This is a genomic window from Flavobacterium sp., from assembly GCF_039930565.1.
Taxonomy (GTDB): Bacteria; Bacteroidota; Bacteroidia; order Flavobacteriales; family Flavobacteriaceae; genus Flavobacterium.
Genome location: NZ_JBDTTP010000001.1, coordinates 57672 through 173014, shown reverse-complemented (window position 1 = coordinate 173014; position 115343 = coordinate 57672). Strand labels below are relative to the sequence as shown.

Sequence of the window (115343 nt, the reverse complement as noted above, 5' to 3'; positions counted from 1 at the left end):
TGTCACTTTCCAATTCGATGCTTCCGCCTAATAAATCAGAAAGCCCGCGGCTGATAGATAATCCCAAACCTGTTCCTCCGTATTTACGGCTGGTTGAACCTTCTGCTTGCTGAAAAGCTTCAAATATTATATTTTGTTTTTCTTTTGAAATTCCAATTCCTGTGTCAGAAATTTCAAAAGCAACAACGGCTTCCGCATTGTCCAGACTGCTATTTTTGGTTTTCCAATTATTATCTGCTTTGTATATTTTAAGTTTTACCTCTCCTTTTTCAGTAAATTTAAATGAATTTGAAAGTAAATTTTTAAGGATTTGATTTAATCTCTGAGAATCCGTTTCCATCAATTCAGGAAGATTATCATCCATGGCTATATTGAAACGAAGATGCTTCGCTTCTGAAATTGGGTTGAAAGTAGAAGCGACAAAACGACTAATTTCATCAAAACTAATTGGGTTGTAATCTACAGAAATATAACCGGATTCGATTTTCGAAAGATCCAGAATGTCATTAATCAACTGAATCAAATCGTCTCCGCAAGCATTAATTGTTTTAGCAAACTGAATTTGTTTGTCGGATAAATTTCCATCGCGGTTTGCAATTAATTCATTAGCCAGGATCTGTAAACTGTTCAGAGGCGTTCTTAGCTCATGTGACATGTTGGCCAGGAATTCCGACTTGTATTTTGAAGTTAAAGTCAGCTGATCTGCTTTTTCTTCAAGCGCTTTTCTGGCCACCTCAACCTCTTGGTTTTTCAATTCCACTTCTTCTTTTTGATTGGCCAGAAGGAATGCTTTTTCTTCCAGTTCCTCATTTGTGTTTTTCAATACTTCCTGTTGGCTTTTCAGCTCTCCTGCCAAAGATTGGGATTGTACCAGTAATTCTTCCGTTCTTGAATTTGATTCGATTGTATTCAATACAATTCCGATACTCTCTGTTAATCCTTCAAGGAAATCGAGGTGTGTCTGGCTAAAAGTATCCAAAGAAGCTAATTCGATAACCGCTTTTAGCTGCCCTTCAAAAAGTACGGGCAAAATGATGACATCTTTAGGTTTGGCATCTCCTAAGCCTGAATTGATTCTGATATAATCTTTAGGTACATTGCTTAAAATAATTCTTTCCTTTTCTACAGCAACCTGACCAATCAATCCTTCGCCCATAGCGTATTGGGTAGGGGAGTTCTTCCTCTTGATGTAGGCATAGGAAGCGATGAGGTTTAATTTAGAATCCATAAACTTTTCATCTTCCTGTAAAATATAGAATAGTCCGTGTTGAGCAGTTACAACCGTCGCCAGCTCAGAAAGTATTTTTTTGGTAACCGAATTCAGTTCTTTCTGACCCTGAAGCATTTGGGTAAATTTCGCCAAATTCGATTTTAGCCAGTCTTGTTCCTGATTACGCAATGTGGTTGCTTTCAGGTTTGAAATCATCTGGTTGATGGTATCTTTCAAAGCCTCAACCTCACCTTTAGCTTCAACACCAATAGTTCTGGTTAAATCTCCCTGTGTTACTGCAGAAGCCACTTCAGAAATTGCACGTACCTGCGTTGTTAAATTTGCCGCAAGCTGATTTACGTTTTCTGTTAGATTCTTCCAGGTTCCCGAAGCTCCCGGTACGTTGGCCTGACCTCCCAGTTTTCCTTCAGCTCCAACCTCACGCGCCACAGTAGTTACCTGATCGGAGAAGGTTGCCAGTGTATCAATCATTTCGTTGATCGTATCCGTTAATTGTGCTACTTCACCTTTCGCATCAATCGATAATTTTTGTTTAAGGTTTCCTTTTGCTACAGAGGTTACAACCTTTGCAATTCCACGTACTTGAGACGTTAAATTCGATGCCATTAAATTAACCGAATCTGTTAAATCCTTCCAGGTTCCGGCAACCCCTTTTACTTCAGATTGTCCTCCCAGTTTTCCTTCGGTACCCACCTCACGAGCCACACGGGTTACCTCTGATGAAAATGAATTCAGCTGTTCCACCATCGTGTTGAAGGTGTTTTTCAGATCCAGGATTTCTCCTTTTACGTCTACGGTAATTTGTTTCGAAAGGTCACCATTTGCTACGGCTTTAGTTACATCGGCAATATTACGTACCTGCGCAGTTAAGTTTCCTGCCATCTGATTCACCGAATCCGTTAAATCTTTCCAGGTTCCGGCAACTCCGGGAACGAACGCTTGTCCTCCTAGTTTTCCTTCGGTTCCTACCTCTCTGGATACCCTGGTTACCTCCGAAGCAAAACTTCGAAGCTGATCCACCATCGTATTCACGGTTTCTTTTAATTGAAGAATCTCCCCGCGAACGTCAGCCGTAATTTTTTTGGACATATCCCCGTTGGCTACGGCAATGGTTACCTCGGCAATATTACGTACCTGAGTGGTTAAGTTACCGGCCATCTGGTTAACGGAATCGGTCAAATCCTTCCATGTTCCCGCAACTCCCGGTACATTCGCCTGACCTCCAAGTTTTCCTTCAGTTCCTACTTCACGCGCCACACGGGTTACCTCAGAGGCAAACTCACGAAGCTGATCCACCATCGTATTCAGGGTTTCTTTTAATTGAAGAATCTCCCCGCGAACGTCAACTGTAATTTTTCGGGACATATCTCCGTTGGCAACAGCAATCGCCACATCGGCAATATTACGTACCTGCGCAGTTAAGTTTCCTGCCATTTGGTTCACTGAATCGGTTAAATCTTTCCAGGTTCCGGCAACTCCCGGCACATTCGCCTGACCTCCAAGTTTTCCTTCTGTACCTACTTCTCGCGAAACCCTTGTTACCTCCGAAGCAAAGCCCCGAAGCTGATCCACCATCGTATTAATTGTATTTTTAAGTTCGAGGATTTCTCCTTTTACGTCTACTGTAATTTGTAATGATAAATCTCCTTTTGCCACGGCTGTGGTTACCTCGGCAATATTACGTACCTGCCCCGTTAAATTCGATGCCATCTGGTTTACCGAGTCTGTTAAATCTTTCCATGTTCCACCAACACCTTCTACCTGCGCCTGACCTCCTAATTTTCCTTCGGTACCAACCTCACGTGCCACACGTGTTACCTCGGACGCAAATGAGTTCAGCTGACCCACCATCGTATTAATAGTATTTTTAAGCTCCAGAATTTCACCTTTTGTATCTACGGTAATCTGGCGTGATAAATCGCCTTTTGCTACGGCTGTTGTTACTTCAGCAATATTACGTACCTGTCCGGTTAAGTTGGATGCCATCTGGTTAACAGAATCTGTTAAATCTTTCCACGTTCCTCCAACACCTTTTACTTTTGCCTGACCTCCCAGTTTTCCTTCCGTACCAACCTCAAGCGCTACACGTGTTACCTCTGATGAAAACGAGTTCAGCTGATCCACCATCGTATTAATGGTTTTTTTCAGCTCCAGGATTTCCCCTTCGGCTACAGCCGTAATTTTTTTAGAAAGGTCACCATTTGCCACGGCTGTGGTTACCTCGGCAATATTACGCACCTGACCTGTTAAATTGGATGCCATCTGATTAACCGAATCGGTCAAATCTTTCCAGGTTCCACCAACACCTTTCACTTTTGCCTGACCTCCCAGTTTTCCTTCTGAACCTACTTCACGTGCCACACGGGTTACCTCGGCACCAAAGGAGTTCAGCTGATCCACCATCGTATTGATCGTATTTTTAAGCTCCAGGATTTCTCCCGCAACGTTTACTGTAATTTTTTTAGACAAATCGCCTTTTGCCACCGCCGTTGTTACCTCGGCGATATTACGTACCTGACCTGTTAAGTTCGATGCCATCTGGTTTACCGAATCGGTCAAATCCTTCCAAACTCCACCAACTCCTCGTACTTTAGCCTGGCCTCCCAATTTTCCTTCCGATCCTACCTCAACCGCTACACGGGTTACCTCAGAAGAAAAGGAATTCAGCTGATCTACCATGGTATTAATCGTATTTTTAAGTTCGAGGATTTCTCCTTTTACGTCAACGGTAATTTTTTTAGATAAATCTCCTTTCGCCACTGCAGTGGTTACATCGGCAATATTACGTACCTGCCCCGTTAAGTTGGATGCCATTTGATTTACCGAATCTGTCAAATCTTTCCAGGTTCCTCCAACTCCTTTTACCTGAGCCTGTCCTCCTAATTTTCCTTCTGTCCCTACCTCACGCGCCACACGGGTTACCTCTGATGAAAAGGAATTGAGCTGATCGACCATCGTATTAATGGTGTTTTTAAGCTCTAAAATTTCTCCTTTTACGTCAACGGTAATTTTCTTGGATAAATCTCCTTTTGCCACCGCAGTAGTTACATCGGCAATATTACGTACCTGACCAGTAAGGTTACTCGCCATTTTATTTACCGAGTCTGTCAAATCCTTCCAAACACCTCCAACACCTCTCACTTTTGCCTGTCCTCCCAGTTTTCCTTCTGTACCTACCTCACGTGCAACACGCGTAACCTCCATAGAGAAAAGGTTCAGCTGTTTCACCATTCCGTTTACCTCTTTTGCAATTCTGAGGAATTCTCCCTGAAGCGGATTTCCTTCAATAGAAAGCGGCATTTCCTGAGATAAATTTCCTTTTGCCACGGATGTAATTACGTGTGCAATTTCAATTGTTGGATGTACCAGATCTGAAATTAATGTATTAACAGAATCAACACAGGAACTCCAGGAACCACGAGCACCATCAAGAGAAACACGATTGGTTAATTTTCCTTGTTTACCAATGCTTTTCCCCACTTTTTGAAATTCAAAAACCATACGTTCATTCAAGTCTATAATTTCGTTTAGAGTGTCACAAATAGACCTTTTAGTTCCGTTTTGATCAGTAGGAAAACGTTGCGAAAAATTACCGTTTTTGACTTTAATTAAAATTTTCAAAAATTCAGCATCACTAAGGATAGTTTCATTATTCTGATCTTTTTTATTTTTGGTTTTTTTTTCCTTCTCACTGGTAACAATAGGCAAGGCAACTATGGGCTCGTTTTTTGCAGCTTTATTGTTTTTTTTTGTGTTTTTCATGTTTGGGAGGTTGTAAATGATAACTACTTAAACTGCTATTTAATTTAGTATTATGTATTTTCTTTATGTAATATTTTACGAAGATGAAACTGAACAAAAGCATCCATTGAGTCCGATCGTTTGGTATTGTCATTATAATTAAGCGGTTTTAAAATATATCCTGATATTCCCAATTTCTCCGCGGCCGATCGGTCACTTGCTTCAGAGGAAGTAGTCATTATAAAGACTTTAATATCTTTTAAAATCTCATCTGTTCTCAGAATTTCTAAAAATTCGATTCCATTCATTCTCGGCATGTTTATGTCTAATAAGATAACATCCGGAACCAAATTCATATTTGCATCCCTGAGCATTTTAAAGGCTTCAATTCCATTATATGCCGTATGGAGAATATATCCGCTTTCTATTTTTTTTAGCGACCGTTCAACACTTATAATGTCGAGTTCGTCGTCTTCTATTAGTAATATTGTTGGTTTTTTCATACTGTTTTATTATTTCTCCAGGTAAAAATAAATTCAGTTCCTACACCCAGTTCTGATTTTACTATTATTGTTTCCTGCTGTTCATCAATTATTTTTTTAACAATGGCTAAACCCACGCCTGTACTTTCTATTTCATTTTTTTCCCGAAGGGTTTGAAATATTTCAAATATTTTCTGATGGTATTCTAAAGCAATTCCAATCCCGTTATCCTTCACGGAAAATTCATAGTAATCCAGTATTTTTTTAGCGCTAATTTTGATAAATCCTGTTTCTGGCTGAGAATATTTTACAGCATTACTGATTAAATTTACAAAAACCTGTTCCAGTTTAAGTCTTTCTGTAAAAATTTCAGGCAAATTTTCAATTTTAACAGTAAAATTTCTAGGTACAATTGACCCAACAATTTCACCTGCAAGTGTATTTGTATCGACTGCTTCGGTTGGGGTTTTACGGTTTATTCTCGCATAATCCAACAAGCCATTGATAAGGGCTTCCATACGTTGTGTTCTTTGTGGAATAATTTGGAGATATTTTTTTAATTCAGGAGAAAGTTCACCGGATAAATCTTCCTCAATCCAGGTTATAACATTGTGTATTCCGCGAATGGGGGCTTTAAGATCATGCGAAACAACATAAGCAAATTTGTTGAGTTCTTCGTTTTTGCTTTCCAGTTCGTGAATGTTTTTTTCAAGCTTGCCTGACATAATATTCAGCGAGTCAGACAAAGCACTTAATTCATCATTTTTGGTATCAGTGACAATGGTAAATTTTCCTTTAGAGATATTATCAGCCAGACGAACCATAGAATTAATTCTTTTGGTTATAATAAATACGATATAAATAGTACTGCAAAGGCCTGCAAAAACTGTTAAGGATAAAAAGATTAATGAAAAAGTCCTGGCTCGTTTTAAGGACTCAAGTAACATAGTACTATGATATTTTCTTGTCTTATATTCAATTTTATCAAAATGTTTGAATTTTTTTGTAATGGAATCATTTATATTTTTCCCTATATGTTTTTGTTTGGTATCGTAGATAGTATGATAATATTGTGGATCTTTTTTTTGTGAGCTTATGAGATCGGCAGTTCGCAACAGCCATAAATTATGTAGTGTGGTAATTGAATCAATCAGGGAGAGCTGTATAAGGTTTTTACCGACTGTTTTTTTTTGTTGTTGAAGCAACAAGGGAACACTTTTAATACCGTCATAATAAGGCTCTAAAAACGAAGTGTCATTAGTTAGGAAATAGCCACGAACACTGCTCTGCATTTCAATAATGGCTCTTTGTGCCTTATTAGAGCTCCTGATAATTTCCTCAGATCTTGACAGAAACTCTGAATTTCGCTGTACTTTAATAGATAAATTATAATTAGAATACGAATCTGCAACAGAAAGCAAAATTACCAATATAAATGCCAAAAGAATTTGAGTGGATAATTTCATTGTTTTTGATTAATTCTGATACAATTTAATTTTAAGAAAGGATAAAATTATAATTCTATTTTTTATGAAATATACTGACTTATAATTTTTTTCAATTCATTAAAATCACTCGGTTTAGAAATGAAATCATATGCTCCATGATTTCTGGCTTGTTGTTTAATTTCTTCAAATTGTGATGTAGAAAAAATGATGATAGGAATGTTTTTAATGGTATCATTTTTTTTAATTTCTGTGAGAAATTCTATACCTGACATTATTGGCATGTTTAAATCAAGAAAAATAACATCCGGTGCAATTTCTTTATGAATAAGTCTTCTTAATGCCACTACAGGATCATTGATAGAAGTATATAATGCATTTGAAACGGCTTGCAATGCTTCCAAAAATAAATCACAGTCATCTGTATCATCATCTATTTGCAAAATATTTTTATAATTCATATACATTTATTTAAGGTTGAAATATTAAAGTTGTATCCTTTTGTTTTTTTTAAAATGTAAACTGTTAAACGATAATTTTTTAAATATTTGATTGGCAATAAATTGAGAGATATAATACTTCTAAAACAATAAATTATACCCATTAGTTATATCAAATGTAATATTTATTGATTCAGATTTTTTCAGATGACGGGTTTAAAGTTAATAATAAATGGCAGAAATCAACTTTTTTTTAATTATTTTATCATAAATAAATAAGGCAAATAATAGTATTAAGATTTTCATAAATGCAATTTTGATTATATATTTCAGCTTTAAAGTTGTTTTTAAATTGTATATAATGGAAAATCCGTCAAATACATTTATATAAGACGGTCTCCATAATAAACATAATCTTCCATTTTATGTTTACTTACATAATCTTCTTATTGCAGTAAAATAATACTGCCAATAAATTAAATCAATACTATTTTTCTTAGTAACAATATTACGATATAGTAGATATTGTGAATTGCATTTGTAGGTTTATATAATTTTAAAAACAGGTATAATTTTCATTTTATAAAGTAGTTAATACTAATGTATAAAAGTGGAATAAGTTTGATATAAAAAAGCAAGACCTTAAGAATTCTTAAGGTCTTGCTTTTTTTTGTATCAGTTTTACTTTACGCAGATACAAGTACGGATTCACTAAATTTTCCTGTAATGATGGTTCCCATATCGTCTTCCCACTGGGTAATTACATTTTCTATAAGTTCTGGTTCAAATCCAACTACTTTCATAATCGGACCACCAAATTCCTGACGAACATTTTGTCCTTCTTTAAATATCGTAATCATTATAATTAGTTTTATTATTATTTTTTAATTACAGTTTTCTTTATTTCAGTGCCTGTTTTCTCATTCGATCTCGATGATATTGACTTTGTTTCAGATTTTTTATCTGATGTTCTTGAACTCGAAATATTATTTTTATTATTTAATGTATTCATAATAAAATTTTGACTTGTTGAATAGTAAATGTAGAATCATATATAAAAAATATCTTATAGATTTAAGCCATTAGATTATATTATTACCAGATAATTAATGAATATGATTTTTTAAAATACGGCATTTGTCGTATTTTTTGATATTACGTATTTCATCACTTTTACACCAGATAAAAATGATAAATATGAAAAAGCGCTACTTATTGCTTCTCTTGATTTCAATATCGTCATTGGCACAATTCAAACCAGCAGATTTTAATAATGCCATGGAATTGATGTATGGATCAAGCCAGCAAAAAGCATTGTCGAATTTAGAAGCATTAGAAAAAAAATATCCAAAAGAAGCACAGGTAATTTTCCTTCGCGGATTTTATCAATATCGTGATGGCGATCAGAATGGCGCTATGATGAATATTTCAAATGCGATAAAAACCAATCCGAAATTTGCATTTGCGTATGGAGCCAGAGCCAAATTGTTTTCTGCAAAAGGAATGTTAGAGAAGGCTATTTTGGATATGACAGTAGCTGTTACAATAGAACCTAAAAATACCGAGTTTTATTATAAAAGAGCCGAATATTACAGCAAAAACCAACAGAATCAGGAAGCTTTAAATGATTATAAAAAAATAATACAATTGACTCCAATCGATTTTAATGCCTATTATGAAGCAGCAACACTTACCGATTTGATGAATGCTAACGGAGATGTCTTTTTCAAAGAAGCCTATTTGGTGAAAGGAATACAAAAATATTCAGTTGATTTTTTGTATGCTAAATATATGATGAATGCGAAACGATTCGATGCCGCAAAACCTGTAATAGAATCGGCTTTGGCCGACGAGAAAAACTTTGATGGGGATGATTTGCAAATTGCTGCCATTATTTTTTATAAGACGAAAGAATATCAGAAATCAGCGGAATATTTCAGAAAAGCCATTGCCAAAAAACCTGGAGATATTAATTTCAGATGTAATCTCGCTTCGGTTTACATCGATTTAAAAGACTGGCAGAAAGTAAAAGAAACAGCTGAAGGCGCTCTCGATTTAGATCCTGATTATCCATTATCAAATATGTATATGGCGATTGGCCTGAAATGGACCGGAAACGAACCTTTGGGTTTAGAATATGAAGCCAAAGCTAAACGACTAAATGCCGAACAAAACAAAAATTAATTTAATCAAAATACACTATGAAAAAGTTACTAATTGCAATCGTATTATTCATTACTACAATTTCGTTGGCACAAACGCCAATAATAAAACAATTTAGAGAAGTCGTAAAAGATGCTCCCAACCAGTTTACTAATTTTCAAAAAGATTTGCTGAGTGACAATCCTGAAAAGCATAATAAATTATATAATTCAACTATTGATGATACTGCGATTTCAAAAAACGTTATCAGTAAAACAGAAGGTAAAAACGCTGTTTATATAATACGATTTGACGTGGCTAATTTACAGGGAATGATGCTCAAAATGTTTACACTAATTTCAGGGCAATACATTACTGAAATGAATGAAATGCTTAAATCAGGCGCTTATAAAGGAAGGGATTATCAGGAAAATGGAGAAAGTATAACAGAACTCAAGGATTTGAAAGGTAATCTTGCGGTAGAATATATAAGCAATGAAAAAGAACATTCAGTAATGGTTTATGGAGCACCAGTAAAATAAGATTATGAAAAAAAATAAATTTTTAGTTTTATTTGTAGCACTTTTAATAAGTTACCAAACCATTTCGCAGAAAAAATATGGGTTTATAAACCTGAAAAATGAAGTGGTTATTCCCGCAAAATTTGATGGTGCCCAAAATTTCAAAAACGGATTGGCAGCAGTAAAAATAGGTGATTTATGGGGTTTCATCAATACAAAAGGAGAAATCGTAATCCAGCCAAAATATGGAACCGTACTCGATTTTGATGATCCAATAGCGAAAGTAAGTATTAAAGAAATAGGTTTTATGCAAACGGGAACTTATACCTATATCAACCAAAAAGGAGAAGATGTACCAGAAGCAAGCATTTTAGGTGAACCTGCTTTTTTTAATGGCTTGAAACCTGCTATAGCAGAAAATGGAAAGTACGGTTATAAAAACAACAAAGGTATTATGGTGATACCTGCCATTTATGATAATGCCAACGAATTCAATGGATCGGGCTGGGCGACTTGTTACAAAGATGGTTTTATGGGATGTGTCAATGCCAGCGGAAAAGTCGTGTTGCCGTTTACTTTTAAGTTTATACAAACGGGTTTCGGAAAATATATCGCTGCACAAACACAAAATGGAGAATGCCGTATTTACAATTCTGATGACGGGACTTTTATCAAAATTGCAGGAGTGAATGATATTTATGCTTTTGAAAAAAGTGGTATTACAACCTTTAAATCAGGAAATAAATTTGGTTTTATAAACACGAAAGGCAAAATCCTTTGTCCGGCCATTTATGATCATACAAGTACTAATAACGAAGGTTTGGTAAAAGTATTTACAAATGGTCAACTTCAGGTTTACGATATTCTGAACAATAAAATTTTAGCTACTATTCCGAATGCAAAAGGATATGGAACTATCTCTAACGGAATAACACAAATAAATATAGATGATAAATGCGGATTTATAGATAAGTACGGTAAAACTATAATTCCTGCACAGTATTATAATTTAGGCGATTTATTTGAAAACGGATTAACCTATTTCCAGACAGATGGTACTGCTCAGGCATCAAATGCTGTAGCTTCAAATACGACGGTCTTGCAATCTAATTCAGTAGAACAAAATACATCAAATCATAATGCTGGAACTCTTATATCAATAAATCCCGATGGTACTAATCAGGGGGAAGTTCAGCATAAAAATAAGGAACTGGTTTATATTACTGAAAATTCAGGACAATGGACTTCTGTGAAATTAAATCAGGAAAAGGAAGCAATTACTGCAATGTTGAAATCAGGATTATATACAGAAAGTGATTTTAATAAAATTTCAGATCTGGCTTCAGAAAACACGTATCCTATAGCAATCAAAAACTATGAATTGAGGGTACAAAACATGCATTTAGCCCGAAATTATAAATGCATCAGAATCGCACAATTTACCACAAGTTATGCACCCTACAGTGTTCTTTGGATACCTAAAGAAGATAATAAAAACTTACCAGCTGAAATGCAGCCAACATCCGATAATGGTTTTTATATCGTAATGAAAACAAGCTCTGTTTCGACCATCCCGAATCCATCATCTGACAATCAGGTTCGTGGTGATATGACACAACCTCAATCCTATAAGATTGGAAATATAACGGTAAGCACTTATGCTTTAGATCGGTTTAGTGTATTAGGAGCTATGGCAATTATAAGAGGAAGCACTATGTATGTTGTTAAAATAAAAGGAAAAACAATGCAGGATGAAGGAATTGTTGCAGCGAGAGCAAACAAAGTATTAGGATTTGATTCTGCTTTTAAATACCAGTGGTTTTCAGGGAGTAACTGTATCACTTTACAATCACAATACGGCAGAGCGTTTACAGTAATTTGTCAGGGCGAAGTAGATTTAGATAAATAGAAGAAAATGAAAAAAAAAATTATTTTATTATTGTTGACTCAAATTCAATCTTTTGCCCAATGTCTTTCTGGCAATTGCCAAAATGGTTTTGGAAAATATGATTTTGGATTTGCCATTTACGAGGGCAATTTTAAATCAGGAAAACCAAATGGACAAGGCACAATGGATTATGGTGGAGGTGATAAGTTTGTTGGTAATTTTAGTAATGGACAGGAAGACGGAGAGGGGCAATTGTACAAAAAAAATATTCCACAAGCCGTTACTTATATCAATGGTAAAGTAAAAGTTAGAGAGGTTCAAAAAAGTATTGGAGCAAATGCTCCTACTATTGAAGGTTGTTTACAAGGCGATTGTTATAATGGTTTTGGGAAAATAAAATTTCCCAGCGGTAATTCCTACGAAGGTAATTTTGTGTATGGAGTCAGAGAGGGTCAGGGCAAATTTGTTTTCGCCAGTGGAAATATTCTAACGGCAACATTTAAAGATAATCAACCCGTTCAGGGATCGTTTTTTTATTTTAATGAAGACACTACTTTTCAGGGTTCGTTCAATTCGGATGGAACTCCCAAAAGCGGTGATTATAAATATCCAATCAATAAGGCAACTGTAACAATCGTGAATGGTGTAATAACAAACATTGACAATCCGGTAGCAAGAGAAGCAGATGAAAAAGCCGAAGAACAAAAAACTGGTAAATCTTGTACGAAATGTGGTGGAAAAGGAATGTGTCAAGGTACAGCTTATGCGCAAGCAACAGAAAGTTATTATACAGTCAATACCTATAGAAGCAATGGCAGTTTATACAGTTCCAGTGATGGAAATGTTGGTAGAAAAACCACAATGGTCACTCCTCCACCATCAAGATGCTCGGAATGTAATGGAACAGGAAAAATATTTGGAGGAGATCAGATTATAATGTCCAAACGATATTAATTAAAGCATTTTTAAATTTTATAAAATCTAAAAAATACGGCATTTGCCGTATTTTTTTGTGTTTTGGAGAAGTATAATTTTGGTTTATAATTTAAAAGCCATTATTATGAAGAAAACTTTACTTTTTATGTTGTTGTCACTCACAGCTATTCTATCTGCACAAAATAATGCCACTGATTTTGACTGGGCATTTAACACTGGTGGAGGTTATAACACTACCAGAAGAATACAATACAATTCTCAAGGCGACTTATTATGTATGGTAAATATTGGGAATAAAACCACTTTTGGTTCTGTAGCTATGCAAGGCCAGGGATTTAGTTCTTTTCCGGGAAGTGTTACTTTTATAGGTAAACGAACTCAAGCTGGTGTCAAAACAGTTTTGGTAAAAGTCCTTTCAAGCAATTCGTATATTGCCAATTTTGAAGATTTTACTATTGATGCAAACGATAATATTATTGTTTCTGGAACAGTATTTAATGCCACGACTCCTTATGATTTTGGTAATGGTGTAACTCTTTTGGGAAAAGGGTATTTTGTTGCCAAGTATAATCCAAACGGGGAATGTCAATGGGCAAAATTATTTACATTCAATGTTGCCACAATTTCATCAACAAACAAACCGATTGCATTAGGTATTTTGCCTAACAATGATATTTATTTTGCTGCTCGTTCTTCCAATGGAAACCAGCCATTTTGGTTGCTTAGACTGGATAGCAATGGAACTGAAGTTTGGCACAAAGAATGGATTTTGCCATCTTCCAATTATATCACAATCTCAACTTCAAAAAATAATTGCTTTTTTGATACTACTGGCAAAGCTTATTTTTACATTACCAATTTATATTCAGATGCAATTACTGTCGATGGTGTAGCACTGACTATTCCAGCCGGAGCGCATCCAACAGGATCTCATATTTTGACAATTGACGGAAACGGTGCCAACGATTTGTTTACTTCACACCGGGGTGCAATTGGAGACCTAGCAGTTGAAAAAGCCACAGGAAATGTATTGGTAAAATGGTCGCAATACAATGCTAATCCGGCACCATTCAATACGGTAAATCACACGAATAATGTTTATCAGGGAATTGTAGCTTTGGATGCTAACAGGAATTATTTAAACAGTACGCCAAATCCGGTATTGAATCAGGCGGATATTGATGCTATTTTTCCTTTAGGGAATTTAAAATTTGTGGGAATGAAAGTGTTGGCTCCTGGAGCTTCGATTGTGGCAGGATCACAAAGTTTTACGGCATCAAAATATACGCCAACCTGGAAATTTTTCGACAGTTTTGTTATGTCAAAGTTTGTTGCACATCCTGAATTAAATGAAACAAGTGCCACAGTATATCCTTTTATCGCCGCTTACAATAATAAACTAGCAGTATCAGGTTCCTATAGTTTGACGAATAATGCTACTGTTAGTGTTAACGGAACTACATTAACTGCCTGTGAAAATGATTTGACTTTTGCAGCTACTTTTCCTGCCTTTGCCTCATTGGCGGGTGATTTATTCATTGCACAGCTAACAAATGGTGCTTCTTTAGGTATTGAAAAAAAGGATATAACCGAATCAGTTTCAATTTATCCTAATCCCGCAAACAGTGATTTTCATATTCAGACCGATGAAAATCTAATTGATTCAAAAGTGACTATTTACAATCTTCTTGGTCAAAAAATAAAATCTTTTACTTTAAATGCTGCAACAACAAACCAAACTTTAAATAAAGGAATTTACTTTATTCAAATACAAAAAAACGGAAGTAAAACAACCAAAAAGCTAATTGTGAATTAAAAATTTTGAAGTATGATTATTCTTTTAATGGCTATTGTTATTACATTTTTTTTTACTGTCATCAATTTGTATATTGTTTACAGTAAGCAAAAGAAGACATTCGAAAAAAGGACTGCTTCTTTAGAGAATTGTATCAATTTACTTGCTCAGCAGCAGCAAAAGCAACGGAATCAATTGAAGTTGTCGGATGTATTGTCAGAGCAATTAAAAGAATCCAATCATCATTTGAATAAAATTATCTACGATGTTAATTTTCATTTATTTTTGGCTATGTTTAACAAAAAAAAGAATTGATAAAATGTTCTTTTAACAAAAAAAATGTTTTTAATTTTCATTCAAATAAACTGCAAAAAAAGAATAATAACTAATGAAAATAAACTTTAAAATTATTGTCACGGTAGTATTATTCTATGTTTCACTTCATTTTTCCCAAGCCCAAACAGCTGTTTTCCCAAAGGTAATAACCAATCTAAGTAAAAAGGATTCTGTAAAAGTTGATGAATTATCAACGATGTTTTTTGATAGTGTTTATACCAATATTAAAAAATCAAGAGCATACAGCAAACAAATTTTTGCAATAGCGAAACGTAATAACTCGAATTATTCTTATTCCAAAGGATATAATTTTTTAGGCATCATCTGCGATTTACAAGGCAAGTTTGACTCTGCCAAAATATACTATAACAAATCATTATATTATAGCAAAACAATACATTCTAAAACAAGTGAAGCTTCTGCCTACAATAATTTAGGGCTTATAGATTGGAATGAAGGCAATTTTAGTCCGGCACTAATACAGTATCAAAAAGCACTCGTTATTTTTGAAAAACTCAACAGGCAGGAATATGTTGCTAATGTATTGAGTAATATTGGTGAAATTTACAGGGATTTGGATGATTTAAAAAAGTTTGAATTTTATATGTCCAAATCTTTTGAAATCAGAAAGAAGATCAATGACGAATATGGAATGTCTGTTTCGTTAATTAATTTAGCGAATTTGTATCATAAAAAGAAGGAATATAACCAAGCCATAAAATATTATGAATCCGGCATTTTATTAAAAAGGAAATTACAGGATTTATTAGGTATTGCTATTGCGAATACGGATTTCTCTGTCATTTTACTCGAAACAGGACATGTACAGAAAGCTAAAAAAGTGCTGGAAGAAGCACTTAAAATATGCAAAGAGAACGATGCGGAATCTAATATTTTGGAAAACGCCTATCTGGGTCTGAGTGAAGTTTATATTGATTTGAATCAATTGGAAAAAGCAAAAATGTACAATCAAAATGCTTTTTTGATTATTGAAAAATTAAAAGACAGTAAGAGACTGCTTAACTATTACAATAATGAAGAAAAAATTTCATTACTGGAAAAAAATTTCAAAAGAGCACATTTATACTTGAAAAAGCAAGATTCGGTTTCGAAAGTTATTGAAGGTTTAGATATTAAAAAAGCAATACATTTATACGAAACAAAATACCAGACCGAAAAGAAAGAAAAAGAACTTTTGAAATCCAAATCCTTAGCGCTAGAGGCTGAAGCAGAAATCAAAAAGAAAAATTTCCAATTCATACTCTTGTTTGTTTTTGTCTTCGGAATCCTATTGGTTTCGTATCTCGTCTACCGTCAGCAAAAGTTAAAACAAAAACAGCAGCAACAGGAATTCGAATTAAAAACTGCTATTTCCCAAATAGAAAATCAAAACAAACTGCAGGAACAGCGGTTGAATATTTCACGCGATCTTCACGATAATATTGGTTCACAATTGACTTTTATTATTTCCTCGGTAGATAATGTAAAATATGCCTTTGATATTGATAATAAGAAACTGGATGATAAATTAACCAATATCAGTTCTTTTGCCAAAGAAACTATTGTAGAACTTCGCGATACTATCTGGGCTATGAACAGTGATGAAATCAGCTTTGAAGATTTGGAATCGCGTATTCATAATTTTATCCAAAAAGCCAAGGAAGCTAAAGATGAAATCCAGTTTTCTTTCCACACCGAAACCGAATTAAAAAATCAAAAACTCACTTCCATCGAAGGGATGAATTTGTATAGAACCATTCAGGAAGCAGTAAATAATGCCATAAAATATGCCAATGCTTCAAGCATTTCTATAGCTGTAAAAAGAATAGAAAACGAAATTCAAATCACAATTCAGGACAACGGAATTGGTTTTGATGAAACTGCCATTCTAAAAGGAAATGGATTGAAAAATATGCAAAAAAGGATTGAAAATATTGACGGAAAATTTGATTTGGTTTCGTCGAATGAAGGAACTTCGATAAATATTTTTTTAAAGCTTGAGATGAATTAATTGGAATTTAAAATGTATTTATGAAAAAAATTATACCGTTACTCTTAATTTTAATTATTTGTTATTCCTGTAATAAATCAGAAAAGACCAACAACACCCTAACTTCGAATCAAAGACAAATTATATCCGTTTTTAATTGGGTTGGTAAAAATTATCTGGAAGGCTCAGACTCCATTGAGGCTACTTTACAAAACATAGAAAACATTTCTAAAACAGAATCCGACAGATACAAAGCAATAGTTATTATATGTCGTGGTAACATGAGTGCAAAGTCTTCAGAGTATGAAATTGCTACTAAAAAATTCAGAAAAGCCATTCAGCTTTTAGGTAATTCGGACAGGGATACATTGGTGGCAAGATGCTATAATGGAATCGCAAGCTGCTATAAAAGCAAAGGAGATTATCCGAATGCTATAAACAACTATCAAAATGCACTTCGAATTTTCGAAAGAATAAAATTTGTTGATGGAATTGCTTATGTTTATGCAGGTTTGGGGCAATTATACTTGCAGAAGAATGATATTACATTAGCTAAAAAGAATCTTGAAACGACAATAAAGCTGCTCAAAAATAAAAAACACAAGCATTCCTATCTTATTGCTTCTCATACTCTGGCCAATATTTACGGAATGAGCGGCGATATAGAAAGTGCCTTAAAAATTGACGAAGAAGGACTTCGGATTACGGATAGCATAAAATCGGATCATTTTAAAGCAACTTTTCTGGACAACAAGGCCAATTGTTTTATGTATTCCAATCAGTTGGATAGTGCGCAGTATTATTTTGATAAATGTTTGGAGATGGATATCAAAACAGGTATCGACAAGCAAATCGCCGATTCGTATAGTAATTTAGGTCAATTGGCACTATTTAAAAAAGATTTTGCAACAGCAGAAAAACAAGCATTAAAAAGTTTAGAAATTTTAAAAAGAATTGATCACAAACCTTACATGGCAAAGACGTATGATGTTTTGGAACAATTATATACGGAACAAGGGGATTATAAAAAAGTGATTGATATTCAAAAAAAATCATTTCGGGTATACAAAGAAATGATAACGGAGAAAAAAGAAGCCTCTATTGCAGAATTTAATGTTTTGTATGAAACGCAGGAAAAAGAAAAGCAACTTTTAGAGAGCAAAGCAGAAACCAATAAAAAGCACAATCAACTGATAATTGCTTCCTTTACTTTTGTCGGGTTATTGTTAATTTCTTTCTTAATCTATCGCCAACAAAAACTAAAACACAAACAGCAGGAACAGGAATTCGAATTAAAAACGGCTATTTCCCAAATCGAAAATCAAAACAAGCTTCAGGAACAGCGATTGAATATTTCACGCGATCTTCACGATAATATTGGTTCACAATTGACTTTTATTATTTCATCTGTAGATAATGTAAAATATGCTTTTGACATAGATAATAAGAAGCTGGATGATAAATTAACTAATATCAGTTCTTTTGCCAAAGAAACGATTGTAGAACTCCGGGATACTATCTGGGCAATGAACAGCAACGAAATTACCTTTGAAGATTTAGAATCCCGCATTCATAATTTTATCGAAAAAGCCAAGGAAGCTAAAGATGAAATTCAGTTTTCTTTCCATACCGAAGCCGAATTAAAAAATCAAAAACTGACTTCCATCGAAGGGATGAATTTGTATAGAACCATTCAGGAAGCAGTAAATAATGCTATAAAATATGCCAATGCTTCAATGGTCTCGATTGCTGTAAAAAGTATTGGAAAACAAATAGAAATTACGATTCAGGATAATGGAATTGGTTTTGATGAAACTAACATTCCAAAAGGGAATGGCTTGAAAAACATGCAAAAAAGAATGGAAGATATTGGTGGGAATTTTAATTTGGAAAGTTCAAATCAGGGAACACTGATAACCCTTTTTATTTCATAATTAATATATACACTTCATATCTTAAAATACGACATTTGTCGTATTTTTTTGTGTTTATAGATACCGCAAATTTGCGTTACATTCTATAAACCAGAAAAATATGAAAAAAACAATTACTCTAATTTTGCTTTTATTTATTATGAACAGCAACGCCCAGATAGGAGGAGGCTGGGATTGGGCTTTTAACACCGGGTCTCTTGGCGGAGAAGCCATCAAATATTTAAAATATACTAATGATGGTTCTGAAATTTTATTTGCAGGAACAGGATTGGCTGCAGCTTATTTTGGTTCTACAACATTAACAGCGCCGGCACAACCAAATTATCCCGGAGAGATTAAATATTTTGGAAAGATAAATTCAGCAACTGGCGTGCCAACCATCCTCAAATCGTTTAGCAATATGTTTATCAATTTTGATTGCATTACAACAGACGATTCGGGAAATTTTTATATCGGTGGCGGTCTTAGTGCCAATAATTTTGTAGATTTAGGAAATGGCGTTACGGTTAGTGGAGCCAACAAAGTGGTAATCGCCAAATTTGATGCTTCGGGCAATGCCGTTTGGGCAAAGACTTTCGATTTAGGTGTAGTGGGATCTTACCAAAAAACAATTCCGAGACTGGCTGTTTCTAATTCTGGGAATGTTTTTTTTCTGGGCTACAATCCAAATTTAGATGCTAACGGGAAAGTAAATTATCCGCTTTATAAACTTGATAGCAATGGAGAAACACTTTGGTACAAAGATGCTCTCAATCCTAATGGCATTGTAGGGGTTTTTACAAATGAACAATCTTTAAGCGATAAATTTATAGATAATAATGAGAATGTACATTTAGCAATAGGATCAACAGAAGGCTTTACTTTTGATGGAGTAAATTATCCAAGACCAAATATTCGACCTTCAACTACAGTTTATTCTACAATAATTTCTTTAAATGAATCGGGTACTGTTCTAAAAGCGCAAACTTTTGATGCAGAAACTAAAAGTTTCCAGGTAAACAGAACAACAGGAAATTTAGCTTTTTTCTGGTCTCAGACTAGGTCTAATCCGGCACCTTTTGATCAATTACCGTATCTAATTTCTGGAAATCCTACTGCCTTTATAGGTATGGTGGAAACAGATGCTAATTTTAATTTTATCAGAGCTAAAGATTTGTGGACTACTTACGACAATCCATTTAATATTGATAATGATAAAGACATTTTTCTGGCATTGCCAAACGGGAAATTAGTGATTGCTAAACAATTTTCTAAAAACAAATTGTTTTATGCTGGAGTAGATTATATTCATCCCTCTGATCCTAAAAATGCTAGTGTCATTATAGAAACAGATGCCGATTGGAATATTACTAAATTTATTTCAGGAGGAAAAGCACCACTTACTGCTCAGAATTTTCTGGCAGCCTATAATGATACTTATGCTATGGCAGCTGGTTTTTATACGCAGGATATAAATCAGACGCCTTTGCCAACAACTTCGTATGGCACTGTCAATTTAACTGGTTTTAACGCAGCGCCCGATTTTGGGACAGCTTATGGCATATTCTCTACATTTGGTCAACGACAAGATGTGGCGATTGTGCAAACCAAATCGGCTAATTTTCCCACCATAGCCACTACAGCCTGGTTAGGAAATTCAACGAATTGGAACGATATTGCGAATTGGTCAAATGGTGTTCCAACTACTGTGATGAAAGCTCTTTTTAATCAGCCTACACCTAATTATCCAACAGTTTCAACAACGCCTAAAGCAGCTTCTTTAGAAGTAAAATCCGGAGTAAATTTGACTTTGCCATCTACTTTAGTTTTGACTTCCGGTTTGAAAAATGATGGAACTGTTACAATTAATGATGCCAGTTTTTTTCAGGGTTTGGGAGCTAAAGAATGGAGAGGTTCGGGAAGTGTGAATTTTACAGGCAGTCAAGTTTCATTTTTTTATTCCAGTTTTTTTAGCAATAGTTTGGTTTTAAATACAAATATGGGAACTTATTTTGATTTAAAAGTCCCTACAGTAACACTTAATAACGCAAAAATTAATTTGAATAATAAAACATTAAGTATAATAGATAGCAGCCCAGCAGCGCTTTCGGGTGTTAGCGCAACTAATTATATTTATGGAGGTACTTTAGAAAGAAGAATAAATGCTACAGGAAATTATGAATTCCCGGTAGGAGAATCTGCCAGAATGCATTCGGCAACCATTAGTGCCAATAATTTAGTTGGCGTAGATAAAATCGCAGTCAAATATACTAAAGCTTTTTCCGGAACGACACCTAATATTTCATACAACGGAGTTGCCATAACCAAAGCTTTAAACGGAGGATGGTTTTCGATTACGCCTAATCAGCAGCCAACTTCAGGGAATTATGATGCGGTTTTAAACATACAAAATTCTACTAATACAAGTACCTCAGCAGGTAATTATGTCGTAATAAAAAGAGATAACGGTACTTCAGCGTGGATGGTTAGCGGTAATCACACGCTGGCTTCTGTAAATAATGGAATGGTTACTGCCAGAAGTAATGACCTGACTTCTTTTTCTGATTTTGCAATTGGAATAGGAAATGCCGATATCACCTTATCGAATTCGGAATTTCAAAAACAGCAATATACTGTTTTCCCTAATCCTGCTTCAGAACAAATCAATCTTTCATTTTCAGCTGTTTTGAATAATGTGAATGTGAAAATAATTTCCATAACTGGGCAGACAGTCTACCAAAAAACGAACCTTTCAGGAGATAATCTGAGTTTGAATGTTTCCGGGTTGGCAAATGGAATCTACATTATTCAGGTTTCAGATGGTATTTCAGTAAGTAGTTCGAAGTTGATCAAACAATAAATCAGCATTATATTTCAAAAAAAATACGGCATTTGTCGTATTTTTTTTTGAAGTAAAAAGACCAACCTTTGAGGGTTGAAATTTTTCTGTATAATTATTTATTTCTTCCCATTTCTTTTAATTAAAAAAACCAGCAGAATCATTTTTATTGTAATTTGTTACCGAAAAGTTAATGACACAAAATCTAAAAATGCATATAAAAATAGCGATTGTAGATGATAACTCTTTTTTGATGAAAGCAGTTCAGGAAAAGTTGTCTTTTTTTGATGATTTTTCATTGAAACTCACAGCTTGTGACGGACTCGAGTTAATTGGAAAATTAGAAAAAAATCATAATATTAATTTGATTTTGATGGACATTGAAATGCCAAAAATGAATGGAATTGATGCCACCAGTTTTGTGAAGCAAAAATATCCGCAGATAAAAATCATTATGCTTACGGTTTTTGATAATGATGAAAATATTTTTAACGCGATAAAAGCAGGTGCCGACGGTTATTTATTAAAAGAAGTAAACCCAAAGGATTTGCAGCAGGGTATTCTGGATACCATGAATGGCGGAGCAACTATGACACCTTCAATTGCAATGAAAACGTTGAAATTATTCCGAAATCCAATTGATTTTGAATCTGCTGTTCTTCAGGAAGACATCAAATTGACTAACCGTGAAGTGGAGGTTTTAGAACAACTGAGCAAAGGATTAAAGTATAATGCAATAGCAGAAAATTTATTTCTTTCCGCTGGTACAATCCGTAAACATGTTGAAAATATTTATACCAAACTACAAGTCCACAATAAGCTCGAAGCTATCCAAAAAGCCAAAAACAATAATTTGATTTAGCGTTTCTAAATTCCAACATCTTTTTGAGATTTTGTAAAATGCAATTTAGGAATTACATGCTGTTGCTGTTTTTATCTGTAAAAACTTTACGGGGATATTTCTGAATATATGAATAAATCAACTGCATGATATATTGGTTGCTTCTATAAGGCGTAACATGATCCTTAATATCAGAAGGTTCAGTGATTCCAATATCAGAAGAAATGTAACCCATGCCATAAAAATGCCCGTTTTCTACCCAGATACAACTGCGTTCATCAGAAGATCTTCCTTTATCTATGACAGCAAAACTTGGTCTGTTGCTTAATAAAAAAGTAATAGCATTCTCAACTTTTTCATTGTGAATGATAACTTCTGGTAAATCATTACTATCATTATTTTTGAAATTTTCCCCTTCGGTCGTGCAATATTTGCAGAATCTGTAATCAATTTCAAACTGTTGCGCCAGACTGCGAAGCAAATTTATTCCGTCATGAATTGTATTGACATACTCAATACACGTCTGAAATTTACTGACTTTACCTGCAGCAAGGTACTTGTAACCGTTGCGAGCCTCATATTCATAGAGACCAAATTTTGGTTCAAAACGTTTTAAAGCCGTGTTGTATGTTGGCCAAAGGCTTTTGATTTCAGTACATTCTAATAGTAATGCCATGAATTCATTAGCACAAATTTCAAAGGAAATTGAGTAAATATCACGTAGAAAATTTTGTCGTTGAGGTGTAATCTTGTGACCGCTGAAATGGGAGGCCACACGTTTCTTTAAATTAACTGCTTTTCCAACATAAATCACCTTATTTACATCATTATAAAAATAATATACCCCGGCTTTTTCTGGCAGCGCATCAAAATCCTGTGGTGGCAGATTGGGAGGTAAACGTTGGTCTTGTGATGTTTTTTTTATCATCTTCATAATTTCCTCCTCAGCATCCCATTCCATTAATCGGGAAAATAATATCGCTGTAGCATCCGCATCACCCCCGGCACGATGCTGCTGTTTAATAGGAATATCTAATGAACTGCAAAGTTTTCCCAGGCTATAGGAAGATAATCCGGGCTTTATTTTTCTTGCTGCCCGAACGGTGCACAATTTTCTTGCTGTCCATTTAAATCCTGATTTTTCAAGTTCATGGCGAACAAAAGTATAATCGAAGTTAACATTATGGGCTACGAAAATACGATCAGTAAGCATTTCCAATATTTTTTCTGAAACGTCATCAAATATAGGAGCATTACGAACCATATCATTATTAATTCCGGTAAGGGCAAATATAGGAACAGGTATTTCTTTTTGAGGGTTAACCAGCGTTTCGAAACGATCGATTATATTTTTACCGTCATGAATGATAATGGCAATTTCTGTAATACGGCTGTCGCTTGCATTACCGCCAGTGGTCTCGATATCTACTATGGCATATTCGTTTTTCATTTCTATCTTGCAGCATTAAATTCGCTACATCATTATGGGAAAAGATATTATCACCATTACAAGCTAAATCTAATAATAGAGATATTACATAATTAAACGTACGCCACCCAATTCAGAGACTCTGTAAGAGAACTTATCACCAGGTGAAGCGATGAACATAAAGTTTTTAGGGATATCCCATTTCAGTGATAATTCGTCAATTAGTTTTGGTCCAAAAACGCCATCAATCTCGATAAATTCAATATGTATTTCAGGGTAAGCCCTGTCCAGGACCTCAATATCTTTTTTTAAGTCTTCATTGCTGTCTTCTGCCCATCTTACATTTACAATCTTTAGTTTTCTTGTTGTTTCATTGTTTTGTACATACTGCATAACCTTATTTAATATGGCCACATCATCTCCTTTTGTAAAAAAAACAAATTCCTGAGAATGAATTGTCTGATTCATTTTTCTGAGGTATCGATTCCCCAGAATAGCAAACCTTCTTATGGGTTTATAAAAATAGTCCAGTGCATCCAAATTCAGCTGTATAAGTTGGGAACGATTAAGCATGATAAGAACCAGTACTGCAGCGGGGATTAAATATTTTATAAAAGTAAAAAAAGCATCCTGATTCAGAATAACATTGCCATAAAATCCTAAAAGAATAAAAGCAATGGCGATGACTACTACAGCACCTTTCGCTTTTTCAGGTCTTGGCAATTTTCTGCGCTTTACCTTAAGCATCAGGTTACCGATACCGAAGAGCGCCATTACTGCGAGAAAGGAAAAAGTATATACTCCAGCTAGTGATTCCAATTCTCCCTTAGTGACGATCATTACGGAGAGGCAAAGGATTAAGAATGTAATGATGATCCTGTAATTTGAACCATTTTTATTTTCTTTAAGAAAATAATTGGGCAATATCCTGTCCAGAGTCATTCTCTTTAAAAGCCCTGATACCCCTACAAAAGAAGTCAATACAGCACCACATAATACAAGGACTGCATCAATAGAAATAAGCCAGGAAAGCCATGCACCTCCCGTGGTATTGCCAAGGTAAGATAATAATGATTCCCTGTGCTCGCCAAGTTCTGCAATTGGTATAATCGCGATCAGCAACAGTGCAATAACCGGATTAAAGAAGCTGACTATTGCCCACATGTTACGTAATGTTTTACGAAAAACTCCTGGTTTTTGTTCTTCAACAAAATTGGAAGAACTTTCAAAACCGGATATCCCGAGCATAGCAGCAGAGAAGCCTAAAAAAAGGGTATATAAAATACTATGGGAGGTTAAGGGTAATGCCCAGTTTAAACGGAATATCTCCAATCCGCCATTCAATACAAACCAAGTGGATACAATTACCAGTAAAGTCAAAGATACAAGATGAACGATGAAAATTACAACAGCCACAATAGCAGACTCTCCAATGCCTATAATTGCAAGTGTGGTAAACAATCCCAATACAACAGCTGCTGCAATAAGAATATTAAGACTTTGAAAGATCGTATGAAGATAATGCATGGCTTCGGTGGCAGAAATTACCGCAGTTGTCATATAAGATAACACAGTTAGAATTGCGGCGAATGATGCCAGCCTTTTTGTAGATGTATTTAAAAGTACATTGTAAGCACCACCGTTTAAGGGTAGTGCACCAACTACTTCACCATAAATTTTGCGAAACAAGAAAAGAACCAGTGCTACTATAAGCAGCGAAAGCCATGCATACTGGCCTGCATAGCCAATAGTAAGAGCAGATACATAAAGACACGAAGATGTTATATCATTACCGCAAATAGCAGTAGCCTGAAGTTCATTTAATTTATGGACAATCTTATCTTTCATAGTATGAGATTAAAAAGCGTAATAATTTGTGCTGCTATTCTATTAATTTGTAGCGGTATCACAAAGATAACTTATCATAAACAATAAAACCAATCATTCTGTTCAATAGAAATTGTTTCGGCTGTCATAAAATGTATTAAATTAAGTATTCCTTGGAATCTCTTTTTTATATATGTAACTTTGAAAATACTAATTATCGGCACACTAAAATGTAATATAGTTGTGTATATAATTCGTTATTGCTATATATCGATGGCTGTTAATAAATAGTTGTATTTTATCGTTGCCCTGCCTCATTACACAGGCTAATTTATAAGGCTTCCCTGCATTTCCATCTGATTAGTACCCCTGCGTCTCTATTATATCTCACACATCGTTTTGGTTGCAGTTAATTATTGATATAATTCACTTAAAACTTTTGCTATGGAAAACATTTTGAATGTAACCTTTCTTGAAAACACTTTTTACCAATGGATAATTGCAATAGTAATAATTGCAGTGGCGCTATTTAGTATTAAAATACTGAAAAATGTAGTGATAAGGCGGGTAAAAAAATGGTCACTTACCACTGAAACGACATGGGATAATTTTATTATTGCTGTTATGGAAAGTTCTGTGATTCCCATATTATACATCAGTTCAGTCTATTTTGCACTTCTAACTTTAAAATTAGATGTTACTGTTGATAAGGTTATTCATGTAGCGTACTTGTTTTCTTTTACTTTTTATGTGCTGAAGATCATCAGTGCAGCATTTAAAAAATTTGTATATTCTTTCATCAATCGAGGAGAAGACCGTGAAAGCAAAGAAAAGCAGGCTGGAGGTCTTATCGCCATTGTCAATATTATAATATGGATTTGCGGGATTATTTTCCTTATTGACAATATGGGGTATAATGTTACAACTCTTATTGCAGGATTAGGAGTCGGTGGTATTGCTATTGCATTAGCTGCGCAGACAGTTCTTGGGGATCTTTTTAGTTATTTTGTGATTTTCTTTGACCGGCCTTTTGAAATTGGCGATTTTGTGTCTTTGGGCAGCGAAAATGGTATAATAGAATATATAGGTATTAAAACTACCCGTATACGCACCCTAAGTGGTGAACAATTGATATGCTCTAATACTGACCTTACCAATTCTAGGTTACACAATTTTAAACGTATGGAAAAACGAAGAGTTGTTTTTTCATTGGGAGTAACTTATCAGACAACATATAATCAATTGTCCAGAATTCCTGAAATTGTTAAAAAAATTATTATTGCTCGTCCTGAACTTCAGTTTGACAGGGGACACTTTTCCGGATATGGAGATTTTAGTCTTAATTTTGAGTTTGTGTATTATGTGGCCAGCGCTGATTATAATATCTATATGGATAATCAACAGGCTGTATATCTGGATATCTTTTCATCTTTTGAAAAAGAAGGTATTGAATTTGCTTTCCCGACACAAACACTTTTTGTAAATAAGGAAAATAGAATGCATGAAGCGTCGTAAATGCCTAAAATTATTTCTATTAATTGTAAATTAGATCTTTACCTGCTAATAAGCGTACTAATTTTAATAACATTTTTAACCTAATTATCATGTTACCCTGTCTTTTTTGTATGCAAGACAGGGTATTTGTATTTATAGCATAACTTTTATTACATTTGAAGTGTTGTATTTACATTTATTACTGCAATATTTATAATTAATTAGTTTGCATTTGGATTTTTTGACATTCGTTGCCTAATTCTAAAATGAATTTGTAAACCATTAGATATTGAGATGTTTTTAAATTCAGAGTAGCAAAAATCAAAAGTAACATTTCAGAATTATAATTTTTCTGCTTAAATTCTGTGTTAACTAAAACCAAAAATAATGAAGAATTTTTTACAGTATAGTTTATTTAGTAAGGCTCTTTTTGCAATATTTTTTTTATTCTGTGGTTTTGGATTGAAAGCTACAGTAGAAAAACCTGATAAGGTATATCTTTTTGCCTACTCAATATTCAAAAAGAATGGCACAAGCGGACTTCATTTTGCCTGGAGTACAGATCAGAAGAATTGGTTTGAAATAGGTCCTGCGCATGTCTTTTTAAAATCAGATTACGGAAGCTGGGTTCCAAAGGGTAAATGCATGTCGGAGCCGTTCTTTTTAAAAGACGATGCAGGAATTTTTCATTGCTTATGGGGAGTGGAAGATGACGTTTTTGCACATTCTTCAAGTAAGGATCTTATTAATTGGAAAAGACAGGATTATATTCAGTCGATGAAGAATGTTGACAATAAGAAAGGGAAAAAATCTGTTATTAAGAGTGTAAAAGTAAGTCGTAAAAATGGCGAATATATTATTCACTGGATGTCAGAAAATATAAATTACAGCAATGCAACTAAAGATTTTAAAAATTACACTGAAACAACAATTCATTCTAATAAAAGCATTCCACCCATAACTGAAATTACACTGCAAGGAGATATCATCGAAGGTACAATAGCAGAAGTTGACTGGAGTTTAGTAGATTCGCTGATTAGAAATATGGAATCATCAAAGTTTAGAGATAAGCAAAATGATGCTTCACCAAAAAGTGACAGTTTACTTTTTGCGGGCTTAAAACCTGTAACCGCGCAAATTAGTATAGATAGTAGAGATTCTAAAAAAATAAGCAATATGCTTACAGGTGTTTTTTTTGAGGATATTAACTATGCGGCTGATGGAGGTTTATATGGCGAATTAATACAAAATCGTGATTTTGAATATGCGCTTAGTGATAAAAAAGGCAGCGATGAAAAATGGAATGCAACAATGGCCTGGAGCGGTGATTTTAAAATTGAAAAAGAAAATCCGATTCACACTAACAATCCCCATTATGCCGTAATTACAAAAGGGACAATCAGCAACTCCGGTTTTGATGGAATTTCACTTAAAGCCAACGAAAAATATGATTTTAGTGTATTTGCGAAAGGCGGAAAATTTACTGTAAAACTAAAAGGAACTAACGGAGAAACTTTGGCGGAAGCCATATTAAAGCCAACTGTTTCGTGGAAAAAATTAAATGCAGTTTTAAAATCACCAAAAACGACAACTGATGCTCATTTAGAAATTACTACTTCTGGAGAAACAGCCGTTGATATGATTTCGCTTTTTCCTCAAAATACGTTTAAAAATCGTAAAAACGGGCTTCGTGCAGATTTGGCAGCAACCATTGCTGACATGCATCCTAAATTTGTACGTTTCCCAGGCGGATGTGTGGCGCATGGAGATGGATTACACAATATTTATCGCTGGAAAAACACAATTGGGCCTTTAGAAAGCCGTGTTCCATCCCGAAACATATGGAATTACCATCAGTCAATGGGCTTGGGATATTTCGAATATTTTCAGTTTTGCGAAGATTTGGGAGCGGAGGCAGTCCCGGTTTTAGCAGCCGGAGTTCCGTGCCAAAATTCATCTGATGGAGGTGCAGGACAGCAATTTGGCATTCCGATGGAAGAAATGGATGAATATGTTCAGGATGTCCTGGATTTAATTGAATATGCAAATGGAAGCGTGAATACCGTTTGGGGTAAAAAACGTGCACAAGCTGGTCATCCAAAACCTTTTAATTTAAAGTATATTGGCATTGGTAATGAAGATCTTATCAGCGATGTTTTTGAGGTGCGTTACAGGATGATTGTTAAAGCAGTGCAGCAAAAATACCCTGAAATCATTGTTATTGGTACTGTAGGTCCCTTTTTTGAAGGTACAGATTATAATGAAGGCTGGGCTATTGCAAATGATCTGAAACTGCCAATAGTTGATGAACATTATTATCAAAGTCCGGGATGGTTCATTAATAATCAGGACTTTTACGATAGTTATGATCGTACAAAATCAAAAGTGTATTTAGGAGAATATGCTTCATGGGGTAATAAGGTATACAATGCTTTATCAGAGGCACTTTACCTTACAGGCATCGAAAGAAACGGCGATGTAGTTACAATGGCATCTTATGCTCCATTACTGGCAAGGGAAAAACATATTCAATGGAGTACTGATTTGATTTATTTTACAGGAGATGAAGTAAAACCTACCGTCAATTATTATATACAGCAGCTTTATGGACAAAATCCCGGTGATTTTTATTTACAGAGTAAAGTAAAACTATCTGATACAAAAGACGAAGTAAATAAACGCATAGGGGTATCTGCAGTTAAAGATATTGCCTCCGGGGATCTGATTATAAAAATGGTCAATATGCTTCCTGTTGCTGTGAACCCTTCAATAGATTGTATTAATTTTTCAAGTGCTGAAAATGCGACTTATACGTTATTATCGGGAGATCCAGAAAAAACGGCAGCCAGGCCGATAATTCAAAAATTGAGTGCTAAAGAAGCATTTTCCAAAAAAATACCACCTTACTCCTTTATTGTAATACGTGTGAAGATGGATAATTAGTTTGTAAATAAAAACAGGTTTTAAATTGATTCCTCATTTTGTTTTAATGGAAGTGTGACTACAAATTCAGCACCATTATCTCTTTCCGCTTTTGCAGTTATTGTTCCATTGTGTCTTTTGGCTATTTTTCTGCAAAGAGAAAGTCCAAGTCCATTTCCTTCATACTGATCTTTAGAATGAAGTCTTTCAAAAGCAGTGAAGATTCTTTCTGCAAAAGCCGCGTCTATTCCTATGCCATTGTCTTCAATTGTGACTTGTATATATTCAATACCTTCAATATTTAAATTACAGCTCGTTATTATTACTCTGGGTGGTAAATCAACCTTGGAGAACTTAAGAGCATTTTGTATTAGATTATAAAAATAAGAATTGAAGCTCCTTGTATTACAGGAAGTTCACAACTTATCAATATGGCATCTTTTTCTTTTATAATAAGTTCCAGATCTGTCTTTATATTTTCAAAAATCTCATTAAGATCAATTTCTTCAATTGGCTGTTTGTTTTTGTCCAGTGTGGAATAAGCTAAAACACCTTCAATAATATTTTGCATCCTTTGGGTAGACTGGTCTATTTTTTGAAGATATTTTATTGAATTTTCATTAAAGTTCGTTTCTTTTTCATTTCTGATTAAACCATTGAAAATTTTAATTTTTCGAACCGGCTCCCTCAGATCATGACTTACTATATTTGCAAAATGCAGAAGGTCATCATTAGACCGTCTCAGCTGTTCAGTGTTTAAATCAACTTGTTTTTTTAATTCTTCCTGAAATTCCCTATGCTCATTGATATCCTGAATAGTTCCAATAATGGTTATTGGATTATTGTCTTCATCGCGAATTATTTTACCATTAATTTTAATCCATTTTGTAGAATTATCTTCTTTGAGTATCCTTGCTTCATAAGATATCTGGCCCGTTTTTTCAGCCTCAATATGTGCTTTTTCACGAACAGGTAAATCATCAGGATGTAATTTTGATAGTAATTCGTCAACAAGTATTGCACTTTCAACACAAAGTATATCCTTAAAATTCCCACATGTTTTGATTTCTCTGGTTGAAAGGTTTATTTCGTATGTTCCCATACCAGCTGATTCAATAGCTAGTCTAAGTCTTTCTTCAGTACTTTGTGTCTGTTGTTTTGCAATATACAACTCAGTTACATCTACACCAGTATTCATTACTGCATAGGTATTTCCTTCTGAGTCAAAGAGTGGAAGGAAACTATAATTAAAATAATGTGATTTTATAATTCCATTAATTATCAAATCTACTTTTTTATTTTTTTCGTAAAAAGGAACTCCCGTTTTTAGTACAGTAGTTGCCTGTTCAAAAAAAAGCTCTTCTTTGCTTTCGGGAAGAACATCCAAATAATTTTGGCCAATTACCTGATCACCTTTTCCCCAAGCCTGAATCATGGCAGGATTAGCGAATTCTATTTTTAGATCACTTCCTGTATATATTGCTATTGATAAAGGGGTATTATCAACTATATCTTTAAAGATCCCTGTTTCTGGATACATGGTGGTATTTTTTTTCGAAGTTATTGAGTTTAAAATTATTAATGTTATATTACTTGGCTGAATTGTTTCACAATTCCTTTGTAAGCTGTCCTTAAAAATAATAATTAAATTTAAGCTAATATAAATAAAATTTTATCTTGTTCAATTTTTTTTTAGAAAAGTTAAACAAAAAATACCTGTATTTTTACTAATTCAATTAATTAACAACGAATTATAAAGGGTAGAGATGTTTTTTTTTAAATTTGCTTTAAAGAGTTGCTATACATTCTTTACTAAAGCTATATTATTTCATAATGACTATAAAATGCACTTCCCTTATATCTTCTAATTTCCTTAATGATATAAAATCTCAAACTATAAATTCACACAAAAAATTAGAAAATTTATCAATTTCAGGCTCAATCCTTTCTCCGGAAATGAAAATACAGGATTATGTGCATTATTTAAGTGTGATGCATGATGTTCACAAAAATACTGAAGAGGTTATTTTTTCTTTGCTTTCCGCTACTATAGATGATTTGGAAAAAAGAAAAAAAAGCCATCTCATCGAAAACGATTTTTTCTTTCTTAATCACAGTAAACCTAATTCAAAAGTTGTCTTTGATGCTACACAAATCTCAGTGCCTTTTGCTCTTGGAATATTATACGTAATTGAAGGTTCAAGTCTGGGAGGAAGATTTATAGTAAAAAATATCACTACAATTCCCGGGCTGGACAATGGGCACGGAATATCTTATTTTAATGGGTATGGTGAAAAAACAGGAAGTTATTGGAAATCTTTTCTAAACTTACTTGTAGAATATGAACAAAATTATAAATGTGGTGACACAATTATAGAAGGAGCAGTATATGCTTTTGAAAGTATTTATAACCATTTTAGGAGTCAGGAAAAAAAATGAAGATTAAAGATATAGTCAATCGTGACATCGTTACATTATCCAATTGTGAGCATGAACCCATACACATACCGGGCAAAATACAACAGCATGGTTTTTTGATTGGACTCACATCAGGACTGAAAATAGATTATTGTACAAATAATATTAGCTCGTTTGTCAATTTATCTTATGATGAGGTACTTGGAAAGAATTTAGCTGATGTTTTTGGGTCAGATGCTGAAAAAAAGATTTTGGATTATCTTAATGAAGATACAATTCAGAATGTTTTTCCGCTTGAAATTAATCTGTTGGAAAAATCATTTCAAATCAGTATTCATAAGAGTTTCGATATTTATGTTTTAGAAGCAGAGCCACTGTTTACCAACAAGGAAAAGCTTGTTGATGTTTATACGCAGACCATTCAGTTTGTCTCTCAAATGAACAATACAAAATCACTAAAAGATTTGTGTGCCCTTGTTGCAGAAGGGACTCGTGAAATAACAGGATATGATCGTGTAATGATTTATCGTTTTGATGAACAATACAATGGAGAAGTGTTTGCAGAAAACTGTAGGGAAGATCTGGAGCCTTTTTTAGGATTGCACTATCCCCATACTGATATTCCGGCACAGGCAAGAGAATTATATATTAAAAACCAGCTTAGGCTGATTGTGGATATGGATTATGAGCCGGTTCCCATTTTTACTGTTGATGACAAAGAAAATAAAACCCTCGATTTAAGTCTTTCTATTTTAAGAAGTACATCACCCATTCACGTAGAATATTTAAAAAACATGGGTGTTGGTGCAACGCTTACAATTTCACTGATTCATCATGGCAGATTATGGGGTTTAATCGCTTGTCATCATTATTCTAAAAAGAATATTTCACCAGAAATACGATTAGCTGCAAAGCTTCAGGGACAGTTTATAACGTCTCAGATTGACATTCGACAATCAAATGATGAAAATGTAAACGCACAAAAAGCATCTATAGCACTCGAGCAATTAACAGGTCTCGATCTTCCATTATTACAGGATTCGATAGAAACAATTATTAATGCCCCACAATTACTAAATATCTGCAATGCAACCGGAGTTTCAATACTAACGCGGAGAAAGATTTACAAAAATGGCCTGACGCCCTCAGACCAGCAAATCAGAGTATTAATTGAAGCGATTAACAATAAAATACCGAATACGGTATTTACCACAAATAAGCTCAATGATTATTTTCCGGAATTTGGAGAATTTTCTGATTTCGCAGGTATTATTTACCATTCGTTAGGCAGTGATGACCATATAATTTGGTACAGGCCAGAAACAATAACTGAAATTAACTGGGGAGGCGATCCTGAAAAAGCCATTGTTAAAGACAATAATGGTCTGCATCCAAGAAATTCATTCAATATTTGGAAACAGATTATAAAAAACCAAAGCAGCCCCTGGCGGCCATATGAAATTAATAGCACACTTCAATATGCTCATGCCCTGCACAATCAGCTCATAATGATTATGCTGAGTGAAGAAGAAGAAAAATACCGTACCCAAACCGAAATATTAAGGGAAACCAATTCTGAACTTGAAAATCTCAATTGGATCAGTACGCATGATTTGCAGGAGCCACTCCGAAAAATTCAATTATTTACATCAAAAATGTTAGCCGAGCCAAGGGTTATAGAATTAGAGTCTGTTTCTAATTCTTTGCAGCGTATATCAAAGTCTGCCAGCACAATGAGGATCTTACTGGATGATATTCTTAAGTTTTCAAGAATAAAATATACCAGGGAGGCTTTACAAAAAATTGATATGAACTCTATTTTAGAAGCAACAATGTTAGAAATAGAAGAAGCTATTTCTGAGAGTAAAGCAGTTATTGAATATGAAAACCTTCCTGAAGTTCACGCTATTAGTTTTTTAATGAAACAATTGTTTTCTAACATACTGCAGAATTCATTAAAGTTTACTTCGCCTGACAGGCAGACTGTTATCAGGATTACGGCTTCCAAAGAACCAGGATTAGTTGCTTATTCGGATAAAATTTACTGCAATTGGGTTTGTTTTTCAGATAATGGAATTGGTTTTGAACAGCAATATGCAGAAACAATTTTTAAGGTTTTTGGCAGGTTGCATAATCAGGAAAAATATACAGGATCTGGAGTAGGATTGGCAGTATGCAAAAAGATTATGCAAACAATAGGAGGAACTATTCATGCGGAGGGAAAATTAGGAGAAGGGACTAAGATAACAATTTATTTTCCATGTGATCCTTTGGATACACTTCTATAATGGTTAGCATTCCATTTTAATAGTCAGAGTTTAATTAGTTTTACACGATTGCTGGTACAGGCAGAATGCTTAAAGGATAGAGCGAATTAAAAGTTCAAATAAAAGTCAGGTTAATTGCATTTTTAGATTGGTTATATTAAATTTGTATTATGACTAAATTGATCAATCTCCATATTTTTAACCGTTTTTTTCAGTCTTCTTCTGCCGGAGGAATTATTTTGTTAATTTGTGTTGCAATCTCACTTTTAATTGCAAATTCAGGCTGGGCAAGTAATTTTCAGGATCTTCTCAATCTGGAATTCGGTTTTAATACCCATGCAATACACTTACGTTATCCGGTATTATTATGGATAAATGACGGACTAATGGCCGTGTTTTTTTTACTGGTCGGTCTGGAAATTAAAAGAGAGATAGTAGAAGGGGAACTTTCATCATTGCGTCAGGCATCTTTGCCAGTTCTCGCAGCATTAGGAGGAGTGCTGGTTCCTGCATTACTATATGCTTTATTTAATAGTTCTGATGAAAATACAGCAAAAGGCTGGGGAATACCCATGGCAACCGATATTGCTTTCGCTCTTGGAATTTTATCTCTTTTAGGAAATAAAGTCCCATCAGGGCTTAAAATATTTCTTGCCGCTTTGGCAATTGTAGATGATCTGATTGCAATTTTGATTATCGCTATATTTTATTCATCAGCTCTTAATTTTATCTATCTGGGTTATGCAGGAGCCCTATTTGCTTTACTTATTATTTTTAACCGAATTGGAGTTAAAAATATTTTTCTCTATTTAATTCCCGGAGTATTCATTTGGTATTTTATTCATCATTCAGGTATACATGCTACCATAGCCGGGGTATTGGTTGCTTTAACATTACCAACCAATGAAGATGATACAGAATCGCCTCTCGAAAAACTGGAACATGCATTGACAAAACCTGTAAATTTTATCATCATGCCGCTATTTGCGATTGCCAATACAAACATTACTTTTGAATCAGGTATGGTAGAAGGACTTGCCAGTAATCTTGGTTTTGGAATTGTTTTGGGATTGTTTTTAGGAAAACCTATTGGAATATTTTTTATGTCCTGGCTGTCAGTAAAATTAAATATAGCACAGCTTCCCGAGGAAACCAAATGGCCTCACGTTTTAGGACTAGGTCTTTTGGGAGGTATTGGTTTTACCATGTCTATTTTTATTGCCTTGCTTTCATTTCAAACTCCCGAATATCAAAACGAAGCCAAGTTCGCCATACTTATAGCTTCTGCACTTGCGGGAATTTCAGGTTTTCTTCTTTTAAGATTGTATAATAAGAAACAGCAAATTCAGAAATAACGATTGCTATTGTTTTTTGAATAGTTCCACATCTTTAACTGCCAGCCTTTCATTTAGCCAATTTCTGAATCGCTCCTTATCAGAAGTACTGATATTCTTATTATCGTCGTAAATAACTGCTGTTATAGTGATCGAGCTGTCTTTCTGTGTTACAAGCGTACTTTTTATTACTGATAATGAGTTAATTTCAGGGAACAATATTCTGGTTTCTTTTAATAGCTTCTTATTATCAAATTTGTTTTGTGTCAATTCCTTTTCGAGTTGCATTATCTTGATATCCTTGTTGTTCATCTCGTTTTCACTACTCTTAATCTGATTTAATATATCACCTTTGAGTGTATTAAATCGATCTGTACTGTCTTGTCGAATAAGAAGTGTGGTACCTTTTAAATATTTATTCAGTTTGATTTTTTCTCTCAGAATTGATAGTTCAGTAGAATCAAATCTTTTAGATAAAAAAGCCAATTCCAGATTTTTCTTTTTTGAATTAAAATCTGTTTTTTTGTACACTACTGTATATCCTTTAAAGGTAAATTCATTTTCTATAAAAAGATTAATATTTTTTTTAAACTGTTGTTCCCTATATAAGGAATATGCCAAATAACTACTTGGAATAAGCATTATAAGTATCAAACAAGCAATAATAAATTTTACCCGTCCTTGTATTTTGTCATTAATTTGTTTTGCTGCAGGGTAATTAAGATATTTAATAATTAAAAATGTGGCAATACCAATAAATACGCAATTTATACAGTAAAGATAAAAAGCTCCCAAAAAGAATGCCCATTGTGCAGTTGCAATTCCATATCCCGCAGTACATAAAGGCGGCATTAAAGCTGTTGCAATGGCAACTCCCGGAATAGGGTTGCCTTTTTCTGAACGTGTTACAGCAATAACTCCAACAACACCGCCAAAAAAAGCAATTAGTATATCATAAATATTTGGGGATGTTCTGGCAAGCAATTCAGACTGCACATCTTTAAAGGGGCTGAGATAAAAATAAAGTGTAGACACTGTCAGGCTTACTAAAGTTGCATTGAGTAAATTTATAAGTGACTTTTTCAGAAGCAAAAAGTCATAAATTCCAAGTGCAAAACCAGCTCCGACAATAGGTCCCATAAGTGGTGATATAAGCATAGCACCAATAATTACAGCTGTTGAGTTAACATTTAACCCTACAGAAGCAACAAGTATAGCACAAGCAAGTATCCAAAGATTTGCACCTTTAAATTCGATATTTTTTTTTACATTTTCTATTGTTTTTTCCCTGTCATCTTCCCCATCATGCAGGTTAAGAATATCAATAATGTTTTTCATAGATTTTATAATTTAACTATAGGTAGTCTTTCTAAGGCTTATTTTTACTAAGATAAAAATAGTAAAGTTAAAACGAATAAGTTTATTTGGTTTTAGGAATTAGTATTTTATTAACTCCGTATATATGAAATATTTTAAAGTAGATAAGGGGAAATATGTATAAAATAAAAAAATAATTATGTAAGGAGAATTTTGATTCCTCCTTTTAAATTTGAAGTATTAGTAACAAAAAGGAACACTATTATGAAAACGCTATATAAATCAAAAATAATTTTAGTTTTTGCTTTAACGGGAATTTTATTTTCCTGTAAAGACAATAAAGACGGTTACAGTGATCAAATTGAAACCTTACAATATCCCGCGGATGATACTCTAACCACAGTAACTGACACTACTGGGATTAGTGGTTTTAGTACAACCAATAAAAGCGACAAAGGTTCCTCAGGAATGGATGACGGAGGAACAGGACAGGGGAGTGGTCCTGGTGAAAGTGCTAATGACGGTGCTACTGACTCAGGACCTTCAGAAAAAACTACAAAGGAAAATAATACTTCCCAAAATAAAAATCCACAGGATAGTAAAGGCGGTAAATAGCTACTGCAAAAAATAGTTTCATTTAAATAAATGCCTGAAATGAGTATCATTTCAGGTTTTTCTATGTATATCTGCTTCTTTCAAAAAAGTAAAATGTAATTGATTTTTAACACTTTTGTGTTAAAAATCAATCTGTTTTTGTTATTATTAAAGCTAATCCGGGTAATTTTTGTACCTTAAAAAATCAAATAAACAGCAAAATGATAAAATTACGAATATCGTTGATCAACATTCACGGACTTATAAAAGGTTCAGGTCTTGAAATTGGCCGGGATGCTGATAATGGTGGTCAAACTAAATATGTTTATGAACTTGCTGAATTTTTAGCACAGCATGATGATGTAGAACATGTCGATTTATTTACGAGATTAATTGATGATTCGCATCTTTCATCAGAATATGCAGTGCCTGTTGAAGTCGTTAACGAAAAATTTACTATTAGAAGAATTTCTTTTCTTGGAAAAAAATATAAGCCAAAAGAACAGTTGTGGGAAGGTCTTGATACTTTTGTTAATGGCGTTGTTCAGCATATCAAGTTTTATAACATTTTTCCGAACTGGATTCATTCTCACTATGGAGACGCAGGTTACGCAGCTGCAGAATTATCGGCCATTCTGAATATTCCATTTGCTCATACCGGACATTCCCTGGGTTATTACAAGAAAAAAAAATTGATAGAAGGCGGTATGACTGATGAAGAACTTGAAAAGAAATTTAAGTTTAAGCAAAGAATTGCCGCTGAAGAGAAAACCTTAGAACTTTCAGAATTTATTGTTACTTCTACAGAGCAGGAGATTGAAACTTACAGACCTTATAAAAATTTTGCTTTGGGTAAGTATCATGCCATTTCTCCCGGAATTGATACCAGAAAGTTTGTTCCCTATTATCATGTTGAACAGGATTCAAACAGACAAATGGAAGAGGAACAGAGGAAATACTGGGTTGCCGAAACCATTTCTAAGTTTTTAATAAATCCCCATAAGCCATTCATATTAGCTCTTTCGAGACCTGACCGTCATAAAAACCTTCATACACTCATAGAAGTTTATGGAAAAGATAAAGAACTCCAAAGCATAGCCAATCTCGTTATTTTTGCAGGAATTCGAAGAGATATTTCGAAAATGCCAGAATCAGAAAAAGATGTTTTAACAGATTTGTTACTATTGATGGATAAATACGATCTGTACGGAAAAATGGCTATTCCCAAAAAACATGATGTAGAAAATGAAGTTTCTATTATTTACCGTTATGCTGCAGAGAAAAGGGGTGTATTTGTAAATTTAGCCCTTCATGAAAATTTTGGATTAACGGTTATTGAATCAGCCAGTTCCGGTTTGCCGGTGGTGGTTACAAAAAATGGCGGGCCATCAGAAGTTATTCCTACCTGCCAAAATGGTGAACTGGTAGATCCTCAGGATGAAAATCAAATTAAAAATGCACTGCGAAATATTCTGACAGATGAAAATAAGTGGCGTTATTATTCTAATAATGGAGCTATTAATATTCAGAAACATTACAGCTGGCTCGCTCATGTTAACCAGTACGTAGAATTGATCAAAGAAAATTTATCCCTTTCATCCGGTTCAGGTATAAAAAATCAGCACTATCCCAATATCAATATTGACCGATTAAAAAGAAAAGTAGAAAACCTTCTTGTATCTGATATTGATGGCACTCTAATTGAACCGAAATTAAATAACCCCGGTTTGCAGGAATTAAAAGCACATTTGGTTAACCTTACCGATAAAATGGCTTTTGCAATGGCTTCAGGAAGAAATTTAGATCTGGTTAAACAAATCATTGAACAGGAGCAGTTTCCTTTGCCGGATTTTATTATTTGCTCTGTTGGAACTGAAATTTATTACACCAATGGAAAAGATTATGTTTTAGATAAAGGCTGGGCTACATTTCTATCAGGCCGATGGAAAAGGGATGATATAGAAAACCGCTTAAAATCGATTTCATGGATTAAATTACAGGAAGAAGAAGCACAAAATCCTTTTAAAATTTCTTATTATTATGATAAGGGAAAATATAATTATGAACAGCTGGCGAAGGCTTTAGGAAAAGGATGGTACAAAATAAATATCATTCCGAGTCACGGTCAGTTCCTTGATATTATTCCGAAGAGAGCTTCTAAAGGAAATGCAATAAAATTTTTATGCCGTAAATGGGCAATTCCCCTTTCAAATGTAATTGCTGCAGGTGATTCAGGAAATGATATTGATATGTTCAGAGGAGCAATTAAAGGAATTATAGTGGGCAACCGAAGTGATGAATTAAATCATTATAAAACAACAAAGAATATTTTTGTAGCGAAAGATTCAGCCTCTGCCGGAATTATAGAGGGATTAAAACATTATAAAATAATTAATTGATATGTATTCAGGCTCAGGTTTTAGTAGTTGGGAAATAGGTGATGTTGATGTTTTTATTGATGAAAACGGAATACATCATTTGTTTCATCTAATTATTCCCAATCACGATTATATTGCTCATGCGGTATCAAGAGACGGACTTTCATGGAAAAGGGTAAAAAATGCATTGTGGGTTGGTGATCCCGGACAATGGGATGATGATATGTTATGGACAATGCATGTGAGTAAGAATTCTGAAGGAGAAGGTTACGAAATGTATTATACAGGACTGAAGCGAAAAGACAAAGGAATATTGCAAAAAATAGGAAGGGCTATTTCGCCGGATTTAATACACTGGACAAAAGAAAATAAATACGGACTTCCTTTAAAAAGCCTCGCTCCGTATTATGAAGGTTCGGATAATAACCCACGTCAATGGATAAGTTTCAGAGACCCTTATAAATATCATTTTGAAGGAGAAGATTATTTGCTTATTTGCGCCCGAAGTGCAGTAGGACCTACTTACAGAAGAGGCTGTATTGGTGTAGCTAAAAAGGAAGCTGATGGATTTGTGCTTCAAAAAGCATTGCATTTTCCATATGTATATGATGATGTTGAATGCCCTTGTGTGATAGAAATCAAAGGAATGCATTATTTGTTGGGTTCAATCAGGGAAGATATAAAAGTGCGGTATTGGTTCTCTCCGGATTTTAAGGGAGAATACCACGCTTTTCATAATAATGTGCTTATGCCACAGGGCAATTACGCAGCCAGAATTGTAAAACAAGGAGAATATTTTCTAATTTATAATTTTTACTTTATTGGAGGAAACGTGAATACACATCGCGTAATTCCACCTCCTAAACAGTTAGATGTAGACAGTACCGGCAGACTGGTATTAAAAACATATCATCACTGGAAAACTCTTTATAAAAAAACAATCCTTCAAAAAGATTTGCCCGTTCCGGCACCAATTTTAGGAAATCCCTCTGCTAATTTTATTTTAGAAAATGAAAACAAATGGCGTTTTGGATGCAGAAGCGGTTATGAGGTTTTTTGTTTTGAAAAGCCTTCCAGGGACTTTGTTTGGGAAGGAACTTTGGCCGTTGAAGGAATGGGTAAAACAGGCTTTGTAATTGAGTGTGATGAAGAAGGAACAGCATATTATATTTCTGTTGATTTTGTTAATGGTCTTGTGCAGTTTAGAGCCTGGGGATTCAACGAAAAGGATGTAAAGAATAATTTTATTTTTGAAAATATTCAGATCAATCAATTTGAAATAGTGGATAACAGGGAAATTTATTTTAAAATAATCCGTTACGGCAATTATTATGAGCTTTCTATTAATGAAGTTGTGAAGCTAACCTTATTGGATTTTAAATACAACGAAGGAAAAATAGGTATTTATGTTTGTTCTGCCATTGTATCATTAAAAGACTCAAAAATTCATGTAATTCCTGAACCGGAAAACGAATATGCAACTTCAGATCCCAACAAATCATTTGAAGAATATCTCAAGAAAACGCCGCTTTAAATATTGTAAAATTGATTTGATTCCTTATAAAAAATAAACATTAATATAAATATACTATATGAATAAAGTAAAAAACCTTAAAGCAGTTGCCTACGGAGAAGTACTTTGGGATGTTTTTGGTAGCGAAAAAAAAATTGGCGGCGCACCGTTAAATGTGGCTTTACGCATGAAAACGTTAGGTTGTGAAGTAGCCATAATAAGTTGTGTAGGAAAAGATGAAGATGGAAAATCGATTATCAGCTATATTGAAAGTATGGGACTTGATACAAATGCTATTTTGCAAACAGAAGATTTTCCAACCGGATTGGTAAATGTGACACTAGATATTCATGGATCTGCAAGTTATGACATACATTATCCGTCTGCCTGGGATAAAATTGTATTGAATGACTGGGCTAAAAATTTAGTTACAGATGCTGATATTTTAATCTACGGAAGTTTGGTTTGCAGGGATGAAGTATCAAGAAATTCGCTGGAAGAATTGTTAAAAATAAATGTGTATAAGGTTTTTGACGTTAATCTAAGACCACCACATTATTCTTATGATATTCTGGAAAAATTAATGAAGACAGCAGATTTTGTTAAGTTTAATGATGATGAATTACTGGAAATTGCAAAATCCATGCATTCGCCATTTTCAGATTTAGAAAAGAACATACTTTTTATAGCAGAAAGATGTAATATTGCATCCATTTGTGTGACAAAAGGTAAAGACGGAGCGCTGTTATTGTGGGAAGGCAAATTCTATGAAAACAAAGGTTATCCTGTTGAAGTGGCAGATACAGTAGGAGCGGGAGATTCTTTTTTAGGAGCTCTGGTTACATCATTATTTACAGATAAAACACCACAGGAAGCTATTGATTTTGCCTGTGCTGTGGGAGCCTTAGTTGCAGCATCACCAGGAGCTAATCCTGAGATTTCAAATTCTAAAATTGAAAGCCTCATGCTAAGTCAGTGATAAATAATATTGTGAGTTCCATTATCAATTTTTGGTAGTATAGATCAAAAAGTATAATAAAACAGCAGGATCACATCCATAAAACAATTATTTTTGTTTTAGAACTTATAGATAAATGAAGGAAATCAGCGAAATTCTAAAAGCATATTCAGAAGCAAAAAACTCTGGAAAAAAGACAGCTTTAGCTACCGTCGTTAAGGTTGAAGGTTCTTCTTACCGCCAGCCCGGTGCGAGAATGCTGGTTACTGAAGATGGTTCTCTAACTGGTGCCATCAGCGGTGGATGTCTCGAAGGTGATGCGTTACGAAAAGCTCTTTTGTCGATCAATCAACAGCAAAATAAGCTGATTACCTATAATACAAGCAATGATGACGATAAAGAGATTGGACTTCAATTAGGTTGTAATGGAATCGTTCATATTCTTTTTGAATATATTGATGACACTGTTTTAAATAACCCAATGCATCTTTTACAGCAACTTGAATTGGAAAGGAAAGAAGCCGTTATTGGAACTGTTTTTTCCCTGAAGCGGCAGGCAGTACAGCTGGGCACCATGTTTTTTTACAGAGATAATTCAGCCTTTCTGTATCAGGATGAGGTTGCTTTGAGGCTGGATTCAGATATAAAACAAGTGATAAAATACAAGGCTTCCGCTGTAAAAAAAATGGAAGATGATAATCAGAATGAGATATTAATTGAGTATGTACCTTCATCAGTTTCTCTAGTAATTGGCGGAGCAGGAAATGATGTTCAGCCTCTTGTAAAAATGGCTTCATTATTAGGATGGGAAGTTACCGTAATTGATGGTCGTGCTACTCATGCCGTAAAAAACAGATTTCCAGACGCAAAAAATGTTTGTATGGCAAAACCGGAGGACTTTCTCGAAATTAATAAAAACATTGATGACCATAATTTTTTTGTTTTGATGACACACAATTATAAATATGATTTGGCTGTTTTACAATTACTTTTAGAAACCAGCTGCCGTTATATTGGAATTCTGGGACCAAAATCAAAATTAAACCGCATGTTTGATGATTTGAGTAATAAAGGAATTGAATTGAATCCAAAGATGCTTAATCGTATTTATGGTCCAATCGGATTGGATATTGGAGCTGAAACTTCAGAAGAAATTGCACTTTCTATAGTAGCTGAGATAAAAGCTGTAATGAATGGAAAAAACGGAACTTCATTAAAATACAAAACGGATAAAATCCACAGTAATATCCAAATCGTATAAGATATGACGGACAGTAAAAATAAAACTGGAATCATAATTTTAGCAGCTGGTAGTTCATCAAGATTAGGAGAACCAAAACAGTTACTTGCCTATAACAACACCAATCTTTTAAAAAACACTCTTACAGCAGCTAACTTAGTGCTAAATGCTGCGGTTATTCTGGTAACAGGCTCTAATCGTAAATTGATAGAAGAACAATTAGATTCAACTCAAATAAAAATAAGTTTTAATGCTGATTGGGAATCCGGAATGTCATCTTCCATTGTAAAAGGTATAAATGATTTGCTTTTAATTTTGCCAGATGCCGAAAAATGTATTGTTTCAGTATGTGATCAGCCTTTTATTTCAAATTCTGTGTTTGAAAGTCTATTGGAAAAATATCATAAAACACAAAAAGGAATTGTAGCCTCTGCTTATGCCGAAACTTTAGGAACCCCTGTACTTTTTGATAGAAAATATTTTAAAGAACTCCTGCATTTAAAAGGAAAGGAAGGTGCAAAAAAAATCATTAATAAATTCCTAAATGATACAGTTGCTGTTCCATTTAAAAAAGGAAACATTGATATTGATACTCAGGAAGATTACAACAGGCTTATTTATAAACCCTGAGGTAATAAAAGAAAACTAAGAAAGCTGTTTAACCAGGTTTCTGATTCTCATAATCGTTTCTTCTATTTCTGCTTCGGTATTAAATTTACTAAGGCTAAAGCGTACAGAACTCAACGCATTTACATCAGATAATCCCATTACTTTTAATACATGCGAAGGCGCAGAAGTAGCTGCTGAACATGATGAACCATTAGAAACCGATATGTGCTGCAGGGCAAGAATCAGCCTTTCAGAACTAACTCCCGGAAAACAGATATTGGTAGTATTATAAATTCTGTTTTTTATACTCCCATTTACAAAAGAACCTTTAATCTCCAACAACCCTTTTTCTAACTGGTCTCGTAATTGCGAAATTCTATTTTGATTGATTTCCATTTCTGCTGCAGCTGTTTCACTTGCTTTTCCCATTCCAATAATTCCCGGAACATTTAGCGTACCGCTTCGTAATTTTTGTTGTTGGCCACCCCCATGAATTTGCGGAATTAATTTTGACTTTACATCTTCAGAAACATACAAGGCACCGACTCCTTTTGGACCATGAAATTTATGGGCTGATAATGCTAAAAAATCAATTCCGAGTTTTTTTACATCAATAGGAATCTTCCCGACTGCCTGAGTTGCATCACATAGTAATACCGAATTTTTGGCATGGGTCATCTTTGAAATTGCTGCAATGTCATGTATGACGCCGGTTTCATTATTGGTATGCATGATTATGACAACCAGTGTTTTATCTGTAATGGTTTCATTTAAAAGATTAGCATCTAAAGTACCATCAGGAGCAACAGGTAAAATGGTAATATCAAAGCCTGACGACTTCATAAATTCGCAGGTATTTAAAACCGCTTTATGCTCAGTAGCAACAGTTACTATGTGTTTTTTATTTTGATTGGATAAACCCTTAACCGCTAAATTGATTGCTTCTGTAGCTCCGGAAGTGAAGGTGATTTCGTTTTCTTTTGCCCCAATTAAACCAGCAGTTTGCCAAGCCGCATTTTCTACTGCTTCATTAATCGTCAATCCTGCTAAATGACTGCTTCCTGCATTCGCATAAGCTTCTGTAAAATACGGAATCATGACATCAAGCACACGTTTATCAACACGAGTTGTGGCATTGTTGTCAAGATAAATGGGTTGTGAAGACATAAATTAATTCTTAGTACAGTAAAAATACAATTTGTAAATCAAATGTTTTCTTTTTATTTAAAATGAAAATAAAATAGAGTTAGTGAAAATTTTATAACTCATTATCAGTCAGTATTTTTTAAATTTGTTAGAATTCGAAGCTATTTCCTAATTTTAAATCAATACGCATGGCCAGAAACAAGATTGACAATCAGGCATCAGAGGGCGATTCTAATTCGTCCCGCCGTGACTTCTTAAAAAAATCCAGCCTTTTAACGGCTTTTGCTTTGGCTCCGCCTACATTGGTAATGGCTTCAGAAAAAAAATGGGATGAGAAAATAGCCGAATATATTGAAACTGTTGCGCTGTCGATTGAGGTCAATGGCACAAAACATAATCTTAGCGTTGAGCCAAGAACAACTTTGCTTGATTTGCTAAGGGAAAATTTACAGTTAACCGGAACAAAAAAAGGTTGTGACCACGGTCAATGCGGAGCTTGTACGGTTCATGTCAACGGTACGCGGATATTGTCCTGTTTGTCTTTAGCATCCATGCAGCAAAATGCACAAGTCACTACAATCGAAGGTTTATCCAAAGGAAAAAAACTCCATCCGATGCAGGAAGCTTTTATAAAAAATGACGGTTTTCAATGTGGATATTGTACTCCGGGACAAATTATGTCAGGAATTGCATGCATCAAAGAGGGGCATGCCAATAGCAGAGAAGAAATCAGGGAATATATGAGCGGAAATATCTGCAGATGTGGTGCATATCATAATATCGTTGATGCCATTACAGAAGTGAAGGAAGGAGGGAAGCTGTCATGAAAAATTTCCAAATAATTAAAGCATTGTCTTCATCTTCAGCAATATCGGGTCTAAATAAAGAATCTTCGGCTATGTTTATTGCTGGAGGAACTAATCTTGTTGATCTCATGAAAAAGAATGTAGTAGCGCCTGATAAACTGGTTGATATTACAGGAATAGATTTAAAAAAGATAGAATTTCTGAAAGGAAAAGTATCTATTGGCGCGCTGGCAAAAAATAGTCAGGTTGCCGAAGATGCTTCCATAAAAGAAAATCATCCGTTGTTGTCATTGGCTTTAGCGGCAGGTGCGTCACAGCAAATCCGGCATATGGCTACTGTTGGCGGCAATATGCTGCAGCGTACCCGTTGTGCTTATTTTTACAATACCGATATGCCCTGCAACAAACGTGTTCCCAAAAGTGGTTGCGGGGCCATTGGCGGATTTAATAGAATGCATGCCATTTTTGGTACTTCCGATAGTTGTATTGCGGTTCACCCAAGCGATATGTGTATTGCACTTGCAGCTTTGGACGCAACAGTTTTGGTAGAAAGCCCAAAAGGAAAAAGAGAAATTAAATTTACTGATTTTCATCGTCTTCCTGGTAATACACCGGAAAAAGATAATATACTTAACAATAAAGAACTCATTACTTCGGTTGAAATACCGGATAATAATTTCAATAAAAATGTTCATTATCTAAAAGTGAGAGACCGAAGCAGTTATGCTTTTGCCTTAATTTCTGTAGCGGCTGCCTTAGACATCCAAAACAATACCATTAATGATGTAAGGCTTGCGATGGGCGGTGTTGCGCACAAGCCGTGGCGACTTACTGAAGCAGAAGAATTTCTGAAAGGGAAAACTGTTTCTGATGCCATATTCAGGCAGGCAGCAGATTTAGCCATGCATGGTGCAAGAGGTTATGGTGACAATAATTTTAAATTGACATTAGCACCAAATGCCATTATAGAAGCATTAACGATAGCAGCATCTAAATAATTCCAATTATGAGTAAAACAAGTAATATAAACAGAGTTGACGGATTTGCAAAAGTAACGGGTTCTGCAACTTATTCGGCCGAATATAAAACTCCGGGCGTAGTCTATGCCTGTCTGGTTGGAAGCACAATTGCAAAAGGAAGAATCAAAAGTATCGATACCAAAAAAGCAGAGTGGGCTTCAGGCGTATTGGCTGTAATTACCCATTTAAATGTAGACAAGCCGGCAGGATATCAAAAACCTAAGGACAAACATAATTTTGGACAACCGCTTCAGGTTTTCAAAGATGATACGATACTGTATTATGATCAGCCCATTGCACTTGTAATCGCTGATACTTTTGAGCGAATGCAATATGCTGCCAGTTTGATTAAGGCAGAATATTTTAAAGAAGAACACGCTACCGAACTTAAAAAAGCAGCAGACAAGGAGAAAAAAGTGGAGACTGCCAAAGGAAATGATTATAATCGGGGAAATATTGACGGTTATAAAAATGCAGAAGTTGTTTTAGAAGAAGAATATATTATTCCCACAGAAGTCCATAATCCGATGGAACTGGCCAATATCATTGCAAAATGGGAAGGAAACAAACCAACTGTTTTTACTAAAAGTCAGGGTGTAGAAGGAACCAGAAGAAGTATTGGAGAAGTTTTTGGAATCCCGCCTGCTGATGTTTCTGTAAATTCAGAATATCTGGGGGGAGCCTTCGGAATGGGTCTGCACACCTGGCCATATGAAATTGCGGCCCTGATTGGAGCTAAAAAATTAAATCGTCCTGTAAAATTAGTACTTCACAGAGAGCAGATGTTTACCAATGTAGGTTTCCGTCCTTATACTATTCAGAAAATGGGTCTGGGAGCAACCAAAGAAGGGAAGCTTACAGGATTAACGCATGAAGCTGTGGCAATGACTTCAACTTATGAAGATTTTATGGAAGGCACTGTAAACATGTCCCGATTTATTTATGACTGTGAAAATGTTTCAACACGATACCGAATTGTACCACTCGACACGTGTACGCCAATCTGGATGCGTGGTCCCGGTGAAGCGACTGGATCTTTTGCTTTGGAAAGTGCCATGGATGAATTAGCATATAAACTGAATATGGATCCAATTGAATTTCGAAAACTTAATTATGCCGAAAAAGATCAGGAACAAAATAAACCCTGGAGCAGTAAACATCTTTTAGAATGTTACGAAGGCGGGATGGAACTCATAGGCTGGAAAAACCGTAAAAACAAACCAGGATCAGTTCGGGAAGGGGAATGGCTGGTGGGTTACGGAATGGGGACCGGGACTTTTGGCTGTTACAGGAATGCAACTTCTGTAAAAGCAAAATTTTTAGCTGATGGAAATTTAGTATTGCAATGCAGCGTCAATGATATGGGCCCCGGAACAGCGACGATGATGACAGCCATCGGATCAGAAATTACAGGATTGCCTTCAGAAAATGTTGTCATAGAAATGGGAAAAAGCGGTTTGCCAAAAGGACCAACTCAAGGTGGATCGGCAACCACTTCATCAGTTGGTTCAGCTGTTCATGATGCCTGTAATTTATTGGTAAGTAAAGCCATCGGATTAGCAAGTGAAACCGATGCTTTAAAAGGGGTTCCAATTACAGATTTAACTTTCGTAAATAATTTGATATCGTCTAAAAATGATAATTCAAAATCAGTTTCGTTATCCTCTTTGTTAAGTGCAAATAAATTGGATAATTTAGAAGTGGAAAATGTTTCAAAAGGAACAGAAGAAGCAAAAAAATATTCTATTTATTCCTTTTCCGTACATTTTGTAAAAGTTTTGATCAATCCGAATCTTGGAAAGATCCGATTGGCTCATGTAGTTTCCTGTGCTGATATCGGAACGGTAATCAGCCAAAAAACATCTGCCGGACAAATGTACGGAGGAGCAGTTGGAGGAATCGGAATGGGATTAATGGAGGCATTGGAAATCGATCATCGTTTTGGCCGTCCCATAAATAATAACTTTGCCGATTATCATGTTCCTGTGAATGCCGATATTGAAAAACAAGAAGTGTTTTTCGTTAATAAAAAAGATCCAATCAGCAACCCAATGGGAACAAAAGGTCTTGGTGAGACAGCATTGGTTGGAATGGCACCGGCAATTGCCAACGCTGTTTTTAATGCAACCGGAAAGCGGGTAAGGGATCTGCCTATTACACTTGATAAAATTCTGGAACCTTCAGTGGCGACAGCATAAATTCTAAAATATTGAGATATAAAATGCTATAAATGATTGGTTTATGGCATTTTTTATTTTCTAATCATCTATAAGTATTGTTAGGTTAATGTTTAAAAATAAAATGATTTTAGCTTATGAAAAAGATAGTTATGCTATGTTTTGTTTTTCTGTTTATAGGAAAAACAATAGCGCAGGAAGTTCCTTTAGTTTCCAATATTGCATCACGAAATAATATTAATTTAAACGGACAATGGCGTTATATTGTTGATCCTTTGGAAAACGGATATTATGATTATCGCCTTAACCCCTTTAAAACAAACGGATTTTTCGAAAACAAAAAGTTTTCCACTTCACAATTGACAGAATATAATTTTGCCACTTCCTCCATAATGGAGATTCCATCCGACTGGAACACTAAAGATGAAAGACTGTTTTTTTATGAAGGAACTGTATGGTTTGAAAAAGACTTCGATTATAAAAAAGATTCCAAAACAAAAGGCATTTTATATTTCGGTGCAGTTAATTATGATGCTAAAGTATATGTAAACGGCAAATTAGCAGGAACGCATATTGGCGGTTATACGCCTTTTAATTTTGATGTGACCGATCTTTTGGTAGATGGCAATAATTTCGTGGTAGTTAAGGTTGATAATAAACGCCATAAAGACAATGTCCCGACAGTAAATATGGATTGGTGGAATTATGGAGGCATTACCCGGGATGTCCTATTGGCACAGGTCCCGAAAACATATATTGAAGATTACCTCGTTCAGTTGGATAAAAAAGATAAAACAAAGATTTCAGGATGGATCAAGCTAAATGATGAGAAAGCAAACGAGTTGGTTACGGTTAGTATTCCAGAATTAAAAATCAAAAAAAATGTCAATACTAATGCAAATGGTATGGCTTATTTTGAAATTAAGACAAAACCGGTTTTATGGACACCAGAAATCCCGAAGTTATATGATGTTACCATCAATAAATCTGATGAAAAAATTACCGATAAAATAGGTTTCAGAACAATTGAAACTAAAGGAAAAGAAATTTTACTGAATGGCAAGAAAGTCTTTTTGCGTGGTATCAGTATTCACGAGGAAGCGCCTTACAGACAAGGCAGAGCGTGGTCAAGAGAAGATGCTGTTACGTTGCTTACCTGGGCAAAGGAGTTAGGATGCAATTATGTGCGTTTAGCACATTATCCGCATAACGAAAATATGGTAAGAGAGGCGGAGAGAATGGGATTGATGATTTGGTCAGAAGTTCCGGTTTACTGGACTATTTCCTGGACAAATCCGGATACCTATGCCAATGCAGAACGTCAGTTGCATGACATGATTTACAGGGATAAAAACCGCTGCGGTATTGTGATTTGGTCTATTGCTAATGAAACTCCGCATGGTGATGACAGGGATATTTTTTTAACCAAATTAGCGAAGTTTGCCCGTACACAGGATAATTCCCGTTTAATAAGTATGGCTATGGAAGTTACAAGCAGTGCGAACAATATCAATACGCTTCATGATAATATGAATGAATTTGTAGATATTGTCAGTTTCAATCAGTATGTTGGATGGTACAGAGGTACTAACGAATCCTGCGAAACGATGCAATGGGTAATTCCATATAACAAACCTGTAATTATAAGTGAGTTTGGAGGCGGAGCTTTACAAGGATTGCATGGCGATAAAAAAGAACGCTGGAACGAGGAGTATCAGGAAGAATTATACAAACAAAACACTAAAATGTTCAATCGTATTGAAGGTCTGGCTGGTGTCTCTCCCTGGATATTGGTTGACTTCCGATCACCAAGAAGACAGCTTAATGATATTCAGGATTTCTTTAACCGTAAGGGATTAATTTCAAGTTCCGGAATAAAAAAGAAGGCTTTTTATGTCATGAAAGACTGGTACGCACAAAAAGAAGAAGAATATAAATAGAATATAAATAAAAACACAAAATCCTATTCAATCTGAATAGGATTTTGTGTTTAAAATGGATCTGATTAATCTATCTTATAACCGTCATCCTCAAAAGTTTCCGGTTCATCGATAGCATTTTCATCGTAATTTTCTTCCTGATCTTCTTTTCTGGAATTTTCTTCCAAATCATTCTCATCTAAATCATTTTCAAAATCATCTATATCAAGCGTATATTCGAATTCATTGTCCAAATTATTCTGCTCCTCAGTTGCAGCGATTTCCTGTTCGTTTTCCCGGTTCATATTTTCTTTTTGATATTGATCAACATAGCTTTGATCACCGTCGTTGAAATTACTATCGTTCTGATTAAAATTTCTGTTGTTATCTGTTGTCATAATGATATATTTAAATGTTAGTGTCACTACGTTTGATAGTAGCTTGTTGTCCAAAGTTAAAAACAAGTTATAAGGTACTGCTTATACGATTCTTTAAAATACTTATTTAATTATCATGGAAGTCATTTTGCTCAAAAAAAACTGAGTTGATTAAATTCATAATTTTTTTATAATAACCTTATTATCCTTCATAAAGCATTGAAGCTGAATATTTGAATAGTATAATCATTATCGGAATTTCTGTAAAATTAAATCGTTAATGCGGGCTAAATTTGGATTATACTTAAAATTAATTATTATGAAAACCGCAGAAAAAAATACGACAGCTGCAAAAGCTAAAACTACAGGAGCAAAAACTAAAGCTGCTCCGTCCAAAAGTAAGACAGCATCTAAAACGAGTGCAACCGGAGTTGTAAAAGCGAAAACTTCAGCAGCAGACGGGTTAAGGGAATTATTTGTTGATTCTTTAAAAGATATTTACTGGGCAGAAAAAGCATTAGTAAAAGCATTGCCTAAAATGGCTAAAAATGCTACATCAGAAAATTTGGTAAAAGCAATTAACGACCACTTGACTGTAACCCAGGAGCAGGCTGCGAGACTTGAAAAAGTATTTTCACTGATTGGCGAAAAAGCTGTTGCTAAGAAATGCGATGCTATGGATGGCCTGATTAAAGAAGGGCAAGGCATTATGGAAGAAACAGAGAAAGGTCCTGTTCGTGATGCAGGAATTATTGCAGCCTCACAAAAAATTGAGCATTATGAAATAGCAACTTATGGTACTTTAGCTGCTTTTGCTACTACATTAGGTGAAGATGATGCCGTTTTGTTGTTGGAAAAAACCTTGGCTGAAGAAAAAGAAGCAGATAGTTTGTTAACTGAAGCCGCTTACAATACCATTAACTTTGATGCAGCTGAAGAGGATAACGAATAAGATATTTATTTTCTCTGATCAAATATCATTAAACCTGTATTATCTAATGATACAGGTTTTATTTTTCTACACTATACTAAACCAACTACCTAAAAGATACGTATATTAATTAAATATTGCATGTCTAATGCCACAATCAACCGACCCATGTTATATAAAAATATATTATTAATAGATGATGATAGTGATGATGCCGAAATTTTTGTTGAAGCTGTTGATTCACTACAAAAACAAATTATATGCCGTACTTCCAATAATGCTTTAAAGTCATTTGAAGGATTGAAAATTGCAGAAGACCTTCCGGATCTTGTATTTGTAGATTTTAGTATGCCCGCCTTAAATGGCCGGGAGTTTATCGAGAAAATGAAAAGTGTCAAGCGATTACAGTACATACCTATCATTTTAATGTCATCCCATGCAGTTGAAGTTTTATGTGAACTCACACAAAAACTTGAAGGTGTTAGCTATATGACAAAACCTAACAGTTTTCAGGAACTTGTGATAAAGCTGAATGAAGTCTTAACGAAAATGCAGGATTAAGAATTCCAATAAAGTCATCATCTTTAAAACCAAGCTGATGGAAATTAGGCTCACTCTATCAACTGCGAATAAATAAATCATAACAAGAAAATGAATAGCATTGTTGTGGTAAAAATCATAAATATAAATTAACTATTAAACGTATTGCCAGCCGGCAATGGGTCAGACCTAATATGGAAACTACAATACAGCCCAAAAAATCATTTTATGCGTATCAGGAAAGAGATATTGAGTCTGTTTTCGCCGAAATGACAAGTACTCCAAAAAGTAAGCTTTTATACCAATTGCCAACGGGTGGTGGAAAAACTGTTGTATTTTCAGAAATAGCCAGAAGATTTATTGCTCAGTTTAATAAGTCGGTAATTATTTTGACACATCGAAAAGAACTATGCAGCCAAACTTCGGCAACCTTAAAGAAAATAGGTGTTCAAAACCGAATCATTAACAGTACAAGCGGTAATTTTAAGACCGATTGCCATTGTTATGTGGCGATGGTGGAAACGCTTCGAAACAGAATTAAATCCAAAAAAGTAACCGTTAAGGATGTAGGTTTGGTCATTATTGACGAAGCACACCACAATTCGTTCCGGAAACTCATGGGCAATTTTAAAAATGCTTTTATAATTGGAGTAACCGCAACCCTTTTAGTTCAGATGTTTCAAAACCAATGAAAAAGCATTATAAATCGCTTATTACAGGTGAAAATATTGCGTCTCTTATTGCTGATGGATTTCTCGCACAGCCAAAATCTTTTGTGTATGAAGTAGAACTTAATAGCTTAAAAACAGGAATTCATGGCGATTATACAGTAAGTTCCTCTAATGAATTGTACAGTTCACAGCCTATGCTCGATTTATTGCTTCGGGCTTACCAGGAAAATGCAACAGGCAAAAAGACATTGATTTTTAATAATGGTATTGAAACTTCCTTAAAAGTTCAGGAAGCTTTTAACGCAGCCGGTATTGATGTCCGGCATCTTGACAATAAGACGCCGAATGAGGAGCGCAAGGAAATTTTACAATGGTTTAAAAAGACAAAAAATGCCGTACTTACTTCTGTTTCCCTACTTACAACTGGTTTTGACGAACCAACCATTCAAAATATTATATTAAACAGGGCGACAACTTCTATTACGCTTTATCATCAAATGATAGGTCGGGGTTCGAGAAAACTTACTTCCAAAAAAACATTTACCATAATTGATCTGGGCAATAATATACAGCGTTTTGGGGAATGGCAGCAGCCTGTTGACTGGAAATTTGCCTTTGATCATCCGGAAACTTTCGCAAAACAAATGCATTATCAGTCTGGGGCAGGGTCTGCTGTGCACTCTCATGCACTGTCTGCAGAATTGCGGGCACAGTTTCCCAAAACCCTTGAAATGACATTTGATATCGAAGGATATTTTCAGGAAGCGATCGACATGGATAAAAAACCGAAGACTGTCATTCAGCAATCTATTCGCCAACAAGCCAGAATGTGTCTTGATAATGCAGAAACCCTTACACAGGCGATTTCGCTTGCTGAGGCACTAACTCCGGAAATTGACTGGCGTGTAAAACAATATGTAAAATCCCTTGATAATGCCAGTAAAAATTATAAAGAATGGCTGATGGAAGATTATCAAAACCGACTTAAAGGCCTGATCATAAAATTGTATCCAAAAAGGCACCTTGATTAAGGCACCTTTTTTGTTTTCTATGTTGTTGTTTATCCAAAAACTTAATGGAACAAGTTATCAACCTGATATTTAGTGTATCGGGATTGATTCCTGCCTTAAATGATGATTATGACGTTATGTTATGGCATTGGGATGCACACAATCCTTCCAATATTCAATTATGGTACTGATAACTGCTTTCGTTTTTTTGCAGTCTCCGCCTTTGGTAAAAAATCCCTGAATGGTAAGCTCCGTATAGGCTTCATTAACGGCTTCGCGGGATGCCGTTGTAGAATAAAAAATAAAGGGGATGCTTTTTCTCCTAAGATCAGGATCAGCATCTATCTTTCGTTTCAGCTCAAGACCATTCATGATGGGCATATTGATATCTGAAAAAACAATAAACATCGGTTCAGTAGTGGCGCAAAGGTAAGAAAAGGCCTCAGCTCCATTCGCTTTCCAAATAATGGTATTGGTGACACCAAGATTAATAATTAAATCTTCCAGTAATTCCTTATCATCTATATCATCCTCTACAATAAGGATATTTCCGTTTTTTGACATTTTTTTGTTATATATTGAAAATCAAATGTATAAAAGATTTAGCGAAATCACCCAGAAAAAATATTTCTTTTGTAATGATTTTATAATTAGTAACTTTTAAAAATAATAATTAAAAAAGCACGAATCTCCATCGCTGTAAATTATTCTTTTTTATTCACGAGTTCCAACCCGAATTTACCCCAATAAGGATAATCAGCCATTTGCGAATGTCCAACAACTACAATGTGATTTCCTTTTTGTGTTAGGGGAATTTTCAAATTCATTCCAAAGGGGCCATCAGAAGTATTATCGGGAAAAATAATTTGGTTGAACCGAATATTTCCTTTGCCTGTTTCTGGAATAATCCTGGCATTCAGTTCGCCTGAATTATCATTATTAAATTTTAAGTATATTCTCTGATGAACAGAATCTAAAATACCTTCCGCTGTATAGAAACCTTTTTCATTTTGATACTTCAGGAAGATAGTGTCGCCAATTTGTTTGTTCTCTTCCGTGTTTTTTTTCTTTGTGACGGTTGTAGTATCTGATGTTTCAACAACAGGATTCATATTTTCTTTTTTCTGGCATGAAAATAAGGAAACGGAGAGTAAAAGCAGTAAAATATTTTTCATAAATGTATTTTTGTATGATGTTTAATTTTGTTGTTTTGAGAATGTATTTTATAACAAATACAACCTTCCTAAGAAGATTTTATTTGCTTTTCGACATCAGTAACCAGATTGCTTCCTGCCACGTCAATGGCAGACTGTAGTTCTTCTTTGGTAACACCCAATTTCTCTGTCCAGTAAGCGACTTCTTGATCTTCATTGATATTGATTCTTGACCGGTCCTGAAACCCCTTTTTACTTAAATCATCGCTCATTATAATTATTTTAGTATATTAATTAGAACAAATTTTAGCTGTTGGTCGCAGCACTTCCGGAACTTCCTGCTCCTCCGGAGTTGTCATTGCCGCCCTGCTCATTACGATCCGGATCTGTACCGGCTTCGTCACGTTCGTTATCCCAGTCTCCGGTGTTAGCATCCTCACGCGGATCATCATTATTTTGCTGTGGATTTAGCTGTGCTTGGTAGGGGCATTTTGCAAGTTCTTCGGGAGTGAAGGTATTTGAATTTTCCATGATTGAATATTTTAGTTATTATCAATCTTAAAAGTAATCCTATAACACTTATTCATATTATAACAAATTGTGTATTTCTTATTAAATTATCATGTGTAGGAAATGTGCAAAATTGAATTCTTATTAACCTTGATGGTTACACGTTACAGTATATAATTAAAATTTAATATTTGTCTATCTTTATAAAATAAAATTATAATCAATGACTATTCAGCAGTTAAAATATATTGTAGCTTTACATAAAGAACGCCATTTTGCAAGGGCCGCAGAAGTGTGTATGGTAACACAGCCCCGACATTAAAATCCTACTCAAAAGCCATATTAAAAATATTTAATCTGTGAAACTAAACTAAAATTTAAAATATTCCTGCCCTTTATCATGTACAATACGTATGTATTCTATTTCACCTTCGGTCTGGCGATACATAATATTATAAAAATCTGCTTTTGATCGTTCTTCATCATTATCAAAACTATTAAAAGTGGTAAAATAACCGTTTGACAAAGTAGTGACAGAAGCATCTTCATTTTTGTTATTCATATCGGCATCATAATATTTGATAACAGGCAAATCTGCTGCGGTTCTCTTTTTATTAATATCTGAGACTTTCATCCCTTCTTTTACCTCTGCACCCTCAATATTTAAAGATTTGGTATAAATTCTAAAAGGATAAATGAAATTTTGTGGAGCATCTGAGCCTGTGGTTAAATTATTGTTTATTTCTTTAATTATATCTTTATCATTATACAATTCACTATAATCATTTCTTTTTCTTATTGATTCTAATGTTTCTCGCCCTTTAGCTTGTTCAAGTTTTCCCATCTCTCCCAAAGGACTATCTAAATTCATAAACAAGATATGGAGTTCATCAATAGTACTGTTTTTATCTGATTCAGAAACATAAATTCCTAAATCATCCCAAATGTATACACTTGTTTGATATACTCTATTATATTTACCAAAAATCTTTATCCATTCAGCTACGGGTTTTCCAAAAGGCAGTTCTTGGTTTTTATAGGTAATCGTATGTTCGCTAATATAAAAATCAGTTTCTGGAATATCTGCTTTTGAAGTTTGACATTGCAAAAAGGTACTATTCAAAAACAGTATTAAAAAATATTTCATTTATGCAAAACTAAAATTTAAAATATTCCTGTCCTTTATCATTTACAATGCGTATGTATTCTATTTCACCTTCGGTCTGGCGATACATAATATTATAAAAATCTGCTTTTGATCGCTCTTCATCATTATCAAAACCATTAAAAGTGGTAAAATAACCGTTTGATAAAGTAGTCACAGAACCATCTTCATGTTTGTTATTCATATCAGCATCATAATATTTGATAACAGGCAAATCTGCTGCGATTCTCTTTTTATTAATATCTGAGACTTTCATCCCTTCTTTAACTTCTGCACCCTCAATATTTAAAGATTTGTTATAAATTTTAAAAGGATAAATGAAATTTTGCTGAGCTTTAGAGCCTTTTTTCTCCTCATCTAACATATCTGTATAAAATTCCGGATCCGTTTTTTCTGGAAACCATCCATCTTTATGATTTCTTTCCTTTACAAATTTCACAGACATCCTACCTTTCGCTTGTTCAAGTTTTCCAATCTGTCCCAAAGGACTATCTAAATTCATAAAGAAAATATGGAGTTCATCAATAGTACTGTTTTTATCTGATTCAGAAACATATATTCCTAAATCATCCCAAATGTATACACTTGTTTGATATACTCTATTATATTTACCAAAAATCTTTATCCATTCAGCTACGGGTTTTCCAAAAGGCAGTTCTTGGTTTTTATAGGTAATCGTATGTTCGCTAATATAAAAATCAGTTTCTGGAATATCTGCTTTTGAAGTTTGACATTGCAAAAAGGTACTATTCAAAAACAGTATTAAAAAATATTTCATTTATGCAAAACTAAAATTTAAAATATTCCTGTCCTTTATCATTTACAATGCGTATGTATTCTATTTCACCTTCGGTCTGGCGATACATAATATTATAAAAATCTGCTTTTGATCGCTCTTCATCATTATCAAAACCATTAAAAGTGGTAAAATAACCGTTTGATAAAGTAGTCACAGAACCATCTTCATGTTTGTTATTCATATCAGCATCATAATATTTGATAACAGGCAAATCTGCTGCGATTCTCTTTTTATTAATATCTGAGACTTTCATCCCTTCTTTAACTTGTGCACCCTCAATATTTAAAGATTTGGTATAAATTTTAAAAGGATAAATGAAATTTTGTGGAGCATCTGAGCCTGTGGTTAAACTATTGTTTATTTCTTTAATTATATCTTTATCATTATACAATTCACTATAATCATTTCTTTTTCTTATTGATTCTAATGTTTCTCGCCCTTTAGCTTGTTCAAGTTTTCCCATCTCTCCCAAAGGACTATCTAAATTCATAAACAAGATATGGAGTTCATCAATAGTACTGTTTTTATCTGATTCAGAAACATAAATTCCTAAATCATCCCAAATGTATACACTTGTTTGATATACTCTATTATATTTGCCAAAAATCTTAACCCATTCGGTTACGGGTTTACCAAAAGGCAACTCTTGGTTTTTATAAGTAATACTATGTTCGCTAATATAAAAATCAGTTTCTGGCATGGATTCTTTTTTTGAGGATTGGCATTGCATGAGCATAGTGCTCAATAGTAAAATTACTAATTGTTTCATTTAAAATAATTTAAAATTTCCTGTGTTTTTTTATTGCTAATGGTTCTTTGGGTTACCTGTTCAGCATGTTCGTACACCGTGGCACTTTGGAGTCTAAATATTGATTTTTCGTTAGCAATAGCCCATTTATTAACTGGTTCATTAGCCCAATCTGTAATTTGATATACCGGATGTAATGTGTATTTGTTTATAACATATTTGGCAAGTTCTTCTCCCGTTGGGTCGCTGCCTGTTTTCCAAATATCTAAAATTCTTGTAGCGACATCTTTTACCGCTATTTTGGCAAGTTCAGAGGCCAAAGGATTAAGCGGATGATTAAGAGCATCTTTCGCAACTTGGGTATGAGTTGGGTCAGTACCATAATTTTTATTACTGTTTTCTGTTTGCTCTACTTTTATATCATCATCTGCAGAACCTAAAACTAAGTTATAGGCTATGTTATTAAACGTCGCTAATGAATCTCCCATATAACTTAGTCCTCTGTCTATTGATCTTCCTAGCCAGCCGGTATATTCTACTGCAGCTGCTTTGGTATCAATCAGTTTTAAATAATTTTGATACATATTGAGTATTTCCGAAGTCTTCATACCTTTATAAGTTGGATCTTGTTCCAGACCGTCAGACTGTTGCCCCGTAGACAAATCCTCTAAAGTGGTAAGTATAAAAGCATCCTGAAAAGTTCTGTCCCCAGGTTTTCTTTGTTCGTAATCCTGTATGCCAACAGGAAACATTTTATCGCCTGCTTTGGGCAATACACTGGCCATAGTATCGTCCAGTAAAAATTTACCCGTTATTAGTGGTATTGTGCTATAATCTGCCCCTTGTTTACCTTCTACCCAAGGATATACCAACAAAAGTTCTTTTCCTAAAACACTATTTTTATTTTTATCAACAAGCAAGCTTCCCGCTTTTATTAACGACAATTCTACAAAATTAGTGTGCGAAAAAAAATCTTCCAGCAAATGAAAAGCTGCTCCCAAATGTCTAAAACCATCTTTATTTCTGCCATATTGCACCGCCAGTTTTAATTGTTGAGACATATAGGCATCAGATGTTGGTCTTTTAGGATCGGCTACACCTTTTGTAGCTATATAATTTTTTACATTAAGTTCATTTATCTCTAACGCTTTAGCATCTTCTCCTGCATACAGCTTAGTGGTCGTAAAGTTTCCTTTTGAATGTTCATATTGAAAAGAAATACTAAGGCTGCTAAAATCTTCTAAATCTTTAGGGTTGTCTATGTGCTCTTCCGGGCGGTATATCCCCAAAACATCTTTGGTAAGACTGCCGTAATTTTTTCTAAAAGTCTTCACATGATCTTGATAATTATGAGTAAATTTATTAGAACCGAAAACGAATTCTTTAGCGGCTAATATCTCTAAAAGCTTTATCCAACCATCATGAGACATTTTGTACGGATTCATTTTTAGCAGGCTGTTAAGATGCTTGATCCTACTCTTTTTTATTTTGTCAATATCCGGTTTTTCGAGTCTTACAGTACTTTCTAATACAAGTTGAGAAAAATCGCGAAGCCAGTTGCCATAATAGATTTGTTTTACCTCTAATTCAGTAAGATTTCTACTTCTGACCATTTCTTGTAATGCCTCTTTTTCAATCCCTCCATGCATTCCTGCCTCAAAACCGTCTTCATTTTCGTTAGGGTTTGCATCATATTGTTTGTCTTCGTTTACATATTCTTTTACCTGCGTATGCAGTTCAGAAAAATCTATTATAAGATCTCCGGTAAAGTTTGGGGTTTGCGCTGTGGCAAAACAAAGCTGTGTTTCTTTAAAAATATCAAAATTAAACAAGGCATAAGCAAACTTAGCTCCTTCGTCTATATAATCTGTATCTTTTTTGCCGTTGGTTGCGAGTTCTGTTCTTAACAAATTATCAATATGATGGCCATATTCTTCTACCAAAGCCGACATTAATTCGGCTCTTACATCATTGTCCTTTACTGCCAGATCAATAAAATGTTCCCATACCAGTATCTTTTTCTTATCATTGCTATAATTGGCTTTTCTTCCTCTGGCAGGAACTTTTGTAACCACAATCTCCGGAGGTTTAATTGAGCCGTCACTAAGCCCTCTATATAACTTACTCAATGCACTTGCTTCAATTTCTTCGCCAAAAATGCCAATCATAAAAAACATAAATGGTAATTCGTCTAATTGCTTAGCTAAGTTAGCCAATTGTTCATGACCATATGTGCTTTCAAGTTTGTATTCACTTTCTATAACCTTAATTGCTGGAGGTACGTATTTTTCAGGATCTCCATGTGTAATTGAAGAAGCATTGTAAATAACACTTTTCGCTGAACTAAATTCCATGCCTTCTTTAGCATAATATTTTGTTTTCCCACCAGTTATTTCGGTGATATTTCCTTTAACATATCTAACTCTTGTCATAAATTATTAATGGCTTTTAGTCTTTTCACCGCTATTATTATGTATCTCCTTTTCAGAATGAAATTCTTGGGTATCTTGACTTTGATTAATAATTTTCTTTTCGCTTATTACTTTTCGTTCCTGCTTAGTTTCAGAATGTAATTCACCTTCAATATTTTCCATAAAACTGCCCGTAACATTTAGCATTTGATCTCCACCCACAAAAACATTATGCATCATTCCAATTGAAGTCAATTTATCAACTCCTGCACTCTCTGTAAGATTCATTCCTGCGTTGATAATTATATTTTCAGAAGCACTAATATTAATATTTTGTGCATTAAGGTTTATCATTTTTGGTGCAGTGATATTTATATTTCCTCCAACGGTATCCAATTGTATTTCGTTGCCAATTTTGTCTGTAATTATAATGCTCTCGTCTTCGGTAAATTTTACAATATGGCCGCTACGCGTATGAATTGCCTTGACATTATTTTGACCATCTGCATATCCGCTGGATTGGCTTCCATTATATTGTGTTCCCAAAACATATGGATTTTGTGCATTTCCTCCTTCAAAACTTACCAGAACTTCTTCATCAATCTCTGGAATAAAATAAAATCCTTTTCCTGATCCTGAGTGGGGCTGTATCATACGCATCCAGTCGCTTGTTGTGCTTCCGCTTGCCCAATTGTACTGCACTTTTACACGTCCTAGTCCTTCAGGGTCATTATTTTCCATGACTTTGGCAGGCTGTGTTTCTGCTTTGGCAAATACATGTACATCTGTATAATGTGGTGCCGCAACATCGGCTGGAATTGCTTTGAAATTACAAGAGTAATTTCCGTGAACCTGAGAAAGATGCGATACTTCTATCACCACTAATTCATGTTCTACTGTTTGGTTTATGATGCTGATTGTCTGTCCAAGGCCTAACGGGAAATAGGATGTTCCGCCATAATAGACGCTATTGGCATCATGGCCTGCAGTCTGCAGTTTGACCATTTCTTCAATTTCTTCACTGCTTTGGGCATTGGCTGTGTAAGCTCCGATACTCAGTTCTGCCTGTGTTACAGTTCCCTGATTATGGCCGACTATAGCTGAGAAACTATCTTTACTACCTGTTGAAGTTTTGGTCGAAGCATTACGAATATTATTCGCCCCATTATAATCATATCCCGCCAAAGAAATTTTATGGGCAGACATATTAGCCTGTATGGTGAAACCGTGCAATGAGGAACTATTGATGAGTTCTATTTCACTTTTTTTAGTCTGTCCGAACTGCATTCGCATTCCATCAAAATAAAACCATTGCCCATAACGTTTTGCCAATCGCTTTAAAAACTCAAAACTGGTTTCATTATACTGAGCCATACATTTGAATTCCTGAAGATAGGTAGATTTTATAGAATCCCTCTGGTAAAACTCTCCCGGTCCTTCGGCCAAAATACCCAATACGATATCATCCATTCCACGCTGCTGAAAAGTCCTTGATTTTTTCATATCATCCAGAACGATACTGTGGCTTACTCCTTTTACGTGAAGACCCACCGCACTTCCATGAAGATCTACAGAAGAAAGCTCAGTAATAATACCTTTGCTCATCAGTTTGATTCCGGTAAGACTCTTAAAAGTAAAGATAACTTCATCACCCAGATAGTCCCTTAAAGCTTTTGCCTGATCTGCCGGATTTATGATGGCCTTGCCTGTATATTGCCAGACAAATGAAAAATGATGATGATCGGCCATCTTTTGGGATAGTTCCAAATCATGATAAACAACATTTTGAGTAAAACTTCCTATAGTGATATGAACCTGGTCTGAGAAATGTGCCATAAATTAATTAACTTAAAAGATTAGTAAGAATTTATTGTAAAAATAGAATTTAAATGTATTCTTACAAATAAATTCGACTATAATTATACAAATTTTACTACATAAATTAATGTACATCATAAATACATTATATAATTTAAATTTGATATTTGTCTATCTTTATAAAATAAAATGATAATCAATGACTATTCAGCAGTTAAAATATATTGTAGCTTTAGATGAAGAACGCCATTTTGCAAGGGCAGCAGAAGTGTGTATGGTAACACAGCCCGGACTTACGATTCAGTTAAAAAATCTGGAAGAAGAAATTGGAATCAAGATTTTTGACCGTAATAAAGTGCCTTTGACGCCTACAGTTTTAGGAACGGAGATCATCAATAAAGCCAAAAAAATTCTGCGTGAAGCCGATGAAATCAGGGATTTTGTTGTTAATGAAAAAAACCTGCTGGAAGGGGAGTTGAAGCTTGGAATTATTTCGACCTTATCACCTTATTTAATTCCGTTATTTATTAAGGCAATGAAAGAAGCGACGCCAAATGTCCGTTTCATTATTCGGGAGTCTAATACGGGACAGCTGATGAAAGATCTGGAAACAGGAACCATTGATGTCGCTATTATGGCAACACCCACGGGGAATGCCAATTTAATTGAACATCCTGTTTTTAAGGAACCGTTTGTGGCTTACCTGAATGACGAGCATCCGATGGCTACAGCTGATTTTTATGAATTACAGCCTACTGACAAAACAGAATTGCTGTTGCTGAACCACGAGTTTTGCTACAATGCCCAGCTTTTGAGTTCTAATTGAATTAAAGTGATGGTTCCGTCTTCGAAAGTAACTTTGGCTACCGTATCTAAATCTTCCGGAACAAAACCGGCTTCAGAAAGTAAAAAACTCAATTGCATTGTAAAACAGCCAGAATGTGCCGCTGCGATTAATTCTTCAGGATTGGTTCCTACACCTTGCTCAAAACGGGTTTTAAAAGATAATTGTGCTTCGTTTAGCGTGGTGCTTTGGGTACTGATAGTTCCTTTTCCGTCCATTCCTGTACCTTTCCAGTTTGCGTTTGCTCTTCTTGTAAATTTCATGATTGCTAATTTTTAAAGTTGTTTTTTAATTATTCAAATCAGTTGTTTGATTTTGATGAAGCAAAGGTATGGGCAAGGTGTTTATAAATCAAATTAATAATTTTTTATACTTATTAAAATAATTTATAATTATTGATTTGTAAGGAATTAGGAAGCAGGAGAGATGGCAAAAATTTAACTCTTTTTTTTTATAGCCAAAAATATAACCCATCGACTTATTGATAAATGCTTTATTTTTGCCCTAAACGAATTAAGTAATTCACCCTTTATTCGCATTAACACCACTTGCATGCACGAAAAATTAAGACAGCATATAGAAAAAATAGTACCTCTTACCGATGAGGATTTTGCGTTCATAAGTACACATTTTACCACTAAAAAATTTAAGAAACACCAATTTATTATACAGGAAGGGAATACGGTCCGGTATTGTTATTTTGTAATTTCCGGGCTTTTAAAACTTGTTCATACAGATAAAGAAGGAAAACCGCACATTGTTTCTTTTGCCATGGAAGATTGGTGGGAAAGTGATTATTACGCCTTTTTTACACAGACCGAAGCCACATTGTCTTTAGAATGTTTAGAAGATACGGAAGTTTTGTGCTGTACGCTCGAGGATTATAATAAACTTTGCGACGGCCTCCAAAAAATGCAGCGCTTCTTTCTTGAAAAAGCCAATTTTGGTTTTCTGGGTTCTCAACGCCGAATTATTTCATGGCTTACTTCCAACTCCAAAGAGCGTTACGAACAGCTGCTCCAACAATATCCATCGCTAATGCAGCGCGTTCCCAAAAGTCTGATTGCCTCGTATCTGGGTGTTTCGCGCGAAACGTTAAGCCGTTTATCCGCTTAGTGTGATATAAGTCACTTGATATTCGTGAGGTATGTCAAGTCCTGATTTAGGGATAATCCAGAACTTTGCTTTGCTAATTTAAAATAGCAGTTATGAAAAAAATCACGACGATTTTAGCTGTAATATTATTCACAATGGTGTCTGGAATGGCACAAAATAAAAACGCAAAGCAAATGGAAAAACACATCACCAATCCGTGGAAATGGCAGGACGAACGCAGTTATGTTCAGGCCGTCGAAGTAAAACAACCGGCTGGAACCTTATATGTTTCCGGTCAGGCGGCAGTGAACGCTGACGGAACTTCAAGTACCGAAGACATGAAATCTCAAATTATGCTGGCACTGCAAAATCTGGAAACGGTCGTGACTCAGGCGGGTTACGAACCTAATGGAATTGTCAGGCTCACTATTTATACCACTTCGTCAGCGGAGTTTTGGCCTCATTTTTCGCTTTTTCAGGATTGGATTGCCAAACACGGCATCAAACAAGCCACAACTTTAATGGAAGTTAAAAGTCTTTTTGAAACGCTAAAAATCGAATTTGAAGCTACAGTTGTAAAGTAATTTAATTTAGTACTAGTATTGAAGGATATCTAAACAGAAGTTGGGATATCCTTCTTTTTTTTTGTCGTAAAAAATTGGATAATCAGTTTAAGAAATCTGTAAATCGTAATACATTTACTTAGAAGTTTTACATTTCAATTTAAACTGGAAGCAGTAGTTCGTTATATATTACGAACGGGGTTTAGGCAAATTTCTGTCATACATAATGATACTTCCAGCCACAGCTACGTTTAAACTTTTCACCGATTTGAATTTCACTAAATGATGGCATTTTTCCATTGATTTTTTAGATAAACCATGATCTTCTGCTCCCAATAAATACACACAGCGTCTTGGATGTTCGAAGGTTTCCAGATCAGCAGCTGTTTCATCTAATTCAACACCCACCAATCGCGCTCCTTTAGGTAAGTTGTCAAAAAAAGCTTCGAAAGTATCATAGTGAAAATAAGGAATTGCTTTTACAGCATCATGCGTATCACTGGCTTGTTTGGCATATCGATTTCCTATGGTAAAGATAAAAGTAGCCCCTAAGTTTTGAGCCGACCGCCATAAAACACCTAAATTCTCCGGCGTCTTGCCATTGTGAATGCCGATGCCAAAGTATTCATTTATAAAATTATCATTCATGTGGCAAAAGTACGAAGTGTATGTTTGTTGAGCAATTTTTTTATTGAGATGGAAAGGGGTTTGTTATTTGATTTGCATACAGAGATCTTTATTTACTTCGAATTTATTTTTTTTAAATCTTTTGTATAGTAGTTTTTTATTTGCTGAATGTTTTTTTCAATGTATTTTAAATAGATTGCATCATTACTTTTACTACTCCAATCTTCATTTATTGAATCCCATTCATCCTTTAAAATCTCTTGTATAAGCGGTGAAACTTGAAAATATTTTATTCCTTTTTTTCTTCCCAATACATCATGATATGAGATTTCGATAAAACTCCTTACATTAACATCTCCATAATCTAAAAGTTCTTGACGTGTTGCAGACTCATCCTGAAAGCTATAAATGTTATCGAATTGATAAATAAGACCTTCATTTTGGCTACTTAATTTGCCAAGAGGATTAAGATATTCTATAATCGGAATAGTTATTTCTTTATCATCTTTTTTATTTACGTTAAGAAATGAAACTTGTTTTTCAATTTCAAAATTTGATATTTTACTGTTATTATTAAAAACAAGCCATTTACTTACTTGATGAGTTTTAGTTGAATCAATAAATAATTGTGTTCTCTGAATTTCTATTCTTGGAGTATTTTCGGATTCCATAATTTCCATTTGTCTTTCGGAAATATTATTTGCTTTAAAAGAAACAAAAATACTTGTTATCGTTAATGCTGTAGCAGCCAAAACTTCAAAAAATATTTTGTTTCGTTTTAGGAAACCACGCAGTTTTATTATTTTATTTTTCATAATTTGATTTAAAAATTGAAAATTGTGGTATTTAAATTTTACACGCTTAATATCCTCTTTAAAGTATCCTGCATGGCAATTCTAAAAGCATCATCTTGACTAAGTTTTTTGTATAAATCAAGTTCGTTTTTACGGTCTCGGGTGATTACATCAAAAAAGATTTTATCAAAAGCAATACTTCTATTTTGCTTGTCGGCATTTTTAGCATATTTTGCTTGAAAGTCGGGATGGGTTTGCATATTTTTGGCCAACTTTACAAATTTTTCTCTTTGTTCCTCGGGTGTGATTTCCCAACCTTGAAACCATTTTTCATTAAAACTATTGATGATTAAGTCCAATGGATCTTCCTCTTTATCTCCACCATGAGCTCCTCTTGGATTTGGGTTTTGTGGGTCTAATTCGGTTTCTGAATCGTCTAAGCCAATGCTTTCATTTAATTTTACACGTTCTAAGCCGTAGGTAGATAAATCAACGGAATCTAATAACTCATCAAAAGCATTTGCATCAGCATCAACAACCACTAATTTTGGAATCAAAAATTTTAAGAACCAGAACAGCTTTTCCCAATTCAACACTTCATAAGGTAATATAGCAGCCATTTGACCGTATATTTTCACAAATTGTTTTGCTTTGATTTTAAAATCCGCTTTATCTGCATCTTCTAATTCAAGTCCATTATTAAAGCGTTCTGCTGCTATATCAATTATTGGACTTAGTAATTGCGCATCTACTTTGTCAAAATACTTAGTCACAAAATCTTCTACTTCATACCATTCATAGACCCCAACTTCATCCAAAACTCCTTTGATTTCGTGCAGTACATTTACATCAGTAGCACTGCTCAAAGAGGTAGCTGTATAAAAAGGATCAAACGACGTTTTAATTTCATCTACTGAATTGAAGAAATCCAACACAAATAAATCTTCTGTTTTTTTACCCAGTTTATCTGCAGCTCTATTTAATCTTGATAAAGCCTGAACAGCCAAAACATCTTGTAGTTTTTTGTCTACATACATAGCAGTTAACTTGGGCTGGTCAAAGCCTGTTAGGTATTTATTGGCAACTACTAAAACTCGATATTCATCCATATTAAAGTATCGTGCAATTTTATCGCTGATATATCCAGGATCCGATGCTTTAGCAGTATCTAAATGTGAAGGAAAATCATTCAAACTATCTTCTGTATATTCAATACCCTCTATTGTTTTTTTACCTGAAAAAGCGATAGCTATTTGAAATGGATTTCCTTTATCTTTCAATATGTTTTTGATCGCAAAATAGTATTGAATAGCCGATTCAATACTTTGAGTTACAACCATTGCTTTGGCTTTTCCTTTTAGTTTTTTGGTGTTGACTATTTTAGTTATAAAATGGTCCAACATAATTTCGGATTTAGAAGCAATAGTTTCTTTATGGCGTTCTACATACGCACGTAATTTTTTTTGTGCTTTGTTGGTATCAAATAAAGGATTGTCTTCTATCGATTTTTCTATTTCGTAGTAACTTTTATATGTAGTATAATTGGCCAACACATCCAAAATAAAACCCTCTTCAATAGCTTGCTTCATTGAATACAAATGAAAAGGTTTAAAAGATCCATCGTCTTGCTTTACCCCAAATTTCTCTAACGTAATACTTTTGGGTGTAGCCGTAAAAGCCAAATAAGAAGCATTACCTCTCATTTTACGAGATTGCATGGCTTGTACGATTTTGTCTTGTACATCGTTGTCATCTTCCTCTACATTCACTTTTCCCATAGCCCGATTCATGTTATCTGCTGCCGAACCACTCTGACTACTGTGTGCTTCGTCTATAATCACAGCAAATCGTTTGTCACTTAAATCGGCAATACCGTCTATAATAAAAGGGAATTTTTGAATGGTAGTAATAATAATCCTTTTACCGCTTTCTAAACTTTCTTTTAATTCTTTGGAAGAGTATGCTGGAGCCACTATATTTTTTACTTCTGAAAATTCTTTGATGTTTTCTCGTAATTGTTTATCTAATAATCGTCTGTCGGTTACCACAATTACTGAATCAAATAAAGGATTAGAAGCTCCTTTACTTCCTGGAATGGAATCGTTCTCCGGATAGGTTTCTATCAACTGATAAGCCGCCCAAGTAATAGAATTGGATTTTCCGGAACCAGCCGAATGTTGAATTAGATAGTTTTGACCCACTCCTTTTTTACTGGCATCGGCAATTATTCTTCGTACTACATTCATTTGATGATACCGCGGAAAAAACAACGTACGCTTGTTCAAATTGTCTTTTTCAGAGCCATCAAGACGTACAAAATGCTGAATAATATTTGCAATACTTTCACGGGTTAAAACTTCATCCCACAAATAAGTTGTTTTATGACCAAAAGGATTAGGCGGGTTTCCTTTTCCGTGATTGTTCCCTAAATTAAATGGCAAAAAGAAGGTGCCTGCACCATCTAATTTGGTAGTCATGTACACTTCATCTGTATCTACAGCAAAATGTACCATGCAACGGCCAAAGTTTAATAAAGGCTGTGTTATATCTCTTTTGAATTTGTATTGGTTTTGTCCGTGTACTTTGGCATTTTGCCCTGTCCAATGGTTTTTGAGTTCCAAAGTAGAGAAGGGGAGACCATTAATAAACAAAACCATATCTATTTCTTCTCTTGCATTGGTTAAAGAATAACGTAGTTGCCGTGTAACGCTAAATTCATTGGTGTCAAAATTATCTTTTACTGATTGACTGCTACTAGCCAAAGGCAGTACGTAAAACAATGTAAAATGTGCATCGTCAACCTCTAAACCTTTGCGGAGTAAACGCAAAATGCCATACTTTTTTACCAACCGATCAAAACGTTCCAAAATTTTGAGTTTCCAGTCGTTTTGCTTTTGCAACTTGGCTAATTCTTCCGGCTGTGTAGTTTCTAGAAAATGCCAAAAACGAACTTCATCAATAACATATTTAGCATTGAAATCTGAAGCATAACCAATGTAATAACCATTACCTGAACGATACAATTCCTTGCGGTCTTGTATATTTCCTTCTTGCTTTAATTCTTCGAGAGAACTACCTGTAAGTTTTTTTTCTATGGAGGATTCTAGAGCTTGTTCGTTGGTTTGACTAGGCATAATTAAATTGTTAAATGAGGTCCTATATATCCAATATAAACTTTTTTAGTATTATTATCGGGTAAAAAATGAAATCTCAAATCGCCTGTTTTAATATGAAGCTCAAAAAAATCAGTGCCCCCATTTGGTAACTGACAAATTCTTTCATTACCATATTTAGACATTGTTGTATCCGATTCAGGAGAAATTTTTAAAGCATAACCGGCATTCATTTCACGATAACTAAAATTTCCAGTTTTCCACTTGCTGACTGCTAAATTAAATTCTTTTAGTTTTTCAATAATTTGATTAAAGTATCCAGAATTTCCTATTTGATTTATTTGATTTTGGATCTCACCACACATAATTAAGTTTGGAAATAATTTTTCCTTTTTAATCCAAAAATTTCTAAAGTTAACATTCCATAAGTGTTTATGGTTAAAAGTCAAATAACTATCATGATTTGTTATTTGCATTTCTAATTCAATTTGAGAATCAGTAAAATCAATTCCTAAAAATCCATTATCTTGATGAACATAGTGAAGATTCATTTCAATTTCTGAGCTAAAATAGTTATACGATTGAGACAATTGCTCTAAAAAAGTAAAAATAACTTTTTCATTGAATCCCCCATAATGAGTATATAGTTCTTCTATCATTGGCACATTCCAAATCGAATCATGTCTTAAAAAAACGTCATCTTTATCTTTATTTATAATTGCTAAATTTATCATTCCAATTTTAAAAGCATCAAAAGTTTTTTCTTTCAATGCATCATTTAAAAGAAAAAAGTTGCTCATCCTTTTCTAATTTTAAAAAGTTGAACAAAGTCTATTTGTGTTTGATCAAAAAAACCTTTTGGCCATTCTGATAATTCTCCTTTATCATTTATTGAAATTGAATCTATTTTAGGTTGCATACTATCATCGTCTTGGCTAAAAAAATTAATTGTTACCAAGTCTGTTGAAATCTCATTCATTGCTGTTGCGATTTGAATTCCATTAATGAAATGGTCACTATGAGTTTCAACGATCACATTAACGCCTGAATTTGCAATCATAGCAAGAAATTTACCGATTTTCGATTGTGCAGATGGGTGTAAATGCGCCTCTGGATTTTCAACTATCATATAGCTTCCTTTTTTAGCAATTAAACCTGTTACCAGAATTGGTAAAACATAGCTAATTCCAAAACCAATATTTGTTGCTATTGTTGGGTCTCCGTTAGTATAATAATTATCAACTTTAATTTGTGCAGAATGGGTTTCTGGACTATAAGAAGCGATAATTGAAACTCCGGGCATTAAATCATTCAGCCAAGCATTAACTTGCTGTTCTAATCTAGGACTTTTTGAATTGGAGTTTCTTCTTTCTTCTTCTATTTCAAATGTGTAATTTGAATTAGTATCAGCGATTAATTGAGCAACAAATTCTCCTTGAAATCCTGCGTTGGGAAAATCATAAAATTTTATTCCTTGATTAATTCTGGGTCCAATTCTTTCAGCATTTAAATAATAGAACTCTTGTAAAAACAAACCGTTCTCATTATTTTCAACATTATGTACTTCAATAGGTTTAAGATGTAAATTAGAACTATCATCTATTTCATAAACTACGTTAAATGATTGATCACTATTTATCCCTATAGAAACAAAATCAGGAGAGGTGTTACGTGGAATTAATAAAAAACTATTTCCTAATGCTAAACAGTATGAACCATTCAACTCAACATTTAATCCATTTACTTTTTCATAGTTGTATTTGTTAAAATCACCTCCCATCCAAGAGGCACAATGTTCAATTGTTCTTCTTAAAAATAACAAAGCCTGTATGACCGTACTTTTACCATTCCCATTTGCTCCTGCCAAAATAGTTAACCTATTTAAAGGAATACTTTTATGCGTAAAGCATTTGAAGTTTTCAATTTCTAAATTATTCATATATTTAAAATTTCAAGTGGGTTTTAATCAGACTTTCTATTTCAGTAAAAGCATATTGTAAATTTGCTTTACCATTTGTTCCATAAGATAAATAATTTAACAATCTTAAATCTTGTTCAATTTTATGCGCTAATGGATTTAGAAGTGATAAATATGGATTATTTTCTTCAATTATAGTCGGTTCATATTTCGATAATAAAACAGAACAACAAACGAAAAGTGCCTTATTCAAAAGTTGTTTGTATGAATGTGGTTGGATATCTTTAACCGCAATTTTTCTAAACGCATGCTTTCTTCCAAATAAATATTCTGCATTTCTCATTGCATTTGAAAATGAATGAACTAAAACATCACTTTCAGGGACAGAAATTTTATTAAGTTTTTCCGTGATATCATCTAATGAAGAATCCATATATCCATTGTAATTATTCAATAAATTATCATCATAATATAATTTAGAAAACAAAATGAAGCGTAAAGCAATTTCCTGATCGTCCATCCTTGTTGATTTGATACTGCCATCTGTAGCAGACTTAAATTCAGGTAGATTAACCATTCTATTAAGTGTTTCTCTTAATGATTTAGATGCTAGACAATTTCTAATTTCTTGATTATTTAAAGGTTTTCCACCTGTATTAATTCTTCTAAAAATATCATATTTTACTTTTGCTGGAGAAGTTGGATCAATTACATTAACAGAAAACTGCGTCATATTAAACCATCGAAAATATTTAGCATCAATACCATTTTTGCCATTTGGACTTCCATCTTTATTTTTATCTGAGTAATATCTTCCATTGCAAGTATCATCTAAATACTGTAATCCTTTTAAAGGAAATTTATTATCCATAAAATCTTTAATGGTTGTTAATCTTTGCAATCCATCAACTACAGTTATTCTTCCTTCTTCGTCCTCAGCTAAATAAAACATCGGTAGCGGAATTCTCAATAATATAGATTCTATTAACCTAGATTTTTGGTGACTATCCCACACAAAATGTCTTTGAAAGTCAGGAGTAAAATCTATATCTTCATTATCTATCATTTCAGCAATTAGTTTGACATTAAATTGCTTTGAATGAACTTTAATTTTATCGGGATCGTATGGACTAGCTTCTTCAACAATAGTTGATTCCGTGTTTTCTGTACCTGATTGTTCAGCCTCAATAACTTCTAAAACAAGATTATCGAGTTTTATTTGAATAATTTCATCTGAATCAGAAATTTCAGAATTTCTATTTATGATTTCAAACGAGTTATTAATTAACTCTAATGCCATCCAACTAAAGTTCTTTTCATCAATTAATTCATAAATATTTTTTGAATCACCGATTTCAGATTTTTTTATTGGTGTTAATAAAATATCTTCCTCATTATTTATTCTTAACTCTATTGCCATTTTTAAATATTTTTTTTATTTTCAAATTTAATTAAAAAACCCTCACTTTCCCAGTTACAACCCCATCAATCAAACTACTCTTATATTCCTTCAATTTTTCTGTCTCTTGCTCTTTTAAGGAAATGGCTGTGGAGATTTTTGTCGTAACAGTTTCTATAAATTCTGATATTTCTTTTTGTTCTGCAAGAGGAGGGACAGCAGTATATATAGTCTTTAAGTCATTAATATTAAATCTAAAAACTTTAATTCCTTTTGCATACTTTCTTAGTTCTTTAGAGAACACCTTTGAAGAAAAATATAAATAATGACTATTTATTTTCTCATTGTCTGGTTTTAATATTAATTGTTCTCCTCCCAATAATCCCAAATCACTTCTATTATAAAAAGCTGAATGACCTAAATCTTCAATTGTCTCAGATGTTGAGATAAAAATAGTATCGCCATAATTCACTATTTGGGTGTCCTTGTAAAATTCATCATTGACATAAAAGTTATAATTTTTATCAACTTCATTTACTTTATAAGTTTTTCCATATTGCAAAGCAACATACTGTCCATTATTCAATAATTCATCTTTACTAAAAGTTGAATTTCCTCTAACAAAACGACATAGACCAAATAACTTTTTCACCTCCCAATGCTCCGGAATCTCCCCAATCCATTCCACACCACTGTTTTTTAGTTTTACCTCAGGATTTATTCCTTGTGTAACGGCTTTGTGAATGAGTATTTGTCTGCGTTCTTTGAGTAAATCTATTTGCTGTTGTTTGATGCCAATGGCTTGGTCAATTTTAGCCGTTTTATCGCCTAGGAATTCAGCAATGGCGGTTTGTTCTTGGAGTGGAGGATTTATAGCTTTAAAATTTAAAACTTTATTTTCCGAAATAGTATAAATTGTACTGCCAATTTTTTCAGTATTTAATTGATGTTGAATAAAATATGATATTAACTGATAGTACAAAAATGTCTTGTTAATTGAAATGTTTTTTAATATTAAAAGTTGAGGATTAATCGTTGCTTTTTCATTTAAATTTTTCACAAAAGCGACTTTTCCGATTGAAGCTGTCTTAACTATTAATAAATCTTCTTCTTCAACCATAATTTCTGGAGATTCATAATATTTTTTCCAAGACAAATAGCTTACTTTGTCCCAAATCATTTTTGAATCTCCCATATTTGATGGACTAATTGTTATAGCACCTTCTCCTTTAACTACTAAATCATTTACAGTATATCCTCTAAAACCAATTCTACCGTGAATAGTTAGGAAAGACTTGAATTTGCTTACTTTCCAATGTTCAGGAATCTCACCTAACCATTCCACACCGCTATTTTTGTATTGCTCGTATTTTTGCATGGCGTTTAAGGTTTTAGTTTTTTAATGTCGGCTTCGATTTCTTTCAGGCTTTGTTCTTTTTCAATAGTGGCTTGTGCTGTTTGATACTTTTGAAATTCCTGACCTGATTTAAGGACTGCCATTTCGTGCGAAATACTGCCTGCATGAGTTAGTATTTCTCTACCATTGAGTTGCAATAAACTGTCTAGTCGGGCAATCCAATCGTTCATGTGCATTGGCATTTGTTGTTGCGCCATGGTTTCGGCAAAAGCCAGATATTGCTCTACCAAAAGGCCTAACAACTTCATTTCATCTTCATTCAAATAATTTTTAGCAATGCTTATGTCTTGTTTTTGAACACTTTTGGCTTCCTTTTTATCATAAGACAACATTCCCATCAAAGGTAATAAAGCATCTACTCTGCGATAGACCAATTCGGCAGCGGTATTTTGACTTATAGCCCAAAGAAGTTTGTTCTGTATTTTTTTAAAAAACTGAATCGTTTTTTCCTCTTTTGGGTCATAATCTATACTGGTTGTATAAATGTCTTTTATTTTTTGGTAAAAGAATTTTTCTGATAACCGAATCTCACGAATGCGATTTTGCAATTCGTTAAAGTAATTCATCGAATTACCCGTTTTAAAACGGTCGTCGTTTAAGGCAAAACCTTTTACAATATATTCTTTTAGGCGTTGTGTTGCCCAGATTCTAAATTGTGTTCCCTGTTGCGATTTTACACGATACCCAACAGAAATTATAACATCGAGGTTGTAATGTTTAACGCTGTTTTCTTGTGTTTTTCCTTCGATAGCACCGTGTGGAGTGGTTAGTCGGAAATCCCGACATACCACTTTTTCGTCTAGTTCACCTTCTTTAAATACATTGGCAATATGCTCGGTAATTGTAGATCTTCCTTTTCCAAACAACGTAGCTATTTGCACTTGTGTTAGCCAAACAGTTTCTTCCTCAAGGAGAACATCTACTTTAATGTTGCCTTCTGTATTTTGATAAATTAAAATTTCAGAATCCATCAATTAAAGATTTAAAATTTCAGCAATCAATCCGTCGCTTTCTTTTTCCAGAGCTAAAATATCTACCGTAACATCACTGATGGCACGCAAAGGTTTATGTTGGTAGAAATATTTGTTAAAACTTATTTCATAACCAATTTTAGTAGCATCCAGGTTTATCCATGCTTCGGCTACATGTGGTTTTACTTCTCGTAAAAAGTACGTATAAATATCTTCTTTTAGCGGAATGTTTTCAGTGTCACGTAAGTCGCTTTCGGTTTCATAAGTGATGTATTCGCCTTTTTTAGCAGTTGTAAAATAACCGTAATTTGGCAATTTACTTTCTGTACAATGCAAGTGCTCTAAAACCTTTTTTAGTTTATCTCCAGAAAGCTTTACAATTCCTTTTACCACTTTTTCAGCATCAGCATCGTACCAGCTTACCGCATTAAGTATGGCATTTTTCTCTGAAGCAGAAAGCTTTATTTTTTCAGATTTAATTATATCATCAACCTGAGAACGAAATTTATTAAAATCGGTGAATTCTTTTGTTCCTGTTTTTTGCAGTAATAGCAAACCATTGTCCAACAAAAACTTCTGCTTTTCCCAAAGCGTTTTACTAGTCAGAGCAGTTTCTTGTTTGCTGTTTAAATTAAGTTCTTGTTTTTCTGTCCACTGTATAAGCTCTTTTTTATGTTTTGCAATATCGTTATAAACTTCTTCGCCATAGGTTTGATAAGCATAAACCATTGCTTCTTTTAGCGATTTGTCGTATCGGAGTTCCTCGATTTTTTCTTTTGTAAATTGTGCTTTTAAACGTTTCGGTCTTTCAATAGTCACTTTGTGATAGCCAAAATCACTATTATCGAATACTTTTGAAGCAATTTCATTGTCTTTTTTGCGTTCAATAGGGAGTAAAGCAGTATAGGTTTTTACTATTTCGGTAATATGTTCTGGTGCAAATTCACAGTTTTTGTTTCCTAGATTCTTGCGAAGTTTGCGGTATAATTGTCCGGCATCAATTAGTTGTACTTTGCCTTTTCTATTGGCAGTTTTGTTGTTGCTTAAAATCCAGATATAAGTCGTAATTCCTGTATTGTAAAATAAGTTGTTGGGTAATTGTACAATCGCTTCGAGCCAGTCATTTTCGATAATGTAACGACGAATATTGCTTTCGCCTCCGCCAGCATCACCCGTAAATAAACTGCTTCCGTTATGTACGGAAGCAATTCTCGTTCCTGTTGGACTTTGAGATAGTGGTTTCATTTTGCTAACCATTTCCATCAAAAACAATAATTGTCCATCTGAGGAACGCGGAATGGCATCGGCATCTTCTTCAATGCCCCAATAGTTTTTCAATTTTATCTGAAAACGGGAATCGATAACATCTTTTCCGTCCTTGATATATTTTTGCTCACTTGCCCATGATTTTCCATAAGGTGGATTGGACAACATAAAATCGAAAGTAGTTCCTCTAAATTCATCTGTAGAAAGTGTCGAACCCACACGGATATTTTCGGGATTATTCCCCTTAATCATCATATCCGATTTGCAAATAGCGTAAGTTTCATCATTGATTTCCTTTCCATACAAATACACATCCGAATTAATGGCTTTGATTTCTCCTTCCGGATCTACAATGAAATTTTGAGATTCAGTCAACATACCGCCACTACCACAAGCAGGATCGTAAATGGTCATAACCGGAGGTAGATTATTCTTAATCGGGTCAAAAATAATGTGAGTCATTAAGTCGATTACTTCACGAGGGGTAAAGTGTTCTCCAGCTTCTTCGTTATTATCTTCATTAAACTTTCGGATTAATTCTTCAAATACATAACCCATTCCCAAATTGGATAAAGCAGGTAATTTTCTGCCATTGCTATCTAATTTTTCAAAAGGTGTTAAATTGATATCTGGAGAAGTAAATTTTTCCAATACATCCAATAAGACATCTTTGGCAGCCATGTGTCTAATTTGGCTTTTGAGTTTAAACTTCTCAATAATTTCCTTTACATTATTGCTAAAACCGTTTAAGTAATCTTCAAAATTAGCTTGCAATAATTGCTGACTGTTGGTTGCTGTATTGTGTAAGCGCTGTAAAGTCCACTCACTCGTATTGTAAAATACATAGTTCGAAGCAGCACATAATCCATTTTCATCCCACTCAGTAAAACCTGCTTCATCGCGTTGGAATGCCAATTCTTCTAAAACTGCTTCTTTTGTTGGTTCTAATAAGGCATCCAATCTTCGAAGGACAACCATAGGTAAAATTACATCCCGGTATTTTCCCCGAACGTAAACATCTCGCAAACAGTCGTCTGCTATTGACCAAATAAAAGAAACTAATTTATTGTGTACTGCTGTATTCATTAATTATTATGTTATTCTTGTAGTTTATTATTGTTGATGTAAAACTAATAAATTTAAAAGTTGTTAAACTAAATCTATTTTATATATTAGTCTTGTTTGTAAAAATAGACTTTAGTTTTAAATTGAACTTATGGTTTTCCTTTATTTCATGATATTATACATTCTAAATATTTTTCCCATTAAAAATTCTTTGTAGTCACTAAAACTTAAAATGATTGAAATTGATGATATTAGAAATTTTTGAAAACGAGCCCCAGCCCTATGAAAGCGGCATCCTTTTGTTTGAGGGTTCAGCATAAAAGATATAGCGGACAGCAGGAAACAGCTTCTAATAAAAAAACGAGATTACTTCAAATAGAAATAATCTCGTTTTTTCAGTAACTTAAAATAAAAAATTACCCATGCGCTGCAACAGAAACATCAGCCCATTCTTCCCAGGTAGCTAGTTTTTGTTCGTACGTTTGTTTGGCAAATGGCAGAGCCACTTTTCCTAAAAACAGGCGTAGAGGTGGGTTTTCGGCTTCTACCAGTTTGATGATGGCGGGAACTGTAGCTTCGATTTTTCCGAAATGGTCAGGATTATGTCCTTCTGCAACCGCTTTTTTGATTCCGTCATACGCGTTGATGCTTTCGCTGTTGAAACTGTTGCCCCAGATATCGGTAACATAACCGTTTGGTTCCACCAAAGTCACCTTGATTCCGAATTGTTTTACCTCTGAAGCCAGGGTTTCTGTAAGACCTTCAACGGCAAATTTAGTCGCATTGTATAATCCGAGTAAGGGTAAAGTGGTAATTCCTAACACAGAAGAAACCTGAATGATATGTCCGCTTTGTTGTTTTCTCATAATCGGTAAAACCGCCTGAGTTAACCAAAGCGTTCCAAAGAAATTGGTTTCAAATTGCGCTCTTGCTTCTGTTTCGCTCGCTTCTTCTACCGCACCATTTAAAGCATAACCCGCATTGTTGATCAGGATATCAATTTTCCCGAAATGCTGTTGTACTTTCTCTGCCACAGCGAACGAATCATCACGCTTGTTGACGTCTAAGGCTATAGGGAAAATCGCATCGCCGTATTTTGCTTTTAAATCGTTTAGTGAATCGATATTTCTGGCTGCTGCGGCTACCTGATATCCTTTTGCTAATAATGCTGCTGTCCAGGCTTTCCCAAATCCTTTTGATGCTCCTGTAATTAAAACTGTTTTCATAATGGTGAATTGTTAATTGTTGATAATTGATAATTGATAATTGATAATTGATAATTGATAATTGATAATTGATAATTTTTGATGGTAAATTACTTTGTGAATATTTAAACACATAGAAAACATAGCTTGATTTGATTAAAAGGGATGTGGAAAGAAACTAGTTTCTCACACATAGCTATGTGTTTTTTAAATGAGTGAAACGCCTATTTTGAGTTTACAAAATCTATGATTCTATGTGTTTAAAATTTTTATTTGTAGCAGCTTTATAAATGACCTTTCGGTCATATTTTAAGTAAAAAAAAACTAAATGGAATTTTCTTCTATTATGGCTTTTAGTGTTTTGATGATGATATTCATTTTATCGTTATTTCCGGATGTTCTTGCAATTAAATTTCCGCCTTCGAGCATTGCAAAAACAATGACAGCAAATTCGGATGCGTTCCAGTCCGGTTTAAATTCGCCGTTGGTGATTCCTTTGTTGATGCTATTTTCTACAATTTGCTGGGTAAATTTGATACCGCCATTTACTTTTTCTTTTACGATGGGGTTGGTGTCATCGGCTTCTGTTCCGAAATTCAATAGGGGACAACCTCCCGTAACCGGCGGATTTAATGGATTATTAAAAAAATCAATAAATGCCAGTATTTCTCCTTTTGCGGTTTTGGCTTTGCTGATTGCTGACTGGAGTTTGTTGCCCAGTAGTTTCATATTATGATCTACTGCTGCGCAGGCCAGTACTTCTTTATTTTCAAAATGGACATACATGCTGCCTTTAGAGAGTTTTGTAGCCTCCATAATATCGCTCATAGCGGTTGCTGCAATACCTTTTACATTAAAAATGGGTGCCGCTTTTTCTATGATGAATTGTCTGGTTTCTTCTCCCTTTGTCATGGTGGTTTTATTTTACCCTGCAAATATATGACCGATTGGTCATATATGCAAATTAATTCCGGTTTATTTTATTGAAAACTTTTGAAAAGGATGTCAAAAAAAGGTTCTCCGTAACAGGCAGTTATTTATTATTGATTTACGTCAGGCAAAGGCATGGATAAAGCCTGGATAGTGCCTGATTAATACATGAATTAAAAAAGCGATAAAACAAATTTCGAAACCAATATGTAAGATTGTGAGTCTTTTTTTTAGTTTATCGTTCAGGATATTAAAGGTTTTTCTTGAAAAAAAAATGACATTATTACTGATTTTTCAGTAGCTCATATCTTTTCAATTTAACAATGTTTTCTCAATTGATTATTTTTTATTATTCTATATTTGTTATTGAAATATAAATATAAAACCAAATGCACAACAACTTTCTGGGTGGCTTAAAAGAGCACGAAAATAAATTATTACAAATATGGTCTCAGCTTCTTACCGAAAGTGGATCTGATGACGGGGCAGTAGAAGAGGAAGAGTCAAAAGAATTTGCATCGCTTTTTTTAAGCGCATTAAAAACATTACAAGGTGAATTTCAGGATTCTCCGGAATTTATAAAAGTAGAGGATCTTATTGTAGGTATTTCATCTTCAAGAGGAAAACGCGGTTTTTCACCAAGAGAAAATGCACAATACCTAACCACTTTTAAACATGCAGCATCACAAATCCTATCTGGACTTATAAAAGATTCAGAACAATTGTATCAGGCCAATTTACAGCTAAATGCTATTTTGGACAACATGACCATTCTGACTTTTGAGGCCTTCATGAGAGGACGAGAAGATGTAATATCAAGACAGGTAGATGAAATCAGCGAAATTTCAACTCCGGTTATCACCGTTTGGGAAGGTATCGTTGCCTTGCCAATCATTGGTACTTTAGACAGTTCCAGAACACAAATTGTAATGGAAAACCTGTTACAGCAGATTGTAGATACAGGAAGTTCTATAGCAATCCTTGATATTTCTGGTGTTCCGGCAGTAGATTCATTGGTAGCACAGCATCTTATTAAAACGGTTAGTGCAACACGTTTAATGGGAGCAGAGTGTATTATTAGCGGTATTCGTCCAGAAATCGCACAGACTGTAGTGCATTTAGGAATAGACCTGACAGGTATCATTACAAAAGCATCATTGGCAAGTGCACTTAAGACCGCATTTGATATGTTGTCGCTTACTGTCGTGAAAAGAAAAATAGTTTAAGATTTTTTATACTTTAATATGGAAAGAATTCCTATACTGAAAATGGGAGATTTTCTGCTTGTAACCATACAAGTAGATTTATACGACCAGCTGGCAGAAAATCTTGAGTCGGATTTGATTAATACTATCAGTAAACATAGCTCCAAAGGCGTATTAATTGATATTTCGGCCGTTTCTATAATCGATTCCTTCATGGGACGTATTTTAGGAAATATTGCGGTGATGTCTAAAATAATGGACGCACAAACGGTGGTTGTAGGAATGCAGCCCGCAGTGGCCATTACGCTTGTTGAACTTGGATTATCCTTAAACGGAGTCATAAGTGCCCTTAATGTTGAGAAAGGCATGGATCTATTGCGCTCAAAAATGCATATTGGCAATAATGAAGAGCAGGAATATGACGACGATAACGAATAACAAAGAAGAAGCATTCATCGTAAGAGAACAGGATGTGGTGCCTTTACGCAATCGTGTAAAGGAGTATGGTGTTAAGATTGGTATGAGCATTTTGAATCAGACCAAATTAATTACAGCAACCAGCGAACTTGTTCGTAATCTCCTGAAATATGGCGGTGGTGGCAAAGTCATCATAGAATCGGTCACCAATGGCCGTGATAATGGCGTGCGTGTAACTTTTATTGATAACGGCCCCGGAATAGTAGACATAAGTCTGGCAATGAAAGACGGATACAGCACAGGAAAAAGCTTAGGTCTGGGGCTACCCGGAACCAAAAGACTTGTCAATGAATTTGACATTAAATCAGAACCAGGAAACGGTACTACCGTGACTATAACAAAATGGAAAAATGGATAATACGTTTTCCAGCTATAAAATTGACGATCGAAGCCTGATTGCGTTTATAAAGAGAGAAATACATAACCTGGCACTTCATATAGGTTTTACACCACACAGAGCAGCAGAAACAGATATTATTGTTGCCGAATTGACTTCTAACCTTATTAAATATGCCAATGGTGGGGAGCTTTTGTACAGGGCAAACCTGGAAGATGAACATAATGTGATCGAAATGTACTGCCTGGATAAAGGCGTAGGTTTTGAAAACCTTTCGAAAATAATGAATGATGGGTATTCCTCTTCGAATACCCTTGGACATGGATTGGGCTCTATTAAAAGACTGAGTAATGATTTCCAGATATACTCCATGAAAAACTGGGGCTGCGTGCAATATATTAAGATTTACGAAAAAGCCGATTTTGTTTTACCTGCTTTACAAAGCGGTTTGAATTACTCTGCCATTGCGGTTAATTATCCGGGCGAAACGACTTGTGGTGACGGATATCATATTAAAATTTCTAAAAGGGGTTTTCAGATATTTTTTGGAGATGGGCTGGGACATGGAGAAAATGCAAACGAAGCCGTACAGCTTGCTATTAAAGCCTTTAAGCAGTCAATAGAGGTGGAGCCATCAGAAATTATCAGGGATATCCATACCAAAGTAAAAAAGAGCAGGGGACTGGTAGCAACGATAGCTGTAGTAGATTTTAATTCGGAGGTTTGGAAAATCTGCGGTGTTGGTAATATTAGTACCCGCATTTATGATGGCATGGAAAATAAAACCTATACGCCATACAACGGAATCATAGGCCATAATATTCCACGTACTTTAAATGCTACAACTGTCCCGTACAAGAAACATCAGATTATTGTGATGCACAGTGACGGATTACGTACCAGATGGAACCTAAATGACATGACATCAATTTTTAAACAACATCCGGGTATTATAGCTTCTGCGTTATATAAGGAAAATTTAAGAGGAACTGATGACGCTTCCATTCTGGTAGGCAAAATAATGTAAGGAAGCATGAAGGAAATTATAAAAATAAACCTTGATAACGAAATGGACCTGATACTGGCCCATAAGCGATCCATGAAAATTGCTGAAATGTGCGGTATGCCTTCCTCTTTTCAGACCCGGTTTTCAACGGCTGTATCTGAAATCGCACGATGTTCAATTGCAAAAGGAAAAGACTCTCTGCTCGTGCTTTATATCAACAGCATAAAAGCAACGCAAAAAGAAATTGTAGCCATTATTACAGATGCTGTAGATTTAAAAACCTGCAGTCCTGAAGCTTTTAATTATGCTTCTAAAATCTCCGGGGATATCGAGTACAGCTATTATGGCAAACAATCAACTACAAAAATTAGCCAGCCGGTAGCATCGCCCGGACTTTTGTCTGAAACGAAAATAAAATCGCTTATTGATTATTTTAAATACGAGCCGCCTTTGTCTCCGTATGATGAAATCAGGAAGAAAAATATTGAACTGATTGCACTTTCTGAAAAATTGACAGAAAGTGAAAACCGATACAGAAAATTAGCCAACACGATACCGATTTTAATTTGTGAGGTCAACGAACGTAATAAGGTATTACTTTATAATGAGTCATTATTACATTATTTAAAAGTACCGCCCCCGACTTTAGAAAGAAAAAATTTGATAAATTTTGTTCATCCTGATGATATTGAAGTAATTTTAGAAGGCTGGGACAAAGCAAAAGCAAACCGCTCTGCTTTTTCAGGTGAAATAAGAATTAGCAGTTATTCTGCTTATGTATGGCATCAGGTTACTATTATTCCGAATAAAGCTGAAGATGGTACTTTTAACAGCTGGCTGGTTTATTTTGTGGATATCAATGCCCAAAAATTGATTGTGGAAACATTAAGGGATAATACGGAGCTGAAAATGATTCAGGGCGAATTAGAAAGCGCCAACTCTAAACTGGTTTTCAAAAATAAAGAATTAGAACAATTTGCCTACATTGCGAGTCACGATCTCCAGGAGCCGCTTCGTAAAATTATGATTATGATTTCACGTGCCGGACAGCATTTATCTGAAGATCAAAAAAAAGAATATTATTTTGACCGCATTGGATCAGCTGCAATGCGATTATCGACTTTAATTACAGACGTTCTGGACTATTCAAGGATAGAAAATAAAGTACAGCAATTTGAAGAAGTAAACCTTAATGACATCATTTCCGAAATTTTAGGTGATTTAAGTCTTGTCATTGAAGAAAAAAGTGCTGAGCTTGAAATTGAATCTCTGCCAAAAGTGTCAGGCCTTCATACACAGTTGCGGCAATTGTTTTATAATTTAGTAAATAATGCTCTTAAATTCAATACTTCTCTTCCTTTGGTAACGATCTCTGCCATTAAGAGGCCCGAAGATAACAATCAAATGGCAGCATCCGATGACTACCATATTATCTCTATTGCGGATAATGGTATTGGAATGGACAGCCAATATTCCGGACGAATATTTGATATGTTTCAAAGACTCCACGAAAGAAACCAATACGGAGGAAACGGAATAGGTCTTGCCCTGTGCCGACGCATTATCGAAAATCATAACGGGATTATCAGCTTTACAAGTAAACCGGGAGTAGGAACCACCTTTTGGATTTATCTTCCTAAAAAATAAAGTTTTAACAAAGATACAATTCTTTTGAAACCTGGAGTCCTAGTCCTGATGGGAGCGGCATCCTTTTGTGCCGGGGTTCGGCATAAAAGATACAGCGGACAGCAGGAATAAGCTCCTTATAAATATTAGAAACTACGATTCAATAATACTCAAAATCTTCTTTGGAATTTCTTCGAAAGCCTCGAAAGAGTAGGGTTTGATGAGGTAGGCTTTGACACCCAGTACATCGCATTTTTCTTTATAGGAAGGATTGATGCTGGTGGAATAGACAAAACAGGGAATGTTTTTTAATTCGGTAGTATTCAGGATTTCCTGCATTGCTTCGATACCGTCCAGGATAGGCATGTTGATGTCGGTCAGGATTACGTCAGGGTTTTCGTTGGCAGTATCTTTGAGGTAGTTCAAAAGCTCCTCGCCATTGGGTACCAGACTGACTTTCCCGAAATTAGGGTTTTTGGTAAAGGTTTCAAAGATCACATCAGCGTCATCGTTGTCGTCTTCGGCGATAATAATATGGAGGTTGTATTTTTCTGCCATTAGAGGGGGAAGTAAAGATTAAATGTTGTGCCCTCGTTGAGCGTACTTTCGACCGTAATGTTTCCGGAATGGTTTTCCATTATTTTTTTACAGATCGCCAGTCCGATACCGTTTCCTGAATACTCGTTTTTGGCATGCAGGCGCTGAAAAATCGTAAATATTTTAAGCAGGTGGCTGGACTCCATTCCGATACCGTTGTCCTTGATCTGAATCTTTACAAATTTAGTATATTGATTGGGTAATGCGGTACATAAATCACCTGCCTGGGAAATTTGAATTACGGGTGTTGCATCCGACTTGCTGTATTTAATAGCGTTGGAGACCAGATTGGCAAAAAGCTGGCGCATCTGTACCCTGGATGCTTTTATTACCGGTAGTTTTGCTATCTGGATAGTAGCTTTTTTATCGCTGATTATGATTTCGAGGTCTTCCATAACTTCAGAAATAATCGCTGCCAGATCTACTTCGGTATGTTCTTCCTGTGCGGTATGCGACGAATACTGTACAAGGTCATCTATAAGGGAATTTAAGCGCAGGGCAGACAATTTCATGACATTCATAGACCTGGCATCCATTTCTGAAAGGTAAGTTCCGTCTATTTTATCGCCATGCATGACGATTTTACGAAGAGGCTCCTTAAGATCATGTGATATAACGTGAATGAATTCCTTAAGATTATTGTTGGTCCGGTTCAATTCATTGATTTTATCCTCGAGTTCATGATGATGGCGAAACAGTGCCTCTTCATGTTTTTTCTTTTCAGTCAGGTCGGTAATGACAATTCCGATGGCTTCAACAGCTGGAGTAAGGTCGGTTAATGAAATGTGTGCGGGAAATTTTTTTGTGTTTTTATTAGATTTAATTAGGATTTCATGTGTTGTAATACCATATTTTAAAGCCTCAGTCACCTGGACAAACTGTGTTGGATTATCAAAATATTCATTAAGATAGGTTCCGATAATTACCTGAGAAGGTAAGCCTGTTAATTTCGCAAAATAGTCATTACAATATAGTATAAGCCCTTTGTTTGAAATACTTAAAGCGCCTTGTTTAAACTTTTCGATAAGCAACCTATAGGTATAGTCGGCAGTTTCCAGCGAATAAAGCTGTGGAACTCCATTTTTTTGTACTACAAGTGCATCGACATCTCCTTGTTTTATAGCATTTACAATGCTATTTGATTCAAAAAGCTCTTGTTTTAATGCGACAATTTCTGCCAGTAGTACGTCTATATTTTTATTGCTGCCCTTCAAAATTATTCGCTTATATTTAGTATGTTAAGTACCTTTTCCTTGTCGGATAAATCACCCAAAATGATCCTTCTCGGAGCAGGATATGTCCTGATTAATGTTGGTATGGCTACAATTTGATGTACCAGTGCCTGCTCTTTATCACGACTGATATCTATAATCTCTACCTCATAATTATTCGCCAGAAAAGTGTCGCAAATTTTGCGTAAATTTTCAATGGCATGTCCCGATTTTACAGACATACCTGAAACAAAAAGGGTAAATTTATGTTTGGTTGTGCTTGAGCCATCAGATGAATCTTTCATTTTTATGCGATTAGATTATAGGGTTTAATATTAAGTCCTACAAGCACTCTTTCTTCATTAGAAAGATCGCCTATTATTTTACGAATGGGTTCAGGAAACTTTCGTACCAATGTTGGTACGGCTAAAATTTGATCTCCCTCTGCTAATTGTGGGCTTTTGAGCAAATCTATAATTTCAATGCTGTATTTACCTTTTAAGTGTTGTTCGGCATATTTTTTTATATTTTCAAGAGCCTTAATCGATTTTGGTGTCTGACCTGCTATATACAGCAGCAATTGCCATTCGGCTACAATTTCTTTTTTCATTGTACTGCTATTTTTTTTTAGAGGACAGTTTTGTCTGCAATTCTTCTGTTGCTTTTAGAATACTCAACTCTTCCTCAACAGAGTCGAATTCATTTTTAAGCGCCTCAATATTGGCTTCCAGAACTTTTCGTTTACGGGCAATTTCCCTGTCTTTTCTACTAATTTCGTTTTGGAGTTTAATGTCTGAAATTGTTTGCTTAAACTTATAGGACTGTCGCGCAGCACCTGTCAGGATTCCGTTTGGTCCTAATTCGACATCTAACAATTCAATTCCCTTATTGGTTATTAAAAACTCCCTGACCTTATTAGAATGTCCCATACCTCTCGCTTTGATAATAAAAATCCCACGGTTTCTTTCTCCAATACCTTCCATATCACGCACGGTGATCCAGGTATCAACCAAAGAAGAAACCGATTCTTCTGCCAGGTCAGGCCTGACAGAATCTGTTTGTTTGTTTAAAGAGATAAAGAGTGCTGTAATATTATTGGCTTTGAGCATGTCAATTAACCTTACCAGCATGGAGCGGACTTCATGTTCACTTCCTACTGTGATAAGATTGCTGATAGGGTCAATAATTATAGTGGTAGGTTTAAAATCCCTAATTACTTTTCTCAGGGTAAGCAAATGCATTTCAAGACCATTTAATGACGGGCGAGAAGAATGAATTTGCAGTAAACCATTTTTAATATGTTTATCCAGGCTAATGCCTATTGATTTCATATTTCTAATCAGCTGGTCTGGTGATTCTTCAAATGCAAAATAAATTGTCTTTTCATTATTTTTGCATTGCTCATTCGCAAAATAGCAGCCCACGGTTGTTTTGGCTGTACCGGCTGTACCGGATACCAGTATATTGTTTCCGCGATAAAATCCCCCTCGGTCAAACATATCGTTTAATCCGGGAACTCCTGTAGAAATAATATCTGATGAAACCTCATTGTTGAGTTTTAACGAGGTAATGGGCAGCACCGAGATTCCGTCATCATCTATTAGAAATGGATATTCATTAGTGCCATGTGTGGATCCCCTGTATTTTACGATTCGAAGTCTTCTGGTTGAAACCTGTTCTATTACGCGGTGGTCCAGAACAATTACACAGTCTGAGACATATTCTTCTAAACCCTGACGGGTTAAAGTGGCTTCGCCGCGTTCTCCTGTAATGATTGCCGTAACGCCTTTTGTTTTAAGCCAGTGAAATAATCTTCGTAATTCTGCTCTAAGAATCCCCTGATTATCAAGACCGGCAAAAAGGGATTCTATCGTATCCAATACCACGCGTTTCGCTTTTATGGAATCAATGGCATGGCTTAATCTGATAAATAAGCCATCAAGATCATATTCTCCGGCTTCTTCAATTTCTGAGCGTTCCACACGTACATGATCTACAACCAGTTTCTTCTCTCCTTTTAGTTTTTCGAGGTCGAACCCAAGTGATTTTACGTTCAGGGTAAGATCGTCCGAAGGTTCTTCAAAAGACATGAAAACGCCGGGTTCGTTAAATTCTGTAATGCCCTTGATAAGGAATTGCATGGATAGTAATGTCTTTCCGCATCCGGCACCGCCACATATTAATGTAGGGCGTCCTTTTGGGAAGCCGCCATCGGTAATTTCATCTAAACCATCAATTCCTGTTGGTGTTTTAGGAAATTTAAAATGTTGTATTTTCGATTTTTCTTGCACGTTATAAATGTTCAGAGATACACTCAAATATACGTTTTATGATTTTATCTGCAATAAACATTTATTAAGATTTAACAGCTGTTTAATGAATTTTTTCATAAAAATTAAGAAAAATCAGTATAAAAAAGGAAAAAAGAGATGATTTTCAAAAGAGGCAATTCATTAATTAAGTACATCAATTTCATCAGAATTATGGTAAGTAAATGTTATAATGAAAATGGAATTAGCCTGGACAGCAGCGGCATCCTTTTTTGTTACTGCACTGATTTATTGCCATAATTATTTAATAAGTAGAAAATCAATCCACTTATAAAATAAAGAAAAACATCAATAGGATCAGAAGTATATCGTAAAGTTTTGGCAGGCAGGTAATATTCAAAATAAAAGGAATAATAAACAGCGAGGCAAAGAATCACTCCTAAAGGAATTTGGTAGGTTTTGTTTTTTTTCAGACCTCTGAACAAAAGTGTGATAATGGACAATACAACAGGCAGGCACAAAAAATCATTTACATAATTGTTAATCCATGTTGGAATAGCTGTATTTGTGAGCTGCAGCAAATAGATTATGACAGCCACTAAACAAATTATAAAAAAGATGGGCTTGAACAACTTTAAATGCTTTGCGTTATATAGCATAGTTACATTCTTTAAGTTAACCTGCTGCTATTGCGATTACTCCTGCAATTAAAGCTCCGATGACCAAGGCGCAAAATGTCCAGACTGAATGTAAAATACCGACACCATACCTGATGATACTATTAGGATGATTTTCTGCTTTTTGAAGAATCCTTTCAATTTTGTTTGGACCGTTAATTTTATCTTCTTCAACCCTTTTTTGAATTTTCTGATCACTTTCAATTTTACGTTTAAGAATAACATTGATAAGTGTTCCACAATGGATACAATAATCACGATTTTGATTTCTCGTATTGCATTGAGGACATTTTATAAATGAATTTTGAGCCATGACAGTTTAATTTATGGAGTGCTACGAATTGCTGATAAGTCGTGCAAATATAATCTAAAATTGACGTTTTTATAGCATGGGCCAGCTATTTACAGCGTAATGATCGCTTCGTTTTTGAATCTTTTTGAAGAAAATATTTGCTAAATCAATGCTTTAATTTTATGCTGCTTTGTTCTCAATCTAAAGCTTCCAGAATTTCTTGTATAGAAAAATGGGCACCGCATACAAACTCATCCGCTGCTCCATAATACAGGGTTAACCTGTCACCTTCTACGACATGGCCATTAGTGAAAACCACATATCCGAAAAAGCCGCTGAGTTCATAATTTTCCTGAGGCATCATTATAGGGTCTGTTGTTCTTGCAATTACTTTTGAAGGATCTTCGAGATCCATTAGAAAAGCGCCAAGACAATATTGATTTTCAGCGTTTGCACCATGATAAATTTCCAGCCAGCCTTTTTCAGTTTTTATTGGAGCAGCACCCGCACCAACCCTTGCACTGTCCCACAATCCCTGACGGATTTTGACGATGCATTTGTGATTTCCCCAATGAATACCGTCGTTTGATTCGGCAATCCAGATATAATTACCTCCAATTGCCGGGCTGCTGGGGCGATGCAGGGCATAAAATTTACCGTTTATTAATTCCTCGAAAATAGCACAATCCTTATTATGCGGAGGAAAAATCATTCCTTTTGATTCGAAATTTTTCCAGTCTTTTGTAGTGCGTAATCCAACACCCACACCATTTTCAGAAACTGCTGTGTAGGTTAGGTAATAGGTGTTGCCTATCTGGCTTACCCTGCAATCTTCTATACCAAACTGTTCCAAAACACCGCTGCCTGTTAAAAGAGGGTCGTCCTTTGGTTCGTAAAAGTTAATTCCGTCATCACTGCAAAGCAATCTAAGGTGTGAAAGTGTAGTCAGGTAATCAAGGCCTTTATAATTAATTACCCGGGCATCATTAGCTATCAGGTCTGGATCGTTTAGGGGTATTTCTATTATTTCTACTTTTCCCAAGGTATTCATAGCGGGAAAGAAAATAACACCTTCTTTTTGCGTAATCGACTCTGCTACTCTTACGAGCAGCCATATTTTTTTTTCAAATACAAAAACTCCGGGATTTAAAAGGCTTATAATTTGTAAATCGCTGTTACTTGCCTTTAAATCTTTTGGCATTAATAATGGATTTTCGGGAAAACGCTTGGCTATGTCGCTCATAAAAGTATTATTTAAGGGAATATTGACTTATTTTTTTAAAATAACTACCTGCCTTCAATAAAGGTGTTGAGGTTTAAAATTAATAAAATTTTGCAATTAGAATCTTATACAATATAATACACAACTTACAGATTTAGTAGCAATTAATCATAAAATTGTAGTTTAAATAGGTCGTATCTAAATCTCTTATATCATTTGAATAGCACTATTGAAAAAAAAACTCCATTATTGGTATAATGGAGTTTTTTAATTCTATTCGTCAGACTTGTCATTCTGGTTAATTTTTTCGTCATCCAATTCATCCAGTTGGTCTTCCGACTCAGCATGATTGGCATCATACTCGTCTAATGTTCTTCTGTCAGGATCATGATCATCATTATCAGGAAGATCCTGAGCAATACTGGCATTCTTTTGAAAATAAGGATCAGAAGGATCATTATCGCGATTTTGCTGATCATTATATGAATTGTCCAGATATTCGTTAATTGCAGGTTCTTTGTCCTGCATTATTTCTGTATTAAAATCAGGGTCATTGTGACCATAATTTATGTTACTATCTCTTTCCATAATCTAATTGATTTTAAGTTAAATTATTGATTTACTATATGTTAGTGATTTCAATAAACTCAAATTTAAGTCCCTTGTAGGATTATAGTATTATAACATCTTTGTGTTAGATTATATTATTTTCAGTTTAAATAGCCAACATTGTAATTTAAAACAAATTAATTATCGCAAAAAGATCCAATTTGCTGTAAATGTTTCTCTGTCTGATATTTATTGAAGTTATCCCATTTTGGAGGGGAACTGGTTTTTTGTCCGTACATTGAATCCAGGCAAACATTGTTATCCTTGTATTTATTATGTAAAACCGCCAGAATTTTAAAGAAAAAGTCCTCTAACATTACAATTGTTTCAAATTCTGATTGTAACTGATCATAGTTTGGATCTTCAGTATTTAATATTTGTAGTAAATCCAGAACCTCTTTCTTTTCGGTTTCGCTGATTTCAGCTAAATAGCCCATTTTTAAGCTTTTAAATACGATGTTATTCCAGACAGCACTGTCATGACCCCATTGCACGTCAGGCAGATTTAAGGAATGCTCACAAATTAAAATAATGGAAAAAAGCACATCATTTAAATATTCAGCCGGAAATTCATCAAAACTCCTGAATTCGAAACCGCTCTGGTACATTTTTTCCTGATTGAAATCAAGACCTACTTCAGAAAGCATTTCATATTCCATATCAGTTTCAATCTGATCACGCCACCAGATGTTTTCTTCTTTTTCAAATTTTAGCAATTTTCTAAAATCATCGACATTATACGTTAAAATTTTACCTTTTGGCATTGCTTTATTATAAGTTCCAACGCCAATATAGCGGGACATTGCATTTCTCATTGAACCCAAAGTAAAGTTTTTGTCCAGACTGTATTTGTCACTTATCACGCCCATAATATCCGGACTGCCAAGAGTGGCGATGAAAAAGGGTTCAAACCATTGCAGCAGGTAAATGGCATTAGCATGGGTTTTTTCGAAATGATTATAATCGACAATTCTGCTGTCTTCTGTCAGGGAGGGTAAAGTGATGTGAAAATGGTACGTTCCGTTATTAAACAAAACGAGGTTTTCCTGATTGGTCATAAACATGTTAAGCCCATTATTATAATCAGGAAAATTTAATTTTCCATTCAACAAAGCCGATTCATTGATTTTATCAAGGAATAGCTTCTTCGTGGCTTTTAGTTCTTTGCAAGAATCAGCGATGGTTCTGTTTTCAAAATATTTAGTAACAAATTCAATAGAATCACCGTCAAAATGTACAGAACCCATGGTTTTGTTTCTTTGCGTTATCATACTTTGAATATTGTAGGGCTGATCCTCAAGAAAAATTTCCATGATGGATTTTCCAAGATAGTCTGGATTTTCAAGAGGTTGTGCAAGTACTTCACCGTTTTCTGTATCAACAAATGCCTTTACAGGCGATAATGTTTTATGCTGGTAGTTAAGATCCAGTTTTTCCAGTGAATGACTGTTCATCATCCGGCTCACTTTGTAGTTTTCATTCCATCCAAAAGCTTTTTTCAAAATAGGAGCAAGGCTTTCCGGTTTATAGCATTTTCTGTAATCGATGCTGTATTTCTCAAAACCGATTTTTTCTTGTATAAATTCACCAGAAACTATTAGGGATTCTTCAAATTGCATGTAGGTTTCGTTTTCTAATCCAATTCCCCAATAATATTTTTTTGTCTGATTGTCTTTCATTTATACTTACTTTCTTTTTTTATGATTGATTAATTTTTAAAGTATTATTTGCAAGTAAAACATCTGGCCTTTTAAGTATTGGAGGCTCAAAAACGTTTAATGGATTAGGTTGTTGAATCCATTAAAAGCTTCTTACTTTTAAAATAACAGAAATATATTCTTCTCAGAAAATTATACTTACAGGAATTGAAGGATTGATAAAAGTATTCTTATAAGAAGTTTATAAAATACTGTCGTTATTAATCAATTTTATATCAATAATTTAAAGTAGATAATAGCTTATTTTTAAATTTGTGCTAAAATGTTTTTTGAGGATGCAAAAGTAGTTTTTTATTATATTATATGCAAGTCGTTAACAGGCTGATAATCAATAATTTTTCAGATACTTCAAGCAAACAGATTAATTGTCTTATTTAGTCATGGTAATAGAATACATGAGAAGAATATAATTCATCATTCCACCAGTCTTTTCTTACTTCCGAAAAATAATTATAATTTAGCTTCCCTGCCTGAGACTGTAAAGGATAGAGTACTTTACCATTCTCCCGATACGCTTTGTATAATTCTGTTTCAGGGATAACAGGAACAATATGACCAGACAGTCCTTTTATTTTTCTTTTAGCGCAAATTATTCCAATTCCGCCGTTGGCATTTACTTTATTTTGAATTTCATCAACGCTCGTCATTCTATGCCAGCCAAAACTGGCTCCCCATTCTAAAAACCAGTCGTGTATGGCACTGGAAAAAATGCGGTCCACTGTTTGTTCAAATACAGCTTCAACTTTCTCTCCCTGCATTATTTTTTCGAGTGATTCGTTTGTCCACCAAACAGTTGGGAGGTATACTTTGCAGAAATAGCAATAATCATAAGAGTACACATTACAGTAGGTGTCTTCTATGGTTTTTTGATACCTGATACTTGCATTAACATCAAGTTTGTCAATGATTCGGGCAATACTTGCTTTTTTACTGGAAATATCAGTCTGGTCCCTATACGGAATACTGGAATCAGCGAGAGGCGTTTCTTTCATTTCAATAGAATCTAATTGAGATTCCGGATGCGGTAATAAATGGGCTTTTGTTATTTTAGTATTTGATATTGGATTATCAATCAGATTTAATGATGTAGCTGATACGGTAATTTTTTCCATCTTTACTGCTTAAAATTAATTGGTTAACACGAAATGGATTGGCAATACATGATTTTGTTAACCAGAAGCAAATATAGTTTATTTTAACTTGAAGGTTCAGCAAAAAACACATTTAGAAGACAATATTCTATAAGCTTGTTTGAAGTTTCTGACTTCGGAAAAATCATTAGTTATTACATTTTTTATACAAATTATATGAGACTTATAAAATATTATTTTAAATTTTGAAGTCTTTACTGAAAATTTACTGTAAGTAAAGCCCTGATTTATAATACCACAGGTAATTTTTAATTTATTATAATCTAATTCTTGTTCAATTTGATAGTATATGTATTCTTTTACTTTTTATTTCGATCAATTAGTGTTTTTTGTCAAATTAAGTTTTTATTGAGGATTATTCATTACATTCGCCTCACTACCTCAAATACATCAAAATATTTTATTTTAAGGTAAATTTTACATGTTACTTAATAATAAAATATCGTTGTTTTACAAGTGAATCCAGCCATTTTTTATAATAAAGTTTAATTCAATATGAGCAACGCAGAAAAAAATGAGGTTAAGGAACAAACTGTCAGTAAAGTGGCATCATTTGATACCGAAAAAAATGAGCATTATGCTGCAGAACTAAACATCGCCAAAGAGGAATTACTTTTTCAAAATTTTGAAAAAAAGAAAAGGGCAGCTGAACTCATTATCGCAAATACAGAACTCGTATATCAAAACGCAGAAAAAGAAAAAAGGGCAGCTGAACTTTTTATTGCCAATGAAGAGCTTCTTTATCAGAACACGGAAAAGGAAAATCGAGCCAATGAACTCATCATTGCCAATAAAGAACTTATTTTTCAGAATACAGAAAAAGAAAAAAGGGCAATGGAACTTATTGTTGCCAATAAACAACTTGCCTTTCAAAATGATGAAAAAGAAAAGCGCGCTGCAGAACTTATTATAGCCAATAAGGAACTTATATATCAAAATGCTGAAAAAGAAAAACGGGCATTGGAACTTCTTATTGCCAATAATGAACTTGCTTTTCAAAATAAAGAAAAACAAAAACGCGCCGACGAGCTGCATTTTGTCAACGAACAGCTTAAAGCCAAAGAACAGCAGTTAAGTAATCATATTAATGCAATTGCTGTCTCAAATGCCTCAATTGAGTTTGATCTTGAAGGCAATATCTTAGATGCCAATGATAACTTCCTTAAAATTATGGGTTACAGCCTGCACGATTTGCTGGGGAAACATCATAGTATTTTTGTAGATAAAGCCTATTCTGAATCTTTAATTTATGAATTATTCTGGAATAATCTAAAGCAGGGAATCCATCAAAAAGATGAATTTGAAAGAATCAATAAAACTGGTAAAATGGTATGGCTACTCGGAAGTTATAATCCTATTTTAGATATTGACGGAAAGCCATACAAAATATTGAAGCTTGCAACAGATGTTACTTTAGCAAAAAAACAATTTCTTCAATTAGCCGGACAAGCCACAGAAAAGGAAAATCGCGCATTAGAATTAGTCATAGCCAATAAAGAACTGGCATTTCAAAATGAGGAAAAAGAAAAGCGTGCGGCTGAATTGATTATCGCCAATAAAGAATTGGCCATCCAAAACAGAGAAAAAGAACAGCGGGCTGCAGAACTCATTATTGCTAATAAAAAATTAGCATTGGAAACGATCCAAAAAGAGAAAAGAAAAGCCGAAAAGCTAAAAGCTGCCGCTGAATTTCTTATTACGAATACTGAATTGGCTTATCAGGAAAAAAGAGGTAAAGAACTTTTTCTTGCTAACAGCGAACTCAAAAAAGCGCAGGAAGAACTCGAAGCTTTTTCTTATTCCGTTTCACATGATTTAAGGGCTCCTATACGGGCTATTAACGGATATACACAGATTTTAGTTGAAGATCATGCCAAATTTATTGATGATGATGGTCAAAAGATTTTACAGGCAGTAATACACAATTCCAGAAAAATGGGACTGCTGATTGATGACTTGCTTGCCTTTAGTAAATTGGGACGTAAACAAGTAACCAGCGAACCTGTAAATATGGGTGTTCTAGTAAATGATGTCATTAATGAAGTTGTTTCTGAAAATGGAAACACCATTCCGGTATTTGATATTGGACCCATTATTCCAGCTGTTGGGGACGCATCTTTAATTAAACAAGTTTGGATTAATCTTATTTCCAACGCAATTAAATATTCAAAATATAAACCTGAAATTCTCATAAAAATTTCCTCTTATACTGAAAAAGATAAAATTGTATATTGTGTGAAAGATTTCGGGGCTGGATTTGACATGGAATATTACGATAAATTATTTGGTGTCTTTCAGCGCCTGCATTCACAAGAAGAGTTTGATGGAACCGGAATCGGTCTTGCCATAGTACAAAAAATAATAAACCGCCATCATGGCACCGTGTGGGCAGAGTCAAAATTAGGTCAGGGTGCAGCTTTCTATTTTACACTTCCAAATATTAATCATTAAAACAAAAAGATGAATTACGACGACGTTGAAATTTTATTTGCCGAAGATAGTATGGATGATGCCATACTTACTATAAGGGCATTGACAAAAAGTGGGTTTACAAATAAACTGCTTCATGTTAAAGATGGTGCTGAAGCACTTGATTTTATATATTGCCGTGGAATTTATGCCGACAGAAATCCAAATAAGCACCCGAAACTGTTTCTATTAGATCTTAAGATGCCAAAGGTATCCGGTATGCAGGTACTCGAAAAAGTGAAGAGTGATCCTAACTTAAAATCAATACCGGCAGTTATATTAACTTCCTCTCAGGAAGATCCTGACATTGCTAAATGTTATGATCTTGGTGCCAACAGCTATATTGTAAAACCGGTTGACAGTAATAATTTTTTCAATGCTATTAAAGAAATGGGTATGTACTGGATGATTCTAAGCCAGCCTTCTCTTTAAAGAGCAGGCTTTAACGGCTGAATTTCCCTATGTGCCCACTAAATAATTGCCAACAAAATGGAGAAAAAGATTAAGATATTGATTCTGGAAGACAACATTTCTGATGCAGATTTAATTCTGCGGCAACTTCACAAATCAGGAATGAACTTTTTATCGAAAACTATAGAGACTCGAAAAATGTTTGAAGAGGCATTGGAAACTTTCTTTCCGGATATCATTCTTTCTGACTATTCATTACCTGCATTTGATGCTGTATCAGCATTTAAACTTCTTAAAAGCAAAAGCCTTAACATCCCTTTTATTATAGTATCCGGAACTATTGGTGAAGAAAATGCTGTATTGCTTTTAAAAGATGGAGTAACCGATTTTGCTTCTAAAAACAACCTCATGACTTTGCCCCAAAAAGTAATCCGGGGAATCAAGGAAGCTGAAGAAAGTCTTGAAAAAAAAGAAATTCTTGAAAAATTAAAAATACAGACTGCCGCACTGCTTATTGCAAACGAAGAACTCAAATTTCAAAATAACGAAAAAGAAAAAAGGGCGGTAGAATTACTCAATGCGAATAAAGAATTACTCGCATTCAATTTTATATCCAGTCACGACCTGCAGGAGCCTCTGAGAAAAATTCAAACCTTTATCTCAATAATCATGGAGAATGAAGCAAAAAACATGAGTGAAGCAGGTAAGAAAAATATGGGGCGTATTCAAGTAGCTGCTACCAGAATGAGACAGTTAATTGAAGATTTATTGGCTTTTTCGCGTGTTAGTACTTCGGGACGTAATTACGAAATGAGTGATCTGAAAAACATAATTGAAGATGTTAAAGCAGAATTAAAGGATACTATTAAGCAAAAAAAGGCAACAATAGATATTATTGAACTCGTACCGATAAACATAGTTACATTTCAGTTCAGACAGCTTATTTATAACCTGATAAGCAATGCTCTTAAATTTGCCCATCCAGAGTTATTGCCCCATATTAGTATACAATCTACTAATCTTAAACAGGATGATTTTAAGTTAAAAAACCTAAATTCCAAACAATTAAATTGTGATTATTGGAATTTAAGTATTAAGGATAATGGAATTGGTTTTGACCCTGAATTTAATGAGCTTATATTTGTAATGTTTCAAAGATTACATCATCGTCATGAATATTCCGGTACCGGAATTGGGCTTACCATAGTAAAGAAAATTGTGGATAATCACAACGGAATTATAGCTGCAAACGGTATATTGAACAAGGGAACGACTTTTGATATTTTTATTCCAATTGAACAAAAAATAAATTCTGATTCTTTAGAAATCGATAGGGCTATTCTGCCAATGCTACTTTAAGTTTATGTATATCATATAAGACAGGATTTTTTTTATTAAATATTTCAGTTCACAACAAATTAATTTAATATTAATTTCATATGACTGTCTCAAAATAAAATAATATAATTAAATCATTATAAATTATAAGGCTTTCCTTTCCCACTCTTTTCATTTATATCGTGTTAAATTGCTTTGGATCATAGAACAATTTTTCAGTTTTTATAAGTTGCCATGTTATTTTTCCCATCCGATGCCTTCAATTTCAGAAATGCTCACATGCTTTCATTCAAATCGGAAGAACCTACGAATGTCAACATCATCGGCATCAAAAAAATAAGGATGGAAGTACGCAGTAATTGGTAAATAAATTTACAAAAAATATAATGGTAAATACCAATCGGTATGTGGAAATAATGGTTTATTATTTCGTTAAAGTAAAAAATGTACTTCCAAGTTTAATTTTACTGTTTAGTTTGAAGAAAATACATTCAAATCAAACCAGGAAGTACCTAAATTCTATTAGGAATTGTAGGAATAAGAATCTGTTTCAAAATCCAATTCTGAATTTAAAAGGTCCTTATATTTAGCCAGTCCAATAGCTACTATAGGAATTGATAATTTTCCAATTACGGAACTCGCCTGGTTTTTACCTATTTTTTTGAGATAAGCAGACAAAAGTAAGGATCCAATTGCTCCATATAATAAATAATTAGCCGGAACATCCGCTATTTTACTTTCAATAAATGTCTTGATATCATCAAGATTGTCTTGATTAACTAAATTTTCCATAATTTTATTATTTAATTTTTTTTGATAATTACTAATTCGAATTTATATGTTTATTAATGCTTTCATTTACAGCATTGGAAAATTTACTTATATAATTTTCAGAAGATTAGAATAAAAATTCAATAAGAAGGATTAAAACCGGAATTGGTAATAGTGTTCGCTCTTTGAATATCTACAAATTTATCATCTCACAAGGAATCTTCAGTAATGTGTATTTGTACATTTTGACCAATAAACTTTGTTGTATTATCATGGTGAGATTAACTTTTCTTTAAATTCAATTTCCATTTGTATCAGACATCCTTTACAAATGGCGCCTGAAAATCATTTTTGAATTCAGAAGTAATTCAACCACGTCAAATTCTGATATTTTACCATCATACCCTGCAGAAATGTGATAGTCTTTTCTGTAGATGGATTCATTAAATAATTTTAAGTATAAAATCCAGATTCTGGAATATTTTTGAAAGTATCTCTTTCTGATGGTGTTGGTATTAAAAAATTAAGCTAATAGTGCATAATTATTCCCAATATGAAATATAGAACTGAAAACAGACAAAAACACATTGACTGATTCACATTTGGTAGCAATCAATGAAACACTTTAAATCCACAAGACTATTGATCAGATGAACTCTTTTATGAATGTCCAAATTATTAATATCGATACTATTCATATACATTTTTTTCATCTTCTTTTGGAAATTACATAACTGCTAAATTTTAGCTCTTTTTCATTAAAGCTTTAACATCGGATTCTGATAAATCAAATTGAAATTTTATTGCATCAAATGTTGTTTGGTCTTCCCATGCCATTTCAATAATTCGATCTAAATCATTATCAAGCTTATTGTTTAGAAATACAGGATTCATTTTGTTTATATTTTTAAACAAAAGTGATGTTTTATATAATCTTTTATAAAAGCTTGATATTTATTTTGCTATAATTTTCGTAAAAAATAATTTAAATACAATTACAAATAAATGTATTTTTCACATTTATCATTTATTCAACATTTTAATAGATTGATTATTTATTTTTTAAGAATGAAATTGTTTGTTTGTGTGTTTTTAAGTTATATTTAAAAAATTAACAAATTAAATAAGTAATTTATATAAAAAAACGCCTTTTTTTTTGTACTGTGTAAAAATAAATTAAGCAATCGGTTGCTTCATATTTATTTTTATATATATTTGTTAAATAAATTAACATATACAGGTTGTTGTAATGATATTTTAACTAATTATTAGTATTATATGTGTGTCAATTTAAAGTCTTGGCTGACGCACACCCAGTAAAAGATGCAATTTGATAATTAATTTATAAATCTGGCAAAATTAATAATAAAGTTAAAAATAGAATAATAGTTAAAATAGTAATTGTCCAAACAATCCTTTATTTAAACACAATTTAAAGAAATGATTAATTATACTAACGTTTAATTGTGTAAAAGTTAAGCAACCGTTTGTTTAAAATAGTAAGGAATTAATTCTGAGGAAAATTAAAAAAATGAATCTAATTTTGAATGTATTTTAGTTTTATAGTAATAAAAATTAAAATAAAAAAAAATGAAAAACTAACACTTTATTAACCAAAAAACCACTAACTAAAAACCAAAAGCGTATGAATAATTTAACTTAATAGTATTTTTGCATTTGGAAGTAATCATTATGTATGCTTTCTTGGGTATTCATAAACCAGAGTTGTTTTCCAAAATAATCTGACAATAAGTAATCTGCCCCTTATTACGTTTTATTTGTCTAAATAGTTCCAAAAGTAAGTTTGTAATTAAATTTTACCACAATCCATATAACGCATTCAATATAAGTTGTTGTGTATTTTGAATATTTATTTTATTCAAAATATATTCTACCCATTTTCAAATTTAGAATTAGTATTCTCTCTGATACTATTTTGAATATGATGTGCCGTTACTATGTTCGTAAATTAATATTCTAATTTGTAATAAATTAAAAAATGTTAAAACATTATAAAAAAATACAATTTGTAAAAATGCTGTATAAAAGTAAATTCATGGTATTTACAGTTTTGATTCCATTTATGTTTCCTAATTTATTGTTGGCAACAGAGGCAAGAACGGCTTTTTCTTGTGTGAAAAATGAATTTAAACTAAAAGATCAAAGCTTTACTGTTACAGGTACAATTATTTCTACAGTCGATAATTTGCCAATTCCTGGGGTAAACATTGTTGTTAAAGATAATCCGGGAATAACTGCTGTTTCCGATTATGACGGAAAGTTTAGAATTAGTCTTCCTTCTGCTGATGCCATATTAGTTTTTAGCAGCATTGGAATGAAGACTATCGAACAAAGAGTTGTTGGAAATTCAGAGGTGAATATTAACATGTCCACCGACCAGACAGCCCTTACCGAAGTTATTGTTGTTGGTTTTGGTAGACAGAAGAAAGAAAGCGTTGTTGGTGCCATTACTCAAACTTCTGGTAAAGCTTTGCAGCGTACAGGTGGTGTGTCTAGTTTAGGTGCAGCACTTACAGGTAACCTTCCAGGTGTAACCACTTTGCAAACTACAGGAAAACCAGGAGAAGAAGATCCTGAAATTATTATTAGAGGCGTTAGTTCCTGGAATAATAGTAGTCCTCTTATTCTTGTTGATGGTATTGAACGCTCTATTAATAGCGTTGACATTAGCTCGGTTGAAACTGTTTCAGTATTAAAAGATGCATCAGCTACAGCGGTATATGGAGTTAGAGGCGCTAATGGCGTAATTCTTATTACGACAAAAAGGGGGGTTGCAGGTAAAGCTAAAATTGATTTTGGTTTTAATTCTGTAATGAAATCAGTTTCAAAACTTCCAGGTAAACTGGATGCATATGATGCTCTTTTAGTAAAGAACAGGGTAATTGAATATGAATTAAACCAACAGCCGACTAGTTGGGATTATATGAGATCTCAAGCCTTTATTGATAACTATCGTAATCAAACTACTCTGGAACAAAGAGAAAGGTATCCTAATATTGACTGGCAAGACTATTTATTTAAAGATCAGGCAATGGCTTACAATGCTAATGTAAATATATCAGGAGGAACAGAGAGAGTGAAATATTTCGCAGCTGTTGATTATGTTAATGAAGGAGATCTTGTTAAAGTGCCACCAAGTGGCCAGGGTTTTGAATCTGGATACAATTATAATAGATTAAATACCAGAGCTAATTTAGATTTTGAGTTAACAAAATCAACTACATTTAGAGTAAATCTATCAGGTTCCTATGGTCTGAAAAAAGCACCCTGGAGAGTAATTTCTGAAGGTTATATGTGGGCGGGAGCTTATAGTACATCTCCTGACATTTATATGCCGATATACTCTGATGGATCATGGGGTTATTCTCCTGCAAATCAGGTAGATGGTGCTAATTCAGCACTTAATTTAGCTATAGGTGGATCAGAATCTAAAACAACTACCCGTATTGCAACAGACTTTAATTTGAAGCAGGATTTTGGAAAGTTACTTAAAGGTCTGTCGGCTAACATAACTTTTTCATTGGATAATAGCTTTCTTGAAGAACAAAGAGGAATTAATAATACTGGTTATGTTGTAAAAGAGAAATATATAGATCCTCTTACAGGAATTGTTACTATAAGAAATACTCCAGATGCAACAACTAATTTTGATTTTTACGAAGCGACTAACTGGTCTGTAAATGGCGGGACTATGAATGATAATGAAACGTACCGCAATTTAAATTATCAAGGGCAAATCAATTATGTTCGTGATTTTGGAAATCATGCTGTAACAGCAATGGGGAATTTTCAACGTCAGGAACAAGCGACAGGAGCCAGGATTCCATCATATCGTGAAGATTGGGTTTTCCGTGCTACTTATGGCTACAAAAAGAAATATTTTATTGATTATAATGGAGCTTATAATGGATCTGAAAAATTTGCAGCAGCAAACAGGTTTGGATTCTTCTCTTCAGGAGCTATAGGCTGGATGATTACAGAAGAAAAATTCATGAAAAAACTTACTTTTGTGGATCAGCTTAAAGTAAGGGCTTCCTACGGTGAGGTTGGAGATGATAGTTATAATGGTGGTCGTTGGTTGTATGAAAGTGTATACGGCAGTAATACTTCACAATCCCTTTTAACTCAGGGTAATCAGGGAGAATTAAGTACGTATGGCTGGATAACCCAAACTCAGATTGGTAATCCTAATATCGCCTGGGAAAAAGTGACTAAAAAAAATTTAGGAATAGATTTTTCTTTTCTCAATAAAATGTTTTCAGGTAGTGTTGATTTCTTTAACGACTATAGAACAAATATTATTATGAATGGAAGAGACAGAGCAGTGCCATCCTATTTTGGATTTGCTGCACCTGCTACTAATGCCGGTATAGTAGAGGTTAATGGTTATGAGATAGATTTTCGCTACAGTCAGACAATTTTTAACCAGATTCATTTGTGGGCTAATTTTTCTTTGACCCACGCAGTAGACAAAGTCATATTTAAAGATGATCCTGGGCTTCTTCCTGGTTATCGCCAAAAAGCAGGGTTTCCAAACAGGCAATCGTATTCATTGGTGGATAAAGGTTATTATAATAATTGGGATGAAGTATATGGTAGTACAGCATTTGAAAACAATGATTCTAAAATCCCTGGTAATTACAGAATATTAGATTATAATGGAGATGGAATAATTAATGGTCCCGGAGATACTGTTCCTTTTGATTATCCGTCAAATCCTCAAAATACTTACAGTGCCAGTGTCGGTCTTGATTGGAAAGGTTTTAGTGCCATGGTTCAATTTTATGGAGTTAGTAATGTTTCTCGTTTCATTGCGACAGAAAGTTTTCCTAAGGCTTATTTTAATACAGTCTATGAGCAAGGTACTTATTGGACAAAGGATAATCAAAATGCTGATGCTCCAATGCCTAGATTAAATAGTACTTTAAATTCATCTAGTAATGGTACCCGCTTTTTGTATGATGGTTCCTATATCCGTTTAAAAAATGCCGAAGTAGCTTATACTTTTACTTCAAATTGGACTAAAACTATCGGACTGGAGTCATTGCGTATTTATGCAAATGGTAACAATCTTTTATTGTGGACGAAAACACCTGATGATAGAGAAGTAAATGGAAATACTGCGTATCCATCAGTACGACGTATAAACTTAGGTTTTAGATTAACATTATAAAATACTATAAAATGAAAAAATATAATAAGATAGTACTGTGCTGTGGATTTTTCCTTTTTTTGGCCGGGAGTATTACTTCATGTAGTGATTATTTAGATATTAAATCAGGAGCTACAGGTAACCCGGATGACGCATATGCTAATTTCCGTAATTTCCAAGGGTTTACAGAAGAGTTATACAATTGTATTCCAAGTTTTTGTAATCGGGATGATAATAATTTTTTTAACAATGGCGAGGAGGAAATGTGGCAACAAAATGCTACTACTCAGGGTGCCTGGATTTGGCAGGTTGATTTGGGTAATTATAGAGCTTGGATAGGACCTGGTTTTGGTAATGGAGGTTCTTTCTTAGATGCTGTGAATGTTACTCCAGCTGCTCCCGCCGGATTAGCTACCGACAATGATAAAAGAACAAAAGCACTATGGGGAGGTTCCTGGTATGGAATCAGAAAAGCCAATATAGGCCTCGCAAATCTTGACAAAATGATAGATGCTACTCAGGAAGAAAAAGATATAATAGCAGGTCAATTGTATTTTTTTAGAGCATGGTTTCACCTTCAAATAATAACTTATTGGGGCGGGATGCCTTATATTGACCAGGTATTACCTTCTGATCAGCCCTTAAGATTACCTCGTTTAACTTATCAACAAACTGCGGATAAAATTGGTGAAGATTTTCAAAAAGCGTATGAATTATTGCCAGGAAACTGGGATGATGTAGCGGCAGGAAATGCAACTAAGGGTAAAAATGAACTTAGGATAAATAAATGGATGGCTACAGCTTATTTAGGTAAGAATTATTTGTATGCCGGAAGTCCATTGATGAATAAATCTTCAGGAGGAGGTGAACAATATAATGCAGAATATTGTAAAAAAGCTGCTGAGGCTTTTGGGAATTTATTGAATGCTGTTGAAAATGGGAGTTGTCAATACAGACTTCTTCCTTGGGGAACTAACGGTACGTCTTATGAGCAAGTATATCGTACTAATGGTCAGGGAGGAAGAATGCCAGGTTCTGCTGTAGAAAATGGGGTTCAATATCTCGAAGCCATTTTTAGAGGACCTAATTATGGCGGTACAGGTCAGTCTATGGATAAAGAATATTTATGTGCTGGAGTTTTATGGGACAGAAGTTGGTCACAATACCCTACTGCAAACTATGTAAATTATTTTGGGATGAATAATGGTATGCCAATTAATAGTGTAAATAAAGCAGATGTTGATGATGCGGTTTCAGGTTATGACACACACTATCCGTGGAAAAACAGAGATCCTCGTTTTTACCTTAATTTTGGTTTTGATACCAGAAAGATGGTAAATTCAACCGGTACAGCTCAGGCAAAACAATATACGTATGCTAATTTATATGATGGCGCTAAAGTAGGAAACTACAGATCAGAAAGAAATAAGGGGAGTAATACAGGTTATTTGTTAATGAAATTTGATCCTCTTGGATTTAATAAATTTGATAATGCCTTTAACAATCATCAAGTCCATATTCCATGGATGCGTTTGTCTGATGTTTATTTAATGTACTCAGAAGCAATTGCTATGGGACACAATAACATTCATGCTACTGCAACCACCTTCGGTCAGGATGCTGTTGCTGCTATCAACAAAGTGCGTAACCGTGTGTTACTGCCTAATGGCACTCCATTGCCAGGTGTTAATGCTGCTTTTTTAACGTCTCCGGAAATTTTCATGTCAGAAGTTAGACGTGAGCGTGCTGTTGAACTAGCATACGAAGGACATCGCTTTAATGATTTACGCCGTTGGCTTCTGTTAACTAAGTTTCCTTATAATGTTAAAACGGGAATTACTTTTGACCGTGATATTCCGGAAACTAATGATGTAACTCCAACTAATGTTTTCCTGGATAAGGTTAATCCTGAGAATAATAAAATAAATAACTTGAAGGAACATGTTGTTTTTGAACGTCTTTATTCAGATAAACATTATTGGCTTCCATTAAAACAGGCGGACGCTAGTATCTATTTAGAATTTGATCAAAATCCTGGCTGGTAATTGCAATATATAATCGAAAAATAAATAATAATGAAATATATCAAAATAGTTTTTTTTATATGCGCAATACACACTCTTTTCTCCTTGAAAATGAGTGCACAAGATAGCAAAATAATTATATCAGGGGTTGTGGTTGATAATAAAGGAAATCACATAGCAGGGGCAATAATCACTGGATCAAATAACCAAACAAGTGTTGCTAATGAGACTGGAGAATTTGCTTTAACAGTAGATAGGAGCAGTCCATTGATTATAAATGCTCCAGGATATAAAACCACTTCTGTTGAAGCTAAATCAGACTTGCAGACCATAATATTAGAATCTAGTGAAATGGTACAAGTGGCTTTTAATAAAGTTGATAAAGCAGATGTATTAGGGGGAGTTTCCTCTGTAAACATAGCTAATATGTTAGAAAGTAATTATACTACTTTTAGTTTAGATAACTTATCTGGCTACATTCCAGGTTATCATGGCAATATATGGGGTATGAATGGGAAATTAATATTGGTTGATGGTGTCCCTCGTGATGAATTTAATGTTCTCCCTTCTGAAATTGAAGAAATTACAGTATTAAAGAGTTCTGCTGCACTAGTATTATATGGAAGCCGCGCTGCAAAAGGGGTAGTTTCTATTATTACTAAAAGAGGAGCTGAAAAAAAGAACAGGTTTGATGTCCGTTTAAATACCGGTATATTGACTCCTAAACGTTATGCAGAATATTTAGGTTCGGCAGAGTCTTTGGGTTTGTATAACGAAGCAATTGTAAACGATAACATTTCAATTGTTAATAACCCGTCTTATACTTCTGAGGCAGAATTAGCAAATTACGCATCTGGTGTAAATCCGTATCGCTACCCAAATATTGATTTTTATTCATCTGATTACCTTAGAAAATTTTCTACCCGTTCTGAAATAGTGACTGAATATACGGGTGGTAATGAAAAGGCTCAGTTTTATGTGAATGTTGGAAATTACAATACTTCGGGCTTGATTGATATTGGCAATGGAAAAAAAGAAGGTGAAAATCGTTTCAATATCAGGGGAAATCTTGATATTAAATTAAATGACATGATTACTAGTAAAATTAATACCAGCGTTACTTTTTATGATGGTAACTCAGCTCAGGGAAATTTTTGGGGAAATGCCGCTACTCTTAAACCAAATCTATTCGCTCCTTTAATTCCATTGAGTTATTTGGAAAAAGCAGACGAAAAAACTCAAAATTATATTGCAACTAGTCCATTTATCATTGATGGTAAGTATTTATTAGGAGGTACTAGTACCCAACAAACAAATCCTTTTGCAGATATATATACTCGAGGAATTATTAAAGGGACTTATCGTAAATATCAATTTGATGCTTCGTTGAATTTTAATTTAGCAAGTGTTTTAAAAGGACTGACTTTTGATACACAATTTGCTATTGATTACAATACTCAGTATAGTCAAAATATTGATAATAACACGTATGCTGTTTATAGTCCAGGAACACCAAATACGAATCCTCCTGTTCCAGGCTGGCTAACAGATGGAGACGGAGATTATATTCCTACGTTGACTAAATTAGGGGCAGATCTAAATAATAACTCACGTTCGTTGGATAATGCTTACCAACGTCAGACCAAGTTTTTTTCAGGAGCATTTAAATACAAGTTTGATTACGACAGAGTGCATAACTTTTCTACAATGTTAATTGCTCATGGGTATACACTTGCTGAATCTGAAGTATATCATGCAATTGGAAATGCAAACTTAGGGTTTCAGTTTAACTACAATTACAAAAACACATATTACGCAGACTTTAGCCAAAACATGGTACATTCTGCCAGATTTGCGCCTAAACAGCGTGATGCATTCTCTCCAACAGTTTCGGTAGGATGGAGAATAAGTAATGAGAAATTCTTATCTGAATCTAATTTTATTGATGATCTAAAATTGACGGCTAGTGCAGGGATCTTAAATACTGATTTAGACTATGATGCCAATACTGGATACAATTTATATAAAACTTCTTACAGTAGTAACAACGGATCTTTTTTTTCATGGCAGGAAGGCCGTCAACTTAGAACAACTGATGTTCTTCGTGGAGAAAATTATGCTTTGGGATTTGAGAGAAGAAAAGAAATTAGTTTAGGATTAGAAGCCTCACTTTTTAAGAATATGATTCAGGTAAGTGCATCTTATTTTTACACCAGGTTTCTTGGTATTCCTGGACAGAATGTGAATGCTTATCCTAATTTTTTATCAGTTAATAATCCATCTCCATCATCATTCATTCCTTATGCTAATTTTGAAGGAGATCAACGTGAGGGATATGATTTAGGAATATCTTTTAATAAAAGAGTGAATAAAGTAGATCTGAATGTTGGTTTTGTAGCGACTTATTATGATACTAAAGCCTATACCAGAAACGATGTTCTTTATGCTGACGCTTATCAACGCCGTGCAGGCAAACCTATTGATGCGCTTTATGGATTAAAAAGTGATGGCTTTTTTAGCGTAGCTGATATAGCCGCCATGGCTAACAAAACCCCTGGAGCTCCTGTACCACAATCTTTTGGTGCTGTAAAACCGGGTTCAATAAAATATGTTGATGTTAACAATGATGGTGTTGTTGATAATAATGATCAGGTTTATTTAGGCAGAGGAGGATATGCAGGTTCGCCATTAACATTAGGCCTTAATGCAACTGCTAAATGGAATAATTTTTCTTTATTCGTAATGGCTAACCGAACAAGTGGTTCTTATGGTTTTAAAAACAACTCTTACTATTGGGCGTCAGGTATTAATGCAAAATATTCAGCTGCAATGCGTGATCGTTGGACAGAAGCAACTGCTGCAACAGCTACTTATCCAAGTTTGTCTACGGGTAATAATGGAGATAATAATTTTCGTAATTCCGATTTTTGGTTGTATAAAAATGATAGAATTAATTTAGCCAGAGTTCAATTGTCCTATGATATTCCTAAAGCAGTATTATCAAGAACTTTTATCAGCAACTTAGGATTTTATGTTAATGGTAGTGATTTGTTGACCATTTCAAAAGAAAAACAGCACATGGAAACAAATTTTGGTGCTGCACCTCAAATGAGATATTATAGTTTAGGTTTAACTGCTGCATTTTAATTTCAAAAATTTAGAATAATGATAAAGAATAAAAACATATTTGCCATTTTAATTCTATCCGTCTTATTTGTAAGCTGTACAGATCTAATAGATCCTGCGCAGGAAAATATACGTGATAAGGAAACTACTTACGATGATCCTAACTTTGGATTAGGACTTCTTACCCAAGGGTATGCCAGAATTCCAACAAATGGATGGTCTTTTAGTGAAGTTGCTACTGATGATGCTGTGACTAATGTTCCTACTAACGGGTATTTAAGATTAGCGACTGGGCAATGGAGTGCTTCTTATAATCCTGCAGAACGTTGGACATCCTGTTTTTCAGGTATTCAATATATGAATATCGTTCTCTCTGAAACAGATAAGATGACATTTGCAGAAGATCCTGTTGTAGATAATCTTTTTAAAAGCAGAATTAAGGGAGAAGCTTATGGACTTCGTGCGCTTTTTATGTACAATCTCCTTCAATCTCACGCAGGCTGGGTAAATGGAACCTTACTTGGTGTGCCAGTTTATTTGACAGAATTGGATATAACTTCAGATTATAATGTTCCTCGCGCAACTTTTAGTGCCTGTACAGCTCAAATTTATAGTGACATCAATAATGCGATAGAACTTTTACCAGTAGATTACGTTGATGTAGGTGCCGTTAGCAGCATACCTGCCAGATATAATACACCAGGTATAACTACTGCAAGCTTCAATCGCGCAATGGGAGCAAGATTTTTGGGGCTTGTGAGTGGGCGTATTGCTATGGCAATTCGTGCTCAGACAGCTTTATTGGCTGCCAGCCCTGCTTTTTCTGCCGGCTCTAATGGTACATGGGAAGATGCTGCTGGATATTCTGCTCAAATTATTGCACTTAAGGGAGGTCTTGCAGGATTACCATCAACTTTTAATAGTGGTGTAGCATGGTATAGAAATGCATCAGAAATTAGTGCATTATCTGCAGGTTCAAATTCACCAGAAAGTTTATGGAGAGGTGGGACATCTAATAATAATGATTTAGAGCGTGACCATTTTCCACCTAGTTTATTTGGAAACGGAATTATAAATCCAACTCAAAACTTAGTAGATGCTTTCCCGGCAGGTAATGGTTATCCTATATCTAATCCTCTTTCTAACTATAGTGCAGCAAATCCTTATGCTAATAGAGATCCACGTTTGAAAGAGTTTATTGTCTATCATGGAAATACAGCAGGAGTTACCAATGCCGCAATTAATATGACTACGGGTAACGATGCTGTAAATAATGTGCTTACTTCTACACGTACAGGATATTATATGAAAAAATTACTGAGACAGGATGTTAATTACAATCCAAATGGCAGAAATACACAGCTTCATTACAGACCGCGTATACGTTATACTGAAATATATCTTAATTATGCTGAAGCCGCTAACGAAGCCTGGGGTTCAGTTGCTGATCCTAAATCATATGGTTTTACAGCTTACGATATAATTAAGGCTATCCGTAGAAGAGCATTAGGCATAAATACTGATCCCTATTTGGAATCTATTAAAACAGATAAGGATGCCATGCGTGAGTTAATCCGTAATGAACGCCGCTTAGAATTAAGTTTTGAAGGTTTCCGTTTTTGGGATCTTCGTCGCTGGAAAGTTTCACTTCCAAAATTAAATGAACCAGCTATGGGTATTTCGGTATCCGGAACATTAGCGAGTCCTGTTTATAGTACACCAAGTGTTATAGAAAACAGAGTTTATCAGGACTACATGTATTATGGACCTATTCCTTACATTGAAACGCTAAAATTTAATAATCTGTTTCAAAATGATGGCTGGAATAATTAGAAATAACTTAATGACACAAAAAATGAAAAAATTAATTTTAGTTTTATTGATTCTGGCAGCAGCAGTAGCATGCGAGAATGAACCCATCACCTATGATGATTACGATTATTCAGCTGTATATTTTCCTTACCAATATCCAATTAGAACGATTACATTAGGTGAAGATATATATGATAATACTTTAGATCTTCAGCATAAATGTAACATTATGGCTACTTTGTCTGGCGTTTATGAAAATAATAAAGATGTAACTATTGATTTTGTTGTTGCAGATACGATACCTAACCGTTTTAATTTTGTTTTTTCGCCACAATCATCTCCAGTAAGAGCAATCCGTCCTATGCCTAGTAATTATTATACCTTGGCATCTAATCAAATTGTTATTAAAAAAGGGGCTATTTCTGGCGGGGTTGAAGTACAACTAACAGACGCGTTTTTTAATGATCCTTTATCTTTAGAGGCAAATTACGTAATTCCATTAATGATGACAACCGTTACTAATGCAGATACTATCCTAAAAGGAAAACCACTTAATGCAGGTACATCACCAAGAAGATTAAGAGCTAATCAATGGGATATAGTTTCAAAAGATTATGTATTATATGCTGTAAAATATATTAATACATGGCAGGGTTATTACCTTAGAAGAGGTGTAGATGTACAGACAGGTAATTTAAATACGACAATAATAAGACGTCCAAAAGATATTCAGACTTATGATGCAGGACTTTCTAATGTCGCTACATGGCTTGTTCAATTAAATTCGACGTCTCTTAAAGGATTGAAATTCCCTGTTGTTTTAAAAGATGGAGCTACTCCGGCGCAGAACTATACCTGTACTTTAAATTTAGCTTTTGATGATACTGGTAATTGTACAATTACTTCATCTGATCCAGCCACTTTTACTGCTTCAGGAACTGGTAAGTTTGTAAAAAAAGGAGAAAAAAATAGTTTTGGAAATGTAGATAGAGATGTTCTTTATCTCGATTATACAATTAATCACCCGGGAAAAGGCATTACAACACAAACAAAAGATACACTTTTGATGAGAAACAGGGGTGTAGTTAAAGAAACATTTGGTGTTGTAGCACAATAATAATAAAGCTTCTGCAAGCGTATTAATCGATTGTAGTTAAGTGTGTTTAAGTTTTTATAGTTTAAGTTTTTTGTTTAGTATTTTGTTTTTAAAAAAACAGTAGTGATTTTATTTGCTACTGTTTTTTTTATATATCATTTTTTGAGTTTTTATTTTACTTTTCTGATACAACTTTAATACTCTATTGTCAGGATTAGCAAGGAAAATGAATAATATGTTGTTCGTAAATGTTTCATTATTGTAAGGCAAATTATTTTATCTCTTAATAGATATTAATGCCGTTCGTCTATTTATTTGGTCGTTCGTCGATTGGTAAATTTTTCAATGTAAGTTTATTTGTATATTTGGTATTCGTATAGTTTTTCTATAAGCCTTATAAATAGATAATTAGAGATAATTTTTCATATTAAATCATTTGATAATTTTCAACCAATTTGTTTGTTAAGTATTTGTCAGTTATTATAGAATAACCTCGTCAAAATAATATAATTAGCTTAACTCTACTTATCAGCCCATACTCCTTTACTTTATTTGCCATCTCTATTGTTGCATCAAAAAAATAAGAAAATGAATGAACAATTTAAAAACAAATCAGCTGGCGAATTTCTCAATACTGATACTGGAAAAAATAAATCTAATTTGATTGAAGTACCTTCAATTTCATTACCTAAAGGTGGTGGGGCAATTAGAGGTATTGAAGAGAAATTTCAGGTAAATGCTGTTTCCGGAACTTCATCTTTCAGCATCCCAATACCTTTTAGTCCATCGCGTGGAGGTTATACTCCAGGACTAGGCTTAAGCTATAATTCCGGAAGTGGTAATTCCTCTTTTGGATTAGGATGGGCATTAGGAATAGCTTCGATAACGAGAAAGACTGATAAAAAATTACCGCAATATAAAGATAATTCAGATACTTTTATTTTATCCGGTTCAGAAGATATGATTCCACTTCTCGAAAAGCAAGGAGACGGTTCCTGGAAGAAGTATGAAAAGTTGGTTACCAAAAACGGAATTAAATTTAAAATAAAAAGATATAGACCCCGAATTGAAGGATCTTTTGTTCGCATTGAGAAAATTGAAAATACGACGAACGGAGAAGTTTACTGGAAAACAATTTCTACAGATAATACGCACTCTTATTATGGTCTAACCAAAGAAAGCCGGCTTTACGATCCTAAAGATGAAAGCAGAGTTTTTGAATGGCTGCTATGCCAAAGCCACGATGATAAAGGAAGCATTTGCATTTATGAATATAAAAAAGAAGATTTCGACGGAATAAATAAACTCAGTGATAAAAATAAAATTAACAATTGTACTCAGATTTATTTAAAACAAGTTTGTTACGGCAATAAAACGCCATATTATCTAGGTAGCCAGATTCCAGATGAAAATGATTTTATGTTCAGAACAGTTTTTGATTATGGGGAACATGATACAGAAGTAAATATTCCAAAAG

92 protein-coding genes and 1 pseudogene (2 of these 93 cut by a window edge) are annotated in these 115343 nt (G+C 34.3%); 47 read left to right on the top strand and 46 right to left on the bottom strand.

Annotated elements, in window-relative coordinates; translation table 11 throughout:
- From ABI657_RS00575 to ABI657_RS00555, 5 genes are all read right to left on the bottom strand, one after another.
- Positions 1 to 4993: the 5' portion of a HAMP domain-containing protein gene (locus ABI657_RS00575; RefSeq protein ID WP_348095284.1), read on the bottom strand. The gene continues 1376 nt to the left of window position 1, outside the view; 4993 of the gene's 6369 nt are visible here — the first part of the coding sequence; its start codon is at positions 4991 to 4993; its stop codon lies beyond the left edge, outside the window.
- A gap of 50 nt (positions 4994 to 5043) precedes the next feature.
- The gene (locus tag ABI657_RS00570) at positions 5044 to 5475 is read right to left on the bottom strand and encodes a response regulator (RefSeq protein WP_348095283.1); all 432 of its coding nucleotides are present in this window, start codon (positions 5473 to 5475) and stop codon (positions 5044 to 5046) included.
- Positions 5472 to 6920, bottom strand: coding sequence for an ATP-binding protein (locus ABI657_RS00565; protein WP_348095282.1), 1449 nt, complete (start codon positions 6918 to 6920; stop codon positions 5472 to 5474). Before ABI657_RS00565 ends, ABI657_RS00570 begins: the two co-directional genes overlap by 4 nt.
- 62 nt (positions 6921 to 6982) lie before the next feature.
- Positions 6983 to 7360, bottom strand: a complete 378-nt coding sequence (locus tag ABI657_RS00560) for a response regulator (protein WP_348095281.1) — start codon at positions 7358 to 7360, stop codon at positions 6983 to 6985.
- Positions 7361 to 8025: 665 nt separating this feature from the next.
- Complete coding sequence (locus ABI657_RS00555; RefSeq protein ID WP_348095280.1) at positions 8026 to 8199, bottom strand: hypothetical protein; 174 nt, start codon at positions 8197 to 8199, stop codon at positions 8026 to 8028.
- A 337-nt stretch (positions 8200 to 8536) separates the two neighbouring features.
- On the opposite strand from ABI657_RS00555, the gene ABI657_RS00550 reads away from it, so the two are divergent.
- The 10 genes from ABI657_RS00550 to ABI657_RS00505 all read left to right on the top strand — a co-directional run bounded on the left by ABI657_RS00550 (position 8537) and on the right by ABI657_RS00505 (position 22561).
- Positions 8537 to 9523: a hypothetical protein gene (locus ABI657_RS00550; RefSeq protein WP_348095279.1), complete on the top strand. Its 987-nt coding sequence runs from the start codon at positions 8537 to 8539 to the stop codon at positions 9521 to 9523.
- 17 nt (positions 9524 to 9540) lie between these two features.
- Positions 9541 to 10023: a hypothetical protein gene (locus ABI657_RS00545; protein ID WP_348095278.1), complete on the top strand. Its 483-nt coding sequence runs from the start codon at positions 9541 to 9543 to the stop codon at positions 10021 to 10023.
- A gap of 4 nt (positions 10024 to 10027) precedes the next feature.
- The gene (locus ABI657_RS00540; protein WP_348095277.1) at positions 10028 to 11911 is read left to right on the top strand and encodes a WG repeat-containing protein; all 1884 of its coding nucleotides are present in this window, start codon (positions 10028 to 10030) and stop codon (positions 11909 to 11911) included.
- 6 nt (positions 11912 to 11917) lie between these two features.
- Entirely contained in the window at positions 11918 to 12844 is a 927-nt protein-coding gene (locus tag ABI657_RS00535; protein WP_348095276.1) for a hypothetical protein, read from the top strand.
- Positions 12845 to 12950: 106 nt separating this feature from the next.
- Positions 12951 to 14642 (top strand): T9SS type A sorting domain-containing protein, encoded by a 1692-nt coding sequence (locus tag ABI657_RS00530; protein ID WP_348095275.1) that lies wholly within the window; start codon positions 12951 to 12953, stop codon positions 14640 to 14642.
- Between the two features lie 12 nt (positions 14643 to 14654).
- Positions 14655 to 14936, top strand: a complete 282-nt coding sequence (locus tag ABI657_RS00525) for a hypothetical protein (RefSeq protein WP_348095274.1) — start codon at positions 14655 to 14657, stop codon at positions 14934 to 14936.
- 73 nt (positions 14937 to 15009) lie between these two features.
- Complete coding sequence (locus ABI657_RS00520) at positions 15010 to 16968, top strand: sensor histidine kinase (RefSeq protein ID WP_348095273.1); 1959 nt, start codon at positions 15010 to 15012, stop codon at positions 16966 to 16968.
- A gap of 20 nt (positions 16969 to 16988) precedes the next feature.
- Entirely contained in the window at positions 16989 to 18881 is a 1893-nt protein-coding gene (locus tag ABI657_RS00515; protein WP_348095272.1) for a tetratricopeptide repeat protein, read from the top strand.
- A 100-nt stretch (positions 18882 to 18981) separates the two neighbouring features.
- Positions 18982 to 21720, top strand: coding sequence for a T9SS type A sorting domain-containing protein (locus ABI657_RS00510; protein WP_348095271.1), 2739 nt, complete (start codon positions 18982 to 18984; stop codon positions 21718 to 21720).
- A 190-nt stretch (positions 21721 to 21910) separates the two neighbouring features.
- Positions 21911 to 22561, top strand: coding sequence for a response regulator transcription factor (locus ABI657_RS00505; protein ID WP_348095270.1), 651 nt, complete (start codon positions 21911 to 21913; stop codon positions 22559 to 22561).
- A gap of 52 nt (positions 22562 to 22613) precedes the next feature.
- On the opposite strand, the gene ABI657_RS00500 is transcribed toward ABI657_RS00505, so the two are convergent.
- Both ABI657_RS00500 and ABI657_RS00495 read right to left on the bottom strand, forming a co-directional pair.
- Positions 22614 to 23990 carry an exonuclease domain-containing protein gene (locus ABI657_RS00500; protein WP_348095269.1) on the bottom strand — a complete coding sequence of 459 codons (1377 nt, stop codon included), beginning with the start codon at positions 23988 to 23990 and terminating at the stop codon, positions 22614 to 22616.
- A gap of 84 nt (positions 23991 to 24074) precedes the next feature.
- A complete protein-coding gene (locus tag ABI657_RS00495; protein ID WP_348095268.1) occupies positions 24075 to 25817 on the bottom strand; it encodes an APC family permease in 1743 nt (580 codons plus the stop codon).
- Positions 25818 to 26240: 423 nt separating this feature from the next.
- Here ABI657_RS00495 and ABI657_RS00490 point away from each other — a divergent pair, with 423 nt between their 5' ends.
- Together ABI657_RS00490 and ABI657_RS00485 are read left to right on the top strand one after the other, a co-directional pair.
- Entirely contained in the window at positions 26241 to 27311 is a 1071-nt protein-coding gene (locus tag ABI657_RS00490) for a mechanosensitive ion channel family protein (RefSeq protein ID WP_348095267.1), read from the top strand.
- A 366-nt stretch (positions 27312 to 27677) separates the two neighbouring features.
- On the top strand, positions 27678 to 30233 hold the full coding sequence (locus tag ABI657_RS00485) for an alpha-L-arabinofuranosidase C-terminal domain-containing protein (protein ID WP_348095266.1): 2556 nt from the start codon (positions 27678 to 27680) through the stop codon (positions 30231 to 30233).
- A 20-nt stretch (positions 30234 to 30253) separates the two neighbouring features.
- Here ABI657_RS00485 and ABI657_RS00480 read toward each other — a convergent pair whose 3' ends face one another.
- Both ABI657_RS00480 and ABI657_RS00475 read right to left on the bottom strand, forming a co-directional pair.
- Positions 30254 to 30583 carry an ATP-binding protein gene (locus tag ABI657_RS00480; RefSeq protein WP_348095316.1) on the bottom strand — a complete coding sequence of 110 codons (330 nt, stop codon included), beginning with the start codon at positions 30581 to 30583 and terminating at the stop codon, positions 30254 to 30256.
- Positions 30583 to 31752: a PAS domain S-box protein gene (locus ABI657_RS00475; RefSeq protein ID WP_348095265.1), complete on the bottom strand. Its 1170-nt coding sequence runs from the start codon at positions 31750 to 31752 to the stop codon at positions 30583 to 30585. Before ABI657_RS00475 ends, ABI657_RS00480 begins: the two co-directional genes overlap by 1 nt.
- Positions 31753 to 32045: 293 nt before the next feature.
- On the opposite strand from ABI657_RS00475, the gene ABI657_RS00470 reads away from it, so the two are divergent.
- The 3 genes from ABI657_RS00470 to nhaA all read left to right on the top strand — a co-directional run bounded on the left by ABI657_RS00470 (position 32046) and on the right by nhaA (position 36252).
- Positions 32046 to 32651, top strand: coding sequence for a biliverdin-producing heme oxygenase (locus tag ABI657_RS00470; RefSeq protein WP_348095264.1), 606 nt, complete (start codon positions 32046 to 32048; stop codon positions 32649 to 32651).
- The gene (locus ABI657_RS00465) at positions 32648 to 34918 is read left to right on the top strand and encodes an ATP-binding protein (protein WP_348095263.1); all 2271 of its coding nucleotides are present in this window, start codon (positions 32648 to 32650) and stop codon (positions 34916 to 34918) included. The genes ABI657_RS00470 and ABI657_RS00465 overlap by 4 nt, the downstream gene beginning before the upstream one ends.
- Positions 34919 to 35067: 149 nt before the next feature.
- Positions 35068 to 36252: a Na+/H+ antiporter NhaA gene (gene nhaA, locus ABI657_RS00460; protein WP_348095262.1), complete on the top strand. Its 1185-nt coding sequence runs from the start codon at positions 35068 to 35070 to the stop codon at positions 36250 to 36252.
- Between the two features lie 6 nt (positions 36253 to 36258).
- Here the strand turns inward: nhaA and ABI657_RS00455 are convergent, their stop codons facing one another.
- Positions 36259 to 37569, bottom strand: coding sequence for a DUF389 domain-containing protein (locus ABI657_RS00455; protein WP_348095261.1), 1311 nt, complete (start codon positions 37567 to 37569; stop codon positions 36259 to 36261).
- 243 nt (positions 37570 to 37812) lie between these two features.
- On the opposite strand from ABI657_RS00455, the gene ABI657_RS00450 reads away from it, so the two are divergent.
- From ABI657_RS00450 to ABI657_RS00425, 6 genes are all read left to right on the top strand, one after another.
- Positions 37813 to 38163 (top strand): hypothetical protein, encoded by a 351-nt coding sequence (locus tag ABI657_RS00450; RefSeq protein WP_348095260.1) that lies wholly within the window; start codon positions 37813 to 37815, stop codon positions 38161 to 38163.
- A 200-nt stretch (positions 38164 to 38363) separates the two neighbouring features.
- Positions 38364 to 40541 carry an HAD-IIB family hydrolase gene (locus ABI657_RS00445; RefSeq protein WP_348095259.1) on the top strand — a complete coding sequence of 726 codons (2178 nt, stop codon included), beginning with the start codon at positions 38364 to 38366 and terminating at the stop codon, positions 40539 to 40541.
- A 1-nt stretch (position 40542) separates the two neighbouring features.
- Positions 40543 to 42054, top strand: coding sequence for a glycosyl hydrolase family 32 (locus tag ABI657_RS00440; protein ID WP_348095258.1), 1512 nt, complete (start codon positions 40543 to 40545; stop codon positions 42052 to 42054).
- 58 nt (positions 42055 to 42112) lie between these two features.
- Positions 42113 to 43012, top strand: a complete 900-nt coding sequence (locus ABI657_RS00435) for a carbohydrate kinase (protein ID WP_348095257.1) — start codon at positions 42113 to 42115, stop codon at positions 43010 to 43012.
- A 115-nt stretch (positions 43013 to 43127) separates the two neighbouring features.
- Positions 43128 to 44252 (top strand): XdhC family protein, encoded by a 1125-nt coding sequence (locus ABI657_RS00430; protein ID WP_348095256.1) that lies wholly within the window; start codon positions 43128 to 43130, stop codon positions 44250 to 44252.
- A gap of 3 nt (positions 44253 to 44255) precedes the next feature.
- Positions 44256 to 44861 (top strand): nucleotidyltransferase family protein, encoded by a 606-nt coding sequence (locus tag ABI657_RS00425; RefSeq protein ID WP_348095255.1) that lies wholly within the window; start codon positions 44256 to 44258, stop codon positions 44859 to 44861.
- A gap of 15 nt (positions 44862 to 44876) precedes the next feature.
- Here ABI657_RS00425 and ABI657_RS00420 read toward each other — a convergent pair whose 3' ends face one another.
- On the bottom strand, positions 44877 to 46007 hold the full coding sequence (locus ABI657_RS00420; RefSeq protein ID WP_348095254.1) for a cysteine desulfurase family protein: 1131 nt from the start codon (positions 46005 to 46007) through the stop codon (positions 44877 to 44879).
- Between the two features lie 167 nt (positions 46008 to 46174).
- Here ABI657_RS00420 and ABI657_RS00415 point away from each other — a divergent pair, with 167 nt between their 5' ends.
- From ABI657_RS00415 to ABI657_RS00400, 4 genes are all read left to right on the top strand, one after another.
- Positions 46175 to 46813, top strand: a complete 639-nt coding sequence (locus ABI657_RS00415) for a 2Fe-2S iron-sulfur cluster-binding protein (protein ID WP_348095253.1) — start codon at positions 46175 to 46177, stop codon at positions 46811 to 46813.
- Complete coding sequence (locus ABI657_RS00410) at positions 46810 to 47790, top strand: xanthine dehydrogenase family protein subunit M (protein WP_348095252.1); 981 nt, start codon at positions 46810 to 46812, stop codon at positions 47788 to 47790. Before ABI657_RS00415 ends, ABI657_RS00410 begins: the two co-directional genes overlap by 4 nt.
- An 8-nt stretch (positions 47791 to 47798) precedes the next feature.
- Positions 47799 to 50009, top strand: a complete 2211-nt coding sequence (locus ABI657_RS00405) for a xanthine dehydrogenase family protein molybdopterin-binding subunit (protein WP_348095251.1) — start codon at positions 47799 to 47801, stop codon at positions 50007 to 50009.
- A gap of 116 nt (positions 50010 to 50125) precedes the next feature.
- The gene (locus ABI657_RS00400; protein ID WP_348095250.1) at positions 50126 to 51928 is read left to right on the top strand and encodes a glycoside hydrolase family 2 TIM barrel-domain containing protein; all 1803 of its coding nucleotides are present in this window, start codon (positions 50126 to 50128) and stop codon (positions 51926 to 51928) included.
- A gap of 65 nt (positions 51929 to 51993) precedes the next feature.
- Here ABI657_RS00400 and ABI657_RS00395 read toward each other — a convergent pair whose 3' ends face one another.
- On the bottom strand, positions 51994 to 52305 hold the full coding sequence (locus ABI657_RS00395) for a hypothetical protein (RefSeq protein WP_348095249.1): 312 nt from the start codon (positions 52303 to 52305) through the stop codon (positions 51994 to 51996).
- Positions 52306 to 52603: 298 nt separating this feature from the next.
- On the opposite strand from ABI657_RS00395, the gene ABI657_RS00390 reads away from it, so the two are divergent.
- The 4 genes from ABI657_RS00390 to ABI657_RS00375 all read left to right on the top strand — a co-directional run bounded on the left by ABI657_RS00390 (position 52604) and on the right by ABI657_RS00375 (position 55457).
- Positions 52604 to 53236 carry a ferritin-like domain-containing protein gene (locus tag ABI657_RS00390; protein ID WP_348095248.1) on the top strand — a complete coding sequence of 211 codons (633 nt, stop codon included), beginning with the start codon at positions 52604 to 52606 and terminating at the stop codon, positions 53234 to 53236.
- A 120-nt stretch (positions 53237 to 53356) separates the two neighbouring features.
- Positions 53357 to 53776 (top strand): response regulator, encoded by a 420-nt coding sequence (locus tag ABI657_RS00385; protein WP_348095247.1) that lies wholly within the window; start codon positions 53357 to 53359, stop codon positions 53774 to 53776.
- Positions 53777 to 53949: 173 nt separating this feature from the next.
- Positions 53950 to 54447, top strand: a complete 498-nt coding sequence (locus ABI657_RS00380) for a DEAD/DEAH box helicase family protein (RefSeq protein ID WP_348095246.1) — start codon at positions 53950 to 53952, stop codon at positions 54445 to 54447.
- A complete protein-coding gene (locus ABI657_RS00375; RefSeq protein WP_348095245.1) occupies positions 54444 to 55457 on the top strand; it encodes a helicase-related protein in 1014 nt (337 codons plus the stop codon). The genes ABI657_RS00380 and ABI657_RS00375 overlap by 4 nt, the downstream gene beginning before the upstream one ends.
- 114 nt (positions 55458 to 55571) lie before the next feature.
- Here the strand turns inward: ABI657_RS00375 and ABI657_RS00370 are convergent, their stop codons facing one another.
- The 4 genes from ABI657_RS00370 to ABI657_RS00355 all read right to left on the bottom strand — a co-directional run bounded on the left by ABI657_RS00370 (position 55572) and on the right by ABI657_RS00355 (position 57121).
- The gene (locus ABI657_RS00370; RefSeq protein WP_348095244.1) at positions 55572 to 56000 is read right to left on the bottom strand and encodes a response regulator; all 429 of its coding nucleotides are present in this window, start codon (positions 55998 to 56000) and stop codon (positions 55572 to 55574) included.
- Between the two features lie 140 nt (positions 56001 to 56140).
- Complete coding sequence (locus tag ABI657_RS00365; protein WP_348095243.1) at positions 56141 to 56611, bottom strand: hypothetical protein; 471 nt, start codon at positions 56609 to 56611, stop codon at positions 56141 to 56143.
- A 68-nt stretch (positions 56612 to 56679) separates the two neighbouring features.
- On the bottom strand, positions 56680 to 56862 hold the full coding sequence (locus ABI657_RS00360; protein WP_348095242.1) for a DUF3606 domain-containing protein: 183 nt from the start codon (positions 56860 to 56862) through the stop codon (positions 56680 to 56682).
- Between the two features lie 34 nt (positions 56863 to 56896).
- Entirely contained in the window at positions 56897 to 57121 is a 225-nt protein-coding gene (locus ABI657_RS00355) for a hypothetical protein (protein ID WP_348095241.1), read from the bottom strand.
- A 202-nt stretch (positions 57122 to 57323) separates the two neighbouring features.
- Between ABI657_RS00355 and ABI657_RS00350 the strand changes: the two genes are divergently transcribed.
- Complete coding sequence (locus tag ABI657_RS00350) at positions 57324 to 57422, top strand: LysR family transcriptional regulator (protein ID WP_348095240.1); 99 nt, start codon at positions 57324 to 57326, stop codon at positions 57420 to 57422.
- A 48-nt stretch (positions 57423 to 57470) separates the two neighbouring features.
- Here the strand turns inward: ABI657_RS00350 and ABI657_RS00345 are convergent, their stop codons facing one another.
- Genes ABI657_RS00345 through ABI657_RS00325 form a run of 5 tightly spaced genes read right to left on the bottom strand, consistent with a single transcriptional unit; the run spans position 57471 to position 64059 of the window.
- Positions 57471 to 58247, bottom strand: coding sequence for a hypothetical protein (locus tag ABI657_RS00345; protein ID WP_348095239.1), 777 nt, complete (start codon positions 58245 to 58247; stop codon positions 57471 to 57473).
- A 10-nt stretch (positions 58248 to 58257) separates the two neighbouring features.
- Positions 58258 to 59043 carry a hypothetical protein gene (locus ABI657_RS00340; protein ID WP_348095238.1) on the bottom strand — a complete coding sequence of 262 codons (786 nt, stop codon included), beginning with the start codon at positions 59041 to 59043 and terminating at the stop codon, positions 58258 to 58260.
- Between the two features lie 10 nt (positions 59044 to 59053).
- Positions 59054 to 59833, bottom strand: coding sequence for a hypothetical protein (locus tag ABI657_RS00335; RefSeq protein WP_348095237.1), 780 nt, complete (start codon positions 59831 to 59833; stop codon positions 59054 to 59056).
- Complete coding sequence (locus tag ABI657_RS00330; protein WP_348095236.1) at positions 59830 to 62244, bottom strand: HET-C-related protein; 2415 nt, start codon at positions 62242 to 62244, stop codon at positions 59830 to 59832. The genes ABI657_RS00335 and ABI657_RS00330 overlap by 4 nt, the downstream gene beginning before the upstream one ends.
- Before the next feature lie 6 nt (positions 62245 to 62250).
- Positions 62251 to 64059, bottom strand: coding sequence for a phage baseplate assembly protein V (locus ABI657_RS00325; RefSeq protein WP_348095235.1), 1809 nt, complete (start codon positions 64057 to 64059; stop codon positions 62251 to 62253).
- 181 nt (positions 64060 to 64240) lie between these two features.
- Between ABI657_RS00325 and ABI657_RS00320 the strand changes: the two genes are divergently transcribed.
- A complete protein-coding gene (locus ABI657_RS00320) occupies positions 64241 to 64867 on the top strand; it encodes a LysR substrate-binding domain-containing protein (RefSeq protein WP_348095234.1) in 627 nt (208 codons plus the stop codon).
- On the opposite strand, the pseudogene ABI657_RS00315 reads toward ABI657_RS00320, so the two are convergent.
- Positions 64855 to 65148 (bottom strand): annotated as a pseudogene (locus ABI657_RS00315) (OsmC family peroxiredoxin); the annotation flags it as partial. The gene ABI657_RS00320 and the pseudogene ABI657_RS00315 sit on opposite strands and share 13 nt — an antisense overlap.
- Positions 65149 to 65437: 289 nt before the next feature.
- Here ABI657_RS00315 and ABI657_RS00310 point away from each other — a divergent pair.
- Together ABI657_RS00310 and ABI657_RS00305 are read left to right on the top strand one after the other, a co-directional pair.
- Positions 65438 to 66001, top strand: coding sequence for a Crp/Fnr family transcriptional regulator (locus ABI657_RS00310; protein WP_348095233.1), 564 nt, complete (start codon positions 65438 to 65440; stop codon positions 65999 to 66001).
- 173 nt (positions 66002 to 66174) lie between these two features.
- Positions 66175 to 66564: a RidA family protein gene (locus tag ABI657_RS00305; protein WP_348095315.1), complete on the top strand. Its 390-nt coding sequence runs from the start codon at positions 66175 to 66177 to the stop codon at positions 66562 to 66564.
- A 168-nt stretch (positions 66565 to 66732) separates the two neighbouring features.
- On the opposite strand, the gene ABI657_RS00300 is transcribed toward ABI657_RS00305, so the two are convergent.
- The 11 genes from ABI657_RS00300 to ABI657_RS00250 form a co-directional block, all read right to left on the bottom strand.
- Positions 66733 to 67191 carry an RNA methyltransferase gene (locus ABI657_RS00300; protein WP_348095232.1) on the bottom strand — a complete coding sequence of 153 codons (459 nt, stop codon included), beginning with the start codon at positions 67189 to 67191 and terminating at the stop codon, positions 66733 to 66735.
- Between the two features lie 92 nt (positions 67192 to 67283).
- Positions 67284 to 67985, bottom strand: a complete 702-nt coding sequence (locus ABI657_RS00295) for a hypothetical protein (protein WP_348095231.1) — start codon at positions 67983 to 67985, stop codon at positions 67284 to 67286.
- Between the two features lie 38 nt (positions 67986 to 68023).
- A complete protein-coding gene (locus ABI657_RS00290) occupies positions 68024 to 71098 on the bottom strand; it encodes a DEAD/DEAH box helicase family protein (RefSeq protein ID WP_348095230.1) in 3075 nt (1024 codons plus the stop codon).
- A gap of 2 nt (positions 71099 to 71100) precedes the next feature.
- Positions 71101 to 71877: a hypothetical protein gene (locus ABI657_RS00285; RefSeq protein ID WP_348095229.1), complete on the bottom strand. Its 777-nt coding sequence runs from the start codon at positions 71875 to 71877 to the stop codon at positions 71101 to 71103.
- Positions 71874 to 73016 carry a DUF3696 domain-containing protein gene (locus tag ABI657_RS00280; protein WP_348095228.1) on the bottom strand — a complete coding sequence of 381 codons (1143 nt, stop codon included), beginning with the start codon at positions 73014 to 73016 and terminating at the stop codon, positions 71874 to 71876. Before ABI657_RS00280 ends, ABI657_RS00285 begins: the two co-directional genes overlap by 4 nt.
- A 4-nt stretch (positions 73017 to 73020) precedes the next feature.
- Complete coding sequence (locus tag ABI657_RS00275; protein WP_348095227.1) at positions 73021 to 74415, bottom strand: DUF262 domain-containing protein; 1395 nt, start codon at positions 74413 to 74415, stop codon at positions 73021 to 73023.
- A 31-nt stretch (positions 74416 to 74446) separates the two neighbouring features.
- On the bottom strand, positions 74447 to 75772 hold the full coding sequence (locus ABI657_RS00270; RefSeq protein WP_348095226.1) for a restriction endonuclease subunit S: 1326 nt from the start codon (positions 75770 to 75772) through the stop codon (positions 74447 to 74449).
- 5 nt (positions 75773 to 75777) lie between these two features.
- Positions 75778 to 76782 carry a virulence RhuM family protein gene (locus tag ABI657_RS00265; protein WP_348095225.1) on the bottom strand — a complete coding sequence of 335 codons (1005 nt, stop codon included), beginning with the start codon at positions 76780 to 76782 and terminating at the stop codon, positions 75778 to 75780.
- A 3-nt stretch (positions 76783 to 76785) separates the two neighbouring features.
- Positions 76786 to 79134, bottom strand: coding sequence for a class I SAM-dependent DNA methyltransferase (locus tag ABI657_RS00260; RefSeq protein ID WP_348095224.1), 2349 nt, complete (start codon positions 79132 to 79134; stop codon positions 76786 to 76788).
- A 395-nt stretch (positions 79135 to 79529) separates the two neighbouring features.
- Entirely contained in the window at positions 79530 to 80339 is an 810-nt protein-coding gene (locus tag ABI657_RS00255; protein ID WP_348095223.1) for an SDR family NAD(P)-dependent oxidoreductase, read from the bottom strand.
- Between the two features lie 303 nt (positions 80340 to 80642).
- The gene (locus ABI657_RS00250; RefSeq protein ID WP_348095222.1) at positions 80643 to 81230 is read right to left on the bottom strand and encodes a TetR/AcrR family transcriptional regulator; all 588 of its coding nucleotides are present in this window, start codon (positions 81228 to 81230) and stop codon (positions 80643 to 80645) included.
- Positions 81231 to 81637: 407 nt separating this feature from the next.
- Here ABI657_RS00250 and ABI657_RS00245 point away from each other — a divergent pair, with 407 nt between their 5' ends.
- The 5 genes from ABI657_RS00245 to ABI657_RS00225 are packed head-to-tail and all read left to right on the top strand — an operon-like array spanning position 81638 to position 85920.
- Positions 81638 to 82474 carry an STAS domain-containing protein gene (locus ABI657_RS00245; protein WP_348095221.1) on the top strand — a complete coding sequence of 279 codons (837 nt, stop codon included), beginning with the start codon at positions 81638 to 81640 and terminating at the stop codon, positions 82472 to 82474.
- Between the two features lie 18 nt (positions 82475 to 82492).
- Positions 82493 to 82891: an STAS domain-containing protein gene (locus tag ABI657_RS00240; RefSeq protein ID WP_348095220.1), complete on the top strand. Its 399-nt coding sequence runs from the start codon at positions 82493 to 82495 to the stop codon at positions 82889 to 82891.
- On the top strand, positions 82872 to 83288 hold the full coding sequence (locus tag ABI657_RS00235; RefSeq protein ID WP_348095219.1) for an anti-sigma regulatory factor: 417 nt from the start codon (positions 82872 to 82874) through the stop codon (positions 83286 to 83288). Before ABI657_RS00240 ends, ABI657_RS00235 begins: the two co-directional genes overlap by 20 nt.
- Positions 83281 to 84294, top strand: a complete 1014-nt coding sequence (locus tag ABI657_RS00230; RefSeq protein WP_348095218.1) for a SpoIIE family protein phosphatase — start codon at positions 83281 to 83283, stop codon at positions 84292 to 84294. The genes ABI657_RS00235 and ABI657_RS00230 overlap by 8 nt, the downstream gene beginning before the upstream one ends.
- A gap of 6 nt (positions 84295 to 84300) precedes the next feature.
- Positions 84301 to 85920, top strand: coding sequence for an ATP-binding protein (locus tag ABI657_RS00225; protein WP_348095217.1), 1620 nt, complete (start codon positions 84301 to 84303; stop codon positions 85918 to 85920).
- 132 nt (positions 85921 to 86052) lie between these two features.
- Here ABI657_RS00225 and ABI657_RS00220 read toward each other — a convergent pair whose 3' ends face one another.
- The 11 genes from ABI657_RS00220 to ABI657_RS00170 all read right to left on the bottom strand — a co-directional run bounded on the left by ABI657_RS00220 (position 86053) and on the right by ABI657_RS00170 (position 95607).
- On the bottom strand, positions 86053 to 86457 hold the full coding sequence (locus tag ABI657_RS00220) for a response regulator (RefSeq protein ID WP_348095216.1): 405 nt from the start codon (positions 86455 to 86457) through the stop codon (positions 86053 to 86055).
- Positions 86457 to 87710: an ATP-binding protein gene (locus ABI657_RS00215; RefSeq protein WP_348095215.1), complete on the bottom strand. Its 1254-nt coding sequence runs from the start codon at positions 87708 to 87710 to the stop codon at positions 86457 to 86459. Before ABI657_RS00215 ends, ABI657_RS00220 begins: the two co-directional genes overlap by 1 nt.
- 2 nt (positions 87711 to 87712) lie before the next feature.
- On the bottom strand, positions 87713 to 88012 hold the full coding sequence (locus tag ABI657_RS00210; RefSeq protein ID WP_348095214.1) for a circadian clock KaiB family protein: 300 nt from the start codon (positions 88010 to 88012) through the stop codon (positions 87713 to 87715).
- Positions 88013 to 88014: 2 nt separating this feature from the next.
- On the bottom strand, positions 88015 to 88317 hold the full coding sequence (locus ABI657_RS00205; protein WP_348095213.1) for a circadian clock KaiB family protein: 303 nt from the start codon (positions 88315 to 88317) through the stop codon (positions 88015 to 88017).
- 7 nt (positions 88318 to 88324) lie between these two features.
- Positions 88325 to 89998 (bottom strand): circadian clock protein KaiC, encoded by a 1674-nt coding sequence (kaiC, locus tag ABI657_RS00200; protein ID WP_348095212.1) that lies wholly within the window; start codon positions 89996 to 89998, stop codon positions 88325 to 88327.
- A 254-nt stretch (positions 89999 to 90252) separates the two neighbouring features.
- Positions 90253 to 90576, bottom strand: coding sequence for a hypothetical protein (locus ABI657_RS00195; protein WP_348095211.1), 324 nt, complete (start codon positions 90574 to 90576; stop codon positions 90253 to 90255).
- A gap of 76 nt (positions 90577 to 90652) precedes the next feature.
- Complete coding sequence (locus tag ABI657_RS00190) at positions 90653 to 90967, bottom strand: hypothetical protein (RefSeq protein WP_348095210.1); 315 nt, start codon at positions 90965 to 90967, stop codon at positions 90653 to 90655.
- 175 nt (positions 90968 to 91142) lie between these two features.
- Complete coding sequence (locus tag ABI657_RS00185; protein ID WP_348095209.1) at positions 91143 to 92189, bottom strand: glycoside hydrolase family 130 protein; 1047 nt, start codon at positions 92187 to 92189, stop codon at positions 91143 to 91145.
- Positions 92190 to 92441: 252 nt separating this feature from the next.
- Positions 92442 to 92756, bottom strand: coding sequence for a hypothetical protein (locus ABI657_RS00180; RefSeq protein WP_348095208.1), 315 nt, complete (start codon positions 92754 to 92756; stop codon positions 92442 to 92444).
- A gap of 158 nt (positions 92757 to 92914) precedes the next feature.
- A complete protein-coding gene (locus ABI657_RS00175; protein ID WP_348095207.1) occupies positions 92915 to 94456 on the bottom strand; it encodes a hypothetical protein in 1542 nt (513 codons plus the stop codon).
- Positions 94457 to 94869: 413 nt separating this feature from the next.
- Positions 94870 to 95607 carry a hypothetical protein gene (locus tag ABI657_RS00170; protein WP_348095206.1) on the bottom strand — a complete coding sequence of 246 codons (738 nt, stop codon included), beginning with the start codon at positions 95605 to 95607 and terminating at the stop codon, positions 94870 to 94872.
- A gap of 534 nt (positions 95608 to 96141) precedes the next feature.
- On the opposite strand from ABI657_RS00170, the gene ABI657_RS00165 reads away from it, so the two are divergent.
- Genes ABI657_RS00165 through ABI657_RS00155 form a run of 3 tightly spaced genes read left to right on the top strand, consistent with a single transcriptional unit; the run spans position 96142 to position 99885 of the window.
- Positions 96142 to 98097 carry an ATP-binding protein gene (locus ABI657_RS00165; protein WP_348095205.1) on the top strand — a complete coding sequence of 652 codons (1956 nt, stop codon included), beginning with the start codon at positions 96142 to 96144 and terminating at the stop codon, positions 98095 to 98097.
- A 9-nt stretch (positions 98098 to 98106) separates the two neighbouring features.
- Positions 98107 to 98547, top strand: coding sequence for a response regulator (locus tag ABI657_RS00160; RefSeq protein ID WP_348095204.1), 441 nt, complete (start codon positions 98107 to 98109; stop codon positions 98545 to 98547).
- Positions 98548 to 98604: 57 nt separating this feature from the next.
- Positions 98605 to 99885: an ATP-binding protein gene (locus ABI657_RS00155; RefSeq protein WP_348095203.1), complete on the top strand. Its 1281-nt coding sequence runs from the start codon at positions 98605 to 98607 to the stop codon at positions 99883 to 99885.
- Between the two features lie 501 nt (positions 99886 to 100386).
- On the opposite strand, the gene ABI657_RS00150 is transcribed toward ABI657_RS00155, so the two are convergent.
- A complete protein-coding gene (locus tag ABI657_RS00150; protein WP_348095202.1) occupies positions 100387 to 100656 on the bottom strand; it encodes a hypothetical protein in 270 nt (89 codons plus the stop codon).
- Between the two features lie 723 nt (positions 100657 to 101379).
- Positions 101380 to 101529 carry a DUF2805 domain-containing protein gene (locus ABI657_RS00145; protein ID WP_348095201.1) on the bottom strand — a complete coding sequence of 50 codons (150 nt, stop codon included), beginning with the start codon at positions 101527 to 101529 and terminating at the stop codon, positions 101380 to 101382.
- Between the two features lie 1162 nt (positions 101530 to 102691).
- Here ABI657_RS00145 and ABI657_RS00140 point away from each other — a divergent pair.
- From ABI657_RS00140 to ABI657_RS00115, 6 genes are all read left to right on the top strand, one after another.
- Positions 102692 to 105829, top strand: coding sequence for a TonB-dependent receptor (locus tag ABI657_RS00140; protein WP_348095200.1), 3138 nt, complete (start codon positions 102692 to 102694; stop codon positions 105827 to 105829).
- Between the two features lie 11 nt (positions 105830 to 105840).
- Positions 105841 to 107853: a RagB/SusD family nutrient uptake outer membrane protein gene (locus ABI657_RS00135; protein WP_348095199.1), complete on the top strand. Its 2013-nt coding sequence runs from the start codon at positions 105841 to 105843 to the stop codon at positions 107851 to 107853.
- Positions 107854 to 107943: 90 nt separating this feature from the next.
- A complete protein-coding gene (locus tag ABI657_RS00130; RefSeq protein WP_348095198.1) occupies positions 107944 to 110979 on the top strand; it encodes a SusC/RagA family TonB-linked outer membrane protein in 3036 nt (1011 codons plus the stop codon).
- Between the two features lie 18 nt (positions 110980 to 110997).
- Positions 110998 to 112791: a RagB/SusD family nutrient uptake outer membrane protein gene (locus tag ABI657_RS00125; protein WP_348095197.1), complete on the top strand. Its 1794-nt coding sequence runs from the start codon at positions 110998 to 111000 to the stop codon at positions 112789 to 112791.
- A 22-nt stretch (positions 112792 to 112813) separates the two neighbouring features.
- Positions 112814 to 113887, top strand: coding sequence for a DUF5627 domain-containing protein (locus ABI657_RS00120; RefSeq protein WP_348095196.1), 1074 nt, complete (start codon positions 112814 to 112816; stop codon positions 113885 to 113887).
- 567 nt (positions 113888 to 114454) lie between these two features.
- On the top strand, positions 114455 to 115343 hold the start of the coding sequence (locus tag ABI657_RS00115; RefSeq protein WP_348095195.1) for a SpvB/TcaC N-terminal domain-containing protein. 6764 nt of this gene lie beyond the right edge of the window; only the first 889 of its 7653 coding nucleotides appear in the window; the start codon lies at positions 114455 to 114457; the stop codon falls past the right edge of the window.

Bases quoted from the DNA above. Each gene is read 5' to 3' on its own strand.
- ABI657_RS00240 (WP_348095220.1), top strand. From the start codon at position 82,493: ATGGAAAGAATTCCTATACTGAAAATGGGAGATTTTCTGCTTGTAACC.
- ABI657_RS00565 (WP_348095282.1), bottom strand. From the start codon at position 6,920: ATGAAATTATCCACTCAAATTCTTTTGGCATTTATATTGGTAATTTTG.
- ABI657_RS00520 (WP_348095273.1), top strand. From the start codon at position 15,010: ATGAAAATAAACTTTAAAATTATTGTCACGGTAGTATTATTCTATGTT.
- ABI657_RS00210 (WP_348095214.1), bottom strand. From the start codon at position 88,012: ATGAAAGATTCATCTGATGGCTCAAGCACAACCAAACATAAATTTACC.
- ABI657_RS00280 (WP_348095228.1), bottom strand. From the start codon at position 73,016: ATGAATAATTTAGAAATTGAAAACTTCAAATGCTTTACGCATAAAAGT.
- ABI657_RS00250 (WP_348095222.1), bottom strand. From the start codon at position 81,230: ATGACAAAGGGAGAAGAAACCAGACAATTCATCATAGAAAAAGCGGCA.
- ABI657_RS00205 (WP_348095213.1), bottom strand. From the start codon at position 88,317: ATGAAAAAAGAAATTGTAGCCGAATGGCAATTGCTGCTGTATATAGCA.
- ABI657_RS00450 (WP_348095260.1), top strand. From the start codon at position 37,813: ATGAAAACGCTATATAAATCAAAAATAATTTTAGTTTTTGCTTTAACG.
- ABI657_RS00540 (WP_348095277.1), top strand. From the start codon at position 10,028: ATGAAAAAAAATAAATTTTTAGTTTTATTTGTAGCACTTTTAATAAGT.
- ABI657_RS00230 (WP_348095218.1), top strand. From the start codon at position 83,281: ATGGATAATACGTTTTCCAGCTATAAAATTGACGATCGAAGCCTGATT.
- ABI657_RS00145 (WP_348095201.1), bottom strand. From the start codon at position 101,529: ATGAATCCTGTATTTCTAAACAATAAGCTTGATAATGATTTAGATCGA.
- ABI657_RS00350 (WP_348095240.1), top strand. From the start codon at position 57,324: ATGACTATTCAGCAGTTAAAATATATTGTAGCTTTACATAAAGAACGC.
- ABI657_RS00305 (WP_348095315.1), top strand. From the start codon at position 66,175: ATGGAAAAACACATCACCAATCCGTGGAAATGGCAGGACGAACGCAGT.
- ABI657_RS00135 (WP_348095199.1), top strand. From the start codon at position 105,841: ATGAAAAAATATAATAAGATAGTACTGTGCTGTGGATTTTTCCTTTTT.
- ABI657_RS00345 (WP_348095239.1), bottom strand. From the start codon at position 58,247: ATGAAATATTTTTTAATACTGTTTTTGAATAGTACCTTTTTGCAATGT.
- ABI657_RS00235 (WP_348095219.1), top strand. From the start codon at position 82,872: ATGACGACGATAACGAATAACAAAGAAGAAGCATTCATCGTAAGAGAA.
- ABI657_RS00510 (WP_348095271.1), top strand. From the start codon at position 18,982: ATGAAAAAAACAATTACTCTAATTTTGCTTTTATTTATTATGAACAGC.
- ABI657_RS00440 (WP_348095258.1), top strand. From the start codon at position 40,543: ATGTATTCAGGCTCAGGTTTTAGTAGTTGGGAAATAGGTGATGTTGAT.
- ABI657_RS00515 (WP_348095272.1), top strand. From the start codon at position 16,989: ATGAAAAAAATTATACCGTTACTCTTAATTTTAATTATTTGTTATTCC.
- ABI657_RS00375 (WP_348095245.1), top strand. From the start codon at position 54,444: ATGAAAAAGCATTATAAATCGCTTATTACAGGTGAAAATATTGCGTCT.
- ABI657_RS00245 (WP_348095221.1), top strand. From the start codon at position 81,638: ATGCACAACAACTTTCTGGGTGGCTTAAAAGAGCACGAAAATAAATTA.
- ABI657_RS00425 (WP_348095255.1), top strand. From the start codon at position 44,256: ATGACGGACAGTAAAAATAAAACTGGAATCATAATTTTAGCAGCTGGT.
- ABI657_RS00470 (WP_348095264.1), top strand. From the start codon at position 32,046: ATGACTATAAAATGCACTTCCCTTATATCTTCTAATTTCCTTAATGAT.
- ABI657_RS00150 (WP_348095202.1), bottom strand. From the start codon at position 100,656: ATGGAAAATTTAGTTAATCAAGACAATCTTGATGATATCAAGACATTT.
- nhaA (WP_348095262.1), top strand. From the start codon at position 35,068: ATGACTAAATTGATCAATCTCCATATTTTTAACCGTTTTTTTCAGTCT.
- ABI657_RS00265 (WP_348095225.1), bottom strand. From the start codon at position 76,782: ATGGATTCTGAAATTTTAATTTATCAAAATACAGAAGGCAACATTAAA.
- ABI657_RS00445 (WP_348095259.1), top strand. From the start codon at position 38,364: ATGATAAAATTACGAATATCGTTGATCAACATTCACGGACTTATAAAA.
- ABI657_RS00545 (WP_348095278.1), top strand. From the start codon at position 9,541: ATGAAAAAGTTACTAATTGCAATCGTATTATTCATTACTACAATTTCG.
- ABI657_RS00495 (WP_348095268.1), bottom strand. From the start codon at position 25,817: ATGAAAGATAAGATTGTCCATAAATTAAATGAACTTCAGGCTACTGCT.
- ABI657_RS00505 (WP_348095270.1), top strand. From the start codon at position 21,911: ATGCATATAAAAATAGCGATTGTAGATGATAACTCTTTTTTGATGAAA.
- ABI657_RS00160 (WP_348095204.1), top strand. From the start codon at position 98,107: ATGAATTACGACGACGTTGAAATTTTATTTGCCGAAGATAGTATGGAT.
- ABI657_RS00570 (WP_348095283.1), bottom strand. From the start codon at position 5,475: ATGAAAAAACCAACAATATTACTAATAGAAGACGACGAACTCGACATT.
- ABI657_RS00125 (WP_348095197.1), top strand. From the start codon at position 110,998: ATGATAAAGAATAAAAACATATTTGCCATTTTAATTCTATCCGTCTTA.
- ABI657_RS00455 (WP_348095261.1), bottom strand. From the start codon at position 37,569: ATGAAAAACATTATTGATATTCTTAACCTGCATGATGGGGAAGATGAC.
- ABI657_RS00270 (WP_348095226.1), bottom strand. From the start codon at position 75,772: ATGCAAAAATACGAGCAATACAAAAATAGCGGTGTGGAATGGTTAGGT.
- ABI657_RS00190 (WP_348095210.1), bottom strand. From the start codon at position 90,967: ATGGCTCAAAATTCATTTATAAAATGTCCTCAATGCAATACGAGAAAT.
- ABI657_RS00550 (WP_348095279.1), top strand. From the start codon at position 8,537: ATGAAAAAGCGCTACTTATTGCTTCTCTTGATTTCAATATCGTCATTG.
- ABI657_RS00185 (WP_348095209.1), bottom strand. From the start codon at position 92,189: ATGAGCGACATAGCCAAGCGTTTTCCCGAAAATCCATTATTAATGCCA.
- ABI657_RS00390 (WP_348095248.1), top strand. From the start codon at position 52,604: ATGAAAACCGCAGAAAAAAATACGACAGCTGCAAAAGCTAAAACTACA.
- ABI657_RS00370 (WP_348095244.1), bottom strand. From the start codon at position 56,000: ATGTCAAAAAACGGAAATATCCTTATTGTAGAGGATGATATAGATGAT.
- ABI657_RS00380 (WP_348095246.1), top strand. From the start codon at position 53,950: ATGGAAACTACAATACAGCCCAAAAAATCATTTTATGCGTATCAGGAA.
- ABI657_RS00405 (WP_348095251.1), top strand. From the start codon at position 47,799: ATGAGTAAAACAAGTAATATAAACAGAGTTGACGGATTTGCAAAAGTA.
- ABI657_RS00435 (WP_348095257.1), top strand. From the start codon at position 42,113: ATGAATAAAGTAAAAAACCTTAAAGCAGTTGCCTACGGAGAAGTACTT.
- ABI657_RS00560 (WP_348095281.1), bottom strand. From the start codon at position 7,360: ATGAATTATAAAAATATTTTGCAAATAGATGATGATACAGATGACTGT.
- ABI657_RS00395 (WP_348095249.1), bottom strand. From the start codon at position 52,305: ATGACAACAGATAACAACAGAAATTTTAATCAGAACGATAGTAATTTC.
- ABI657_RS00500 (WP_348095269.1), bottom strand. From the start codon at position 23,990: ATGAAAAACGAATATGCCATAGTAGATATCGAGACCACTGGCGGTAAT.
- ABI657_RS00165 (WP_348095205.1), top strand. From the start codon at position 96,142: ATGAGCAACGCAGAAAAAAATGAGGTTAAGGAACAAACTGTCAGTAAA.
- ABI657_RS00530 (WP_348095275.1), top strand. From the start codon at position 12,951: ATGAAGAAAACTTTACTTTTTATGTTGTTGTCACTCACAGCTATTCTA.
- ABI657_RS00465 (WP_348095263.1), top strand. From the start codon at position 32,648: ATGAAGATTAAAGATATAGTCAATCGTGACATCGTTACATTATCCAAT.
- ABI657_RS00255 (WP_348095223.1), bottom strand. From the start codon at position 80,339: ATGAAAACAGTTTTAATTACAGGAGCATCAAAAGGATTTGGGAAAGCC.
- ABI657_RS00525 (WP_348095274.1), top strand. From the start codon at position 14,655: ATGATTATTCTTTTAATGGCTATTGTTATTACATTTTTTTTTACTGTC.
- ABI657_RS00475 (WP_348095265.1), bottom strand. From the start codon at position 31,752: ATGTATCCAGAAACAGGGATCTTTAAAGATATAGTTGATAATACCCCT.
- ABI657_RS00360 (WP_348095242.1), bottom strand. From the start codon at position 56,862: ATGAGCGATGATTTAAGTAAAAAGGGGTTTCAGGACCGGTCAAGAATC.
- ABI657_RS00335 (WP_348095237.1), bottom strand. From the start codon at position 59,833: ATGAAACAATTAGTAATTTTACTATTGAGCACTATGCTCATGCAATGC.
- ABI657_RS00140 (WP_348095200.1), top strand. From the start codon at position 102,692: ATGGTATTTACAGTTTTGATTCCATTTATGTTTCCTAATTTATTGTTG.
- ABI657_RS00330 (WP_348095236.1), bottom strand. From the start codon at position 62,244: ATGACAAGAGTTAGATATGTTAAAGGAAATATCACCGAAATAACTGGT.
- ABI657_RS00260 (WP_348095224.1), bottom strand. From the start codon at position 79,134: ATGAATACAGCAGTACACAATAAATTAGTTTCTTTTATTTGGTCAATA.
- ABI657_RS00430 (WP_348095256.1), top strand. From the start codon at position 43,128: ATGAAGGAAATCAGCGAAATTCTAAAAGCATATTCAGAAGCAAAAAAC.
- ABI657_RS00320 (WP_348095234.1), top strand. From the start codon at position 64,241: ATGACTATTCAGCAGTTAAAATATATTGTAGCTTTAGATGAAGAACGC.
- ABI657_RS00225 (WP_348095217.1), top strand. From the start codon at position 84,301: ATGAAGGAAATTATAAAAATAAACCTTGATAACGAAATGGACCTGATA.
- ABI657_RS00130 (WP_348095198.1), top strand. From the start codon at position 107,944: ATGAGTGCACAAGATAGCAAAATAATTATATCAGGGGTTGTGGTTGAT.
- ABI657_RS00535 (WP_348095276.1), top strand. From the start codon at position 11,918: ATGAAAAAAAAAATTATTTTATTATTGTTGACTCAAATTCAATCTTTT.
- ABI657_RS00325 (WP_348095235.1), bottom strand. From the start codon at position 64,059: ATGGCACATTTCTCAGACCAGGTTCATATCACTATAGGAAGTTTTACT.
- ABI657_RS00385 (WP_348095247.1), top strand. From the start codon at position 53,357: ATGTCTAATGCCACAATCAACCGACCCATGTTATATAAAAATATATTA.
- ABI657_RS00120 (WP_348095196.1), top strand. From the start codon at position 112,814: ATGAAAAAATTAATTTTAGTTTTATTGATTCTGGCAGCAGCAGTAGCA.
- ABI657_RS00420 (WP_348095254.1), bottom strand. From the start codon at position 46,007: ATGTCTTCACAACCCATTTATCTTGACAACAATGCCACAACTCGTGTT.
- ABI657_RS00295 (WP_348095231.1), bottom strand. From the start codon at position 67,985: ATGAAAAATAAAATAATAAAACTGCGTGGTTTCCTAAAACGAAACAAA.
- ABI657_RS00400 (WP_348095250.1), top strand. From the start codon at position 50,126: ATGAAAAAGATAGTTATGCTATGTTTTGTTTTTCTGTTTATAGGAAAA.
- ABI657_RS00365 (WP_348095243.1), bottom strand. From the start codon at position 56,611: ATGAAAAATATTTTACTGCTTTTACTCTCCGTTTCCTTATTTTCATGC.
- ABI657_RS00340 (WP_348095238.1), bottom strand. From the start codon at position 59,043: ATGAAATATTTTTTAATACTGTTTTTGAATAGTACCTTTTTGCAATGT.
- ABI657_RS00290 (WP_348095230.1), bottom strand. From the start codon at position 71,098: ATGCCTAGTCAAACCAACGAACAAGCTCTAGAATCCTCCATAGAAAAA.
- ABI657_RS00410 (WP_348095252.1), top strand. From the start codon at position 46,810: ATGAAAAATTTCCAAATAATTAAAGCATTGTCTTCATCTTCAGCAATA.
- ABI657_RS00175 (WP_348095207.1), bottom strand. From the start codon at position 94,456: ATGAAAGACAATCAGACAAAAAAATATTATTGGGGAATTGGATTAGAA.
- ABI657_RS00180 (WP_348095208.1), bottom strand. From the start codon at position 92,756: ATGGAAAGAGATAGTAACATAAATTATGGTCACAATGACCCTGATTTT.
- ABI657_RS00275 (WP_348095227.1), bottom strand. From the start codon at position 74,415: ATGGCAATAGAGTTAAGAATAAATAATGAGGAAGATATTTTATTAACA.
- ABI657_RS00485 (WP_348095266.1), top strand. From the start codon at position 27,678: ATGAAGAATTTTTTACAGTATAGTTTATTTAGTAAGGCTCTTTTTGCA.
- ABI657_RS00490 (WP_348095267.1), top strand. From the start codon at position 26,241: ATGGAAAACATTTTGAATGTAACCTTTCTTGAAAACACTTTTTACCAA.
- ABI657_RS00310 (WP_348095233.1), top strand. From the start codon at position 65,438: ATGCACGAAAAATTAAGACAGCATATAGAAAAAATAGTACCTCTTACC.
- ABI657_RS00285 (WP_348095229.1), bottom strand. From the start codon at position 71,877: ATGAGCAACTTTTTTCTTTTAAATGATGCATTGAAAGAAAAAACTTTT.
- ABI657_RS00355 (WP_348095241.1), bottom strand. From the start codon at position 57,121: ATGGAAAATTCAAATACCTTCACTCCCGAAGAACTTGCAAAATGCCCC.
- ABI657_RS00555 (WP_348095280.1), bottom strand. From the start codon at position 8,199: ATGATTACGATATTTAAAGAAGGACAAAATGTTCGTCAGGAATTTGGT.
- ABI657_RS00155 (WP_348095203.1), top strand. From the start codon at position 98,605: ATGGAGAAAAAGATTAAGATATTGATTCTGGAAGACAACATTTCTGAT.
- ABI657_RS00220 (WP_348095216.1), bottom strand. From the start codon at position 86,457: ATGGCAGAAAAATACAACCTCCATATTATTATCGCCGAAGACGACAAC.
- ABI657_RS00415 (WP_348095253.1), top strand. From the start codon at position 46,175: ATGGCCAGAAACAAGATTGACAATCAGGCATCAGAGGGCGATTCTAAT.
- ABI657_RS00300 (WP_348095232.1), bottom strand. From the start codon at position 67,191: ATGAATGATAATTTTATAAATGAATACTTTGGCATCGGCATTCACAAT.
- ABI657_RS00170 (WP_348095206.1), bottom strand. From the start codon at position 95,607: ATGGAAAAAATTACCGTATCAGCTACATCATTAAATCTGATTGATAAT.